The 113677-nt window shown below is 71.2% G+C and carries 102 protein-coding genes and 1 pseudogene (1 of these 103 cut by a window edge); 62 read left to right on the top strand and 41 right to left on the bottom strand.

Annotation, left to right across the window (positions count from 1 at the left end; genetic code table 11):
* A protein-coding gene (locus tag AB0C38_RS17440; protein WP_360673703.1) for an HIT family protein crosses the window boundary here: on the bottom strand, window positions 1–46 show its 5' portion. It extends 404 nt beyond the left edge of the window; only the first 46 of its 450 coding nucleotides appear in the window; it begins with the start codon at window positions 44–46; its stop codon lies off the left edge, out of view.
* Between the two features lie 22 nt (window positions 47–68).
* Window positions 69–953 (bottom strand): NmrA family NAD(P)-binding protein, encoded by an 885-nt coding sequence (locus tag AB0C38_RS17435; RefSeq protein WP_360673700.1) that lies wholly within the window; start codon window positions 951–953, stop codon window positions 69–71.
* Window positions 954–1055: 102 nt separating this feature from the next.
* Between AB0C38_RS17435 and AB0C38_RS17430 the strand changes: the two genes are divergently transcribed.
* Complete coding sequence (locus AB0C38_RS17430) at window positions 1056–1604, top strand: helix-turn-helix domain-containing protein (protein ID WP_360673697.1); 549 nt, start codon at window positions 1056–1058, stop codon at window positions 1602–1604.
* A 7-nt stretch (window positions 1605–1611) separates the two neighbouring features.
* Here the strand turns inward: AB0C38_RS17430 and AB0C38_RS17425 are convergent, their stop codons facing one another.
* Together AB0C38_RS17425 and AB0C38_RS17420 are read right to left on the bottom strand one after the other, a co-directional pair.
* Window positions 1612–2025 (bottom strand): DUF5655 domain-containing protein, encoded by a 414-nt coding sequence (locus tag AB0C38_RS17425; protein ID WP_360673694.1) that lies wholly within the window; start codon window positions 2023–2025, stop codon window positions 1612–1614.
* A gap of 17 nt (window positions 2026–2042) precedes the next feature.
* Window positions 2043–2519, bottom strand: coding sequence for a MarR family transcriptional regulator (locus AB0C38_RS17420; protein WP_360673691.1), 477 nt, complete (start codon window positions 2517–2519; stop codon window positions 2043–2045).
* Window positions 2520–2735: 216 nt separating this feature from the next.
* On the opposite strand from AB0C38_RS17420, the gene AB0C38_RS17415 reads away from it, so the two are divergent.
* Window positions 2736–3440: a DUF4142 domain-containing protein gene (locus AB0C38_RS17415; RefSeq protein WP_360673688.1), complete on the top strand. Its 705-nt coding sequence runs from the start codon at window positions 2736–2738 to the stop codon at window positions 3438–3440.
* A gap of 54 nt (window positions 3441–3494) precedes the next feature.
* Here AB0C38_RS17415 and AB0C38_RS17410 read toward each other — a convergent pair whose 3' ends face one another.
* Complete coding sequence (locus AB0C38_RS17410) at window positions 3495–4058, bottom strand: TetR family transcriptional regulator (RefSeq protein WP_360673685.1); 564 nt, start codon at window positions 4056–4058, stop codon at window positions 3495–3497.
* 93 nt (window positions 4059–4151) lie between these two features.
* Here AB0C38_RS17410 and AB0C38_RS17405 point away from each other — a divergent pair, with 93 nt between their 5' ends.
* Window positions 4152–5306: an FAD-dependent monooxygenase gene (locus tag AB0C38_RS17405; RefSeq protein ID WP_360673682.1), complete on the top strand. Its 1155-nt coding sequence runs from the start codon at window positions 4152–4154 to the stop codon at window positions 5304–5306.
* Window positions 5307–5386: 80 nt separating this feature from the next.
* Here the strand turns inward: AB0C38_RS17405 and AB0C38_RS17400 are convergent, their stop codons facing one another.
* Entirely contained in the window at window positions 5387–7192 is a 1806-nt protein-coding gene (locus AB0C38_RS17400; protein WP_360673679.1) for a helix-turn-helix domain-containing protein, read from the bottom strand.
* Between the two features lie 167 nt (window positions 7193–7359).
* Between AB0C38_RS17400 and AB0C38_RS17395 the strand changes: the two genes are divergently transcribed.
* The 10 genes from AB0C38_RS17395 (at window position 7360) to AB0C38_RS17350 (ending at window position 16788) form a co-directional block, all read left to right on the top strand.
* Complete coding sequence (locus AB0C38_RS17395; RefSeq protein WP_360673676.1) at window positions 7360–7608, top strand: hypothetical protein; 249 nt, start codon at window positions 7360–7362, stop codon at window positions 7606–7608.
* Window positions 7609–7714: 106 nt separating this feature from the next.
* Window positions 7715–9367, top strand: a complete 1653-nt coding sequence (locus AB0C38_RS17390; RefSeq protein WP_360673673.1) for a methane monooxygenase — start codon at window positions 7715–7717, stop codon at window positions 9365–9367.
* Window positions 9368–9386: 19 nt separating this feature from the next.
* Window positions 9387–10424, top strand: coding sequence for a 2Fe-2S iron-sulfur cluster binding domain-containing protein (locus AB0C38_RS17385; protein ID WP_360673670.1), 1038 nt, complete (start codon window positions 9387–9389; stop codon window positions 10422–10424).
* Between the two features lie 5 nt (window positions 10425–10429).
* Window positions 10430–11599, top strand: a complete 1170-nt coding sequence (locus AB0C38_RS17380; RefSeq protein ID WP_360673667.1) for a toluene hydroxylase — start codon at window positions 10430–10432, stop codon at window positions 11597–11599.
* Window positions 11596–11967, top strand: coding sequence for a propane 2-monooxygenase effector subunit MimD (gene mimD, locus AB0C38_RS17375; protein WP_360673664.1), 372 nt, complete (start codon window positions 11596–11598; stop codon window positions 11965–11967). Before AB0C38_RS17380 ends, mimD begins: the two co-directional genes overlap by 4 nt.
* A 42-nt stretch (window positions 11968–12009) precedes the next feature.
* Window positions 12010–13047, top strand: a complete 1038-nt coding sequence (locus tag AB0C38_RS17370) for an amidohydrolase family protein (RefSeq protein WP_360673661.1) — start codon at window positions 12010–12012, stop codon at window positions 13045–13047.
* Complete coding sequence (locus AB0C38_RS17365) at window positions 13044–13760, top strand: iron-sulfur cluster assembly protein (RefSeq protein WP_360673658.1); 717 nt, start codon at window positions 13044–13046, stop codon at window positions 13758–13760. The genes AB0C38_RS17370 and AB0C38_RS17365 overlap by 4 nt, the downstream gene beginning before the upstream one ends.
* The gene (locus AB0C38_RS17360; RefSeq protein WP_360673655.1) at window positions 13757–14782 is read left to right on the top strand and encodes an NAD(P)-dependent alcohol dehydrogenase; all 1026 of its coding nucleotides are present in this window, start codon (window positions 13757–13759) and stop codon (window positions 14780–14782) included. The genes AB0C38_RS17365 and AB0C38_RS17360 overlap by 4 nt, the downstream gene beginning before the upstream one ends.
* A 10-nt stretch (window positions 14783–14792) precedes the next feature.
* Complete coding sequence (groL, locus tag AB0C38_RS17355) at window positions 14793–16484, top strand: chaperonin GroEL (RefSeq protein ID WP_360673652.1); 1692 nt, start codon at window positions 14793–14795, stop codon at window positions 16482–16484.
* 115 nt (window positions 16485–16599) lie between these two features.
* Complete coding sequence (locus AB0C38_RS17350; RefSeq protein ID WP_360673649.1) at window positions 16600–16788, top strand: hypothetical protein; 189 nt, start codon at window positions 16600–16602, stop codon at window positions 16786–16788.
* Between the two features lie 16 nt (window positions 16789–16804).
* Here the strand turns inward: AB0C38_RS17350 and AB0C38_RS17345 are convergent, their stop codons facing one another.
* The 3 genes from AB0C38_RS17345 to rox all read right to left on the bottom strand — a co-directional run bounded on the left by AB0C38_RS17345 (window position 16805) and on the right by rox (window position 21091).
* Window positions 16805–17404: a hypothetical protein gene (locus AB0C38_RS17345; protein WP_360673646.1), complete on the bottom strand. Its 600-nt coding sequence runs from the start codon at window positions 17402–17404 to the stop codon at window positions 16805–16807.
* A gap of 71 nt (window positions 17405–17475) precedes the next feature.
* Window positions 17476–19635, bottom strand: a complete 2160-nt coding sequence (helR, locus tag AB0C38_RS17340) for an RNA polymerase recycling motor ATPase HelR (protein ID WP_360674151.1) — start codon at window positions 19633–19635, stop codon at window positions 17476–17478.
* Window positions 19636–19663: 28 nt separating this feature from the next.
* Window positions 19664–21091 (bottom strand): rifampin monooxygenase, encoded by a 1428-nt coding sequence (gene rox / locus AB0C38_RS17335; protein WP_360673643.1) that lies wholly within the window; start codon window positions 21089–21091, stop codon window positions 19664–19666.
* Window positions 21092–21346: 255 nt separating this feature from the next.
* On the opposite strand from rox, the gene AB0C38_RS17330 reads away from it, so the two are divergent.
* Window positions 21347–22000 (top strand): GNAT family N-acetyltransferase, encoded by a 654-nt coding sequence (locus AB0C38_RS17330; RefSeq protein WP_360673640.1) that lies wholly within the window; start codon window positions 21347–21349, stop codon window positions 21998–22000.
* The gene (locus AB0C38_RS17325; protein ID WP_360674148.1) at window positions 21942–22445 is read left to right on the top strand and encodes a TetR family transcriptional regulator C-terminal domain-containing protein; all 504 of its coding nucleotides are present in this window, start codon (window positions 21942–21944) and stop codon (window positions 22443–22445) included. Before AB0C38_RS17330 ends, AB0C38_RS17325 begins: the two co-directional genes overlap by 59 nt.
* 76 nt (window positions 22446–22521) lie before the next feature.
* On the opposite strand, the gene AB0C38_RS17320 is transcribed toward AB0C38_RS17325, so the two are convergent.
* Window positions 22522–23652, bottom strand: a complete 1131-nt coding sequence (locus tag AB0C38_RS17320; protein ID WP_360673637.1) for an epoxide hydrolase family protein — start codon at window positions 23650–23652, stop codon at window positions 22522–22524.
* A gap of 61 nt (window positions 23653–23713) precedes the next feature.
* Between AB0C38_RS17320 and AB0C38_RS17315 the strand changes: the two genes are divergently transcribed.
* Window positions 23714–24637 (top strand): WYL domain-containing protein, encoded by a 924-nt coding sequence (locus AB0C38_RS17315; RefSeq protein ID WP_360673634.1) that lies wholly within the window; start codon window positions 23714–23716, stop codon window positions 24635–24637.
* Here the strand turns inward: AB0C38_RS17315 and AB0C38_RS17310 are convergent.
* The 3 genes from AB0C38_RS17310 to AB0C38_RS17300 are packed head-to-tail and all read right to left on the bottom strand — an operon-like array spanning window position 24634 to window position 26916.
* Window positions 24634–25416 (bottom strand): SDR family oxidoreductase, encoded by a 783-nt coding sequence (locus AB0C38_RS17310; protein WP_360673631.1) that lies wholly within the window; start codon window positions 25414–25416, stop codon window positions 24634–24636. The genes AB0C38_RS17315 and AB0C38_RS17310 overlap by 4 nt on opposite strands.
* Window positions 25417–25438: 22 nt before the next feature.
* Entirely contained in the window at window positions 25439–26422 is a 984-nt protein-coding gene (locus tag AB0C38_RS17305) for a glutathione S-transferase C-terminal domain-containing protein (protein WP_360673629.1), read from the bottom strand.
* A gap of 17 nt (window positions 26423–26439) precedes the next feature.
* Window positions 26440–26916: a MarR family winged helix-turn-helix transcriptional regulator gene (locus AB0C38_RS17300; protein ID WP_360673626.1), complete on the bottom strand. Its 477-nt coding sequence runs from the start codon at window positions 26914–26916 to the stop codon at window positions 26440–26442.
* A 104-nt stretch (window positions 26917–27020) separates the two neighbouring features.
* On the opposite strand from AB0C38_RS17300, the gene AB0C38_RS17295 reads away from it, so the two are divergent.
* Window positions 27021–27578: a YceI family protein gene (locus AB0C38_RS17295; protein WP_360673623.1), complete on the top strand. Its 558-nt coding sequence runs from the start codon at window positions 27021–27023 to the stop codon at window positions 27576–27578.
* A 21-nt stretch (window positions 27579–27599) separates the two neighbouring features.
* Here AB0C38_RS17295 and AB0C38_RS17290 read toward each other — a convergent pair whose 3' ends face one another.
* Complete coding sequence (locus tag AB0C38_RS17290) at window positions 27600–28205, bottom strand: TetR/AcrR family transcriptional regulator (RefSeq protein ID WP_360673620.1); 606 nt, start codon at window positions 28203–28205, stop codon at window positions 27600–27602.
* Between the two features lie 54 nt (window positions 28206–28259).
* Here AB0C38_RS17290 and AB0C38_RS17285 point away from each other — a divergent pair, with 54 nt between their 5' ends.
* A complete protein-coding gene (locus AB0C38_RS17285; RefSeq protein ID WP_360673617.1) occupies window positions 28260–29201 on the top strand; it encodes a pentapeptide repeat-containing protein in 942 nt (313 codons plus the stop codon).
* Here AB0C38_RS17285 and AB0C38_RS17280 read toward each other — a convergent pair.
* The 5 genes from AB0C38_RS17280 to AB0C38_RS17260 all read right to left on the bottom strand — a co-directional run bounded on the left by AB0C38_RS17280 (window position 29155) and on the right by AB0C38_RS17260 (window position 35320).
* Window positions 29155–31194, bottom strand: coding sequence for a glycoside hydrolase family 31 protein (locus tag AB0C38_RS17280; RefSeq protein WP_360673614.1), 2040 nt, complete (start codon window positions 31192–31194; stop codon window positions 29155–29157). The two genes, AB0C38_RS17285 and AB0C38_RS17280, sit on opposite strands and share 47 nt — an antisense overlap.
* Before the next feature lie 9 nt (window positions 31195–31203).
* A complete protein-coding gene (locus AB0C38_RS17275; protein WP_360673611.1) occupies window positions 31204–32007 on the bottom strand; it encodes a carbohydrate ABC transporter permease in 804 nt (267 codons plus the stop codon).
* Window positions 32004–32945: a sugar ABC transporter permease gene (locus tag AB0C38_RS17270; RefSeq protein ID WP_360673608.1), complete on the bottom strand. Its 942-nt coding sequence runs from the start codon at window positions 32943–32945 to the stop codon at window positions 32004–32006. Before AB0C38_RS17270 ends, AB0C38_RS17275 begins: the two co-directional genes overlap by 4 nt.
* Window positions 32942–34174, bottom strand: coding sequence for an ABC transporter substrate-binding protein (locus AB0C38_RS17265; RefSeq protein ID WP_360673606.1), 1233 nt, complete (start codon window positions 34172–34174; stop codon window positions 32942–32944). The genes AB0C38_RS17270 and AB0C38_RS17265 overlap by 4 nt, the downstream gene beginning before the upstream one ends.
* Before the next feature lie 138 nt (window positions 34175–34312).
* The gene (locus tag AB0C38_RS17260; RefSeq protein ID WP_360673603.1) at window positions 34313–35320 is read right to left on the bottom strand and encodes a LacI family DNA-binding transcriptional regulator; all 1008 of its coding nucleotides are present in this window, start codon (window positions 35318–35320) and stop codon (window positions 34313–34315) included.
* Window positions 35321–35669: 349 nt separating this feature from the next.
* On the opposite strand from AB0C38_RS17260, the gene AB0C38_RS17255 reads away from it, so the two are divergent.
* Window positions 35670–38597, top strand: coding sequence for a glycoside hydrolase family 3 C-terminal domain-containing protein (locus tag AB0C38_RS17255; protein WP_360673600.1), 2928 nt, complete (start codon window positions 35670–35672; stop codon window positions 38595–38597).
* Here AB0C38_RS17255 and AB0C38_RS17250 read toward each other — a convergent pair whose 3' ends face one another.
* The gene (locus AB0C38_RS17250; protein ID WP_360673597.1) at window positions 38598–39413 is read right to left on the bottom strand and encodes an SAM-dependent methyltransferase; all 816 of its coding nucleotides are present in this window, start codon (window positions 39411–39413) and stop codon (window positions 38598–38600) included.
* Window positions 39414–39536: 123 nt separating this feature from the next.
* Between AB0C38_RS17250 and AB0C38_RS17245 the strand changes: the two genes are divergently transcribed.
* The 3 genes from AB0C38_RS17245 to AB0C38_RS17235 all read left to right on the top strand — a co-directional run bounded on the left by AB0C38_RS17245 (window position 39537) and on the right by AB0C38_RS17235 (window position 44241).
* On the top strand, window positions 39537–40868 hold the full coding sequence (locus AB0C38_RS17245) for a cytochrome P450 (protein WP_360673594.1): 1332 nt from the start codon (window positions 39537–39539) through the stop codon (window positions 40866–40868).
* Between the two features lie 90 nt (window positions 40869–40958).
* Entirely contained in the window at window positions 40959–42050 is a 1092-nt protein-coding gene (locus AB0C38_RS17240) for an alpha/beta fold hydrolase (protein ID WP_360673591.1), read from the top strand.
* Window positions 42051–42138: 88 nt separating this feature from the next.
* Window positions 42139–44241 carry an EAL domain-containing protein gene (locus AB0C38_RS17235; protein WP_360673588.1) on the top strand — a complete coding sequence of 701 codons (2103 nt, stop codon included), beginning with the start codon at window positions 42139–42141 and terminating at the stop codon, window positions 44239–44241.
* A 4-nt stretch (window positions 44242–44245) separates the two neighbouring features.
* Here AB0C38_RS17235 and AB0C38_RS17230 read toward each other — a convergent pair whose 3' ends face one another.
* Window positions 44246–44908: a nitroreductase family protein gene (locus tag AB0C38_RS17230; protein WP_360673585.1), complete on the bottom strand. Its 663-nt coding sequence runs from the start codon at window positions 44906–44908 to the stop codon at window positions 44246–44248.
* A 219-nt stretch (window positions 44909–45127) separates the two neighbouring features.
* Here AB0C38_RS17230 and AB0C38_RS17225 point away from each other — a divergent pair, with 219 nt between their 5' ends.
* Together AB0C38_RS17225 and AB0C38_RS17220 are read left to right on the top strand one after the other, a co-directional pair.
* Window positions 45128–45547 (top strand): hypothetical protein, encoded by a 420-nt coding sequence (locus AB0C38_RS17225; protein WP_360673583.1) that lies wholly within the window; start codon window positions 45128–45130, stop codon window positions 45545–45547.
* A 31-nt stretch (window positions 45548–45578) separates the two neighbouring features.
* A complete protein-coding gene (locus tag AB0C38_RS17220; protein WP_360673580.1) occupies window positions 45579–47678 on the top strand; it encodes a (Fe-S)-binding protein in 2100 nt (699 codons plus the stop codon).
* Window positions 47679–47681: 3 nt separating this feature from the next.
* On the opposite strand, the gene AB0C38_RS17215 is transcribed toward AB0C38_RS17220, so the two are convergent.
* Window positions 47682–49181, bottom strand: coding sequence for a CBS domain-containing protein (locus AB0C38_RS17215; protein WP_360673577.1), 1500 nt, complete (start codon window positions 49179–49181; stop codon window positions 47682–47684).
* Between the two features lie 159 nt (window positions 49182–49340).
* Here AB0C38_RS17215 and AB0C38_RS17210 point away from each other — a divergent pair, with 159 nt between their 5' ends.
* The 6 genes from AB0C38_RS17210 to AB0C38_RS17185 all read left to right on the top strand — a co-directional run bounded on the left by AB0C38_RS17210 (window position 49341) and on the right by AB0C38_RS17185 (window position 55776).
* On the top strand, window positions 49341–49895 hold the full coding sequence (locus AB0C38_RS17210; protein WP_360673574.1) for an FHA domain-containing protein: 555 nt from the start codon (window positions 49341–49343) through the stop codon (window positions 49893–49895).
* Between the two features lie 427 nt (window positions 49896–50322).
* Window positions 50323–51627: a sugar ABC transporter substrate-binding protein gene (locus AB0C38_RS17205; protein ID WP_360673571.1), complete on the top strand. Its 1305-nt coding sequence runs from the start codon at window positions 50323–50325 to the stop codon at window positions 51625–51627.
* Complete coding sequence (locus AB0C38_RS17200; protein ID WP_360673569.1) at window positions 51624–52610, top strand: sugar ABC transporter permease; 987 nt, start codon at window positions 51624–51626, stop codon at window positions 52608–52610. Before AB0C38_RS17205 ends, AB0C38_RS17200 begins: the two co-directional genes overlap by 4 nt.
* Window positions 52607–53437, top strand: a complete 831-nt coding sequence (locus AB0C38_RS17195; RefSeq protein WP_360673565.1) for a carbohydrate ABC transporter permease — start codon at window positions 52607–52609, stop codon at window positions 53435–53437. Before AB0C38_RS17200 ends, AB0C38_RS17195 begins: the two co-directional genes overlap by 4 nt.
* Before the next feature lie 3 nt (window positions 53438–53440).
* Window positions 53441–54883, top strand: a complete 1443-nt coding sequence (locus tag AB0C38_RS17190; RefSeq protein WP_360673562.1) for a glycoside hydrolase family 3 N-terminal domain-containing protein — start codon at window positions 53441–53443, stop codon at window positions 54881–54883.
* Between the two features lie 134 nt (window positions 54884–55017).
* The gene (locus tag AB0C38_RS17185; protein WP_360673560.1) at window positions 55018–55776 is read left to right on the top strand and encodes a hypothetical protein; all 759 of its coding nucleotides are present in this window, start codon (window positions 55018–55020) and stop codon (window positions 55774–55776) included.
* 178 nt (window positions 55777–55954) lie between these two features.
* Here the strand turns inward: AB0C38_RS17185 and AB0C38_RS17180 are convergent, their stop codons facing one another.
* Window positions 55955–56500, bottom strand: a complete 546-nt coding sequence (locus AB0C38_RS17180; protein WP_360673557.1) for a winged helix-turn-helix domain-containing protein — start codon at window positions 56498–56500, stop codon at window positions 55955–55957.
* 75 nt (window positions 56501–56575) lie between these two features.
* On the opposite strand from AB0C38_RS17180, the gene AB0C38_RS17175 reads away from it, so the two are divergent.
* Window positions 56576–57784 (top strand): MFS transporter, encoded by a 1209-nt coding sequence (locus AB0C38_RS17175; protein ID WP_360673553.1) that lies wholly within the window; start codon window positions 56576–56578, stop codon window positions 57782–57784.
* Here the strand turns inward: AB0C38_RS17175 and AB0C38_RS17170 are convergent.
* Both AB0C38_RS17170 and AB0C38_RS17165 read right to left on the bottom strand, forming a co-directional pair.
* The gene (locus AB0C38_RS17170; RefSeq protein ID WP_360673550.1) at window positions 57760–58110 is read right to left on the bottom strand and encodes an MmcQ/YjbR family DNA-binding protein; all 351 of its coding nucleotides are present in this window, start codon (window positions 58108–58110) and stop codon (window positions 57760–57762) included. The genes AB0C38_RS17175 and AB0C38_RS17170 overlap by 25 nt on opposite strands.
* A gap of 63 nt (window positions 58111–58173) precedes the next feature.
* On the bottom strand, window positions 58174–59604 hold the full coding sequence (locus AB0C38_RS17165) for a DUF1996 domain-containing protein (RefSeq protein WP_360673547.1): 1431 nt from the start codon (window positions 59602–59604) through the stop codon (window positions 58174–58176).
* A gap of 556 nt (window positions 59605–60160) precedes the next feature.
* On the opposite strand from AB0C38_RS17165, the gene speB reads away from it, so the two are divergent.
* Complete coding sequence (speB, locus tag AB0C38_RS17160; RefSeq protein WP_360673544.1) at window positions 60161–61198, top strand: agmatinase; 1038 nt, start codon at window positions 60161–60163, stop codon at window positions 61196–61198.
* A gap of 52 nt (window positions 61199–61250) precedes the next feature.
* On the opposite strand, the gene AB0C38_RS17155 is transcribed toward speB, so the two are convergent.
* Entirely contained in the window at window positions 61251–62150 is a 900-nt protein-coding gene (locus AB0C38_RS17155; RefSeq protein ID WP_360673541.1) for a hydroxymethylglutaryl-CoA lyase, read from the bottom strand.
* A 2-nt stretch (window positions 62151–62152) separates the two neighbouring features.
* Complete coding sequence (locus AB0C38_RS17150; protein ID WP_360673538.1) at window positions 62153–63361, bottom strand: CaiB/BaiF CoA-transferase family protein; 1209 nt, start codon at window positions 63359–63361, stop codon at window positions 62153–62155.
* 116 nt (window positions 63362–63477) lie between these two features.
* Here AB0C38_RS17150 and AB0C38_RS17145 point away from each other — a divergent pair, with 116 nt between their 5' ends.
* The gene (locus AB0C38_RS17145) at window positions 63478–64272 is read left to right on the top strand and encodes an IclR family transcriptional regulator (protein ID WP_360673535.1); all 795 of its coding nucleotides are present in this window, start codon (window positions 63478–63480) and stop codon (window positions 64270–64272) included.
* Between the two features lie 154 nt (window positions 64273–64426).
* Window positions 64427–65821, top strand: a complete 1395-nt coding sequence (locus tag AB0C38_RS17140) for an MFS transporter (RefSeq protein ID WP_360673533.1) — start codon at window positions 64427–64429, stop codon at window positions 65819–65821.
* On the opposite strand, the gene AB0C38_RS17135 is transcribed toward AB0C38_RS17140, so the two are convergent.
* Together AB0C38_RS17135 and AB0C38_RS17130 are read right to left on the bottom strand one after the other, a co-directional pair.
* Window positions 65790–66305 carry an AAA family ATPase gene (locus AB0C38_RS17135; RefSeq protein ID WP_360673530.1) on the bottom strand — a complete coding sequence of 172 codons (516 nt, stop codon included), beginning with the start codon at window positions 66303–66305 and terminating at the stop codon, window positions 65790–65792. The two genes, AB0C38_RS17140 and AB0C38_RS17135, sit on opposite strands and share 32 nt — an antisense overlap.
* A 91-nt stretch (window positions 66306–66396) precedes the next feature.
* Entirely contained in the window at window positions 66397–67014 is a 618-nt protein-coding gene (locus AB0C38_RS17130) for a sigma-70 family RNA polymerase sigma factor (protein WP_360673526.1), read from the bottom strand.
* A gap of 234 nt (window positions 67015–67248) precedes the next feature.
* Here AB0C38_RS17130 and AB0C38_RS17125 point away from each other — a divergent pair, with 234 nt between their 5' ends.
* From AB0C38_RS17125 to AB0C38_RS17110, 4 genes are all read left to right on the top strand, one after another.
* Complete coding sequence (locus AB0C38_RS17125) at window positions 67249–67653, top strand: pyridoxamine 5'-phosphate oxidase family protein (protein ID WP_360673523.1); 405 nt, start codon at window positions 67249–67251, stop codon at window positions 67651–67653.
* Between the two features lie 167 nt (window positions 67654–67820).
* A complete protein-coding gene (locus tag AB0C38_RS17120; RefSeq protein WP_360674145.1) occupies window positions 67821–69326 on the top strand; it encodes a GAF domain-containing protein in 1506 nt (501 codons plus the stop codon).
* Entirely contained in the window at window positions 69323–69985 is a 663-nt protein-coding gene (locus tag AB0C38_RS17115; RefSeq protein ID WP_360673520.1) for a response regulator transcription factor, read from the top strand. The genes AB0C38_RS17120 and AB0C38_RS17115 overlap by 4 nt, the downstream gene beginning before the upstream one ends.
* Before the next feature lie 110 nt (window positions 69986–70095).
* Window positions 70096–70530, top strand: a complete 435-nt coding sequence (locus AB0C38_RS17110; protein WP_360673517.1) for a hypothetical protein — start codon at window positions 70096–70098, stop codon at window positions 70528–70530.
* 72 nt (window positions 70531–70602) lie between these two features.
* On the opposite strand, the gene AB0C38_RS17105 is transcribed toward AB0C38_RS17110, so the two are convergent.
* Window positions 70603–71808: an FAD-dependent oxidoreductase gene (locus AB0C38_RS17105; RefSeq protein WP_360673514.1), complete on the bottom strand. Its 1206-nt coding sequence runs from the start codon at window positions 71806–71808 to the stop codon at window positions 70603–70605.
* Window positions 71808–72428 (bottom strand): GTP cyclohydrolase I FolE, encoded by a 621-nt coding sequence (gene folE, locus AB0C38_RS17100; protein ID WP_360673512.1) that lies wholly within the window; start codon window positions 72426–72428, stop codon window positions 71808–71810. Before folE ends, AB0C38_RS17105 begins: the two co-directional genes overlap by 1 nt.
* Window positions 72429–72514: 86 nt before the next feature.
* Between folE and AB0C38_RS17095 the strand changes: the two genes are divergently transcribed.
* On the top strand, window positions 72515–73171 hold the full coding sequence (locus AB0C38_RS17095) for a helix-turn-helix domain-containing protein (protein WP_360673509.1): 657 nt from the start codon (window positions 72515–72517) through the stop codon (window positions 73169–73171).
* Here the strand turns inward: AB0C38_RS17095 and AB0C38_RS17090 are convergent, their stop codons facing one another.
* From AB0C38_RS17090 to AB0C38_RS17070, 5 genes are all read right to left on the bottom strand, one after another.
* Complete coding sequence (locus AB0C38_RS17090) at window positions 73172–74182, bottom strand: D-cysteine desulfhydrase family protein (RefSeq protein WP_360673507.1); 1011 nt, start codon at window positions 74180–74182, stop codon at window positions 73172–73174. It lies immediately after the preceding gene.
* A 13-nt stretch (window positions 74183–74195) separates the two neighbouring features.
* Window positions 74196–74924 carry a sulfite exporter TauE/SafE family protein gene (locus tag AB0C38_RS17085; RefSeq protein WP_360673504.1) on the bottom strand — a complete coding sequence of 243 codons (729 nt, stop codon included), beginning with the start codon at window positions 74922–74924 and terminating at the stop codon, window positions 74196–74198.
* Window positions 74918–75661 carry an FCD domain-containing protein gene (locus tag AB0C38_RS17080; RefSeq protein WP_360673501.1) on the bottom strand — a complete coding sequence of 248 codons (744 nt, stop codon included), beginning with the start codon at window positions 75659–75661 and terminating at the stop codon, window positions 74918–74920. The genes AB0C38_RS17085 and AB0C38_RS17080 overlap by 7 nt, the downstream gene beginning before the upstream one ends.
* Window positions 75662–75894: 233 nt before the next feature.
* Entirely contained in the window at window positions 75895–77010 is a 1116-nt protein-coding gene (locus AB0C38_RS17075; protein WP_360673498.1) for a CU044_5270 family protein, read from the bottom strand.
* Complete coding sequence (locus AB0C38_RS17070) at window positions 77003–77575, bottom strand: RNA polymerase sigma factor (protein WP_360673495.1); 573 nt, start codon at window positions 77573–77575, stop codon at window positions 77003–77005. The genes AB0C38_RS17075 and AB0C38_RS17070 overlap by 8 nt, the downstream gene beginning before the upstream one ends.
* A 115-nt stretch (window positions 77576–77690) precedes the next feature.
* Between AB0C38_RS17070 and AB0C38_RS17065 the strand changes: the two genes are divergently transcribed.
* The 3 genes from AB0C38_RS17065 to AB0C38_RS17055 all read left to right on the top strand — a co-directional run bounded on the left by AB0C38_RS17065 (window position 77691) and on the right by AB0C38_RS17055 (window position 83896).
* Window positions 77691–78575, top strand: coding sequence for a hypothetical protein (locus AB0C38_RS17065; protein WP_360673492.1), 885 nt, complete (start codon window positions 77691–77693; stop codon window positions 78573–78575).
* Between the two features lie 83 nt (window positions 78576–78658).
* Window positions 78659–79702 carry a LacI family DNA-binding transcriptional regulator gene (locus AB0C38_RS17060; protein ID WP_360674142.1) on the top strand — a complete coding sequence of 348 codons (1044 nt, stop codon included), beginning with the start codon at window positions 78659–78661 and terminating at the stop codon, window positions 79700–79702.
* A gap of 105 nt (window positions 79703–79807) precedes the next feature.
* Window positions 79808–83896 (top strand): beta-galactosidase, encoded by a 4089-nt coding sequence (locus tag AB0C38_RS17055; RefSeq protein ID WP_360673490.1) that lies wholly within the window; start codon window positions 79808–79810, stop codon window positions 83894–83896.
* Here AB0C38_RS17055 and AB0C38_RS17050 read toward each other — a convergent pair.
* The 3 genes from AB0C38_RS17050 to AB0C38_RS17040 all read right to left on the bottom strand — a co-directional run bounded on the left by AB0C38_RS17050 (window position 83877) and on the right by AB0C38_RS17040 (window position 85296).
* Window positions 83877–84032, bottom strand: coding sequence for a DUF6008 family protein (locus AB0C38_RS17050; RefSeq protein WP_360674139.1), 156 nt, complete (start codon window positions 84030–84032; stop codon window positions 83877–83879). The two genes, AB0C38_RS17055 and AB0C38_RS17050, sit on opposite strands and share 20 nt — an antisense overlap.
* Before the next feature lie 17 nt (window positions 84033–84049).
* Window positions 84050–84580: a DUF6008 family protein gene (locus tag AB0C38_RS17045; protein ID WP_360673487.1), complete on the bottom strand. Its 531-nt coding sequence runs from the start codon at window positions 84578–84580 to the stop codon at window positions 84050–84052.
* A 98-nt stretch (window positions 84581–84678) separates the two neighbouring features.
* A complete protein-coding gene (locus AB0C38_RS17040; RefSeq protein WP_360673484.1) occupies window positions 84679–85296 on the bottom strand; it encodes a LysE family transporter in 618 nt (205 codons plus the stop codon).
* Window positions 85297–85515: 219 nt separating this feature from the next.
* Between AB0C38_RS17040 and AB0C38_RS17035 the strand changes: the two genes are divergently transcribed.
* On the top strand, window positions 85516–86310 hold the full coding sequence (locus AB0C38_RS17035) for an SDR family oxidoreductase (protein ID WP_360673481.1): 795 nt from the start codon (window positions 85516–85518) through the stop codon (window positions 86308–86310).
* 235 nt (window positions 86311–86545) lie between these two features.
* On the opposite strand, the gene AB0C38_RS17030 is transcribed toward AB0C38_RS17035, so the two are convergent.
* Window positions 86546–87997: a cellulose binding domain-containing protein gene (locus AB0C38_RS17030; protein ID WP_360673478.1), complete on the bottom strand. Its 1452-nt coding sequence runs from the start codon at window positions 87995–87997 to the stop codon at window positions 86546–86548.
* Between the two features lie 227 nt (window positions 87998–88224).
* Between AB0C38_RS17030 and AB0C38_RS17025 the strand changes: the two genes are divergently transcribed.
* The 17 genes and pseudogenes from AB0C38_RS17025 to AB0C38_RS16945 all read left to right on the top strand — a co-directional run bounded on the left by AB0C38_RS17025 (window position 88225) and on the right by AB0C38_RS16945 (window position 109936).
* Window positions 88225–88470, top strand: a complete 246-nt coding sequence (locus AB0C38_RS17025) for a hypothetical protein (protein ID WP_360673476.1) — start codon at window positions 88225–88227, stop codon at window positions 88468–88470.
* Between the two features lie 177 nt (window positions 88471–88647).
* Window positions 88648–89487, top strand: a pseudogene (locus tag AB0C38_RS17020) (glycoside hydrolase family 16 protein); the annotation flags it as partial.
* Window positions 89488–89766: 279 nt separating this feature from the next.
* Window positions 89767–90690 (top strand): serine hydrolase, encoded by a 924-nt coding sequence (locus AB0C38_RS17015; RefSeq protein WP_360673473.1) that lies wholly within the window; start codon window positions 89767–89769, stop codon window positions 90688–90690.
* Complete coding sequence (locus AB0C38_RS17010; protein ID WP_360673470.1) at window positions 90687–91646, top strand: endonuclease/exonuclease/phosphatase family protein; 960 nt, start codon at window positions 90687–90689, stop codon at window positions 91644–91646. The genes AB0C38_RS17015 and AB0C38_RS17010 overlap by 4 nt, the downstream gene beginning before the upstream one ends.
* A gap of 251 nt (window positions 91647–91897) precedes the next feature.
* The gene (locus AB0C38_RS17005) at window positions 91898–92941 is read left to right on the top strand and encodes a LacI family DNA-binding transcriptional regulator (RefSeq protein WP_360673466.1); all 1044 of its coding nucleotides are present in this window, start codon (window positions 91898–91900) and stop codon (window positions 92939–92941) included.
* A gap of 77 nt (window positions 92942–93018) precedes the next feature.
* Window positions 93019–93999: an ABC transporter substrate-binding protein gene (locus tag AB0C38_RS17000; RefSeq protein WP_360674136.1), complete on the top strand. Its 981-nt coding sequence runs from the start codon at window positions 93019–93021 to the stop codon at window positions 93997–93999.
* Between the two features lie 47 nt (window positions 94000–94046).
* Window positions 94047–95549, top strand: a complete 1503-nt coding sequence (locus AB0C38_RS16995) for a sugar ABC transporter ATP-binding protein (RefSeq protein WP_360674134.1) — start codon at window positions 94047–94049, stop codon at window positions 95547–95549.
* The gene (locus AB0C38_RS16990; RefSeq protein WP_360673463.1) at window positions 95546–96610 is read left to right on the top strand and encodes an ABC transporter permease; all 1065 of its coding nucleotides are present in this window, start codon (window positions 95546–95548) and stop codon (window positions 96608–96610) included. Before AB0C38_RS16995 ends, AB0C38_RS16990 begins: the two co-directional genes overlap by 4 nt.
* Entirely contained in the window at window positions 96607–97593 is a 987-nt protein-coding gene (gene yjfF, locus AB0C38_RS16985) for a galactofuranose ABC transporter, permease protein YjfF (protein WP_360673460.1), read from the top strand. Before AB0C38_RS16990 ends, yjfF begins: the two co-directional genes overlap by 4 nt.
* A complete protein-coding gene (locus AB0C38_RS16980) occupies window positions 97590–101405 on the top strand; it encodes a LamG-like jellyroll fold domain-containing protein (protein WP_360673457.1) in 3816 nt (1271 codons plus the stop codon). The genes yjfF and AB0C38_RS16980 overlap by 4 nt, the downstream gene beginning before the upstream one ends.
* Before the next feature lie 23 nt (window positions 101406–101428).
* On the top strand, window positions 101429–103060 hold the full coding sequence (gene araB / locus AB0C38_RS16975) for a ribulokinase (protein WP_360673454.1): 1632 nt from the start codon (window positions 101429–101431) through the stop codon (window positions 103058–103060).
* Entirely contained in the window at window positions 103060–103740 is a 681-nt protein-coding gene (locus AB0C38_RS16970; protein WP_360673451.1) for an L-ribulose-5-phosphate 4-epimerase, read from the top strand. The genes araB and AB0C38_RS16970 overlap by 1 nt, the downstream gene beginning before the upstream one ends.
* Before the next feature lie 18 nt (window positions 103741–103758).
* Window positions 103759–105258, top strand: a complete 1500-nt coding sequence (gene araA, locus AB0C38_RS16965) for an L-arabinose isomerase (RefSeq protein ID WP_360673449.1) — start codon at window positions 103759–103761, stop codon at window positions 105256–105258.
* A 17-nt stretch (window positions 105259–105275) separates the two neighbouring features.
* Window positions 105276–106379 carry a multiple monosaccharide ABC transporter substrate-binding protein gene (gene chvE, locus AB0C38_RS16960; RefSeq protein ID WP_360673446.1) on the top strand — a complete coding sequence of 368 codons (1104 nt, stop codon included), beginning with the start codon at window positions 105276–105278 and terminating at the stop codon, window positions 106377–106379.
* Window positions 106376–107896 carry a multiple monosaccharide ABC transporter ATP-binding protein gene (gene mmsA, locus AB0C38_RS16955; protein WP_360673443.1) on the top strand — a complete coding sequence of 507 codons (1521 nt, stop codon included), beginning with the start codon at window positions 106376–106378 and terminating at the stop codon, window positions 107894–107896. The genes chvE and mmsA overlap by 4 nt, the downstream gene beginning before the upstream one ends.
* On the top strand, window positions 107893–109113 hold the full coding sequence (mmsB, locus tag AB0C38_RS16950) for a multiple monosaccharide ABC transporter permease (protein ID WP_360673440.1): 1221 nt from the start codon (window positions 107893–107895) through the stop codon (window positions 109111–109113). The genes mmsA and mmsB overlap by 4 nt, the downstream gene beginning before the upstream one ends.
* A 130-nt stretch (window positions 109114–109243) precedes the next feature.
* Window positions 109244–109936: a hypothetical protein gene (locus AB0C38_RS16945; RefSeq protein ID WP_360673438.1), complete on the top strand. Its 693-nt coding sequence runs from the start codon at window positions 109244–109246 to the stop codon at window positions 109934–109936.
* A gap of 6 nt (window positions 109937–109942) precedes the next feature.
* Here AB0C38_RS16945 and AB0C38_RS16940 read toward each other — a convergent pair whose 3' ends face one another.
* Window positions 109943–111385 (bottom strand): DUF1996 domain-containing protein, encoded by a 1443-nt coding sequence (locus tag AB0C38_RS16940; protein WP_360673435.1) that lies wholly within the window; start codon window positions 111383–111385, stop codon window positions 109943–109945.
* A gap of 253 nt (window positions 111386–111638) precedes the next feature.
* Here AB0C38_RS16940 and AB0C38_RS16935 point away from each other — a divergent pair, with 253 nt between their 5' ends.
* Entirely contained in the window at window positions 111639–112454 is an 816-nt protein-coding gene (locus AB0C38_RS16935) for a substrate-binding domain-containing protein (RefSeq protein ID WP_360673432.1), read from the top strand.
* Window positions 112455–112470: 16 nt separating this feature from the next.
* Complete coding sequence (locus AB0C38_RS16930; protein WP_360673429.1) at window positions 112471–113595, top strand: acyl-CoA dehydrogenase family protein; 1125 nt, start codon at window positions 112471–112473, stop codon at window positions 113593–113595.
* Window positions 113596–113677: the final 82 nt, after the last annotated feature.

Here is a 113677-nt window from a genome sequence, read left to right as displayed (position 1 = left end):
ACTCGCCTTCGGGGGTGGTCGCGGGGAGCTGGGGCGGCTTGGCCATGGCGCCGACCGTAGCGGGACGATCACGCCGTTGTCAGGTGCGTTTCCGTCCACCGCGCGAACGACGTCAGCGGGATGCCGAGCGCCCGGGCGAACTCGGGGCGCGCGGGGTGGCCGACCTCGTTCTGCCACTCGTGGCGGACGGCGAAGGCGGGCGCCCCGGCGGCCAGCGCTTCCTCGGCGGTCATGTCCGGCGCCGTCAGCTCGACGCCGAGTGCGCGCGACAGGATCTCGGCGACCCGTGTCATGGTCATCCGCTCGCTCGCCAGCTCCAGCTCGACGCCGTGGAAGCGGGCCGGGTCCGCGAACGCCGCCGCGGCCGCCGCGCCGATGTCGTCCACCGCGACCAGGGACAGTTCGGTGCGGGGCTTGATGATCGTGACGAGGCGGCCGTGGGGGAGCAGGAACGACGGCGGCAGGAAGTTCTCCATGAAGAAGCCCGGCTTGAGCAGCGTCCACTGCGCGAACCCGGCGTCGCGGACGCGGTCCTGGATCGCCGTCTTGGTCTCGAGGTAGTGCTCCATCGACGCCCAGCGGCCCTCCGTCCAGCCGGGCACGGACCGGTGCTGCCCGGCGCCCGAAACCGAGGTGTGCACGAACTGCGGCACGCCCGCCCGTGCGGCGGCGTCGACCAGGTTGCGGCCCTGGACCCACTCGGAGTCGCCTTCCAGGTTCGCCATGTCGGGCAGCTGGACGGAGAACACCCCGCGGACGTCCTTCATCGCGGGCACGAGGGAACCCGGGTCGTAGAGGTCGCCGACGACGAGTTCGGCGCCGAGGTCGCGCAGTTCCTGCGCCCGCGAAGGGTTCCGCACCAGCGCGCGGACGGGAACGCCGGCCTTCAGGAGGGCACGGGCGGTGGCGCCGCCTTGCTTGCCGGTGGCGCCGGTGACCAGGACGGGGGACATGGGAGCTCCTCGGATCGATAAGTGGCGGACCCCGCCACTTCGTGGTCGCTACACTAGCGACTAAGTGGCGGCCCCCGCCACTTCCTGTTCCGGAGGTGGTCCGTGCCGCGGTCCGACGCTCGCCGCAACTACGCGCGCATCCTCGCCGTCGCCGAGGAGGAAGTCGCCGCCCACGGCGCCGACGCGTCCCTGGAGCAGATCGCCCGCACCGCCGGCGTCGGCTCGGCGACCGTGCGCCGCCACTTCCCGAGCCGCCGGGAGCTGCTGGAAGCGGTGTTCCGGCAGCAGGTCGACGCGCTGGCCGCCCGCGCCCGCGAGCTGGCGGAAGCACCCGACGCGCGCGCGGCCCTGCTCGACTGGCTGAGTGCTCTGACGACCTACGCGGCCACGGCCCGCGGCCTGGCGACGGCGCTGGTCCGCGACGACCGGTCACCGGCTCACGCGTGTTCGGCGACGATGACCGAAGTGGGTGTGCCACTGGTGCGACGGGCGGCGGAGGCGGGCGCGGTCGGCCCGGAGGTCACGGCCGAGGACCTGATCGCGGTGGTGACGGGGGTGGTGCTGGCGACCGAGCACCACCGCGACCCGGCGGGGGAGGCGCAGCGGCTGCTCGCGCTGGCGGTGCGGGGAATCAGCCCGGTGCCCGCCTGAAAGCGAGTCAGGAAGTTTCGAAGGCGATCGTCAGCCACTCGCGGACTTCGTCGTCCACATCGGACACTTCGCGCAGCTTGAGCTGGTGTCCCACGCGGGGTCCGCTCGCCCACCGCGCCGGGGCGATCCGCGCCGTCTCGATCGGGTGCGGCAGGAACAAGTACACCAGGACGTCCCGGGACCGCGGCCGCAGCTCGGCCAGTTTCCGGTCCCGCTTGAGGAACACCCCGACCGTGACGGCGTCCTCGTGGACGTCGCCGAGGGTCCGCAGGTGCTCGACGACCGCGTCGTAGATCGCGCGGAACCGCGGGTCGCGGCCGGCGAACGTCTCGTCGACCGTGCAGCCGGGGACGCACGTGTGGCCCTGGCCGGTGCGCGCGAATTCGCGGTCGCAGCGCGGGCACGTCCATCGGGTCGCCATGCCGTCCAGGATGGCACTCACAGCGGGGCCGGGCCGAGTGCCGGGATGGTGGCGGCCGCGGTCACGAGCCGCCGGGCCGCCGCCGCCGCGGTCTTCCGCTGCGCCGCCGGCAGCCGGTCCAGCAGCGCGCCCAGCGCCGCGTGCCGCCGGTCGAGGATCCGCGCCACCAGGTCGTGGCCGGTCGGGGTGACCTCCAGGGTCACCACGCTCCGGTTGCGCGGGTCGCGGCCGCGGGCCACGTAGCCGAGCGCCTCCAGCCGGTCGGCCAGCCGCGTCACCGACGACGCGTTGACGTCCATCGCCGTCGCCAGGCGCGAGCTCGGCACGCGGCCGAGGCGGTCGAGGATGAGCAGCAGGCGCGTCTGGGGGAAGGTGACCTCGGGCGGCGCCGCGTGCGCGCACTCCCACGCGATCCCGACCAGGACCAGGGTCAGGCCGTCCAGGGCCACCACGTCGGGGTCGGCGCCCGGGGCCGCGTCTTCGAGGGTTTGCATGAAGCAATACTTGCCATCCGCAAGAGCATCGGTCAAGATGGGTCACCCCGGCGCTCGCCGGGCCGTCCGGCCGGATCGGCCGCGGTTCCTGGTGTCTCCACAGTGGACTGTGGGAAACCGTTGGCACGCAAGAAAAATAATCCGGATCCGCTTGAACCCCTCCGCTGCGGGAGCCGTAGTACCCCGTACAGGCACTTGTCGCCATAAGGAGGAACGATGCCGGATCACCGTGGCATGACGGCCAAGGCCAGGGCTCGGACCGTGCTGGTCGTCGTGGCCACTCTCGCTGTGGTCGCCGTGGGCTCGGTCATGGTGCTGAAAGCCAGCGCCCAGACTGCTCCCGGGTCGACGCAGGCGCAGGTCCCGGCGTACGGGCACGACATGGGAGGCATGCAGATGGGCTCGGCCGCGGAGGCGTCCGCGAACGTGGCCAACGCCGGGCCGGTCACCGAGCTCGACAAGACGTTCCTGGTCAAGGTCCGGCAGGCGGGCCTCTGGGAGATGCCCGCCGGCGACCTCGCGCAGTCCCACGCCAGCAGCGACGCGGTGAAGCGCGCCGGGCTGCACCTGCTGGACGGGCACTCGCACCTCGACCAGCTCGTCCGCGAGGACGCGAAGATGCTCGGCGTGACGCTGCCGGACCAGGCCAGCGCCGAGCAGCAGGGCTGGGTCCGCCAGCTGACCGCCGCGCAGGGGCTCGAGTTCGACAAGCTGTTCGTGAACCTGCTGCGCGCGTCGCACGGCAAGATCTTCGCGACCATCGCGGAAGTCCGTGCCGGTACTCAGAACGACGTCATCCGCCGGCACGCGACGCAGGCGAACCAGACGGTCCTCGACCACATGAACGTCCTGGAGGACACCGGGCTGGTCGACCCGCAGACGATCGCCGACGTCGCCGCGGCGGTGAACCCGCCGAAGTGAGTCCCGCCGGGGAGTGCCGGCGGCTCGTTCGGGGCCCCGCCGCAAAGTGTGGCTTCAGCTCCCCGACAGGTAGCGCTGGACGGTCGGGCCGACTTCGGCGACGACCTCCGCCGAGGTCAGCGCGACCACCGGGGGCAGGCGCAGGACGTACCGCGTCAGTGCCAGGCCGAGTAGCTGGCTCACCACCAGACCCGCGCGGCGCGGGGCGTCGGCCGGGTCGCCGAACCGCAGGACCGCGGGGGTGACCTGGCCGGCGAACACCTGCCGCATCTTCTCCACCACGGCGTCGTCGGCGACCGCCGACCGCAGCAGTGTCAGCAGGATCTCGTCGGTCGGCGGCTGCTCCCACAGCACCAGGAACTGCCGGGTCAGCAGCTCGCCGACGGTGCCGGGGTCGGCCGTGGCCAGGTCCGGCAGGTCCAGCTCGACGTCCACGGCCGCCGCGAACAGGCCGTCCTTGCTGCCGTAGTAGCGCATCACCATCGAAGGGTCGATGTCCGCGTCGGCGGCGATCGAGCGGATCGTCGCGCGACGGAAGCCGTCGGCGGCGAACCGGCGGCGCGCGGCGTCCAGGATGGTCGCCCGGGTGGCGTCGGATCGGCGCGGTGACTCAGTCATGCCAACAAGTGTAGGCCAACAGGTGTTGACAAGCTAGACCCGGCGTGCTTAACGTGGATGCCAACAGTTGTTGGCAAGACTCGGAGGCCCGTCATGACCCTGCCCACCCGCACCGACGTCCTGATCGCGGGAGCCGGCCCCGCCGGCCTGGCCACCGCGATCGTCCTCGCCGAAGCCGGCGTCGACTTCGTGCTGCTCGACCGCCAGGCCGAGGGCGCGAACACCTCCCGGGCCTGCGTGGTGCACGCGCGGACCCTGGAGGTGCTGGCCGAGCTCGGGGTCACCGCGCGGCTGAAGGAGCTGGGCGTCATCGTCCCGACGTTCACCGTCCGCGACGGCGCGACGACGCTCGCCCGGGTGCCCTTCGGCGGGCTGCCCACCGCCTACCCGTACACGCTGATGGTGCCCCAGGACCGGACCGAAGCCCTGCTGCTGACTCGCTTGCGCGAGGTGGGCGGCGACGTGCACCGCCCGTACGAGGTCACCGCCGTCGCCGGCGACGACACGGGCGTCACGGTCACCACGACCGGTGGCACCGTCCGCGCGAAGTACCTGGTCGGGGCCGACGGCATGCACAGCACCGTGCGCGAGCAGGCCGGCATCGGGTTCACCGGCGCCACCTACGGCGAGTCGTTCGTGCTGGCCGACGTCCGGATGAGCTGGCCGCTGGACCGCGAAGAGGTCAGCCTGCACTTGTCGCCGGAGGGTGTGACCGTGGTGGCACCGCTGCCCGGGAGCGACGACCACTACCGGGTGGTCGCGACGGTCGCCGAGGCCCCCGAACGCCCCGGGGTCGCCGACATCCAGGCCATCGTGGACGCGCGGGGCCCGGAGGGCGCGCGGTCGCGCGTCACCGAGGTCGTGTGGAGCTCGCGGTTCCGGGTGCACCACCGGGTGGCCGACCGCTACCGCGCGGGCCGGATCCTCATCGCCGGCGACGCGGCCCACGTGCACAGCCCGGCCGGCGGCCAGGGCATGAACACCGGCATCCAGGACGCGGTCGCGCTCGGCCGCCTGCTGGCCCGGGTGGCCGCCGGCGAGCCGGACGCGCTGCTGGACACCTACGAGACGACCCGCCGCCCGATCGCGACGGAGGTGGTGGCGTTCACCGACCGGATGACGCGGATGGCGACGCTGCGCCCCCGCCCGGCGCGGCTGCTGCGCAACACCGTGCTGAAGACGGTGTTCTCGCTGCCGCCGATGCGGGAGAAGCTGGCCTACCAGCTGGCGGAGCTGAACGCCCGCTGACTGCCCGCCCCGGAGGTCGCGAATGAGTCATTCGCGACCTCGGACGCCGCGAATGAGTCATTCGCGGCGCGTAGCCGGGGTCAGCGGGTCGGCGGGACGATGCCGTACTCGTGGATCTTGCGGTAGATCGTCGCCCGGGAGATGCCCAGCAGCTTCGCGGCCCGGACCTTGTTGCCGTCGGCGTCTTCGAGGCAGCGCACGATGGCGTCCCGCTCGATCGACTCGAACCGGTTCAGCGGCCGCCGCGCGACGGTGTGGAACTCGGCCGGGAGGTCGCTCGGGCGGATGGTCCCCGCCCGGCGGCGCTGGGCCACCTTCCGCAGCACCTGGTAGAGCTGGCCGGTGTTGCCCGGCCACTCCGCCCGCATCAGCAGGTGCAGCGCCGCCGCCGAGCACGTGAGCCGACCGCCGTAGCCGAGCTTGCTCAGCACCAGCGGGACCAGCTCGGCCAGGTCCTCGACGTGGTGACGCAGCGGCGGCACCCGCACCGTCCGCGGGAACGACTTCAGCAGCTCGGCCAGCGCCGGCTTCGTCTCGGCCTCCGGCACGAGCGTGACCACGACCCACGGCGCGTCGGCCCGCTCGCGCAGCTCCCGCAACGTCGTCGCCAGCGCGTTCGCCGCCGGCGTCGCCAGCCGGTCGGCGTGGCGGATCACCAGCGTGCGGATCGGGGCGTCGGCGTGCTCGCGCAGCAGCTCGGCCGCCCAGTCGGTGCCGGTCGTGACGCCCGCGTCGACGGTCAGCAGCCGGGCCGCCGGGTGGTGCCGCTGGTGCAGGCCCTTCGCCAGGGTCAGCTTGCCGGTGCCCGCCTCGCCCTCCAGCGCGACCCACTCGCCGCGCTGGTGACCGGTGTCGAGCTCGTGCCCGCAGCGCAGCCACAGCGGTGCCGACCCGACCACGCCGGGCAGGTACATCGGCAGCATCGGGGTCGACGGCACCGCGAGGGCATCGTCGGCCTCGATCAGCTTTACCGACAGCACGCCGCCCGCGGTGTCGGTCTCCCGCTGGCCCGGGACGCGGCGGCAGAACACGCGCACGCGCAGTCCGCTGGACAGCGCGAGCGTCGCCGACGTCCGGCGCCCGCCGGTCAGGGCCTCGGTGGCGTGGCTCAGCAGCACCGACTGGTCGGCCGGGTCGAGCAGCTGCCGGGCCCGGTCGTTCATCATCACGATGTCGTCGTTGAAGGCCAGCACGATGCCGGTCCACCGGCGGCAGGTCTGCAGGTAGGCCTGGAAGAGGATCATCTCCCGCAGGTCGCTGTGCCGCAGCAGCGCCTGCCGGATCTGCTCGGCCGTCGAGCGGGCCAGCGCGATGAGCAGGCCGCCGGCGTCCTTGTACCAGCAGGTGAGGTCGACGGCGCCGATCTTCTTGCCGGAGATCGGGTGGTGGATCGGCACGCCCGCGCACGCGAGGTTCTCCAGGTGCTCGGCGTAGTGCTCGTGGCCGAACACCGTGGTCGCGCGGCCGTCCTCGAGCGCGGTGCCGATGCCGTTGGTCCCGACGGACTGCTCGCCGTAGCTGAACCCGGGCACGAGCTCGACGCGCTCCAGGTGCCGGCGCAGGTCGGCGTCGCCGGTCCGCTGGGTGAGCACCACGCCGTTGGCGTCGGTGAGGATGAGGCTGATCGGCTGGCCGTCGAACTGCTCGCTCAGCTGGTGGAGCACCGGTTCGGCGCCGCGCATCAGCGGGATGTCGAGGTTCTGGTCGCCGAGGAAGTGCGGGTCGATCCGCTCCGCCTGGACCTGGAACTCCTGCGAGCGCCGCCAGGACGCCAGGATCGTCTGCCGGACGGTCCCGGGCGGCACCGGTTCGGCGGTCAGGAAACGCACCCGGGTGCGGGCGAGCTCGTCGTCGGCGAGCAGGGTTCCGGGCGCGATCTCGTCCACGTGACCTCCATTTTCCCGCGGCCCACGTGGGTACGGGCACACCCGTTGTGCCGCCCGTCCAGCCTAGAGCCGGTTGCGCCGCAGCGGTGTCTCAAATTGAGACGCCCGGGCGGCGCGGGCGGCGGTCCGATGGACCCGGAAGAGACCGCTGACCAGGAGGAGAGCCGATGGCCGCCGAGGGCGCGGAGACGTACAACCCGTGGACGATCGTCAACCTGGTTTTCACGCATCTGGCCGAACAGGGGCTGCACCCGGTGTTCGGCGGGGAGGGGCATCCCGGCGAACCGGCCGCGGCGCTGCTGCGCGCGCTCGGGATCACCCCGACGGTCGAAGGGGACGCGCGCGTGCGAACGAGCGTCCACAGCGAGCTCGCCGAGCTGCGCGCGCGGATGCTCGGCGCGGACGAAACGCCCTGAGCAGCGGTTCTGTCTCAGATTGAGACCCGCGTCACGCACGGGCGCCCCTTGAATGGTGGACGCACGACGTCCGCCCCGACGGCGAGCGACGGACAAGGAGTGATCCATGAGTCGCCAGAGTGTGGCGAAAGCCCACCAGAAGATCCAGGAACTGTCGTGGGAGCCGGCGTACCACACCCCGGTTTCGCACTACGGGACCGACTACACCTTCCAGAAGGCCAAGAAGAAGGACCCGCTGAAGCAGGTCCTCCGCTCCTACTTCCCGATGCAGGAAGAAAAGGACCACCGGGTCTACGGCGCCGAGGACGGCGCGATCCGCGGCAACATGTTCCGGCAGGTGCAGGAACGCTGGCTGGAGTGGCAGAAGCTGTTCCTGTCGATCATCCCGCTGCCGGAGATCTCCGCCGCGCGGGCGATGCCGCTGCTGTTCCGCACGGTCCCGAACCCGGAGCTGCACAACGGCCAGGCGATCCAGATGATCGACGAGGTCCGGCACTCGACGATCCAGCAGAACCTCAAGCGCCTGTACATGCAGAACTACATCGACCCGGCGGGCTTCAACTCGAGCCTGCGCAACTTCCAGAACGACTACTGCGGCACCATCGGCCGCCAGTTCGCCGAAGGCTTCATCACCGGTGACGCGATCACCGCGGCGAGCATCTACCTGACCATCGTGGCGGAGACGGCGTTCACCAACACGCTGTTCGTCGCCATGCCCGCGGAAGCCGCCGCCAACGGCGACTACCTGCTGCCGACGGTGTTCCACTCGGTGCAGTCCGACGAGTCCCGCCACATCAGCAACGGCTACGCGACCCTGCTGATGGCGTTGTCGGACGAGGGCAACCACCAGCTGCTCGAACGCGACCTGCGGTACGCGTGGTGGAACAACCACGCGGTCGTCGACGCCGCGATCGGCACGTTCATCGAGTACGGCACGAAGGACCGCCGCAAGGACCGCGAGAGCTACGCGGAGATGTGGCGCCGCTGGATCTACGACGACTACTACCGCAGCTACCTCGTCCCGCTCGAGAAGTACGGGCTCGTCATCCCGCACGACCTCATCGAAGAGGCGTGGAACCGGATCTGGAACAAGGGCTACGTGCACGAGGTCGCGCAGTTCTTCGCCACCGGGTGGCTCGCCAACTACTGGCGCATCGACCCGATGACCGACGAAGACTTCGAGTGGTTCGAGTACAAGTACCCCGGGTGGTACGACAAGTACGGCAAGTGGTGGGAGAACTACAGCCGGCTCGCGACGCCGAACGGGCACCACCCGATCGTCGCCGAGGACGTCGACTACGTGTACCCGCACCGCTGCTGGACCTGCATGGTGCCGTGCCTCATCCGCGAGGACATGGTGGTCGACGAGGTCGACGGCCAGCACCGCACGTACTGCTCGGAGACGTGCCGCTGGACCGACGCCGAGGCGTTCCGGCCCACCTACCAGGGCCGCAACACCCCGAACATGGGCCAGCTGGTCGGCGCCCGCGAGTGGGAGACGCTCTACCACGGCTGGAACTGGGCCGACGTCGTCTCCGACATGGGCTTCGTGCGCGACGACGGCAAGACGATGGTCGCGCAGCCGCACCTGAACCTCGACCCGAAGAAGATGTGGACGCTCGACCACCTGCGCCGGATGCCCGAGGTGCAGTCGCCGAACGTGCTGCTGAACCAGATGTCCGACGCCGAGCGCGCCGCGTTCGTGGCCGACTACAACCGCCAGGGCCCGGCCGGCCGGCCGGCGCCGCAGCAGGCCTGACGGCGAGGAGAGGCCCGGCATGGCAGAGAAGCACCGCGTCCGGTTCGAACCGGTCGGGATCGAGATCGACGTCGCCGAGGACCAGACGATCCTGCGCGCCGCCGCCGAGCAGGGCGTCATGCTCATGCACGGCTGCAAGGAAGGGCAGTGCGCGGCCTGCAAGTCGTTCATCCTCGACGGCGAAGACGTCGAACACGACCGCTATTCGACCTTCGCGCTCCCCGACTACGAAAAGGAGGAGGGTTTCACGCTGCTCTGCCGGGCCCACGCCTACGAAGACCTGACGATCGAGCTGCTCAACTACGACGAAGAGATGATCCAGTCGGGGCTGCCGATCCAGGAGGTCACGGTCGAGGTCGTCTCGAACGACAACGTCACGCACGACCTGCGCCACCTCGTCGTCAAGCTGACGGATCCGGACCAGTCGCTGAAGTTCTTCCCGGGCCAGTACATGGACTTCGCGATCCCGGACACCGAGGAGTCCCGGTCGTTCTCCATGGCCAACACCTCGGCCCGGGACGGCCTGCTCGAGTTCGTCATCAAGATCTACCCCGACGGGCTGTTCTCCCGGTTCCTGGACACCGATGTCGCGGTCGGCGACCAGCTCCGGATCAACGGCCCGTTCGGGGTGTTCACCCTGCGGGACAACCCGAGCGCGGAACTGGTCTTCGTCGGCGGCGGGGCCGGGATGGCGCCCATCCTCTCGCTGCTGCGGACCATGGCGGAGCGCGGCATCGAGCGGAAGGCGACCTACTACTACGGCGCCCGCCGCCGCCACGACCTCTGCTTCGACGCCGAACTGCGGGAGCTGCAGGAAAAGCTGCCGAACTTCCGTTACGTACCAGCGCTTTCCGAGCCGGGTGACGACGACTGGGACGGCGAGACCGGCTTCGTCACCGACGTCCTGCGCCGGGCCGGCCTCGACCTGAAAGGGGCCGACGCCTACGTCTGCGGGCCGCCGCCGATGGTCGAGGCAGCGCTGGAACTGCTGCCCGCGCTCGGCGTCGCCGACAAGCGCGTCTTCTACGACAAGTTCACCACCACGGGCGAAGGGTAAAACCCATGACAGCCACCTCCGAACGCAGCGTGCCCAAGCCGACGTTCACCGACGCCGAAGCGGGCGCCAAGGTCTTCCCGGACTCCGACGCCCGCCGGTACAACTACTTCACCCCGGCCAAGCGCAAGCAGAGCCACTACGAAGACGTCACCGTCGAGGTCCAGCCCGACCCGCGGCACTACCTGTCCCAGGGCTGGCTCTACGCCTTCGCCGACGGCAAGGGCGGCTACCCGCTGGACTGGACCGCGCTGAAGGCGTGGGGGTCCGACCGGCCGGTGCCCGAGCGCTTCCCCGGCTCCGGCGGCAAGGGCTACGACTGGCCGGCGCACGGCTGGCACGAGTTCCGCGACCCCAACGAGGAGTGGGAGCTCACCCTCTACCGGTACAACGCGAACGTCGTGCGCCAGCTCAACCAGAACATCGACGCGGCCCGCCAGGCCAAGGCGTTCGAGCAGTGGAACCCCAACTGGGTCGAGTTCGTCGCCAAGCACGTCGGTGCCTGGATGCACGTCGACCACGGCCTCGGCCTGTACCTGTACGCCAACGCCAACCGGCGCGCACCGACCAACATGCACAACAACGCGATCTCGGTGAACAGCATGCACCGGATCCGCGCGGCGCAGGACCTGGCGCTGTACAACCTGACACTGACCGAAGAGGTCGACGGCTTCGACGGCAGCGCGCACCTCTCGACCTGGGCCGAGGACCCGGCCTGGCAGGGCGTGCGGGAGACCGCCGAGCAGCTGACCGGGATCTGGGACTGGTGCGAGGCGATCTTCGCCGCGAACATCGTCTTCGAACCCCTCGTCGGCGAACTGTTCCGCAGCAACCTGGTGCAGCAGGCCGCGCCCGCGAACGGCGACTTCGTCACCCCGACGCTGATCGGTGCCGAGGAGTTCGACTTCTCCGAGCGCGACCTTCGCTACACGAAGGCGATGTTCCACCTGCTGATCAACGACAAGGAGTTCGCCGGGCACAACCAGGCGCTGCTGCAGAAGTGGCTCGAGGAGTGGGTGCCGAAGAGCATCGCCGCCGCCCGCGCCCTGCAGCCGCTGTGGTCGCAGCCCGACGCGAAGCCCATCCGGTTCGAGGACGGTCTCGACCGGGCGAAGAGCCGGTTCGCCGGAATCCTGTCCGAATTGGGTCTCAAAGCACCGGAGGAGCTGGGCCAGTGACTGTCTTCAAGACGTCGGAAAGTCCGTACAAGGTCAACAACACGGCCTCGAACATGTGCGGCTTCACCCTGATGAACAACCAGGTCGGCGCGATCATCGCGGAAGTCATGTCCGCCAAGGACAACGTGACCGTGACGCCGCTGCCGTCGATGATCCGCGTCGACGCGCAGGGCCGGACCGACCTGGTCTACGCCGAGGTCGACGAAGCCGCCGGCGAGGAAGAGGGCTGGTTCAACGCGGCCGAGTTCGAGGAGAGCATGTCCACCCACTACGGGCGGATGATCCACGAAGACGACCGCACGATCATGTTCGCCAACCCCGAGGACGCGGCCGAATACCTCGATTTCGACCTCAAGGTCATCAAGTAAACACAGCAAGGAAGCACTCGATCCGCTCAGGAAGGATCACCGATGTACGAAAAAGACGGCGAAAAGTACTTCGTGGTGGACGCCCACACCCACTTCTGGGACGCCAGCCCGGACAACTGGGTGAAGGGGCAGGAGGAGTACGCCAAGGGCTGGATCGAGTGCTTCCACGCCTACCAGGGCCTCGGCCCGAAGGAGACGCACTGGCCGATCGACCGGTTCCAGAAGTACTCCGAGGAACTGATGATGCACGACCTGTTCGAGGTCGGGCACGTCGACACGGCCATCTTCCAGCCGACGAACCTGCGGCAGTGGTACAAGAACGGGTTCAACACCACCGAGGCCGACGGCGCGCTGGCCGCGAAGCACCCCGGCAAGTTCCTCGTGAACACCACCTTCGACCCGCGTGAAGGCGACGAGGGCATGAAGGCGTTCGAGGAACGGGTCAAGAAGTACGGCTGCAAGGGCGTCAAGCTCTACACGGCCGAGTGGCGCGGCGACTCCCGCGGCTGGAGCCTCAAGGACCCGGAAGCGGCGAAGTACCTCGAGAAGTGTGAAGAACTGGGCATCAAGAACGTCCACATCCACAAGGGCCCGACGATCTGGCCGCTGGACAAGGACGCCTTCGACGTGTCCGATGTGGACCACGTGGCGACGAACTTCCAGGGCCTCAACTTCATCGTCGAGCACGTCGGCCTGCCGCGCATCGAGGACTTCTGCTTCATGGCCACCCAGGAGCGGAACGTCTACGCGGGTCTCGCCGTGGTCATCGGCGGCCTGATGCACGCCCGGCCGAAGTTCTTCGCGAAGGTCATGGGCGAGCTGATGTTCTGGATCGGCGAGGACAAGCTGATCTTCGGCGCGGACTACGCGATCTGGGAGCCCAAGTGGCAGATCGAGGGCTTCGTCGACTGGAACATGCCGGGTGACGACGAGCTGTCCGACTTCGCGCCGCTGACCGTCGACCAGAAGCGGAAGATCCTCGGTCTGAACGCCGCCCGGCTGTACGACATCGACGTGCCGGAGGAGCTGCGGATCAAGGACCCGGAGAACGTCGAGCCCGTCGGCGTGCCGAACTCATGACGGCACTGGACGAACGGGGTGTCCGGGCCGGCCACGCGGAAGTGTGGTCGGCCCTGGGCACCGTCCGGGATCCCGAACTGGACGAACCCCTCACCGACCTGGGTTTCGTGGCCCGCTGCGAGGTGAGCGCAGCGGGCCACGCCGTCATCCGGCTGCGGCTGCCGACCTACTTCTGCGCGCCCAACTTCGCGTTCCTGATGGTCGCGGACGCCTACGACGCCGTCGCCGGGGTGCCGGGCCTGACCGGGCTCGACATCCGGCTCGACGACCACTTCGCCTCCGACGTCATCAACCGCGGGGTGGCGGCGCGACAGGGCTTCGTCGCGTCGTTCGAAGGCGAGGCCGTCGACGAGCTCGACACGCTGCGCTACGACTTCGTGCGCAAGGCCGTGCTGGCCGGCACCGACCGCGTCTGCCGGACGCTGTCCGGGACCGGCCTCGACCCGGCGTCGCTGACGCTCGGCGAGGTCCCGCCCGGGCCGGATGTCGAGCGGCTGCGGGCGCGCCGTCGTGAGCTCGGCCTGCCCGCCGACGACGGCGACCCGTTGCTGCTCGACCCGGCCACCGGGCAAGCGGTGGCCCCGGCCGACGCGAAACGGCACCTGGCGTTCGCGCGGCTCACCCGCACCAGCATGGAGGCCAACTCGGGCGTGTGCCGCGGCATGTTGCGCGCGCGGTACTCGCTGACTTCGGATGAGGAGGGCACGGGATGAAGGCCGTGCGGCTGCAGGAGTACCACCAGCAACCGGTGATCGAAGAAGTGCCGGAGCCGCGCGCCACCGGGCCCTTCGACGTCGTGGTCAAGATCGGCGGCGCCGGCGTGTGCCGCACCGACCTGCACATCATCGAAGAGCAGTGGGCCGAGAAGTCCGGCGTCGCGCTGCCTTACACGATCGGGCACGAGAACGCGGGCTGGGTGCACGAAGTCGGTCCCGCGGTGTCCAATGTGGAGGTCGGCGACACGGTCATCCTGCACCCGACGCCGACGTGCGGGCTGTGCCACGCCTGCCGCGCGGGCGACGACATGCACTGCCCGAACGGGAGCTTCCCGGGCATCGACAGCGACGGCGGGATGGCCGAGTACCTGCTGACGTCGGCGCGGGCGTGCATCAAGCTCGACCCGGCGACCCAGCCCAGTGATGTCGCCGCGCTGGCCGACGCGGGCATCACCGCCTACCACGCGGTGCGCAAGGCCGTCCCGCTGCTGTACCCGGGCACCACCTGCGTCGTCAACGGCGCCGGCGGCCTCGGGCACATCGGCATCCAGTCGCTGAAGGCGCTGACCGCGACCCGCGTGATCGTGGTCGACCGCAACGCCGACGCGCTGAAACTGGCGGCCGACCTGGGCGCCGACGAGACGGTACTGGGCGACGGCAAGCAGGTCGACGCCGTGCTCGACCTGACCGGCGGCAACGGTGCGGAGGTCGTGCTCGACTTCGTCGCCGAGCAGGGTGCCCAGCAGGACGCGTTCGCGATGACCCGGCGCGCCGGGTCGCACTTCGTCATCGGCTACGGCAGCAACATCGACATCCCGACCATCGACATCATCTCGACCGAGCGCAGCGTCATCGGCAACCTGGTCGGCACGTACAACGACCTGGCGGAGCTGATGGTGCTCGCCCAGGCCGGCAAGGTCACCCTCCACACGAAGAAGTACCCGCTGGACGCGGCTCTCGACGCACTGGCCGACCTCGATGCCGGGCGCGTGCGCGGTCGGGCCATCCTCACCCCCTAGGAGCAGGAACATGGCGAAGGAACTGCGGTTCGGCTCGGACGCCCGCGACCTGCTGCTGGCGGGCGTCGACAAGCTGGCCGAAGCGGTCAAGTCCACCCTCGGCCCCAAGGGCCGCAACGTGATCATCGAGAAGATCACCGGTTCGCCGGTGGTCACCAACGACGGCGTCACCATCGCCCGCGAGATCCACCTGAAGAACCAGTTCGAGAACATGGGCGCGCAGCTGGTCAAGGAAGCGGCGATCAAGACCAACGACGTCGTCGGCGACGGCACCACCACCGCGACCGTGCTCGCCCAGGCGATCGTCCACGAAGGCATGCGGGCGATCTCGGGCGGCGGCAACCCGGTGCTCGTCAAGCGCGGCATCGACCACGCCGTCGGGCTGCTGGTGGCGCACCTGGAGAAGCAGGCGCACCCGGTGGTGTCCGAACAGGACTACGCGCGGGTCGCGGCGATCTCCGCCAACGACGACGACACGGTCGGCGCCGTCATCGCGAAGGCCTTGCACACCGTCGGCGACGGCGGGGTCGTGACGGTCGAGGAGTCGCCCACGATCGGGATGAGCGTCGACTTCGTCGAGGGCTTCGAGTTCGACAACGGCTACCTCTCGCCGTACCTGGTCACCGACCCGGGCCGGCTGGAAGCGGTGCTCGACGACCCGTACATCCTGATGTCGGCGGAGAAGATCACCAAGGTGCAGCAGCTGATGCCGTTGCTGGACAAGGTGATGCGGGCCCCGCGGCCCCTGGTGGTGATCGCGGAATCGATCGAGGGCACGGCGCTGTCCATGCTGGTGCACAACCACGTGAACGGCACGTTCCAGTCGGTCGCCGTGCGCGCACCCGGGTTCGGCGACCGGCGGCTGGCCAAGCTGGAGGACCTCGCCGCGATCATCGGCGGCTCGGTGCTCTCGCGGACGTCCGGCTTCAGCATGGAGACGATGACGCTGGAGCACCTCGGCCGGGCCAAGCAGGTCCGGGTCACCGAGAACAACACGACCATCGTCGGCGGCGCCGGGACGTCCGACGCCGTCGAGTTCCGGGTCGGGCAGCTGCGGGCGGAGCTGGAGCGCGCGCAGTTCGGCGTCGACGAGGACGTGCTGACCGAACGGATCGGCGCCCTGACCGGCAAGGTCGCGGTGGTGCGCGTCGGCGCGGCCACCCCGGCCGAGCTGAAAGAGCTGCAGCACCGGGTCGAGGACGCCCTGTCGGCGACCCGTGCGGCGATGGCCGAAGGCATCGTGGCCGGCGGGGGAGCGGCGCTCCTGCACGCCGAGAAGGCCCTGGAAGGCCTGGGGCTGGAAGGAGACCAGGCGATCGGCGTCGAGATCGTGCGGCGAGCGCTGGCGGAACCGGCGTTCCTCATCGCGCACAACGCGGGCCACCCGGCGCACGAGATCGTCGCCCGGACCCGGGAGCTCGGCGACGACGAGGGCTTCGACGCGCTGCACGACCGCTACGGCGACATGGTGGCGATGGGCGTCGTCGACCCGCTGCGGGTGTGCCGCTCGGCGGTGCAGAACGGGGCGTCGGTGGCGGGTCTGCTGCTGACGACGAACTCGCTGATCGCCGAGGAGCAGACCCCGTGGGGCGGCAGCGCGGCCCTGATGACCGAGTTCGGCCCCCTGGACGAGGGCCTGCACCAGCCCTCGCCCGACGCGAGCACGCCGCAGTCCCTCGGGATGGGCCCCTCCGTCGGCTGAGCCTTCGTTCGCTCTCGCCCACGGAGATCGGAGGTCCCCTCACCGGCGTCCTGAGCGCCGGTGGGGGGACCTTCCCGCGCTGCGCGGGCCCGGCGTCGATGCCAGGGTGGTGATCATGACGCACTACGCTCTCGCGCAGACGCTGGCGACGGTCGGGGAGTTCGAAGCAAAGGGCTTCCTGGGCACGGTGGGCAAGATCGCCGCGGCAACAGTGATCTTCTTCATCGCGATCGGTCTGGTGGTGGGGCTGCTGCTGGGGTTCTTCGTCGGCCGCTCGGTGGGCCGGCGCCAGGGCCCGCGCTGACCGCATCGGGACCGGGTCAGCTCACCAGGCCGTGGCTCGCCAGTTCCCGGCCGGCCAGCTTCTCGATGATGTCGCGGTCCCGTTCCCGCCACCCGGTCGCGACCTTGCCGTCGGACGCCAGGCGCCGCAGTGGCTGGGTCGCCAGGGCCCGGAGCGCCAGCAGGTCCAGGCCCTCGTCGCCGAGGGCGCGCAACCGCGCTGCCGCCGACGCCCGGCGGGTGAACTTCCAGCGCAGCGGCAACCACGTCACCACCAGGGCCAGCACCGGCAGCGCGATGATGATCGCCGCCATCCACCACGCCAGGTTCTCCACCGCCTCGATCTGCCACCGGCCGGAGTCCACGAGCTTGGTCCCGACGTCCGACCCGCCGTGGAGCGCCTTCGCCAGCCCGTCGCCGATGAGCGGGATGCCGCCCGCGGAGTCGGCGGCGCTGTCGAACGTCCCGCGCAACCCTGTGCCCGCGTCGACGAGCCCGTCGCCGGGCGCCCGCAGTTTCATCACCTGGTCGTACACCGACGTCCCCAGCCAGACCGCGAGGATCACGAGCAGCAGGGCGAGCAGGTCGCTGACGAGCTGGGCGGTACGGCGGATCGGCCGTTCGGCGTAGAACTGCATCGGGACGCCTTTCGCGGTGGGGGAGCGCGGGCGACGGCAACTTACCCGCGCTCCCCACCGGCGAACCGTGGCTAGCTCCGGACGACCTCCGCGAGCCCGGTCAGCTCGGCCGGCAACGGTCCTTCGTGCAGCACGCCGAGCCGCTGCGTCGCCCGGGTGAGCGCGACGTAGAGGTCCGCCGCGCTGTCCGCGAGGATCGCCTCCGGCTCCACCACCAGGACGGCGTCGTACTCCAGGCCCTTCGTCTCCGACGCCGGCACCGCGCCCGGCACGCCCGGCGGCCCGATCACCACGCTGGTGCCTTCCCGCCCGGCCTCCTCGCGGACGAACTCCTCGATCGCCGCCGCCCGATCGTCGGCGGTGACCTGCCGGGACCACGGCGGGACACCGCACGCGCGCACCGACTCGGGCGGCTTGACGTCCGGCGCGAACCCGGCCAGGACCGCGGCCGCCACGGCCATGATCTCCGCCGGCGTGCGGTAGTTGACCGTCAGCGACCGGTAGACCCAGCGGTCGTCGACGTAGGGCGCCAGCATCGGGCCCCACGCCCGTGCCCCGGCCTCCGCGCGGCGTTGGGCGAGGTCGCCCACCACCGTGAACGACCGGCCCGGGCAGCGCCGCATCAGCACCCGCCAGTCCATTTCGGACAGTTCCTGGGCCTCGTCGACGACGACGTGCCGGTAGGTCCAGTCGCGGTCCGCCGACGCGCGTTCGACCAGCGTGCGCGTGTCGTGCTCGACGAACCGGTCCGCCAGGTCCTCGGCGTAGAGCAGGTTCTCGGCCGAGAGCATGACGTCCTCGTCCATCTCCTCCCGGTCCAGCTTCATCGACTGGAAGACGCCTTCGGCGTAGTCGGCCTCGGCCTTCCGCTCCCGCGCGGCCGCTTTCTCCGCGGCCTTCTCGGCCGTCTTGTCGCGGCCCAGCAGGTCGACCAGCTCGTCGAGCAACGGGACGTCGGACACCGTCCAGGCAGCACCCCGGGCCCGGTACAGCACCGAATCCGCCGGGGCGGACGAGTAGAGCGAAGACAGCAAACCCTCGGGCGTCAGGATCGGCCAGAGCGCGTCGAGCGCGGCGGTGAACGTCTCGTCCCCGGCGAGGTCCTCGAGCAGGCCCTTCCGCATGCTCTCCCACTCGTCGCGGTCGTCCCGGCTCAGCCAGCCCTTGCCGATCCGGCCGATCGCCCGTTCGGTGAGCACGTACGTGACGATGTCGGTGAACACGGCGCGGGCTTCGTTGTGCGGCAGCCCGCTGTCGCGCGCCTCCTGCCGGGCCCACTCCGCGGTCTCGGCGTCGATCCGGACGGTGACGTCCTTCAGCTCGACCGGCACCGGCTCGGCCGGCAGCCGCTGCCGGTCGGCGACCGCCGCCTTCAGCACGTCGAGGATCTTCAGCGACCCCTTGAGCCGCGCGGCTTCCGGGGCGTCCTCGGCGGTGACGTGCAGGCCGGGCACGAGGTCGCCGGTGGTCGTGAACACGACGTCGGTCTCGCCCAGCGACGGCAGGACGCGCCCGATGTGGTTCAGGAACGCCGGGTTCGGCCCGACGACCAGCGCGCCGTGGCGTTCCATCCGCTCCCGCTGGGTGTAGAGCAGGTACGCGACGCGGTGCAGCGCCACGACCGTCTTCCCGGTGCCCGGCCCGCCCTCGATGACCAGCACGCCGGGGTGGTCGAGCCGGATGATCTCGTCCTGCTCGGCCTGGATCGTCGCGACGATGTCGCGCATCCCCTCACCGCGCGGCGCGTTGACGGCCGCGAGCAGCGCCGCGTCCCCCTGCGCGTCCCCGCCGGGACGGCCGAGGTCCTCGTCGGTGAACCCGAGCACGTGCCGCCCGCGCGTGTGGAACTGGCGGCGCCGGTGCATGTCCTCCGGATTGGCGCCGGTGGCGGTGTAGAACGGGCGGGCCGCCGGCGCGCGCCAGTCGAGCAGCACCGGCCGGTAGTCGTCGTCCTCTTCGAACAGGCCGATGCGCCCGATGTAGGACTGCTCGCCCGAGACGGCGTCCAGCCGCCCGAAGCAGAGCCCGTTGTCGACGACGTCCAGCCGCTTCACCTGCCGGCCGAGCGAGCGCACGGCGACGTCCCGTTCCATGGCGCCGGCGCCCTTGCCGCCGAGCGCCGCCTCGTATTCGCCCTTCACCCGCGCGCGCTCGGCGTCGAGCCGCGTGTACAGCCCGGTGACGTGGTCGCGTTCGGACCGCAGTTCTTCTTCGTACCCCTGAGACAAGATTCCCTCTTCGTTTTCCGACGACAGCGTTTCAGGCGGTGGGCGCGCCGAACCACTTCCGCAGCGCACCGGACAGGTCCGTGCCGTCCTCCCCGGCCCAGACGACGTGCCCGTCCGGGCGCAGCAGCACCGCGGGCACGTCCAGCTCCTCACTGACGTCGACGACGTGGTCGACCCGGTCTTCCCAGCCCGCCGCCGAAAGCGAGCCGGTCTGGTCGAGCAGCAGGCCGCGGCCCGCGTGCAGCAGCCCGTAGAGGTGCCCCTGCTTCAGCTCGACGTCCCGCAGCCGCCGGCCCAGCAGGGCGTGGCCCTCGCCGAAGTCGTAGCGGATCCCGATCGCGATGATCTTCTCGGTGAGGTAGCGGTTCACCTCGTCGAAGTCCATCAAGTCCGCGAGCAGCCGGCGCGCCGCCTGCGGGCCCGGCTCGAGCAGCATCAGCTCCATCTGCGCGCGGGTGTTGTTCAGCACCTCCTCGGCCACCGGGTGCCGCTCGGCCTCGTAGCTGTCGAGCAGCCCGTCCGGCGCCCAGCCGGTGACCGCGGCGGCCAGCTTCCAGCCCAGGTTGAACGCGTCCTGGACGCCGAGGTTGAGCCCCTGCCCGCCGACCGGCGGGTGGACGTGCGCCGCGTCGCCGGCGAGGAACACCCGGCCCACGCGGTAGTGCTCGGCCTGCCGGGTGGCGTCCCCGAACCGGGAAAGCCACCGCGGCGAGTGCACGCCGTAATCGGTCCCGGCCGTCTTCCTGAGCTGCTCCTTGAGCTCGTCCAGCGTCGGCGGGGTGCGCCGGTCCTCGGCGACCCCTTCGGCGGGCACGCCGACGCGGTAGGTGCCGCCTTCCACGGCCATGAAGCCGAATCGCTTCTGGGTCTTGCGGACCTCGATGTTCGCGGCGTCGATCTCCTCCCGCGAGACGGTCACCTCCACCTCGCCCAGCAGCGTCTCGATCCGGCTGGGCTCACCGGGGAAGCCGACGCCGAGCAGTTTGCGCACCGTGCTGCGCCCGCCGTCACAGCCGACGAGGTAGCGCGCACGCAGCCGCTCGCCATCGGCCAGTTCGACCGTGACGCCTTCGTCGTCCTGCTCCAGCCCGGTCACCTCGCGGCCGCGCCGGATCTCGGCGCCGGCCTCGACCGCGTGCTCGGTCAGGAGCCGGTCGATGACGGGCTGGTGGATGCCGAGCGTGTAGCCGTGCGCGGTGTCCAGCCGCTCCGGCGACGGCTTCGGAATTCCCGCGAAGAAACCCCCGACCGGGTACTTCGTGCCGAGCTCCAGGAACCGCTCCAGCAGCCCCCGCTGGTCCATCACTTCGATGCTGCGCGCGTGCAGGCCGAGCGCGCGGACGACCTTCGTCGGCTCCGCGTCCCGTTCCAGCACGAGCACGTCCACGCCGTGCAGCCGGAGTTCGGCCGCCAGCATCACGCCGGTCGGCCCGCCGCCGGCGATGATCACGTCAGTCAAGAAGACCCCCTTGAAATCCCCGCGTTTCCGCAGGTTGTGGCTACGGCCGAGAATTGTGCGGTACAACGGGGGTCTTGCCGCAAGCCCAGGGGTGCGCTATACATTAATTACGGAGGGGAGTGGTCATTCCTCCCGCCGCTTCCGGGACGTCTTCCCAGCTCCAGCTCATCCGCATGGTGCCAGACTCGCGTTGCGCCGTCGATCTATGACAGCCGTCATAGTGTGGTTCGCGTCCCACCGTGCTCTCATGGGGCTATGACAGCTGTCATGGAAATCCGGGAGCTGGGCGACCGTCCGGCCGACCGGGAGTGCGTGGCCGCGCTGGTCGCGGCCTGCTCGCCGGACAGTCTCCGGCGGCGCTTCATGATGGGCGGCCCGGCCGAACCGGCCGAGGTCTTCCGGCGGTACGGCCGGTTCCTGCTCGCCGGATCGCCCGCCCTGCTGGCCACCCGCGGCGGGGTTCCGGTGGGGCTGCTCAACTTCGTCGCGGAGACCCCGGGGGAGGCCGAGCTCGGGATCCTCGTCGCCGATCCGTGGCAGCGGCAGGGGGTCGGGAGCGCGCTGGCCCGGTGGCTCTGGGCTTCGGGGAAGTTCCCGGGCTGGACGGTGCGCGGCACCGTGTGGGCGGGCAACGCCGGCGCGGAGGCATTGCTGCTGCGTCAGGGGTTCCGGCCGGTACCCACCTACGAACGCGGCGAGCGTGACTTCGCGCTGGTCGTCCCGGACTGGGCTACCATGACGGACGTCATGAAGGAGGCGGTCGATGACCCGGACACCACGCGAGCGGATGGTGCTCAGCGCCGCGCAGCTGGTGCGGATCCAGGGTGTCGCGGCGACCGGCATGCGGGACGTGGTCGCGCACGCCGAAGCGCCGCGGGGGTCCCTGCAGCACTACTTCCCGGGCGGTAAGGACCAGCTGATCGCCGAAGCCGTCACGTGGGCGGGGGACTACGTCGCCCGGCGCGTCTCGCGCGTCGCGGCGAAGATCGAGGACCCGACCCCGGGCAAGCTCTTCGAAGCCATGGTCGCCCACTGGCGCGACGAGTTCACGGCGCAGGGCTACGACGCGGGCTGCCCGCTGGTCGCGACGGTCGCCGACACGGCGGCGACCAGCGACGACCTGCGCGAAGCGGTCGGCAAGGCGTTCGACGGCTGGCAGCGCCCGGTGGCGGCGGCGCTTGCGGAGCTGGGCGTGCCCGGCGCCCGCAGCGAGTCGCTGGCCGTGCTGATGCTCAGCGCCTTGGAGGGCGCGATCGTCCTGGCCCGGGCGCACCAGGACGTCGCACCCCTGGACACGGTGGTCGCGGAGCTGCGGCCGCTGCTCGACGGCGCCGTGTCCGCACGTCGCGAATGACTCATTCGGGACCTCCGGCGCCGCGAATGAGTCATTCGCGGCATCCCGGTGCCGGGTCCACTGTGTCCACTGTGGACTAGAGGTCGCGGAAGAACTCCCGGATGTCCCGGACCAGCTCCTCCGGTGCCTGCAGTGACGCGAAGTGCCCGCCGGTGTCGTACTCCGTCCAGCGCGTGATCGTGTTGGACAGCGCGGCCAGGCCGCGGATCGCGTGGTCGCCGCGGAAGTTCGCCACCGCCGTCGGCACGCCGGAGGGTGCCGGGCGCTCGCCCCAGCCGTCCTGGCCCGCCTCGAGGTAGAGGCGCGCCGCCGAGCCCGCCGTGCCGGTGAGCCAGAAGATCGTCACGTTCGTCAGGATCGCGTCGCGGTCCACTGGCGTCTGGTTCGTCGCCGTCGGGTCCCAGTCCACGAACCACTCCAGGTTCCACGCCAGCTGGCCGGCGGGGGAGTCGTTGAGGGCGTAGGCGAGCGTCTGCGGTCGCGTGGCCATCTGCGTGGCGTAGCCGGAATGGCCGTACCACCACGCTTCGTTCTCCTTCGCCCGCTCCCGGTCCTCTTCGGACAGTCGCTCGAGGTCGCCGGGCGCGGTCGGCACCCCGGCGTTGGCGACGGCGTTGACGTGCACGCCGAGCACCGACTCCGGCGCCGTCCGGCCCAGTTCGGGCGAGACGATGCTGCCGAAGTCGCCGCCCTGGGCGCCGTAGCGTTCGTAGCCGAGCCGTCGCATCAGCTCGGCCCACGCCCGGGCCGTCCGGCGTGTGTTCCAGCCGCGTTCGGTCGTCGGCCCGGAGAAGGCGAAGCCGGGCACCGACGGCGCGACGACGTGGAACGCGTCCGCCGGGTCGCCGCCGTGGGCGCGCGGGTCGGTGAGCGGCCCGAGGATGTCGAGGAAGTCGGCGACCGTGCTCGGCCAGCCGTGGGTCAGGATCAGCGGCGTCGCGTCCGGCTCGGGGGAGCGGACGTGCAGGAAGTGGACGCGCTGGCCGTCGATCGTGGTCGTGAACTGCGGGAACGCGTTGAGCCGGGCCTCCTGCGCGCGCCAGTCGAAGTCGCTGCGCCAGTACTCGACGAGGTCGGTGAGGTAGGGCTCGCTGACGCCGTACGCCCAGCCGGCGCCGGGCAGCTCGCCCGGCCAGCGGGTGCGGGCGAGCCGGTGGTGCAGCTCGTCGAGGCCGGCCTGCGGGACGTCGATGCGGAAGGGATCCATGGGCTCACCCTCCTGCGTGTGTAGGACAGTTTCGGTCCTACACGTCTGGCAGGCTTCGGGGATGCGGGAAACCCCTGGCCGGCTGCTCCGGCTGCTGTCGCTGCTGCAGAGCCACCGGGACTGGTCGGGCACGGAGCTGGCCTCGCGGTTGAACGTGACCACGCGGACCGTGCGGCGGGACGTCGACCGCCTGCGCGAGCTGGGCTACCCGGTGCACGCGGTGATGGGCCCGGTCGGCGGCTACCGCCTCGGCGCCGGCGCCGAACTGCCACCGCTGCTGCTGGACGACGACGAAGCCGTCGCGGTGACGGTCGCCCTGCACACGTCCGGCTCGGAAGAGGCGTCGCAGCGGGCCTTGAGCAAGCTTTCGCGAGTGCTGCCTTCGCGGCTGCGGCACCGCGTCGCCGCGTTGGAAGCGAGCATGCTGGCGCTCCCGGTGCGCGGCCCGGTGGTGGACCCGGCGGTGCTGACGGCGGTGTCGGCGGCCATCCGCGCGGCCGAAACCCTGCGCTTCGACTACGTGCGCCACGACGGCGGCTCGTCGCGCCGATCGGTCGAGCCCCACCGGCTCGTGTCGTGGGGGCGCCGCTGGTACCTGGTCGGCTGGGACACCGGCCGCGACGACTGGCGCACGTTCCGCGTGGACCGCCTGACGCCGCGCATCCCGAACGGCCCGCGGTTCACCCACCGCGACCCGCCGGACGGCGACCTCACGGCGTACCTGACCCGGAGGATGGGCCGCGAGATGTGGCCGTTGCGCGCGGTGCTGAAGCTCCACGCGCCGGCGTCCGAGCTGGCCGGCCGGGTCGAGGGCGAAGTGACTCCGATCGACGCGCGGACGTGCCGGCTCGAGCTGGCGTCCGATTCGTACGACCTCGTGGCGTTCGTGGTGGGGATGCTGGACGTGCCGTTCGAAGTGGAGTCACCACCGGAACTGGCCGAACGGCTCCGGGTGCTCGCCGCGAGGTACGCCGCCGCGACCTAGGTGTGCGTGCCGCCGTCGATGCGGATTTCGGTGCCGGTGATGAACTTGCCGTCGTCCGAGGCCAGCATCGCCACCACGCCCGCCACCGTCTCGGGGCCGGCCACCGGGTTGCCGACCTCCGTCGTGTGGTCCGTCGGGAGGATCGGCAACAGCCGGCCGAACAGCGAGAAGTCGATGTCCTGGGGCAGCCAGCTCGCCGCCGAGTCCGTGATACCGCTCTTCACGCTGCCCGGCGCGATGCTCACCGCGCGCAGGCCCTGCTTGCTGTACTCCAGCGCCAGCGAGTGCGTGAACGCCTGGATGCCGCCCTTGCTCGCGCAGTACGCCGCCATGTACGGGTGGGCGAACGACGCCGACGTCGAGCTGAAGTTGACCACCACGCCGTGGTCGCTCTCCAGCAGGGCCGGCAGGGCCGCCCGCGTCACCAGGAACGTGCCGGTCAGGTTCACCGCCAGCACCCGGTTCCACAGCTCCAGCGACGTCTCGTGCGTGTGCGACGCCAGCAGGATTCCCGCCGCGTTGACCAGCACGTCGAGACCGCCGAAGATCTTCACGGCCGACGCCACCCCCGAAGCCACCGACGCCTCGTCGGCCACGTCCATGACGTAGGTCGTCAGGCCGCCGAGGCGCGTGGCCTTCTGCGTCTCGATGAGGCCCTCTTCGGAGACGTCGGTGCCGATGACCTGCGCCCCCTCCTCCATCAGGCGGAGCGTGGTGGCCCGGCCGATGCCGGAGCCGGCACCGGTGACCAGGATTCGGCGATCGCGCAGGCGTTCCATGGCGATCACCGTAGCCAAGAAATCAGAGCGCGGGCACCCGCTCGTCGGCGGGCGGCGGGCCCGGCGGGGTGCCGTCGCCGAACGGGCGGCCGCCGAGCTGCTCGCGGCCGTGCGGGGTGACCCAGTTCGCCACGTCCGGCCCCAGCGGCACGATCCCGCTCGGGTTCACGTTCTTGTGCACCACGTAGTAGTGCTCCTTGATCTGCGGGAAGTCGATCGTGTCGCCGAACCCGGGCGTCTGGAACAGGTCCCGCGTGTAGGCCCACAGCACCGGCAGCTCGGTGAGCTTCTGCCGGTTGCACTTGAAGTGGCCGTGGTAGACCGCGTCGAAGCGGACGAGCGTGGTGAACAGCCGGACGTCGGCCTCGGTGATCGTGTCGCCGACCAGGTAACGCTGGTCCGCGAGCCGCTCGGACAGCCAGTCCAGACGGGTGAACAGCTTGGTGTACGAGTGCTCGTACGCCTCCTGGGAGCGGGCGAACCCGCATTGGTAGACCGCGTTGTTGACGTCGGTGAACACCTTCTGCGCGACGTCGTCGATTTCGTCGCGCAGCTTGTCGGGATACAGCTCGGGCGCGCCTTCGCGGTGGTAAGCGGTCCACTCGGTGGACATGTCCAGCGTCATCTGCGCGAAGTCGTTGGTGACGACCTCGCCGCTCGGGACGTCGACGAACGCCGGCACCGTGATACCGCGCGGGTACTCCGGGTCGCGCTTGAAGAACGCCTCCTGCAGCCGCTCGATGCCGAGCACCGGGTCACGCCCGTCCGGATCGAGGTCGAAGCTCCAGCTCCGCTCGTCGTGCACCGGCCCGGCGATGCCCATGGAGAGCACCGGCTCGAGGCCCAGCAGGCGCCGCACGATCACCGCGCGGTTGGCCCACGGGCAGGCGCGCGCGACGACCAGCCGGTAGCGGCCGGGCTCGACGGGCCAGCCGTCGCGGCCGTCGGCGGTGATGCGGTCCGGGAGGTAGTTCAGGTCCCGCTGGTACTCGCCCTTGTCGGTCATCGCGTCCTCAGCAGTCGTCAGCAGTCGTCGGTCGGGGGAGTGGCTTCCATGGCCGCGGCCAGCCGGGCCAGCACCGGCCCGGCGGTGCGGATGTCGTCGGCGCCCAGGTGGGCGAACACCGAAGCCCGCACCCGGGCGAGGTGGCTCGGGAAGGCCGCCTCCAGTTTGGCCAGTCCGGCCGCGGTCAGCACGGCGTTGGACGCGCGGCCGTCTTCGGCGCACCGGCGCTTCTCGACGAGCCCGCGGCGCGTGAGGTCGTCGACCACCCGGCTGATCCGGCTGAGCGACAACGCGGTCGTCGACGCCAGTGCGGAGATGCGGAGCAGGTGGTCCGGCGCCTCCGACAGCGCGACGAGCACGCCGTAGTCGCTGACCGTGAGCCCGGTCTCGGGGAGGAACTGGTCCTCGAGGGAGCGGGGCAGCACCGTGGTGATGCGGATCAGCGACCGCCAGAAGGCGGCTTCCTCCTCGTCCAGCGCGGCCTGTTCACCCATACCGGCAGTCTATCGAAAGCTTGCTTGCGCAACCAGTCAAAATGAGTACAGTGTTGTTGAGCCCTCAATCACTGGGGGGCGCCACCACGAGGAGAGAAGAAGAGATGACCAGCGCGACCACCTACCCCCAGCTGACCGGCGAGTACACCCTGGACGCCGCCCACTCGCGGATCGGGTTCGTCGCCCGGCACGCCATGGTGACCAAGGTGCGCGGCAGCTTCAACGACTTCACCGGCACCGCGACCATCGACGGCGACGCGCCGGAGAAGTCGTCCGCCCAGGTGACCATCCAGGCGCACAGCATCGACACCCGCAACGCGGACCGCGACGGGCACCTGAAGAGCAACGACTTCCTGTCGATGGACGAGTACCCGCAGATCACCTTCACCACCACCGAGATCAAGCAGGCCGGCGAGACCTCCTTCGAGGTCACCGGTGACCTGACGATCAAGGACGTCACCCGCTCGGTGACCATCCCGTTCGAGTTCGAGGGCTCCGCCAAGGACCCGTTCGGCAACGACCGGATCGGCTTCGAGGGCTCCACCACGATCAGCCGCAAGGACTACGGCATCACCTGGAACGCCGCGCTGGAGACCGGTGGCGTGCTGGTGAGCGACAAGGTCACCCTCGAGTTCGAGATCTCCGCGATCAAGAACGCCTGACTTCGCCGAGCGGGAACCGGGTCAGCCCCGGTTCCCGCTCGCCCGCAGGTTCGCGATCCCGACGTCGAGCGCCGCTTCGAGGTGGTCGATGCGGCCGGTCGACAGCATCACCACGACGCCGCCCTGGATGCCCGCCAGCAGGGCGGCGGCGGTGCGCCCGGGGTCCACTTCCGCGTCGACTTCGCCGGCGTCCTTCAGGTGGCGGATTCCCGCCTCGATCTCGTCCTGCCAGCGCCGCAGCATCTCGGTCACCACGGCCTGTGCGCCCGGTGTCGCGCGGCCCAGCTGGGAGATCAGCACGTTGAGCGGGCAGTGCTGCCCTCTGCCTTCGTAGTGCGAGACGACCGTGTCGCGCCAGCGCTTCCACGCCGCCCACGACGTCAGCCGGCCCAGCTGTGGCTGCTGGACCGCCAGGACCTGGGCGGCTTCGTGCTGCGCCACCGCCAGCAGGAGCTCTTCCTTGCCCTCCGGGAAGTAGTGGAACAGCTGGCTCTTGCTGGTGCCCGTCCGCGCCCGGACGTCGTCGAGCGTCGTGACGGCGACCCCGCGCTCGCGGATCTCCGCCGCGGCGCCGTCGATGATCCGCTGCCGCGTCGCGGCGCCTTTCGAGGTCAGCTTTGGACTCACGGGTCCACTTTAAACCAGTGTCGCGAAACCGGGGCGGGACGAGACAATCCCGGCATGTCCACCGTCACCCCGTTCGCGGTCCTGGCGCTGATCGGCGCCGTGTCCGGTGCGGTCACCGCGTGGCTGCTCCTGCGCCGGGACCGGCCCGCGCAGGTGCTCACTCCGTCGGCGCCGCCGGAACCGATGGAGCCCGAGGTCACGGCGCAGCTGCTGGCCGACGACCAGGCGGCCCGGGTCGCCGAGCTGGCGCACCTCGCCGAGTTGGCCGACGCCGATCCGGCGCGGCGCCAGGACTTCGTCGACCGGCTCCTCGGTGAGCTGGGCTACGGGGGTCGCGAGACCGGGGCCGAGCTCTGGCCGGTGCTGCTGCGGCACCTGCGTCGCGGGTCGCCGCGGTTCTGGCCCGGGATGGACCTGCACCCGGAATCGAGGGTGCTGCACGGCGTCGACCTGCGGGGCTGCGAAGTCCGCAACGCGATCTTCCACGACGTGCACTTCCGCGGCGATGTCCGCTTCGACGGCACGGTCTTCACCGGCCTGGTGAGCTTCGAGGGATCGCGCTTCGCCCGGCACGCGCACTTCGGCGACGCGCGGTTCGAGACGGGCGCCGACTTCGGGAACACCACCTTCACCGGGACGGCGGGGTTCGCCGGAGCGAGCTCGGCGGGGGAGACGTGGTTCGACGAGGCCCGGCTCTCGGCCCGCTCCGAGTTCGGCGGGTCCCGGTTCGCCGACACGTCGTTCGCGAACGCGGGCTTCGCGGGCCGGACGTCGTTCCGCGACGCCCGCTTCGCCGACGCCTTCTTCGGCGGCGCGCGGTTCAGCGGGCACGCCGACTTCACCGGGACCGCGGCCGAGCGGTTCCGCTTTCCCGGGGCGCGGGCCCGCACGGACGCCCGCGTGGTCCGGACCTGGCCGGAGGGCTGGGCACTGGGGCCGTCGCGGCCGCTCAAGCCGGGTGTCTGGGCGGAGCTTCGGGAGTCCCGGACTGCGTAGGCCGGATCGGGACCTCCGCGCCGTCGCGCAGGAAGACCGGGATCCGCCCGGCCGGGGCCGGTGCCTCGACCCAGGTTCCGCCTTCGTGGCGGGAGCCGGTCACCGCGTCCGTCCACTCGGCACCCGCGGGCAGGTAAACCCGCCTCGACGTCAGCCCCGGCGAGAGCACGGGCGCGACCAGCACGTCCGGTCCGAGCAGGAACTCGTCGTCGACGTCCCAGGAAGCGGCGTCCCCGGGGAAGTCGACGAACAGCGGCCGCATCGGGGGAACGCCCTGCTCGTGCGCCACCCGCATCTGGGCCATCAGGTACGGCCGCAGCCGCTCCCGCAGCCGCAGCGACTCCGAAATCGCGGAGTACGCGGGAGCGCCGTAGGACCAGACCTCGTTGGGCCCGCCGGTCATCTCCGGTCCGAACGCCGGCCGCGGGTCGCGGAAGCCGTGCAGGCGGAACAGCGGGCAGAACACCCCGTACTGGAACCACCGCACCATCAGCTCGCGATATTCGGGCGACGACGGGTCACCGCCGTGGAAGCCGCCGATGTCCGTGGTCCACCAGGGGATCCCGGCCAGCGCCACGTTCAGCCCGGCCCGGACCTGCACCCGCAGCGACGCCCACGTCGCCGGGACGTCGCCGGACCACAGCGCGGCCCCGAACCGCTGGCTGCCCGCCCACGCCGAGCGGCTGAGCAGCACCACCTCGTCGTCGCCTTCGCCGCGGACGCCGTCGTGGAACGCCTGCGCGTTCGCCTGGGGGTAGAGGTTGAACACTTCGGAGCCCGGGCCGGCGTGGAAGCCGAGGTTGTGCGGGTGGCCGGGCTGGATCTCGGGCTCGTCGCCGTCCAGCCACCACGCGCGCACGCCGAGGTCGTAGTAGTTCTCCTTGACCTTGCTCCAGACGAACCGCCGCGCCGCCGGGTTCGTCGCGTCGTAGAACGCCACCGGCATCTCGGTGCCGAACCCCTTGTCCTTCCACGGCGCGTGCGCCGGGACCCCACTCTCGGCGGCGACCAGCATCCCCTGCTCGTGCAGCTCGCGGTAGTTCTCCGACAGCGGGCTCACCGACGGCCACACCGACACCATCAGCTTGACGCCCAGCTCGTCGAGCTCCCGCACCAGCCCGGCCGGGTCGGGCCACTCGGCCGGGTCGAACTTCCAGTCGCCGAGATGCGTCCAGTGGAAGAAGTCCGCCACGATCACCGACAGCGGCAACCCGCGCGCGTGGTACTCGCGCGCCACGGACAGCAGCTCCTCCTGGGTGCGGTAACGCAGCTTCGACTGCCAGAACCCGGCCGCCCAGTCCGGCAGCATCGGCGCGTAGCCGGTCGCGTCGGCGTAGTGGCCGAGGATCTCCCGCGGGCCGTCGCCGGTGGTGACCCAGTAGTCGAGCTGGCGGGCGTCGTCGGCGACCCAGCGGGTGCCGTTGGCGGCCAGCTCAACCCGGCCGACCGCCGGGTTGTTCCACAGGAACCCGTAGCCGCGGCTGGACAGCAGGAACGGCACCGACACCTCGGCGTTGCGCTGCACCAGGTCCAGCACGAGGCCCTTCTGGTCGAGCCGGCCGTGCGTGTGCTGGCCGAGGCCGTAGAGGCGCTCGTCGTCGTAGGCGGTGAACCGCTGTTCGAGGCGGCCGTACCCGTTGCGCGACGGCATGAACAGCCGCGCTCCGGGCCACCAGAAGTGCGCGCGCTGCTCGGACAGCAGCTCCTCGCCGGTGTCCGTCCGGACGAACCGCAGCTGCGCGTCGATCCCGGTGTCGGTGTCGGCGATCTCGACGATCGCGGTGAGCGCGCCGTTGACCACCCGCCCGCTGCGTCCGTCCACCGAGGCGGTGGCCGACGACGGCTTCGCGGGCAGCAGCGCGCCGGGGACGTCGTCGAGGATGCGGTGCCGGCCGGCGCGCACCCGCAGGCTGCCGTCGCCCCACGGTTCGACGCGCAGGACCTCGTGCCGCACGGTGACTTCGAGCGAGCGGCCGTCTTCGGACGTGATCACGAGGTCTCCTTAGTCTTTGACGGCGCCGCTGGTCAGCCCGGCGACGACGTACCGCTGGGCGACGACGAGCAGGACGGCCGCGGGGACCGCGGCGAGGACGGCGGTGGCCATGATCCCGTTCCAGTCGGCGGACTGGTTGCCGACGAACCGGTAGATGCCCACCGTGATGGGCTCGAACGACTGCCCGGTGGTGAGGGTGACGGCGAACAGGAAGTCCGCCCACGCGAACAGGAACGAGAACAGCCCGGCGGTGACCAGCGCGTTGCGGCTGACCGGGAGGATGATCGAGCGGAACGTCCGCCAGTACCCGGCACCGTCCACCCGGGACGCTTCGGTGAGCTCCTTCGGCACGGAGATCATGAAGGCCCGCAACAGGAGGATGGCGAACGGGATGGTCGCGGTCGAGTCCGCGAGCACCAGCCCGAGGTAGTTGTCGATCAGGCCGAGGTTGCTGAACACGGTGTAGAGCGCGTTGGCCATCACGATGCCCGGGATCATCTGCACGATGAGCAGCACGAACACCAGCACCGGCCCGCCGCGGACCCTCAGCTGGGCCAGCGCGTACGACGCGGGCGCGGCGATCGCCAGCGACACGAACACCGTGCCGAGTGCGACGACGACGCTGGAGAATAGGTGCGGTCCTTGGGAGGACAACGCCTTGCGATAGCCGTCCAGGGTGCCGTCCACGGGGAAGAACGCCGGGTCCGGGCGCAGCAGCGCGCCGCTGGGCTGCAGGGAGGCGTTGAGCATCCAGTACAGCGGGAACAGCAGCACCGCGACGATCAGGACGCCGAAGACCGTCCGGGCCTTCATGCCGCCGCCTCGGCCAGGGTCGCTCGCGCCGAGCGCAGGTAGAGCAGGCCGAACACGGTCGCCACCAGGATGAGGACGTTGCCGACCGCGGCGCCCTGCCCGAACGCGAAGTCCTGGAAGGACAGCCGGTAGGACCACGTCGTGAGCGTCTGCGTCGCGTTCGCCGGCCCGCCGCCGGTGACGACCATGATCACGTCGAACACCTTGATCGTGTAGACCAGCCCGAGCATGAGCACGATCCCGGTGACCGGCCGCAGCAGCGGCCAGGTGATGTGCCGGAACCGCTGCCACGCGCCCGCGCCGTCGAGCGACGCGGCCTCGTAGAGCGACGCGGGGATCGCGCGCAGGCCGCCGTGCAGGATCACCAGGTTGAACGGGATGCCGATCCAGATGTTCGTGAGGATCACCGCGGGCAGCGCCCAGCCGGTGCTGCTCAGCCACGGCACCGCGTCGAGGCCGACGAAGCGGAGGGCCGCGTTGAGCACGCCGTGGTCCTGGTCGAACATCCACCGCCAGACCGCGCCGCTGACGACCAGCGGCAGCAGCCAGGGCAGCAGGAGCAGCGACCGCAGCAGGGCGCTGCCGAGGAAGCGGCCGCTGAAGAAGACCGCCAGCGCGAGGCCGATGCCGAACTGGAAGACGAGCGACCCGGCCGTGAACAGCGCCGTGTTGAGGACGGCCGTCGAGAAGAGCGGGTTGTCGAAGACGGCAGCGTAGTTGTCGAAGCCGACGAAGGGCGCTTCGCCGGTGTAAAACGACTTCACCGTGTAGTCCTGCGTGCTCATCACGAGGTTCGCGGCGAGCGGGTAGCCGAAGAAGACCCCGACGTAGGCCAGGGCCGGCAGCAGAAACAGCCAGGCGGCGAACCGGTTGTCCCGCCGCGGTTTCCGGCCGCTTCGGGGTGGCGCCGTGACCGTGGCCGGGGCGACCAGGGTCACGAACCGCTCGCCTGCTGGGCGGCCTTCAGGGCCTGGTCGGCCGGCTGCTTCCCGGTCAGCGCCGCCTGGATCGCGTCGGCCAGCGCCTGCGAGACCTTCGGGTACTTCTCGCCGAGCTCGGCGGTGCGGGAGCGGGCGGAGCCGACCTCGTCGACGAACGCCTGCATCGCCGGCTGCTCCGCGCCGAACTTGGTCGCGGCGGCCGTCTTCGACGGGATGTAGGCGTGCGCCTTGCTCCACTCGAGCATCGTCGGCTCCGAGAGGATGCAGGAGAGCACCTTGCCCGCCGCCTGCTGGGTGGGGCCGCTGGTGACCGGCACGGTGCCGACCTCGCCGCCGAGCGCGACCACCGGCTTGCCGCCCGCCTGCGGCACCGGGATCGGCACCACGCCGTAGTGCAGGGACTTCTGCTCGTCGAGCCGGGCCAGGTTCCACGACCCGTTGACCATCATCGCCGCGGTGCCGCCCACGAACTGGTCGGCGACGTCGTTCTGGTTCCACGTCACCACGGACTTCGACGCCGACCCGGAGTTCACCAGGTCCGTGACGAATTGAAGCGCTTTCACGGACTGCGCGGAGTCCAGCTGGGACAGTTCGGCGCCGTTGCTCCAGAAGAACGGGAGGAACTGCCAGGTGCCCTCTTCGGACGGGATCGCGGAGAAGGCCAGGCCGTACTTGCCGTCCTTGGTGAGCTTCGCCGCGGCGGCCTTCAGCTCGTCCCAGGTCTTCGGCGGGGCCACCCCGGCCGCGGTGAGGAGGTCCTTGTTGTAGATCAGCGCGAGGCCGTTGACGCCGGGGGCGACGCCGTACACCTTGTCCTGGTAGGTCCCGGCCTTGACGATGCTCGGGTAGTAGCCGTCGGTGGCGATGCCGTAGCCGTCCAGCGGGGTCAGCGCGCCGGTCGCGGCGACCTGCTGCAGCGTCGGGTTGTCGGTGAAGAGCAGGTCCGGCAGCGTCTTCGAGCTCGCGCCCTGCAGGACTTTCGGCAGCATCTGGGCGGTCGGCACGGTCTGGCGCTGGACCTTGATCCCGGTCTGCGTGGCGCAGGTGTCGAGGATCTTCTGCCACGCCGCGGAACCCTGCTCGTCGGCGTAGTAGTCGAGCTCGGTGATCGACGTGGCGGCCGGGGCGCCGGCGTCGGTCGAAGCCTGCGGTGCGGGGCTGGGGCTGCACGCGGTCAGCAGCGCGGCGCTCGCGGCCAGGATCAGGGCGCGACGGGGTAGGGACATGGTGATCCTCCTTCGACGCTGGAGCAGAACCTTGTTGCCGATCCGGCCAGAGGTAGGCCGGCCCCGGAGCGGCGAGTAACCGTTGCTACGGGACCGATTCGGCCGTGACTGTGGCCGGATCGGCAATGGACAGCAGAGTCAGGCGCGCGGCGCGGCGGTGCTGTCGCGCCGGGTCAGGCGGGGCCCGAGCAGCCGGACCTCCGGGGTGGTGTGGCCGGCGAGCCGGCGCATGGTCATCTCGACGGCCTGGGCCCCGACCTCCTCGGCCGGGATGGCGACCGTGGTCAGCGCGACCGGGTGGTGCTCGGCCATGCTGTCCGGGCACACCGCGACGACCGAGATGTCCTCGGGCACGCGCAGGCCGCGGTGGCGCAGGTCCGACAGCAGCGCGGGCAGGACGGCCTCGTTGTGCACGACCAGGCCGGTCAGGTCCGGGTCGGCGGCGAGCAGGTCGTCCAGGCAGGCGCTCACCGCTTCGTAGGAGTGGGCGCACGGCCGGTTCGTCGCCCGCACGTCATGGCTCTTCGCGGCGGCGTCGAACCCGTGCAGGAACCGCGTCGCGTAGCTCGTGCCGCGCCGGTAGACGGCGGGGGAGGGGCCGATCAGCGCGACCGAGCGGTGGCCGAGCTCGGCCAGGTGCGCGACACACGCCGAACCGGCGGCGGTGAAGTCCAGGTCGACGCAGCTCAGCCCGGCCGGGTGGTCGGGCACGCCGATGAGGACCACGGGCAGGTCGAGCGCGATGAGCATCGGCACCCGCGGGTCGGCGGCTTCGACGTCCATCACCATCAGCGCGTCGGCGATCGCCGACGACGCCACCCGCTGCAGCGCGGCGGGGCCTTCGTCTTTCGTGAGCAGCAGCAGGTCGTGGTCGTGCGCGCGGGCCGCGGTGACCGCCGAGGCGACGAACTCCATCACCACGGCGACGTTGAGGTCCGTGCGCAGTGGCACGACCAGGGCGAGCACGTTCGTCTTGCTGCTCGCGAGCGCGCGGGCCCCGGCGTGCGGGTGGTAACCGAGCTTGCGGATACTCTCCTCGACCAGCCGCCGGGTCTTCGGCGAGATCGAGCGCTTGCCGCTGATCACGTACGACACCGTGCTGGGTGCCACGCCCGCCGCCGTGGCGACGTCGTTGATCGTGACCACGGGCGGCCTCCTGGGGACGGGGGTGGGGCGGAAGGCTGTCGAAGCGCATCGACGATGGCACGAAGGTAAGTGACACCCGCCCGAAACACAAGCGGGATTCGCCGCCGGCACATATTCGATTCGCATTCGACGATCAGCGGTCGTGTCGAAACTGTCGAACGCACCTGATGGGAGAACTTCCCGCAGCTCAGAGTGCAGTTTTCGGAGCCGGCCGGACTTCCTGGGTGCGCTCCCAGGAAGTCTTGACCTCGTGCTCACACGACTGTAATAGTCGTCACCATCCTCACCTTCGACGCGAATGTTCCGCGCCGCACTGTCGAAACGATTCGACGAATCCGGGAGGCCGTTCGTGCGCCAGTCCCCGCTCCGCCGCGCCCTCGTCCCGATGGTGGCCGCCACCCTGCTGCTGGCGCCGACGCCGGCCCTCGCGGCACCCCCGATGCCGTTCCGCGACCCGGCCCTGCCGCTCGCGACGCGGATCGACGACCTGCTGTCCCGGCTGACGGCCGACGAGAAGATCTCGCTCCTGCACCAGTACGAGCCGGCCATCCCGCGCCTGGGCATCGGCATGTTCAAGACCGGGACCGAAGCGCTGCACGGCGTCGCCTGGTCGACCGACTACGACAACAACGGTGCCGTCGTCAAAGCCGACGGCACGGTGTTCCCGCAGGCCATCGGCCTGGCTTCGACGTGGGACCCGGCGCTGGTGAAGCAGGTCGGCACGGCCGTCGGGCAGGAGGCGCGTGGCTTCAACGCGCGCAACCCGACGCTGTGGGGCCTCAACCTGTGGGCGCCGGTCGTCAACCTGCTGCGCGACCCCCGGTGGGGCCGCAACGAGGAGGGCTACTCCGAGGACCCGTACCTCACGGGTGAGCTCGCGACGGCGTACGGCCGCGGCATCCAGGGCGACGACCCGCGCTACCTGCAGGCCGCCCCGACACTGAAGCACTACCTCGCCTACAACAACGAGGTCAGCCGCGACACCAGCAACGCCTCCGTACCGCCGAAGATCCTGCACGACTACGACGAGCAGGCGTTCAAGATCCCGCTGCAGGCCGGCGCGGCCAACGGCGTCATGCCGTCGTACAACCTGGTCAACGGGCGGCCGAACACGGTGAGCCCCGACCTCGGCGGCCTGCTGCGCAAGTGGGCGCCGCAGGACATCGCCGTCGTCAGCGACGCCGGCGCCCCGTCCAACCTGGTCAACTCGGAGAAGTACTACGCCACCAAGGCGGAAGCGGACGCGGCGGCCATCAAAGCCGGGCTCGACAGCTTCACCGACAACGACACGAACGGTTCGATCACCGTCGAGGCCGTCAAGGAAGCGCTTACGCGCGGGTTGCTGACCATGGCCGACGTCGAGCAGGCCGACCGCCACCTGCTGTCACTGCGCTTCCGGCTCGGCGAGTTCGACCCGCCGGGCCGCAACCCCTACGCGAAGATCACCCCGGCCGTGATCGACTCGCCCGAGCACCGCGCGCTGGCCCGCAAAGTGGCCGACGAGCAGGTCGTCCTGCTGCGCAACAACGCGAACGCGCTTCCCTTGGACGCGGCGAAGAACCGGCGCGTCGCCGTCGTCGGTCCGCTGTCGGACACGCTCTACGAGGACTGGTACAGCGGCTCGATGCCGTACCGCGTCACGCCGGTGCAGGGCATCACGGAACGCTTGGGTAGCTCGGGCACGGTCGCGTCGTCCGAAGGCGTCGACCGCATCGCGCTGAAAGACCTCGGCACCGGCCGGTACCTGACGGCGCCCGCCACACCCGGCAAGGTGACGGCGGGCGGGACCGTCGCGGGCACCGCGGAGTCCTTCGACGTCTTCGACTGGGGCGCGGGCAAGAACACCCTGCGCGCCGCGGCGAACGGCCGGTACTTCAGCTATTCCGGTGGTGCGCTGGTCAACGACGTCGAACAGCCGACCGGCTGGTTCGTGCAGCAGCAGCTCAAGCTCGACCCGCAGCCGGACGGCAGCTACGTGCTCGAGTACGCGGGCAACGAGGTCACCGAGCCGTGGTTCGGCCCGAACCGCTACGCCGTCGTCGGCGCCGACGGGGTCCTCACGATCTCCGCCCCCGACGCGGCCCACGCGACGAAGTTCGGCCGCGAGGTGCTCACCAGTGGGATCTCCTCGGCGGTCGACGCGGCGCGAGGTGCGGACACGGCGGTCGTCGTGGTCGGCAGCATGCCGTTCATCAACGGCCGCGAAGCGAACGACCGGACGAGCACCGAGCTGGCGCCGGCGCAGCGCGCGTTGATCGAAGCCGTGCAGAAGGCCAACCCGCACACCGTGGTCGTGGTGGAGAACAGCTACCCGACGACCGGCTGGGACACGCTGTCCGTGCCGGGGATCGTGTGGACGAGCCACGCGGGGCAGGAGACCGGGCACGCGGTCGCCGACGTCCTGTTCGGCGACCACGACCCGAGCGGGCGGCTCACGCAGACCTGGTACGCCTCCGACGCGGGGCTGCCGAGCATCCTGGACTACGACATCGCGAAGACCGGGATGACGTACCAGTACTACCGCGGGAAGCCGTTGTACCCGTTCGGTTACGGGCTCAGCTACACCTCTTTCCGGTATGGGGCGGTGCGGGCTTCGCTCGCCGGCTCGGCGGTGCGGGTCAGCGTCGAGGTGACGAACACCGGCGCGCGCGACGGCACCGACGTCGTCCAGCTGTACTCGAAGGAGTCCGGCGTGCAGCGGCTGCGGGACTTCTCCCGCGTGACGCTGAAGCCGCACGAGACGCGGACGGTCCGGTTCGAGGTGCCGGTGGCGGACCTGGCCTCGTGGGACGTCTCGCGCGAGCGGCCGGTGGTGGCTGCCGGGGTCCACGCATTCTCGGTGGGCCGCAACGCTTCCGACCTGTCCGCGGCACGCCCGGTCTTCGTGCCGGGGGAGTGGCCCGCGCCGCGCGACCTGAGCCGTCCTACGCAGGCGCAGAACTTCGACGACTATTCCGGGACGACGTTGACGGACACTGCGAAGACGTCGGGCACGTCGGTTGCTGCCGTGGCCGGGAGCTGGCTGGCCTATCGTGACGTCGCTCTTTCCGGCCCTGCCCGGCTTTCGGCTTCGGTGTCCACAGTGGAGTCAGCGCACGTGACTGTCCACTTGGACTCGCCGAGCGGCCGGATCCTGGGCACGGCGGCGGTGCCGTCCACGGGGGACCGGTACGCGTATACGACCGTGGCGGCGGCGCTGGCGAAGGCGACCGGCCGCCACGACGTGTACCTGACCTTCGACGGGCCGGTGAACCTGGCGACGTTCTCCCTGCGGTGACTAGGGTTTGCGGCCCACCCCGGCGTACGGCAGCGCGTTGATCGCCGGGTCGTCGGACATGTCGCCGGCGCCCTCCGGCTTCCACATCGCGCAGCCGACCACGCCCGGCTCCACCATCTCGAAGCCGTCGAAGAAGGCGAGCACCTCGTCGTGCGTGCGGGGGACCGGCTGGTTCTGCTGGTCCTGGTTGCTCTTGTACACCTCGACCGCTTCGTCGAGCCGTCCCGCGTCGGAGTCGGCCGCGACGTGCGTGACGGCCAGGAAGCTGCCCGGGGCCAGCCGCTCGCGGTAGTGGGTCAGGATGTTCGCCGGGTCCCACGCGTCCGGTACGAAGTGCAGCAGCAGCAACATGAACACGCCGATCGGCTGGTCCAGGTCCAGCAGCTTGCCGGCGCCGTCGAAGATGTCGTTGACGTCGCGCAGGTCGGCCTGCAGCACCAGGCAGTTCTCGTTGTCCTGCAAGAGCAGCTCGCTGTGCGCCACGGCCACCGACTCACGGTCGACGTACACCACGCGGCACGACGGGTCGGCCTGCTGGACGATCTCGTGCAGGTTCCCCACGGTCGGGATGCCGGAGCCGATGTCGAGGAACTGCCGGATGCCGGAGTCGACCATGAACTTCGCCGCGCGGCGCAGGAACGCGCGGTTGAGGCGGGCCGCGTCGCGGACGCCCGGCATGATCTTGAGGATCTGCTCCCCGAGCGCGCGGTCGGCGGCGAAGTTGTGGTCGCCGTCGAGCCAGAAGTCGTACACCCGCGCCGGGTTCGGCACCGTGGTGTCGATCTCCGGCGGTACCCAGCTGAGCTCTCCGGTCACCGTGGCCTCCACCCCTCGCGGAATCTCGAAGGGCCGGAGTCTAGCGCCTCATCCGTTCGTGTGGACCCGCGTTCGCGGTGCCTGCCGCGTCGCTAAGGTGTCCCGGTCGCGAGGAGACGAGACATGACGGACGCGCGTCCCGTTCCCGGCCGGTGGCCCGTGCTCGGGCACACGGTGCCCCTGCTGCGCGACCCGCTGAAGCTCTTCACTTCCCTGCCGTCGCACGGAGATGTCGTCGAACTCCGCCTCGGTCCGCTGCCGGTGCACGTGGTCACGACCCCGGAACTGTCCTGGCAGGTGCTGGCCACCGACGCCGACAAGTTCGACAAGGGCTTGGTCTTCGACAAGATGCGCCCGCTCTTCGGCGACGGGCTCGCCACCTCGAACGGCGAGCTCAACCGCCGCCAGCGCCGCCTGGTGATGCCCGCCTTCGGCCGGACGCGGATCGCGGGGTACGCCGAGACCACGATGACGAAGCTGGCCGACGAGCTGGCGGGCTCGTGGCAGCCGGGCGAAGTCGTCCAGCTCGACCGGCGGATGCAGGACCTCGTCCTGACCATCGCCGGGCAGACGCTTTTTTCCACCGCGCTCGGCGACGACGCACTGGCGGAAATCCAGCGCTCGATCCCGATCATGCTGAAATACGTACTGATTCGAGCTTTCTCTCCGAAATTCGTGGAGAAACTGCCGATCCCGGCGAACCGGAAGTTCGACGCCGCAGCTGCTCGCCTGCGCGACGTCATCGGCGAAACCGTCGTCGCCGCGCGGGAACAGGGAGCCGACCACGGCGACCTGCTGTCGATGCTGCTCATGGCCCGCGACGAGGACACCGGCGAGGGCATGTCCGACCGGCAGGTGCACGACGAGGTCATCACGATCCTCACCACCGGCGCCGAGACCACCGCCGTCGCGCTGGCCTGGTTCTTCCACGAGCTCGGGCAGCACCCGGAGGTCGAACGCCGGTTCCACGCCGAGGTCGACGAGGTCCTCGGCGGCCGGCCCGCGCGCTTCGAAGACCTGCCGGACCTGGTCTACACGCACCAGATCGTCAACGAGATCGTCCGCCGCACCCCGCCGCTGATCCTCATGCGCCGCGCCCGCGAAGACGTCGAGCTCGGCGGCGTCACCATCCGGGCCGGCACCGAGGTCGCGGTCAGCCAGCACACCCTGCACCGGGATCCGCGCTGGTTCCCCGAGCCGGAGCGCTTCGACCCGGACCGCTGGACGCCCGGCCACACCGCGGAGCTGCCGAAGGGCGCGTACATCCCCTTCGGCGCCGGCGCGCGGTTGTGCCCGGGGCACGTCTTCGCGCCGACGGAGATCGGCATCATCGCCGCCACGATCGGGGCGCGGTGGCGGCTGGTTCCGGTGCCGGGCAAGAAGGTCCGGGCGCAGCTCAAGGCCACCATGCAGCCGAACCGGCTGCCGATGACCGTGGTGCCGCGGCAGACCTGACGGTGCCCGTTCGGCTACCGGGTGTAGTGTTCCCGAGTTCCTTCACCTGTCCGAGTCCAGAACGCTGTGTCCGATGAAAGGGATGGCGGCTTGAAACTGCCGGTCAAGGTGACGTCGGCGTTGTTCGCCTGCGGAGTCCTGCTCGCCTCGTTGACCGCCGCGATGCCCGCCGAGGCCGCCGCGATCTCCTGCACCGACACGGAGCTGCCGGTCAGCGGCCCGGGCCTGCCGCCGCTGGTGCCGGGCGCACCGGCGACGATGCACGGCCGGCTGTGCCTGCCCGCCGGGGAGGCGCCGGACACCGTCCAGCTGCTCGTGCACGGCGGGACGTACAACAGCGCGTACTGGGACCTGCCGTACCAGCCGGAGCGCTACTCCTACCAGCGCGACATGGCCGCACACGGCTACGCGACCTTCGCCGCCGACCAGCTGGGCGCCGGGCGCAGCAGCCGCCCGCTGAGCCTGCCGCTGACGGTCTGGGCGGCCGCCGAGTCGACCCACGAGGTGGTCGGGCACCTGCGCGCCGGGCACGTCGGCGGCGTGCGGTTCGCGAAGGTCGTCATCGTCGGGCACTCGGTCGGGTCCGGGGTCGTCGCCGTGGAGGCGTCGACCTACCACGACGTCGACGGCGTGGTCCTCACCGGCATCACGCACCTGCCCGCGCTGCCGGTGCTGGCGCTCGGCGCGGCCCTGGGCCTGCAGCCCGCGTTGCTCGACGGGCAGCTCGGCCGCCTGGGCAGCGACCCGCTGTACTTCACGACGAGGCCGGGCGCGCGGGCCGGGCTGTTCTACGCGGCGGGCGATGCCGACCCGGCCGTGATCGCCGCCGACGAGGCGACCAAGGACCAGGTTTCGGTGCCCGGGATGGGCACGGTCGCGCTGTTCGGGATCGTGTTGCCGGCGACGAAGGGAATTACCGCACCGGTTTTCCAGGTGGTGGGGGAAAAGGACGTTCTTTTCTGCGGCCTGCTTGCGCTGCGTGACTGTTCGAGCGCCCGGGCGTTGCGCGCCCAGGAAGCGCCGTACTACGCCGATCCGTCGAAACTGTCGATGTACGTCCTGCCGGGTGCCGGTCATTCTGTTGCGTTGCACGAAAACGCGGCGGACTACCGCGACGCCACCCGGTCGTGGCTGCGGGATCGCCTGGCGATCGCTCCGCAGGGTTATCACTCGATTGGATGAATGCTGTTTCGTGCACCGGACGCAATTCCGCGCCAAGATATATCGGCTACCCGACCGGAGTGTTGACCGGACCCCAGGACAGGCTGAGGTGACTGCTCCCCATCCCCGCGGTGACGACCCGCGGAAGACGCCGTCCGCCGAACGCGCGGCGAGACGGCTCGGCACGCTCGCGCGCAAGTGGGGCTACCTGATCAGCACCACCGCGTACCTGCCGCACACGCCCGAAGAGATCGAGCGCGAGCTGGCGGTGCTCGTCGGCCGGCTGTTCGAAGCCGTCGTGAGCGACCCGCCGGAGCTGGACGAGGCCGCGGCCGCGGGGGCCCGGCTCGTCGAGCTGCGCTGCGTCGGCGCGGACAGCCTGCGCCGCAGCCTGGAGGTGCTCGGCAAGGCCCTGCTGCGCGAGCCGGAGCTGCGCCGGGTCGACGGGCTGGCCGAGCGGGTCGTGCTGGTGCTCGGCGCGCTGAGCTCGGGCTACGGCGAGACGTTGCGCGAAGACATCCAGAAGCGCCAGGAAGGCCTGAGCCGGGCCCTGCTGAAGGTCGAGCAGGAGACGCGGCAGAAGCAGGTCATCACCCGCGCGCAGTTCGAAGAGGTGTTCGCCGGCTCGGCCAGCGGCGTCGCGCTCACCGAGCTGGACGGCCGGGTGCTGCGCGCCAACGCGGCGCTCGCGAAGACGCTCAACCGCACGCCGGCCGAGATCGCCGCGATGACCCTCTTCGACCTGGTTCACCCGGAGGAGGTCGAGCAGCTGCGGGAGGCCTACGGCGAGCTGGTGGCCGGCCGGCTGCACCGGCTGCGCGTCGGACGCCGGCTGGTCGGCCGGGACGGCGAGCCGATGTGGGCCACCTTCGCCGCGTCGGTGATCCGCGACGCGGTCGGCGCGCCCCGGCAGCTGATCACGATCGTCGACGACGACACCGAGGTGTCGCTGCTGCAGCGGCGCCTGTCCCACCAGGCCCTGCACGACGTGCTCACCGCGCTGCCGAACCGGCAGTTCTTCAGCACCCGCCTGGAGAACCTGCTGCGTGACGCCGACGCCTCGCGCGGCGTCACGCTCTTCCACCTCGACCTCGACGGCTTCTCGCAGATCACCGGCGGGCTCGGCCAGGAGCTCGGCGACCGGGTGCTGCGCGGGGTCGCCGCGAAGCTGAAGATCGTGTTCGAAGGCGAGAAGGCGCTCGTGGCGCGCCTGGGCGGCGACGAGTTCGGCGTGCTGGTGCAGAACACCGCGGACACCCCGGGCGTCCTGACGCTCGTCCGCCGGATCACCCACGAGCTGGCGGAGCCGGACTACGTGGACGGCGACCGCGGGGTCGCGGTGTCGGCCAGCATCGGGGTGGTCCACCGGCCGCCGCGCGACATCACGCCGGCCGAGCTGCTGCGCGCGTCGGACCTGACGCTGCGCCGCGTGCAGCGGGCCGGGGCCCAGTGGGGTCTGTTCGACCGCGAGCTGGACCGCCGAGACCGCCACGAGTTCGGCCTCGCCGCGGCGATGGCGGGTGCCTGGGAGAACGGCGAGATCGAGGTCGGCTACCGGCCGCTGGTGGCCGCGGCGGACGGCACGGTCCGGGGCGTCGAGGCGAGGCTGCGCTGGAACCACCCCACCGAAGGCGTGCTGTCCCACGAGACGTGCGTGCGGCTGGCGGGGGAGACGGGGCTGGCGCTGCCGCTGGGTACGTGGCTGCTGCGCACGGCCGTCGAGCGGGTCACGGCCGCCGACCTCGCCGTGCCGCTGACCGTCGAGCTGACGGCGCACCAGGCCACCGACCCGGAGCTGGTCGGCGAGATCCGCGGCGTGCTGGAGTCGACCGGCCTGGCGCCCGGCAGCCTGCGGCCCGGCTTCCCGTCGGCGACGCTGCTCGCGGACTCCGGCGACGCGGCCGACAACCTGAAGGTGCTGGCCGAAATCGGCGTGAGCGCGGAGGTCCACGACTTCGGCGACGTCACCTGCCTCACCGAGTTCCCGGCGCGCGCGGTCCGCTTGGCGGCCCACCTCGTGGCGCGCCGGGACCACCCGCTGGTGGACCGCTCGCTGACGGCGCTCGTCGAATCGGCCCACCTGGCCGGCGCGGAGGTCGCCGTGACCGGGATCGAGCGCGCGGACCAGCGTGACTGGTGGCGCGACCGGGGCGCGGACCGGCTGTCGGGGCCGCTGTTCACCGGGGTGCCGGGCGGCCTGCCCGCCTGGTGAGCGTTCAGATCCGCACCAGCACCTCGTCGAGGGACTTGCGCCGCAGGTCCGGCACCACGCAGTCGTCGGCGGGGTAGCCGACCGGGATCACCGCGAACGCCCGTTCGTTGCGGGGCCGGCCGAGCAGCTCGCCCAGGAACCGCATCGGGGACGGCGTGTGCGTCAACGCCGCCAAGCCCGCCACCTGCAACGCCGTCAGCAGCATGCCGACCGCGATGCCGACCGACTCGTCGACGTAGTAGTGCTTGTGGACGCCGCCGTCTTCGTCGAGCGCGAACCGTTGCTGGAACACGATGATCAGGTACGGCGCGTCGGTCAGGTGGGGCTTCACCGCGTCCGTGCCCAGGGGCCGCAGCGCGTCGAGCCACTCGTCGCCGAGCCGGCCGTCGTAGGAGATCCGCTCCTCCGCCTCGGCGGCTTCACGGATCGTCCGGCGCACCGCGGGATCGGTGACGAGGACGAACGTCCACGGCTGCTGGTGCGCGCCGCTGGGAGCCGTCGAGGCCACCGCGATGGCGTCGAGCACCGCGCGCTCGGGGACCGGGTCGGGGGAGAACATCCGGACCGAGCGCCGCGCCTCCATCCGCTCCCGCAGGGCGGCGACCTCGGCGACGGCTTCGGTGGCGGGCACGCGGGCCGGCCGGTACGGGACGGGGCGATAGGTCATGACCGGATTGTGGCGGGGGACACCACTGCTCCAGCAGGGCCGAACGTACGATCCTCGGAACGGCCACGTCCGGTATACGGACAGTAAGGTCATCCTTACCTCGAATTTTACGCCGAACGGCGCAAGGTAACTAGACCATCCGGTCCTGTCGCGTGAAGTGACCTCCTCATTACCCTCCAGTAGTCAGTGGTGCCGATCACAGTCGTCGGAGGAGGCCCCATGGCGTCGCGCGTCCGAGGACCCGGCTCCGAAGACCGGCGCGAACTGCGGCTCAGGCACATCGCCGGCTGCCTCTCCTGCACCCTCAAGTGCGGGTACTGCGGCCTGCCCGTCCGGCTCACCGGGCCGGGCGACCACCCCGGCTACGGCGTGGTCGAAGAAGTCACCGGGGAACTGGTGCTGCTGCACCGGTTCTGCCGCGGCGCGCTCGGCCGCTGCGGGACGCGGGGGTGCGTGCTGCGGCGCGCCCACCTCGGCCGGGCGACCGAGCAGTACGAAACCGGCCGCCGCCGTCCGGGGCGCTACCAGCGCCTCGGCGTCCGCCGGTCGCCCGACCTCGATCTGTACCGGAAACACTGGCGGGTCGCGAAGATGCGGTACGCGTGCAAGGCGTGCCGCTACTACACCGGCTCGCACTGAGCCGTTCCTTCAAAGTACGACCGGAGGACTCGTGCTCGTTCGTCTCATCCTCGGCCTGCTCATGACCGTCGTCGGCCTCGCCGTCGCCGGGAAGCGGGTGGCCTTCCTGTACCGGCTGATCAAGGCCGGCCAGCCCGACGCCAAGCGGTCGGACAACCTCGGTGCCCGCGTCTTCGCGCAGGTGCGCGAGGTGTTCGGTCAGCGCAAGCTCCTGAAGTGGTCGGTGTCCGGCCTGGCGCACTTCTTCACGTTCTGGGGCTTCGTGATCCTCGCTTCGGTGTACCTCGAGGCGTACGGCGCGCTGTTCGACGAGCGGTTCGCCATCCCGTGGATCGGCCACTGGGCGGTGCTCGGCTTCCTGCAGGACTTCATCGCCGTCATGGTGGCCGTCTCGCTGGGCGTGTTCGCGGTGATCCGGATCCGGCAGTCGCCCGAGCGCAAGGACCGGGCGTCGCGCTTCTACGGCTCGCACACCGGGGGCGCGTGGCTGATCCTGGTCATGATCTTCAACGTCGTCTGGACGATGTTCTTCTTCCGCGGCGCGTCTTCGGCGTCCGGCAACTTCCCGTACGACTCGGGCGCGTACGTCTCGCTCGGGGTCGGGAACCTCCTCGAGCCGCTCGGGCACTCGGCGACCGAGGTGCTCGAGACGGTCGGCCTGCTGTTGCACATCGGCGTCATGCTGGTGTTCCTGTCGATCGTGCTCTACTCCAAGCACCTGCACATCTTCGTCGCGCCGATCAACGTCTCGGCGAAGCGGCTGCCGGACGGGCTCGGCCCGCTGCTGCCGATGGAGTCCGCCGGCAAGCCGATCGACTTCGAGGACCCGGGCGAGGACGACACGTTCGGCCGCGGCAAGATCGGCGACTTCACGTGGAAGGGCATGCTCGACTTCTCGACGTGCACCGAGTGCGGCCGCTGCCAGTCGCAGTGCCCGGCGTGGAACACCGGGAAGCCGTTGTCGCCCAAGCTGCTCATCATGAGCCTGCGCGACAACCTGTTCGAGGAGGCGCCCTACATCCTCGCGGGCACCGAGCACGAGGAGGCGCGCCCGCTCGTCGGGACGGAGGCCGAAAACGGCGTCATCGACCCGGAGGTGCTCTGGTCGTGCACCACCTGCGGGGCGTGCGTCGAGCAGTGCCCGGTGGACATCGAGCACGTCGACCACATCGTCGACATGCGCCGCTACCAGGTGATGATCGAGTCGGCGTTCCCGACCGAGCTGGGCGGGCTGTTCAAGAACCTGGAGACCAAGGGCAACCCCTGGGGCCAGAACAACTCCGAACGCCTGGCCTGGACGAAAGACCTCCCGTTCGACGTCCCGGTGTTCGACGGCGAGCTGGCCGAGGACGTCGAGTACGTCTACTGGGTCGGCTGCGCGGGCGCGTTCGACGACCAGGCGCGCAAGACGGTTCGCGCCACGGCCGAGCTGCTGCACATCGCCGGCGTCAAGTACGTCGTGCTGGGCAAGGAAGAGTCGTGCACCGGCGACCCGGCGCGGCGCGCGGGCAACGAGTTCCTCTTCCAGATGATGGCGCAGCAGACGGCGGAGACGCTCAACGCCGTGTTCGAGGGCCGCGAGCCGCGGCTGCGCAAGATCGTCACGACGTGCCCGCACTGCCTCAACACGCTGGGCCGCGAGTACCCGGACCTGGACGGGCACTACGAGGTCGTGCACCACACGCAGCTGCTCAACCGCCTGGTGCGCGGCGGGCAGCTGACGCCGGTCAAGCCGGTCGAGGACGGCCCCAAGGTCACCTACCACGACCCGTGCTACCTCGGGCGCCACAACAAGGTCTACACCCCGCCGCGCGAGCTGGTGGGCGCGACGGGCGCGACGCTCGAGGAGATGCCCCGCCACGCGGACCGGGCGCTGTGCTGCGGCGCGGGCGGTGCGCGCATGTGGATGGAAGAGCAGATCGGCAAGCGCATCAACCTGGAGCGCGTGGACGAAGCGATCGCGACCGACGCGGAGACGATCGTGACCGGCTGCCCGTTCTGCCGGGTGATGCTGACGGACGGCCTGGTCCAGCGGCAGAGCGAGCAGAAGGCGGAGAACGTCGACGTCCGTGACGTCGCCCAGCTGCTGCTGGAACGGGTGAAGGCGCCGGAGGCGGCACCCAAGCCCTGACGCTTACTGGTCGACGGCTTTGATCGTCGCGCAGAACCCTTCGATGGCGGCGAGGTCCTGCTCCGGGACCTCCTCGCCGGAGAAGTGCATCAGCTCGTTGCGGATGTTCTTCGCTTTCGTGAGGAGGTCGAGGAAGGTCTCGTGGTCGAGCGGCCAGTTCAGCTTCTCGAAGTGCTCCGCGGGTTCGAGCATTCGGACGTAGCTGCCGAACGTCGGGTTGCTCGCCCACTTCGGCGTGGCCTTCTCGATCACTTCCTCGGGCAGGCAGCGCCTGGCGTGGTACCGAATCCGCAGCTCCGCCTCCTCCAGCAGGGAGAACGGCCGGGCGAGTGCGCCGAACTGACGGGCGAGATCGTTGGCGGTCACGACTCCGATGAGCTTCCGGCGGTCTTCGCCCCGGACGAAGACGTAACCGTGCCGGTAGATCTCGTCGATCTGCGCGAACAGCTCGTCGTCGAAGTCGATGACCCGGACCTGGGTGGTGGCGTCCCGCAAGGTCGGCTGGGGGTTCGTCAGGCGGGCCCGGCCGATCGACTCCCAGCTGACCGCGCCGACGCAGAACCCGTCCTCGTCCGTCACCGCCAGCTGGGAATAGTTCTTGGCCAGCATCAGCGTCACCGCTGTGGCGAGCGGCTTCCCGGCCGTGACAGCCACGATGGCGGGCTTGTCCGGGAGGACCGCGCGCACCATCCACTTGGTCGGCAGGTCGTCCAGCGCGTCGGCCTCGGGGGGATCCGCTTCGGAGTCCGCCGCGCCCGGCTCGTCGGCGATCGGGACCAGCTCGACGACCGCGTCCATCCGGGCCGTGGTGAACGGCGGCTTGGTCGTGACGCCGTGCTCGGCCAGCTCGGATCGAACGGTCACCAAGGAGGTCGCGGTACGCCGCCGGTAGCTCCACCTGGCCAGCAGGTCCCGGACGGTCAGCTTCACCGGCGCCGCACCGGTCTCGACGGCTTCCCACAAGTCGGCCAGGGTGGCATCGGGATCGAGGTTCGCTGAGGCGTGCTGCCAGCCTGGGTCCGCCCGTCTGGCCGCGACTTCCCCGATCCGCCGGACGGCCTCGTGTCGGCTCAGCCGGCAGACCGTGAGCAGGGAACCGAGGCTGCCGCGCAGGTCGGGTTCGAACTCACCGGGGTCGATGTCGGTCCGGAGCCACCGGACCGGCCGGGCGTGCCGGCAGTCCGGGGTCGCGTCGGGGCGGTAGTGGTACGACCCGGTGATCTCCCCGATGGCGAACTGGCGCACGTTCTTGAGCGGCATGACGACGAGGTCGCCCTCGCTCATCTCCCGGTAGAAGCGCCACAGCTGCCCGGCCCAGTTCCCGACCACGTAGTTCGACCGTTGCGGGTAGCACTCCCGGAGACCGGCCTTGAGCGCGTCCTTGCTGCCGAACCCGCCGAGCGCGGGGACGCCGCCCCAGCCGACGATCGCGAGGCCTTCGGCGAGGGACTCCTGGTCGCGCTCGCCTTGCCGGCCCGCGCGGACTTGCCAAGCTGACTTCATCGTTCTCCTGCGTTTCCCTGGGGCCGAACCGGCTTACGCACCCAGTCGGTCGGGGGAGGTTGATCGTCGCCCGAACGGTGCCTGGTTCACCCGTTCGGGGCGCATTTTTCCGCTGAGGCCCAGCTCTGTCCGGAGTCGGGACGAAGGGGGAGGGGCGCGATGGGGCAACGGGGAACAGCGACGATCGAGACGCTCGGAGGCGCGGTCGCGCGGCTGGAGGTGCGGCGGGGCTCGTGGCTGGTCGGTCGCGCGCCTGAGGCGGACCTGAAGCTGTATTCGGACCGGGTGCGCCCGCGCCACGCCTGGCTCCGGCGCGACGCGCGCGGCACCTGGGTGTCCGACGCCGGTTCGCACGCCGTCACGCTCGTCAACGGTGAGGCTCTCGCGCCGAGGCAGGCGCGGCTGCTGCACGACGGCGACCGCGTCTCCTTCGGGCCGATCACCACGGTCTTCTCGGACGTCGGCGCGACCGGCGACGCCCGGCCGGTGTTCGCGCCGGTCCCCGCCGAGCGGACCGGCACCGTCGCGCTCGTGGCCGGCCCGGTCCTCTTCGTGACCGGGTTCGCGCTCGGGGCGGTGCGGGTGGTGCGGCACTTCGGCGCCGGACCGGAGTTCGGGGTCGCCCTGCTGGCGGCCGGCCTGCTGGTGACCGTGCTCGGCCTCGTGCTCGCGCGCCGGCGGAAGGCGCGCCGACGCCGCTTCGGCGCGAGGTGAGTTCGCGCGGAAACCCAGTGCCGTGGGCAGGCAGGGTCCGGCGAAGTCGCCCGACCTGCCTGCCCCGGCCCCGGCCGCAGCGGTAGCCCGGGCGGCCGAACCGCGAGTTCGCGCGGAAACCCGCCGCCCCGGGAAGTCCTTTCCGGGGCGGCTTTCGTTGCGCCGACCGGGTGGCCGTGCGGTGAATCCCGCGCGTCCACCGGTGAAAAACGTTCCGGACACCCTCCTATTCGGACGACTTCCGCCGCAGGTCGGAGCGGGGCCGGTGACCATCCGGCTACTCCGTGTCAGACTCCCCGGTGCGTTTACAACGTTCCGGCAACCGCCTTGACAGGGCCTGTGGTACGTACCACTCTAACCCCAACATTGGTCTACACCATTTGGGGCGCCTGGCCACGGTGGCCGGGCATGGAAAGGACGGCATCGAGTGAAACGCTGGCTCAAGCTGGCGGCGGGCGCCGCCGCACTCACCCTCGCGACCGCAGGCTGCGCGGGCTCCAGCGGCTCGGACACGGCCGCTTCGTCGAGTGGTGCTCCCGCGCAGATCACCGGCGACGTCACGGTCTGGCTGATGACCGGTTCCGCGCCGAGCACGCTGACCGACGCGCTCAACAAGGAGTTCGAGGCCGCCCACCCGGGCGTCAAGGTCAAGTACGAGATCCAGCAGTGGGACGGCATCCAGCAGAAGCTGACCACCGCGCTGGCCGGCGGCACCCCGCCCGACGTGATCGAGATCGGCAACACCCAGACCGCGGCGTTCGCCTCGCAGGACGGCGTCCTGACCGACCTCACCGCCGACAAGGACAGCTTCAACGGCGCGCAGTGGCTGAAGGGTCTCGCCGACTCGGGCACCTACGACGGCAAGGTCTACGGCGTCCCGTTCTACGCGGCGAACCGTGAGGTCATCTACCGCAAGGACATGTTCGAGCAGGCGGGCATCACCAAGCCGCCGACGTCGAACGACGAGTGGATCGACGCGATCACCAAGCTGAAGACGAAGTTCGGGTCCGACCCCGACTTCCAGGCCCTCTACATGCCGGGCCAGAACTGGTACTCGCTGCTCTCGTTCATCTGGGACAACGGTGGTGACATCGCCCAGGCCGACGGCAAGAAGTTCAAGGCGACGCTGGACAGCGCCGGTGCGAAGGCGGGCCTCGAGTTCTACAAGAAGCTCGTCGACACCTCCGGCACCAAGGCGCCGAAGGACGCCGACGAGGCCAAGCCGCAGCAGGCGACCGTCTACGGTGCCGGCAAGGTGGCCATGATGATCGGTCTCCCGTGGGAGCTGCCGACGGCCGCCAAGACGGACCCGAGCCTGACCGCCAAGACCGGCGCGTTCGCGATCCCGAGCAAGACCGCCGGCCAGAGCGCCCCGGTCTTCCTGGGTGGCTCGAACCTGGCGATCCCGGCCAACAGCAAGAACGCGGCCGCCGCCAAGGAGTACATCAAGCTGCTCTCCAGCGCGAAGTACCAGGGCCAGCTCGCCGCCGCCGGCGTCGTGCCCGGCACGTCGACCGACCTCGCCGGCCTGGACAAGGACCCGCTGGGCAGCGTGATGGCGAAGGCCTCCACCAACGGCAAGGCCGTGCCGGCCAGCCCGCAGTGGGGTGACGTGGAGTCCGGCCAGAACCCGGTCAAGGACATGCTGACCGCGTACCTGACCGGCAAGAAGACGCTCGACCAGGCGACCGCCGACGCCAACGCCGCGCTGAACAAGCTCATCGGCGGATGACAGCGACCGCCAATGTGACGATGCCGGCGGGGGCGACCCCGCCGGCATCGCCGCGCGACACGCGGGCCAAGAAGCGCAGGCGGGGCCGGTTCGGCGACCGGGTGCTCCCGTACCTGCTGCTGCTTCCCGCGCTCGCCGCGATCCTGGTCCTGCTCGCCTGGCCGCTGGTCCAGGTGCTCGCGATCAGCTTCCGCAAGCTCGACATCGGCCAGCTCGTCTCCGGCAAGACCGTCTGGATCGGGTTCGACAACTACACGAACACGCTCTCGGACCCGGAGTTCTGGACGGTCACCTTCCGGACCCTCGTCTTCACCGCCGCGATCGTGGCCGCCACCATCCTCGGCGGCCTGCTGCTGGCGGTGCTCATGCGCCACCTCGGCCCGGTCGTGCGGATCATCGTGCAGGTCACGCTGGTCCTGGCCTGGGCGACGCCGGTGATCGCGACGACCACGGTGTTCCAGTGGATCTTCGACGAGCAGTACGGGATCCTCAACAAGACCCTCGACCGGCTCGGGTTCCACAGCTTCATCGGCTTCTCGTGGTTCTCCAGCGGCGCCAGCACGCTGTCGGTGATCGGGCTGCTCATCGTGTGGCAGGCCGTGCCGTTCGTGACGTTCTCGCTGTACGCGGGCATCATCGGCGTCCCGCGCGAGCAGTACGAGGCCGCCGGCATCGACGGCGCCAGCGGCTGGCAGACGTTCCGCGCGGTCACCTGGCCCGCGATCAAGCCGATCACCACCATGGTCACGTTCCTGTCGGTGCTGTGGGACTTCAACGCGTTCGCCCAGATCTGGGCGATCCGCGAGGGCGGCCCCGACGGCGAGAGCACCACCCTGGCCGTCGTGCTCTACCTCAAGGGCATCGCGGGCAACCACTTCGGCGCGGCGGCCGCGATCGCGACGCTGATGCTGATCGTGCTCGCGCTCATCACGGGCCGGTACATCCAGCTGCTCACCCGGACCCGGGAAGGTGATCTGTCGTGAAGAAGTCGCTCTCGCAGCGGATCGTGCTCTCGGTCGTCGGCGTCCTCGTGGCGCTGGCCATCGTGTTCCCGACGTACTGGATGTTCGTCACGTCGCTGCGCACGCCCGGCGAGATCCTTTCGCCCAAGTACGACCTGATCCCGACGTCGTTCTCGTTCGGCAACTTCGCCACGGCGCTGGGCAAGGACAACTTCCCGACCTACCTGATGAACAGCCTGATCGTCACGGTCGGTTCGGTGCTGTGCGCGCTGGTCGCCGGGACCCTGGCGGCGATCCCGCTGTCGCGGCTGCGCTTCACCGGCCGCAAGGGCTTCCTGGTGCTGGTCATGGTGGCGCAGCTGGCCCCGGTGTCGGCGCTGTTCATCCCGCTGTTCCTGCTCATGCGGGACGCCGGGCTGCTCAACACGCTGCCGTCGCTGCTGCTGATCTACTTCGCCACCACGCTGCCGTTCACGGTCTGGATGCTCTACGGCTTCGTCAACGGGATCCCGTACGAGCTGGAAGAGGCCGCGATGATCGACGGCTGCAGCCAGACCGGCGCGTTCCGCCGGGTGACGCTGCCGCTGCTCGGCCCGGGGCTGGTCACGACGTCGGTGTTCAGCTTCATCACCGCGTGGAACGAGTACCTGTTCGCGCTGGTGTTCATCCAGGACAAGCCGAAGGAGACGCTGCCGGTGTGGCTGGCGTCGTTCCGCACGGCGTTCGCCACCGACTGGGGCGGCGTCATGGCCGCGTCGGTCATCTACGCGATCCCGGCACTGGTGTTCTTCCTGCTCGTGCAACGCAAGCTGGTGTCCGGCGCGACCGCCGGCGCCGTGAAGGGGTAGCCGTTGTCTTCGGATGTGGCAAAGCTCGCCGAAGCCGTCCTCCTGCCCGGGTTCGCCGGGACGACCGCGCCGGACTGGCTCCGCCGCCGGATCGGTGCGGGTCTCGGCGGGGTGGTGCTGTTCGGCCGCAACGTCGTCGACGACGAGCAGGTCGCCGCACTCACCGCCCAGCTGCGGGGCGAGCGTGAGGGTGTCGTGGTCGGGATCGACGAGGAAGGTGGGGACGTCACCCGCCTCGACGTGAACACCGGGTCGTTCGTGCCGGGCCCGCTGGCCCTCGGCGCGGCCGACGACCCGGAGCTGACCACGGCGGTCGCCGCCGCGCTCGGCGAACGCCTGGCGGCCTGCGGTGTCACGCTGAACCTGGCGCCGTGCGCGGACCTGACCCTGGCGGCCGAGGACCCGATCATCGGCGTCCGGGCGTTCGGGTCCGACCCGGCTAAGGCGTCACCGCACGTCGCGGCCTACGTGACCGGTCTGCAGAAGTACGGCGTCGCGGCGTGCGCGAAGCACTTCCCGGGCCATGGCGCGGCCACCGAGGACTCCCACGTGGCCCTGCCGGTGCTGCCGCGCACCGTCGAAGAGCTGCGGGAGATCGAGCTGGTCCCGTTCGCCGCGGCGATCCGGGCCGGGGTGCGCTCGGTGATGTCGGGCCACCTGGTCGTGCGGGCCTGGGGCGACGAGCCGGCGACGCTCAACCGGACGGCGCTCACCGACGTCCTGCGCGGCGAGCTCGGCTTCTCCGGCGCGGTGATCACCGACGCACTGGAGATGGGTGCGGTTTCGGGCGCGTACGGCAAGCACGACGGCCTCGGCCGCTCGGCCGTGCGGGCCCTGGCCGCGGGCGCGGACGCGCTCTGCCTCGGCGGAGCGGCCTTCGAGGCCGAGCACCTGGACGCGTGCGTCACGGCGATCGTGGCCGCGGTCGCGGCGGGGGAGCTGCCCCTGGAGCGGCTGGCGGAGGCGGCTTCGCGGACGGCGGCGCTGGGTACCGACCCGGCACCCGCGACGGTGGGCCCGGTCGACCGGCGGCTCGGTCTGGAGGCGGCGCGCAAGGCGCTTCGTATCCGGGGTGACGTGCGGTTGGACGGCCCGCCGCTGGTGGTCGACGTCCAGACCGAGCCGACGATCGCGGCCGGCCCGATGCCGTGGGGCCTGGGCGCGCACCTGGCCGAGCTGGTGCCGGGCACGCGCACGCTGACCGCGACACCCGACGATGCCGACGTGGTCCTCGAAGCGGCCCGGGATTTCCGCAGCGTCGTCGTGGTCACGCGGGAGGCGCACCGGCACCCGCGGGTGCGGGAGCTGTTGGCCGCGCTGTCCACTGTGGACTTCATCCGGGTGGAGACCGGCGTGCCGGGGCCCGCTGATGGAGAGGGACCGCGGATCGACACGTTCAGCGGCTCCTACGTCAGCCTGCGTGCGGTGGCCGAGTACCTGGCCTGAGTTCCCTTGACGAAGCCCCGCCGGTGTTTCCGGCGGGGCTTCGTCCTTTTTGCCGCAACTCCAGAGCCTTTTGTACGGGGCTTGTATCGGTGGGCGCCATCCTGTCCGCACACCAGCCAACGGAGGACGGACAAATGAGAATTCGGATCGGGAAGCGGGCGGCCGGCGTGGCCGGCATCGCCGCGGCGATCGTGCTCGCCGGCGCCACCCCGGCCCTGGCGGCCACGGGCACGGTGCACACCGACTCGGGCATCGCGCTGACCGTGCGGGCCACCCCGAGCACCAGCGGGAGCCCGGTCGGCACCGTCGCCGACGGCACCGCCGTCACCATCTCCTGCCAGACCAACGGATCGACCGTCGACGGCAAGTACGGCACCTCGGACATCTGGGACAAGGTGGGCGACGGCTACATCAGCGACGCCTACGTCTACACCGGCTCGGACGGCCGGGTCGCCCCGGACTGCGCGGGCTCGACCCTGACCTGCACCACCGCGGGCACCGGCGACCCGAAGACCTGCGCGCAGGCGGTCGCCTACGCCAAGACCCGGATCCACACCAACGACCTCGACTCCTACGAGGGCTGGTGCGACCGGATCAACGCGCAGAACTACGGCTGGACCGCCTCGGGCTCGGAGACGGCCTACATCCACTGGACCCAGATCCCGGCCTCGTTCAAGCACCCGGGCGACACCCAGGTCCCGGCCGGCGGACTCGCCTTCTTCAAGAGCAGCGGCGCCGGGCACACGATGATCTCGATCGGCGGCGGCAAGTTCCTGTCGAACGACATCAACGGCTACGGCAGCTACACCGAGACGACGATCGCGCAGATCAAGAGCAAGTGGGGCCAGACCTACCTCGGCTGGTCGCAGCCGTGGTTCAAGGTGAACCACTGACGGACCGCTGACGGACCACCGACGCGCCGAGCGGGCGCGGGTCTCGCCGCCCTGGGGGTGGGCGAGAACCGCACCGCACGGCGAAGTACCCCCGGCCACCATCCCCGGCCGGGGTGCGCGGAGCCGCCCCCTGCCCACCTCCCCCGGGCAGGGGGCCTTCCGATGCAGTGAATGAGCTTCATTCACCGCGTTCGGGGGGTTCGCGCTTGACGTGGTGCAGCACGAAGATCCCGCCCAGTGCCGGGCGGTCGAGCCGCTCGTGGTCGGTGGCCACGTACTCGTCCAGCACCGCCAGGATCCGGCGGTCCAGCTCCCGGATCTCGTCGGGGGACAGGTGCAGCAGGAACTTCTCGTGCACCGCCACCGACTCCGGCCCCGCCGCCCGGACCTCCTCCTGGAAGATCTCGATCGGCGCGAACCGCGTCTCGGCGTCGGCTTCGGCCAGCGGGCCGTCCAGCCACCACGTCTCGTTGTTGGACTTGTACGGCTTCTCCAGCGCCCCGCTCGCGCCCGTGCGGACCGGCGCCTGTTCCAGCAGTCCCGCCGACACCAGCTGGCGCACGTGGTGCAGGACCGTGCCGGGGTCGCGGTCGAGCCGGTCGGCCAGCTGCTTGTTCGTCAGCTCCTCGACCAGGCACATCCGCATGATGCGCAGCCGCAGCGGGTGGCCGAGGGCCTTGGCCTCCGCCGGGGTCGCCGGGCGCCGGCGGCGGGGTTCCGTCATGAGCGGAGCGTAGTCCATCGATGGAATCGCGTCACATCGATGGAGAAAAGCCCATCGATGTGCGATCCTCCATCCGTGAACTCCGTGTTCTGGCGGTTGTGGTCGGCCGCCGGTCTGTCCAGCCTCGCCGACGGCGTCCTCAAGGTCGCCCTGCCCATGGTCGCGGTCGGCTACACCCGCGAGCCGGCGCTCATCGCGGGGCTCGCGTTCGCTTTCAGCCTGCCGTGGCTGCTGTTCGCGCTCCCCGCCGGCGCGCTGGTCGACCGGCTCGACCGCCGCCGCGCGATGCTCGCCGCCAACCTCGTGCGCGGCGGGCTCCTCGCGGGCATCACGGTGCTGACCGTCGTCGGTGGCGGATCGATCTGGGCGCTGTACGTCGCCGCCGTGGGCGTCGGGTGCGCCGAGACGATCTACGACACCGCGGCGCAGTCGATCGTCCCGCAGGTCGTCGGGCGGGAGCAGCTGGCCCGCGCCAACGGCCGGATGTTCGCCGCCGAGCAGACGGCCAACGAGTTCGCCGGCCCGCCGCTCGCCGGGGTGCTGGCCGCGGCCGGCGTCGTCGCCGCGCTCGTCACGCCGGTGGCGCTGTGGGCCGTGGCCGTCGCGGCCCTGCTGCTCGTGCGCGGCTCGTACCGGATCCCGCGGGAGAAACCGACCACCTTGCGCGCGGACATCGCCGAGGGCTTGCGTTTCCTGGTGCGCCACAAGGTGTTGCGGACGTTCTCGGTCATGGTCGGCACGTTCAACTTCGCCACCGGAGCGACCTTCGCCGTCCTCGTGCTGTACGCGGTGGGCCCGGGATCGGCGATGGGCCTGTCCGCGCCGGCGTTCGGGCTGCTGATGGCCACCAGCGCCGCCGGGGGCTTGACGGGGTCGCTGGTGGCCGAAGCGGTCGAACGGCGGCTGGGCCGCGTCCGCGCGCTGTGGGTTTCCTGGCCGGTGGGCGGCATCGGCGTCGCCGCGCTCGCCGTGACGGCGAACCCGTACGTCGCCGGGGCGGCCTTCTTCGTGAGCGGTGCGGCGATCCTGGTGTCGAACGTCGTGATGGTGTCGCTGCGCCAGCAGCTCACGCCCGATCGGCTGCTCGGCAGGCTCAACAGCAGTCACCGGCTCGTCGCGTGGGGCACGAAGTCCCTCGGCGCCCTGGCCGGCGGGGTGATCGCCGAGGTGTTCGGCCTGCGCGCGGTGTTCGTGGTGATGGCGGTGCTGGCCTTCGCCGTCGTGGCCGGGCTCCGGGTGGTGACCGAGGACGCCCTCGGTCAGAGCGAGTGCGTCTCCGCGTAGGCCGCCCAGACCTTCTTCGGCACGCACATCCGCCACGCGTCCAGGACGAGCTCGCGCATCTCGCCGGCGTCGATCGCCGCGAGGCGGCAGCGCACCCACTGGTAGCGCAGGTCCGACGGCTCGGGCATCAGGAACTTCTCCGGCTCACCCGCCACCAGCGCTTCCCGCTGGTCGCGGGGGTAGCCGAACCCCAGCTCGGTCTCGTCGCGCGACAACGCGGCGAACACGATCTGCCCGACCCGGAACTTGGGCCGGTCACGCACGACCGCCTCGTTGGCTCGGGGGAGCGTCAAGGCGAACGCGCGGACCTCGTCACCGGTGACCATGCCGGTCATTCAACCGCAGAAACCGGCGGCGCGGTGTGGCTGCGCCGCCGGTTCCGCCGGAAGTCACGCCCGGCAGGACTTACCGCGGTTCACGCAGTTGACCAGCCCGTTCATGATCCGCTGCGACATCACGTTCGCGAAGTCGTCGTGGTCGGAGAACGGGTTGTGCTTCTCCTGCGGGAAGGCGTCCACTTTGTACTGCTTCTTGACCTGGATGTCGTGCGGGATGTCGTAGGTCAGCGAGATCTGCAGCTGCGGAACGGCCTTGAACCCCTTGGCGCACCGGCCGGACTGGTCCGGGAACACGATGTGCGTGCGGTGGTTGGCGCTGTCGGTGTTCTTCCCGTCCCAGCAGCTCGGGAACGTGTGGATCCGCTTGACCTTGCTGTTCTGCGGGCAGATCGGGTACTTGTCCGTGACGCGGTTCTCGAACCCGCTGCACGTCCAGCTCGAGCGGGCGTTGGCCGGCCCGTTGGTCGAGACCTTCGCGTCGCCGTAGAGCACGCGCAGGAACTTCGGCATCGCCACGACCTTGCCCACCGGGCTGCCGCGGAAGGTGATCTGGACCTTCTGCGGGCGCAGGATCTCGCCGTCGTTGCCCGGCAGCTCGTTGTTCTCGTCCTGGCCCGGCAGCGCGCCGCCCGCGGTGCTGCTCGGCGGCGGGGTGGGCGTCCCGGTGTCCTTGCCCGGCTTCGGCGCGCACGGCGCGAGGCCGCCCAGGTCCTTCGGCTTCGGCGCGAAGCGGGCGATGATGGCGGCGATCCGCTCGAGGATCGCGGCGCGCCGGTCCTTCAGCGGGTTCAGGATGGCGTTCTGCACGAAGTTCGCGCCGCCCTGGCCCTGCGTCTGCGCGACGCGCTGGTTGGCCTCGTCGGTCTGCGTGTCGAGCTGGTCGAGGTTGTCGCCGACCTCGGCCATGGCCTGGTCGGGGACGTCGTCGAGCTTGCTCGCGACGTCCGGGCACGCGACCTGGACGGTCTTGGCCTCCTGGTCGGCCTGCGCCCTGTCGTTGTCCGGCTTCTTCGCGGCCTCGTTCTTCTCTTCCTCGCCGGTGTCGATGCGCACGACCGGCCAGAAGTAGGCGGACTTGTCGCCGTTCTTGCACGTGGTGCCGGCCTTCACGAGGCTCTTGTTGTTCGAGTCGGCGTTCGTCGAAAGGTTGCCGACGTAGTCGTGCAGGTGCTGGGCGCCGTTGCGGACGCCGGGCTGCGCGATGAAGTTGTCGGGGTTGAAGTGGCCGTTCTCGTTGCGGCCGCAGTCGACGGTGAAGGTGCCGGTCGACGCGCCGTACACCGGGCGCGGGTCGAACTGGTTCGGCTGGACCTTGAGGATGTCGACGAAGAAGGCGGGGTTGGCCTCGTCGGCGCTCGCTTCACCGGTGTTGCCGGTGGTCGTCGCGACGACGATGCCGCCGACCGCGAGCGCGAGGGCGATGCCACCGGTCGCGATCTTCGTTCTGCGAGAGATGCGATGGCGCCCTTGGGTGCGGGACATGGATGGATCCTCCGGGGTGTCGGGCTGGCGGGAATGCGCGACACTGGCGGGACGAGCCCAGGCTCGTCCTCACCAGGAACTACGTCGGCGGGACGGAACGATTCCCGGCTGGTCCACCGACCCGACATCGGTGGGTGCGCGGCCACCTGCCCGTGGCCACGCCGTCAACCGGCTGGTTATCGTTCCGTGATGGAAGCTACACCGGGGTTTGACACCGGGCAAGAAGAGATTTCAACTAATTACGAACCGTTAGTCCGGGGTTCCGTTTGCGTAGTCGCGGGTGGTTGCGAAAAGGCGCCGGGAATCGACCAAGAATGGCGTACGCGAAAAACGCGGGCGCGACGGCCCGCAACTGGATCACGCTGGGGTGCCGCGCGTGTCCCTCTCCGGCGTACTCGGGGTGCGCTCATCCTGGGCCGCTGACCGGGGCGTTGTCCAGCTCCGGAGGGTGTGGCGAAAAACTTTGAACCGACCTGAACCCGCATCCGTATACCTGGGTGAGACCCGCCGAATGCCCGCTGGCCGAATGTCGCGCGGCGCGGCAGAATCCGTACCCATGGCACGGTACGGAACCCAGTTCGGCCCGGACATCACATTCCTGGGCGTCGAGCGGTGCGATTGGGCGGACGCCGCCACTTATCGCGGCGCCGACGTCGTCATTCTCGGCGCCCCGTTCGACGGCGGGACCTCCCACCGCTCGGGGACGCGGTTCGGCCCGCAGTACATCCGCCAGAGCTGCTACCTCCCGCACGACGGCTCGCGCCCGTCGCTGGCGATGCGCGTCGACGGGCTCAAGGACCTGGCGGTCTACGACGCCGGCGACGTCGAGATGTACTCGGGCGACGCCGAGCGCTCGGTGCGTTCGCTGCAGGAAGCCGTGCACGCGGTCACCGCGAACGGCGCGATCCCGCTCATCCTCGGCGGCGACCACACGATCGCCTGGCCGGACGCCGCCGGCGTCGCCCAGCACGTGGGGGAGGGCCGGGTGTCGATGATCCACTTCGACGCGCACGCCGACACCGGCGACATCGCGTTCGGTTCGCTGGTCGGGCACGGCCAGCCGATGCGCCGCCTCATCGAGTCCGGCGCGGTCCGCGGCGACCGCTTCCTCCAGATCGGCCTGCGCGGCTACTGGCCGGAACCGGCGACGCTCGACTGGATGGCGTCGCAGCGGATGCGGTCGTACGAGATGACCGAAGTCGTCGCGCGCGGTCTCGACGAATGCCTCACCGAAGCGTTCTCCATCGCCATGGACGAGTGCGACGGCGTGTTCCTGTCGGTGGACATCGACGTCTGCGACCCCGGCCACGCGCCGGGCACGGGCACCCCGGAACCGGGCGGGCTGACGGCCCGCCAGCTGCTGGACTCGGTCCGGCGGATCGCCTACGAGCTGCCGGTGGTGGGGATCGACGTCGTCGAGGTGTCGCCGCCGTTCGACCAGGCGGAGATCACGTCGTTCCTGGCGAACCGGGTGGTCCTGGAGGCGCTGTCGGGCATCGCGCGCCGCCGCCGCGACGCCGCCGACGGCACGACGTGGGATCCCACGCTCCCGCTGCTGGCCGACCGCCCGGACCGCCGCCCCGAAAGGCCATGAACGACTCTTTCACCTCGTCCGACGTGATGAACGAGTCGTTCATGACGTCGGGTCAGCGGAGGGCGGCCGGAACCGCGGGGATTGCCGCCAGTGCCGAGCCCAACCGGTGGCCGACCGCGAGCCCCACCTGGTCGCGCAACGCGGCCAGCTTCTCGACGTCGAGGCCCGTCGCGATGCCTTCGCGGTGGAAGAAGTCGACCAGGTCGTCCGTCGCGACGTTGCCCGACGCGCCCGGGGCGAACGGGCAGCCGCCGAGGCCGCCCAGTGCCGCGTCGAACCGGCGGATGCCGAGGCCGAGGCCCTCCCACGCGTTCGCCGCCGCGAGCCCGTAGGTGTTGTGCAGGTGCAGGCCGAGCGGGACGTCCGGCAGCTCGTCGCGGACGGCCGACACGACCGTGCGCAGCTGGCTCGGCCGCGCGGCGCCGATCGTGTCGGCGAGGTGGACCACGCGCGCGCCCATCGCGCCCAGCCGCGCGGCGACGCCGGCGGTGCGGTCCGGGTCGGTGTCGCCGTCGAACGGGCACACGAACGCCGTCGCGACCGACGCTTCCACGGCCACCCCGGCCGCGGCGAGCACCGCGGCGCACCCGGCCAGCCGGTCGAGCGCCGCGGCCGTCGGGACGCCCGCGTTGGCGACGCTGTGCCCGTCGCTGGCCGACACCACCAGCCGCACGGTCCGCGCCCCCGCCTCGATCGCCTGCCGCGCCCCGCGTTCGGTGAACACCAGCGTGTGCAGCGCCGCCGGTGCGTCCAGCAGCGTCCGGAGCACCTCACCGGTGTCGGCCATCTGCGGCACCCGGCGCGCGGAGACGAACGACCCGACCTCCAGGGACCGCACTCCCGCGTCGATGAGACCGCGGGCGAGCCGGACCTTCTCGTGGGTCGGCACGGTGACGGATTCGTCCTGCAGGCCGTCGCGCAGCACGACCTCGGTGAGGAGGACTTCGGTCATGGTCAGATCACTCCGTTCTCGCGCAGGCGGGCGACCGCCTCGCCGGTGACGCCGAGCTCGGCGAGCACGGCCTCGGTGTGTTCGCCCAGCTCCGGCCCGAGCGCGCGGGTCCGGCCGGGCCGCTCGGTCAAGGTGGGCACGATGCCGGGGAAGGTGATTTCGCCGTCGTGGCCGCGCACCCGGTGCCGCTCGTGCATGCCGCGGGCCTCGAAGTGCGGGTCCTTGGCGATGTCGGCGGCGGTCAGGATCGGTCCACACGGGACGGACGCCCCACGCAGCTCGGCTTCGGCGGCTTCCTGGCTCAGGGTGGTCGTCCACGCGCCGATCGCGTCGTCGAGCAGCTCCGCGTGCTCGACGCGGCCGGCGTTGTCGGCCAGTCGGGGGTCGCCGGCGAGGTCGTCGCGGCCGATGGCGTGCATGAGCCGCCGGAAGATCGCGTCGCCGTTGCCGCTGACCACGATGTACTTGCCGTCGGCGCAGCGGTAGGTGTTGGAGGGCGCCACGCCGGGCAGCGCGGAGCCGGCCGGGCCGCGCACGACGCCGAACGCTTCGAAGTCCGGGATCAGCGACTCCATCAGCGAATAGACGGCTTCGTACAGCGCGACGTCGACGACTTCGCCCGGGGTGGCGCCCGGCTCGCGGTCGCGCCGGAGCAGGCCCATCAGCGCACCGATCACCGCGTAGAGCCCGGCGACGGAGTCGGCGAGGCTGACCCCGACCCGCGTGGGCGGCCGGTCGGGGTAGCCGGTGAGCGCGCGCAGGCCGCCGATCGCTTCGGCGACGCCGCCGAAGCCGGGCCGGTCGCGGTAGGGGCCGGTCTGGCCGTACCCGGAGACGCGGACGACGACGAGCCGCGGGTTGAGCGCGCGGAGCTCGTCGGGACCGAGGCCCCAGCGTTCGAGGGTGCCGGGCCGGAAATTCTCCAGGAGGACGTCGCTGCGCGCCGCGAGCGCGCGGACGAGCTCCTGACCTTCGGGGCGGCGCAGGTCGACGGTCACCGAGCGCTTGTTGCGGCCGAGGGTGCGGAACAGCAGGGACGTGTCGCCGGCGTGCAGCCGCCAGCGCCGGAGCTCGTCCCCGGTGCCGGGGCGCTCAACTTTGACGACGTCGGCGCCGAAGTCGGCCAGGAGCCGGCCGGCGGTCGGCGCGGCGATGAAGTTCCCCAGTTCGACCACCCGGATGCCCGCCAGGGGTCCGGTTTGCTGACTCATGCCCGACTCCAAACCACGATGTGAGTTGTAAACCCAGAATACGGGCGAGTGTCGCGGAGTCAACAGCGCGGAGCGTGGATAGACTGTGCGGCACACCACGGGCACGGGGCGGGGCGATGGCAGAGGAAGAACGCAGCGGCACGACGCCGGTGCTGGTCCTGCGCAAGTTCAAGCAGATCCTCGAGTCGTTCACCATCGACGACTCCGAGCTGACGCTGCAGCAGATCACCCGCTCGACCGGGCTGCCGGCGAGCACCTGCCAGCGGCTGGTGCACAACCTGGTGCGCGAAGGCTTCCTCGACCGCTACGACGACACCTACCGCGTCGGGCTCGGCCTGGTCCGCTGGGCGGCGCCGGGCACGTTCGGTCTCGACCTGGTCCGGCTGACCCGGCCGGTGCTGCAGCAGCTGCGCGACGAAACGGGCGAGACGGCTTGCCTGTACGTCCGCGACGGCGCGTACCGGACGGTGATCTCGCTGGCCGAATCCCGGCACCCGGTGGTGCGCCTGTTCGTGGTCGGCATGGTGATGCCGCTGCACGCCGGTTCGGCCGGGAAGGTGTTCCTGGCCTGGGACAAGCTGGCGGTCAAGGACGCGATCGGACACGGCCTGGCGCGGTTCACGCCGCGGACGGTGGTCGACCTCGACCTGCTGTCGGAGCAGCTCGGGCAGATCCGCGACACGGGGTACGCGGTCAGCTTCGAGGAGCGCGACCTCGGCGCGGCGTCGCTCAGCGCCCCGGTGTTCGGCCTGAACGGCGAGGTCAGCGCGGCGATCGGGATCGGGGCGCCGACCCAGCGCATGACGCCGGCGGACGTGCCCCGGCTGGCGCCGATCGTGGTCGAGGCGGGCCGGCGTGCTTCGGAGCGGCTCGGGTACCGGCCGGGTGTCGAGCAGGTCGCCGGTCTCTGATCTTCCCGCGCCGGCTGTGTCCGGTTCGTGCCGGCTGCGCATGGTTGCCCGTTAACGTGACCCGACTCTTGCCTGTCTGTCCTTGACTCTGCGCGGCCGCCGTCACATTATGGGTCCGCCAACCACATAGTGGAGAAGTCAAAGGAGACGACGGATGGCGAACATCCCCGACGCCGCCGTGCCGGACACCGGCACGATCGCGGGCCGGCTCGACCGGCTGCCCATCACCCGCACGCACCGCCGGGCCACCGTCGCCGTCGGGCTCGGCCTGTTCTTCGACTTCTACGAGGTCTTCCTGACCGGCGTGCTCAGCTCGGTGCTCGTCGAGGAGTTCTCCCTCACGAAGGCGGAGCTGCCGCCGCTGCTGGCGTCGACGTTCGTCGGCATGTTCTTCGGCGCCCTGCTGCTCGGCCGGCTCGCCGACCGCTTCGGCCGCCGCGGCGCGTTCCTGCTCAACCTGGGGCTCTACTCGCTCTTCTCGCTGCTCGGCGCGTTCAGCGGCAGCGCGCTGATGCTGCTGGTGACGCGGTTCTTCGCCGGCATCGGCCTGGGCGCGGAGCCGCCGCTGGCCGACACCTACCTCACCGACCTGCTCCCGGCCCGCAAGCGCGGCCGGTTCATCGCCTGGGCCTACACGCTGGCCTTCTGCGGCTTCCCGGTCGTCGGGTTCCTCGCCCGCGGCCTGACCGAGCACGAGATCCTCGGCATCGCCGGCTGGCGCTGGCTGTTCGTGCTCGGCGCGCTCGGCGCGGGCGCGGTGTTCCTGCTGCGGCGGGGCCTGCCCGAGTCGCCGCGGTGGCTGGAGTCCGTCGGCCGCACCGAGGAGGCCGAGCACCTGGTGGCCGGGCTGGAAGCCGAAGCCCGCGGCGTCGTCGACGAGACGCCCGCCCCGCCGCGCGGCACCACCCGCAAGCGCGCCGCGGCGCCGGTGCGCGAACTGTTCGGCGCGGCCCTGCGCCGCCGGACCTGGATGATGGTCGTCTTCCACATCCTGCAGACGCTCGGCTACTACGGCTTCGGCACGCTCGTGCCGCTGGTGCTGGCCGCCAAGGGGTACGCCCTCTCGCAGTCGCTGCTGTTCGCCGCGCTGACCTACATCGGTTACCCGGTCGGCTCGGCGCTGTCGCTGCCGCTCGTGGAACGCTTCGAACGGAAGTACCTGGTGGTCGGCTCGGTGCTGGCGATGGCGGTGTTCGGCATCGCGTTCGGCTACTCCGGTTCGATGGCGCTGATCCTCGTGTTCGGCTTCCTCTACACCGCGACCAGCAACCTGTTCTCGAACGCCTACCACATCTACCAGGCCGAGATCTTCCCGACGACGCTGCGCTCGACGGCGTCGAGCGGCACCTACTCGCTTTCGCGCCTGGCGAGCGGCGCGATGCCGTTCGTGCTGGTGCCGCTGCTGAACTCGCACGGCCCGACGACGCTGTTCCTGGTCGTGGCCGGCGCGCTGGTGGTGGTTGCGGTGGACGTCGCGGTGCTCGGCCCGCGCACGACCGGCCGCCGGCTGGAGAGCGTCAACGACGAGGTCGCGCAGCCGCTTCGATGACCGCGACCGCCTCGCCGACCGGCAGCCGGGCGGTGTCGACGACGAGGCGGTCGCGGGCCCACGGCTCGTACTCGCGGCCGGCGATCTCCCGCCACGTCGGCGGGACGTGTCCCGGGATGCCGGTGTCGCGCGTTTCCGCGCGGCGCCGGTGTTCCGCCGGGGCCGAGCAGACGATCTCGGCTTCGAGCACCCGCGCGCCCTGACCGAGGCCGGTGTCCCGCCAGGCGTCGCGGGTGACGGCGAGGGGGTTGACGCACTCGGCGATCACGCTGACGCCGGTCCGGAGCAGGTCGGCGGCGACGTCGCGGGCGACGACGTACCCGACCGGCCCGAGCGGCTGCGTGAGCGCGGTGGCGCGGACGATGGCCTGTTCGATCGTGTCGACCCGCAGGAACGGGAAACCGGTGCGGCGGGCCAGTTCCGTGGCCACAGTGGTCTTCCCGGTGGCGGGCAGCCCGCCGACGACGATCAGCAGCGGAGGCACGCGGGCATGATCGCACGCCGCGGCCCACGCCGGGACTGCCGCATCGGAGGCGGCCAAGTCCCTCGATGCGGCACGCTCCCGCCCGTACTCGTCAGGACGCTTCGCGCTTGTGCGCCACCAGTTCGCGCCGCAACGTCGTCAGCGCCCGGTGCTGGGCGACCCGGACCGCTCCCGCGCTGCCCAGGCCCACCGCGGCCGCCGTCTCCTCCGCGCTCAGACCCAGGATGATCCGCAGCACCAGGATCTCCCGCTGGCGTGGCGGGAGCGTGTCGAGCAGCCCGGCCGACCAGTCCAGGCCCGCGGCGCGCTCGACCTCTTCGCCCGTCGGGTCCCCGCCCGTCCAGCGGTCGGCCGGGAGCTCGGCGACCGGGCTCGTGCGGTCGCGCGCCCGCCGGCGGTGGAAGTCGGACACCTTGTGCGCCGCGATGCCGAACACGAACGCCAGGAAGCTGTCGGCCTCGTAGCGGTAGCCCGGCAGCGCGCCGACGACCGCCAGGAGCACGTCCTGCGCGCAGTCCTCGGCGTCCGACGACCCTTCCTGCCACGTGCCGAGCCGGCCGAGGCAGTAGCGGAACACCAGCGGCCGCAGGGCACGCAGCACGCCCGCGATCGAGGCGCGGTTGCCGGTCATCGCGGACCGGACCAGCTCCGGATCGAGGGCGAACGTCGCCGGGGGAGCGGGTTCGCTCGCGGCGGACTGCGGCGGCATCGCGTTCCCCTCTCTCCTCGGCGACGGACGGTCACGACGGTAGGTCACACCGCGTGGCGGCCACACCGGCCGGGCGGCCGCCGCGGCCCGGGTCTTCCGGCCCTGGCGCGACCCCTCGCGGTGTGCCTGCCGGGCCGTCGCGGCGGGGCCGGGCCGAACGGCCCTACCGGCCGCCCCGGCCCAACGATCACGCTGGCCACCGGGGATTTTTCACAGGAGAAACACAGGGACGCGATGGTGGACGAAGTGGGCTTCGGGCTGCTGCTCGATCGGCAGCAGTGCCTTGCCCTGCTCCGGACGGCGAGCCTCGGCCGGGTGATCTTCACCCACCGGGCCATGCCGGCCGTGCGGCCGGTGCGCTTCACCGTCGTCGAGGAGGCCGTCGTGTTCGCCGTCCCCACCGGCAGTCCTCTCTACGCGGGCGCGCGCGACGCCGTCGTCGCGTTCGAGGCCGACGACTTCTCCGCCGACTTCGGCGCCGGCTGGTACGTCAGCGTCCTGGGCCGGGCCACCGAGTCCGCCGTCGACGACACCGAGGTCGCCTGCCTGTGCCCGTGCCCCCCGCTCGCCGGCCGCCGGTTCCTGCGGATCCCGGTCGAAGCGGTCACCGGCCACCGGATCGCCTGTCACGCCGAGTAACTCAGCGAAACCCGTAACAACGACGTTGCGCCGATCGACCCACCGGATGGACGAACCGGATTGGGCCGACGCGGGCAGCCGCCTGTGGCACCCTTGACGGCCCGGGGAGTCCTCCGGGAGACGGCGAGCCAACGGGGTCGACGGGGAAAGTGGCGGACGAAATCAGCATGCCGATGATCCTGGCCGCGGTGGCCGGGATCGCGCGGGAGCTGGAGATGCCGGCGTTGCTGGACCGCGCCGTGAAGACCGTGTGCGAGGTGGTCGGCGCCCGCCGCGGCCGGCTCGAGGTGACCGGTCCGGTGGGCGGCGTCGCCGAGTACGGGCGGCCCGGCGGCGCGGCCGCGGTCGAGCTGCCGGTGCGGGCCGGGGAGCGGACGCTCGGCACGTTCGCGGTCGAACCCGGGGACGGCGGCGAGTTCGGCCGCCGCGAGCGGGAGGTGCTGGGCGCGCTCACCGCGGCGACCGGGATGGCCGTCGAGAAGGCCGTGCTGGTCGACGGGATGCGCCGCCGCGAACGCTGGCTGGAAGCGTCCTACGACGTCACCCGCGCGCTGCTCGGCGCGCAGGACCTGCGGGCCACCCTGCGGCTGATCGCCGAACGCGCCCGCGTGGTGGCCGGGGGCACCGGGGGCGCGATCGCGCTGCCCGCCGGTCCGGGACAGCTGATCTTCGACGTCGTCGAGCCGCCGGGGGAGGACGCCGACCGGCTCACCGGGCTGACCGTCCCGACCGAAGGCACCGCCACCGGGATCGCGTTCACCACCCGCCGCCCGGTCGTCGTGCGCGACTACGGCGACCACGTGCAGGAGGAGCAGCGCGACCGCGCCGGGCCGATGCCGGCGATGATCAAGGACCTGGACTCGGCGATCTCGGTGCCGCTGCTGGTCGGCGACGAGACGCTGGGCGTGCTGGTCGTCGCGAAGTTCCGGGACAAGACGCCATTCACCGAGGCCGAAGTCCAGCTGGCCGAGACCTTCGCCGGGCACGCCGCGCTCGCCGTCGAGTTCTCCCGGGCGCAGGAGGTGCGCCAGCAGCTGGCGGTGTTCGAAGACCGCGACCGGATCGCCCGCGACCTGCACGACCTGGTCATCCAGCGGCTGTTCGCCACCGGGCTCGGGCTCGAGGGCGTCAGCCGGCTGATCGCCGACCAGGCCGTGGCCGGGCGCGTCGCTGGGTTCGCCCAGGATCTCGACGGCACGATCCGCGAGATCCGCAACAGCATCTTCTCGTTGCAGGCGCCCGCGCAGGCGCAGGGAAGCCTGCGCGGGGAGCTGCTGCGGGTGGCGGTCGACGCCCGGGACACGCTGGGCTTCGAGCCGCGCGTCGGCTTCGACGGGCCGCTCGACGCGGCCGTGCCGGACGCCGTCCGGTCCGACCTGATCGCGTCGCTGCGCGAGGCGCTGACGAACGTGGCGCGCCACGCCGGGGCGACGTCGTCTTCGGTCGACGTCACCGTCGACGGGCTCGGCCGGCGGCTGAACCTCGTGGTGCGCGACGACGGGACCGGGCCACCCGAGGGGCCCGGCCGGGTCAGCGGGCTCGCCAACCTGGCCGCCCGTGCGGCCCGGTGGGGCGGCGAGTGCGTGCTGGTGGCCGCCGAAGGGGGCGGTTCCCGGCTGGAGTGGACCGCGGAGCTGCCGGCCCGGACCGGCGAGCAGGGGAGTGGACGATGACGATCTCGGTGTTCCTGCTGGACGACCACGAGCTGGTCCGCACCGGCCTGAAGACCGTCTTCGAGTCCGAAGAGGACATCGAGGTGGTCGGCGAGGCGGGGACGGTGGCCGAGGCGCTGGTCCGGATCCCGCAGGCCCGCCCGGACGTGGCGATCCTCGACGTCCGGCTGCCCGACGGCCAGGGCGTGGAGGTGTGCCGGGAGATCCGCTCGACGGTCGAGCCGGCCCCGGCCTGCCTGATGCTGACGTCCTATTCGGACGACGACGCGCTCTTCGGCGCGATCATGGCGGGCGCGGCCGGGTACATGCTGAAGCAGGTCTCGGGCCGGTCGCTGGTCGACGCCGTCCGCACGGTCGCCGTCGGCGGCTCGCTGCTGGACGCGACGCTGACCGCGTCGGTGATGAACAAGCTCCGCGGCGAGACCGCGTCCTCGGCGCCGGACCCGCGGTACGAGCAGCTCAGCCCGCAGGAGCGGCGGGTGCTCGACCTGGTCGCCGAGGGCCTGACCAACCGGCAGATCGCGGAGCGGCTGTTCCTGGCGGAGAAGACGGTGAAGAACTACGTGTCGTCGGTGCTGCACAAGCTCGGGGTCGAGCGGCGCACCTCGGCGGCGGTGTACGTGTCGCAGCGACGCGCCGACGGCGGCCGTTCGACCTGATCACGCGCCCACTCGGCGGAAACCCGTGGCGCATCCGACGTATCTGGCCACGGATGGAGTACACCTGTCGGGGTGACGCACGGGGTTGCGTGCGCGGCAGAGGGGACGGCATGTCGGGGTTGTCGAGCGGGGACTATGTCACGCAGCAGATCAGGGCGCTGGCCAGAGCCGTGCGCCGGGAAGGCGCCGGCGGCGTGGGCACGCGCAGCTTCCAGCTGGCGGAGCACTTGGCGGCCGAGGGAGGTATCCACCGCGGCGACATCCTGACGGCCACGGCGACGCTGCTGGCGATGACGGCGTGGTGCGACGGCGAGGCCGAGGCGGCCTGCCGGTTCGCGGAGCTGGCCGGTGAGCACGACGAGGATTCGCGTGAGCTGGTCACCCATCTGCTGAGGCTGGAAGCGGGGGCCGACCAAGGCTGGCTGCCGCAGGAGCAGGTGGAGGCGTTGCTGGAGTACGCCCACCGCGCCCGCCGGGGCGACCTGGCGCTGAGGGTGCGCGCGATCGCCGGAACCCGGCGTGGGCGGCACCGCCGGGACAACTGACGACTCGGGTGTCGTGAGTGGGAAACAGTGATCTGACACTGTTTCCCACTCACGACCGGATAGCCGGCGCGGCTAGCTCGTGAGGGGACGCGCGGGATCCGCCAGGGCGTCCGGGTCCACCGTCCGTCCACTGCGGATCAGCTCGCGGACCGCGTCGAGGCCTTCGTCCCACTGGTTGACGTGCAGCCCGGCGACCACCTTGCCGCCCGTCAGCCAGAACGCGTGGAACGCCTCGTCGGTCCCGCGCCGCACCACGCGGTCGTACCCGCCGGGCGGGAACCAGCCCGTGAACTCCATGCCCACGTCGTACTGGTCCGAGAAGAAGTACGGCAGGTCGTCGTGGACCACCTCGCGGCCGAGCATCGACCGCGCCGCCGCCGGGCCGCCGTTCGTCGCCGCCGCCCAGTGCTCGACGCGGATGCGGCGGTCGTAGCCCGGGTGCCACGCGTTGGCGACGTCGCCCGCCGCGAACACGTCCGGGTCCTCCGTGCGCAGGGACGCGTCCACGCAGACGCCGTCGTCGACCGCCAGCCCGGCGTCGGCGGCCAGCTGCGTCTCCGGCCGCGCGCCGATCCCGACGACGACCACGTCGGCCGGGATGTCGCCCGCGTCCGTCCACACCGCCGTGACCGCGCTGTCGCCGGCGAAGCCCGTGACGCCGGTGCCGAGCCGCAGGTCCACGCCGTGCCGGCGGTGCAGGTTCGCGAAGTACTCGCCCAGCTCCGGCCCGAGCGTCGCGTGCAGGGGTGACGGGCTGGGCTCGACGATCGTCACCTCGCAGCCGTAGGTCCGTGCCGCGGCCGCGGTTTCCAGGCCGATCCAGCCGGCGCCGGCCACCACGACCCGCCCGCCCGCCGACAGCGCGTCGCGCAGCCGGTCCGCGTGCGCGAGCCGGCGCAGGTAGTGGACGCCCTTCAGGTCGTTGCCGGGCACGCGCAGCCGCCGCGGCGACGCCCCGGTCGCCAGCAGCAGCTTCGTGTAGCCGAGGCGTTCGCCGCCCGCCAGCTCGACCTCGTGGGCCACGCGGTCCAGCGCCGTGACGCGCCGGCCGGTCAGCACCTCGATGTTCTGGTCGGCGTACCACTTCTCGTCGTGGACGAAGACCGACGCGCGGTCTTCCTGGCCGAGCAGGTAGCCCTTCGACAGCGGCGGCCGCTCGTACGGCAGGTCCGGCTCCGCGCCGACGAGCACGACGCGTCCGGCGAACCCTTCCGCGCGCAGCGTTTCCGCGGCCTTCGCGCCGGTGAGCCCGGCGCCGACGATGACGTAGCTGTCCATCAGGCAGTCACCCCGGTCAGTGCGAAGAACTCCTGGCGCGTCTTGGGTTCCTCCCGCACCAGGCCGTGCAGGGAGGACGTCACGGTGAGCGCGCCGATCGCCCGCACCCCGCGCATCGACATGCAGAGGTGCTCGGCTTCGATCACGACGCCGACGCCCTTCGGCGCCAGGTGCTCCTGCAGCCAGTCGGCGACCTGCTTGGTCAGCCGTTCCTGCACCTGCAGGTCGCGGGCGAACATCTCGACGACGCGGGCGAGCTTCGACAGGCCGAGGATCCGCTCGCCGGGCAGGTAGCCCACGTGCGCGACGCCGCGGAAGGGCAGCAGGTGGTGCTCGCACAGCGACTGCACCGGGATGCTCTTCGCCAGTACGAGCTCGTCGTAGCCCTCGTCGTTCGGGAACGTCGTCAGCTGGAAGTCGCGCGGGCGCAGCATCTCGGCGTACGCGTTGGCCACCCGCCGCGGCGTGTCGCCCAGGTGCTCGGACGACGGGTCCTTGCCCAGCGCCCGCAGCAGGTCGGCGACCGCGCGTTCCGCCGCGTGCAGGTCCATGTCGTCGCGGTCGTGGACGACACCCAGGTGCCGCAGCGGCACCGGTTCGCGGACGGGATCGACGGTCACGGACGCCTCCTTCGGAAACCAGGACGAGCCGACGTTAGAAGCCCGCCGGGGTTTTCGTCAACGGTTGTGTGTTTTAGAGTGCTCGGATGCACAAGTCCCAGGCCGGCGCGCTGGCCGCGGTGGCGGCGCTGGACGAGCCGACGCGCCGCCGGCTGTACGAGCACGTCGCTCGGTGCCCGGAGCCGGTGAGCCGCGACGACGTCGCCTCGGCCCTCGGCGTGCCCCGGGCGACCGTCGTCTTCCACCTCGACCGGCTGGTGGAGGAGCGGCTCCTGGAGGTCGAGTACGAGCGTCGCAGCGGCCGCACCGGGCCGGGCGCGGGCCGCCCGGCCAAGCTCTACCGCCGCTCGGACCGGCAGGTGAGCGTCTCGGTGCCCGAGCGGCACTACGAGCTGGCCGGCGAGCTCCTCGCGTCCGCGATCGAAGAGGCCGACGAGACCGGCGGCCCGGCCCGGGAGATCCTGGGGCGGCGGGCCCGCGACCACGGTGCCGGGCTGGCCGCCGGCGTCCCGGACGTCGTCGTCACGCTCGAGGAGCACGGGTTCGAGCCGCGCGTCGAGGGCGACGGCGTGCTGCTCGGCAACTGCCCGTTCCAGCGGCTGGCCCGGACACACCCGCGGCTGGTATGCGAGATGAGCCTCGGGCTGGTCCAAGGCATGCTCGACGGCGCGGGCGAGGGCCGCCTGCGCGCCTGCCTGGACCCGCAGCCCGGCTTCTGCTGCGTGCGCCTCGCGCCCGCCTGATCAGCCGCGCCGGGCCAGGTGCCCGGCGAGCGCGTCGTGGTAGGCGAACAACGCGGGGACACCGCCGCTGTGCAGCACGACGACGCGGTGGCCGGCGGTCCAGCGCCCGGCCGCGTGGTCGGCGAGGAACCCGGCGAAGGTCTTCCCGCTGTAGACGGGGTCGAGCAGGACGGCCTCGGTGCGGGCCAGCAGCAGGATCGCGTCGAGGCACTCTTCGGTCGGGTCGCCGTACTCGCGCCCGACGAATTCGTCGCGGATCTCGGCCTCCGGCGGCTCGCCATCGAACCCGAGCAGCTCGGTCAGCTCCGCCCACCAGTGGCGGTACTCGGCCTGGCAGCCCGCGCGGGCCTGGTTGACGCTGATGCCGATGATCGGGCAGCCGAAGCCTTGGTCCCGCAAGGAAAGCGTCAGCGCGGTGAAGATCCCGCCGGTGCCGAACGGCAGGTAGACGGCGTCCGGCCGCTCGCCGGTTTCCCGCAGCTGCGCGGCGAGTTCGAGCCCGGCGCGCACGTAGCCGAGGCAGCTGTGCGGCGTGGTGCCGCTGATCGGCACGGCGTACGGGCGGCGTCCCGCGGCGCGCAGCTCGTCGCACACCGCGCGGACGTGGTCGTCGAGGGCCCAGTGGTCCTCGACGTCGACCACCCGGACGTCGGCGCCGAGCAGCCGCACGGTGAGCAGGTTGCCCTGGAACTCGGCGTAGGCGTCCCGGCTGAGCACGACGGTGCAGTCCATCCCGAGCCGGCGCGCGGCCGCGGTGGTGAGGCGGGCGTGGTTGCTCTGCATCGACCCGCACGTCACGACGACGTCCGCGGCGGCGGCGCGGGCCCGCGCCAGTTCGTACTCGAGCTTGCGGGGCTTGTCGCCGCCGAGCGCGAGCCCGGTGAGGTCGTCGCGTTTGAGCAGGACGCGGGGGCCGAGCCGCTCGCCGAGGCGGGTCAGGACGTCGAGCGGGGTGGGGGTGCGGGCGAGGTGCTCGCGCGGGAAGGTCTCGAGCCGGGCGGCGAGGTCCACGGGCGGTTCCTTTCTAGCGCGGGAGGAACGGGAGGACGAAGAGGAACGCGCCGAAGACGACGAGGGCCGCGGAGGCGACGCGGTGGAGGTGGCGGCCGCCGAGTTTTCCGGCCAGCCGCGTGCCGAGCAGGGTGCCGGCCCCGGCCAGCACACCCAGGACGCTGCCGAGTCCGAAGTGGACGGCGCCCTGCGCCGCGTAGCCGAGCGTCGCGAACCCCACCAGCGGGAGCTGGATCAGCTGCCCGGCCGCGATGGTCGTCAACGCCGGCACGCCGAGCGCCAGCAGCACCGGGACGAGCAGTACCGGCCCGCCCGTGCCGGTCAGCGCCGAGCCGAACCCGACGGCCACGCCGACCGCGACGGCGGCGGGCGCGGGCAGCTCGCGCGCCTCGCGGGGCCGCGCCCAGAGGTTGAAGGCGCCGGAGCCGGCGGTCACCACGGCCAGGAACAGCCAGAGCGCCGTCGCCGGGATGACGCCGTTCACCAGGGCGCCGGCCGCCGCGGCCGGGGCCGCGCCGAGGGTGAGCCAGCCGCCGAAGCGCCACGGCATCGCCTGGTGGCGCGCGTAGGCGAGGGTGCCGACGATCCCGGTGAACAGGAAGCACCAGCTGCTGGTGCCCGCCGCCGCGTGGATGTCGAGCCCGGCGAGCCAGGTGAGCGCGGGCGGCAGGAGGACGCCGCCGATGCCGATCGTCCCGATGAAGACGCCGACCGGCACCGCCAGCAGCAGGACGGCTAACACGGTTCGAAGTGCTCGCGAAGCCGGTGCAGCCGGCGAAGCTGCGACGGGGGGAGACCGGGGCAAGCGGCGGCATTGTCCACAGCGGACAGCAGATGTCGCCGGGAGACGGCGGCCGCTGCTCGGCCGTCACCGCGGGCCAGCGCGGCCACGATCTCGCGGTGGTCTTCGGTCCAGCGTCGCGGCGTGTCGCCGGCCCACGCCGTCGCCTGCGTCTCCCGCCAGAGCGGCCCGGACGCCCGTTCGAGCAGCGTGCGGACCTGCTCGCGCAGGTCCGGGTTCCGGCAGACGCCGGCCATCGCGGCGTGCAGCCGGTGGTCGGTGTCGGCCGGGATCGCGTCGCCGGCGGTGACCAGGGCCATCCCGGCGACGGCGTCGTGCGCCTGGTCGAGCGCCACCGGGTCCGGGTCGGCGGCGGCGAGGGCCAGCACGGCCGGTTCGAGGACCAGCCGGGCCTCGAGAAGATCGACTACCTCTGCGAAGGTCCGTGCGGCGCGGACGTGCCGGGCCGCGCCGGGAACGGGTGAGCCGCCGAGCACGACCGTGCCGCGCCGGCGCCGCGGCTCGACGTACCCGGCGAACTGGAGCGCGCTCAGGGCCTCGCGCACCGAAGGCCGGCTGACCGCGAACTCGCGGGCCAGCTCCAGCTCGGTGGGCAGGATGGTGCCGGCGGGCCAGCGTCCGTCGTCGAAGCGCGACCGCATCTCGGCGGCGATCCGCAGCCCGGCGGTGGTCTCCATGTCGCCAACGCTAGCACGATATGTAAGACATATCGGCCACCGATGTCGGACAAGACAAGCGCCCCAAGGCCACCTTGGGTGCGTCAGACGCACCCAAGGGGCCCTTCGGTGCGTTGAACGCACCGAAGGCCACATTGGGGCGCTGGCCGGTGGCCAACAAGCGGAACCGACCTGCCGTGAGGGGCACCTTCAGGGACTTGAGGTCCCTGAAGGTGCCCCTCACGGCATGGGCATTATTTGGCCGGGACCTCGCCGAGGTGACCGGCGACCCTGGTCGTGATCGCGCTCGCGCCGAGCTCCGTGCCCGGCTTGATCCACGGCTCGTCCGGCTCCGCGCCCGCCACCTGGCGCTCGCCGATGAACTGGCCGGTGACCGGGTCGATGATCAGCTGCCGGATCTCGTGCCGGTCGTCGAGGCCGAGGGCGACGCCGGTGCGGCCGTCGAGGTTCGCCTCCGCGGCCAGCACCGTCATGCCCGGGATCTTCGCCAGCGCCCGGTACCACTGCGCGCGCAGCGCGGCCGGCATCTGCCCGGCCCGCAGGATCTCGGTGCCGAAGTGGAACATCGCCGACGGCGTCGAGCCGCGGCCCTTCGTCAGGCTCTGCAGCTTCGCGTACAGCGCGGCCGGGTCGTGCGGCAGCGTCGCGTAGAACGCGGGACTGTCCCAGTCCGCCGGGTCGTCGCACTTCTTGGGCGGCTTGGCCTTCGGGAAGAAGTCGCCGCAGCGGCCCTGCCACTGGCCCTGGTCGGTGTCGGTGATCTCCGGCTCGGGTGCCTGGGCCTGCGGCATCGAGCCGCCCAGGAACTTCCCGGTGGTCAGGATCTTCCGGTTCTCCTGCCAGACGTCGTGGGCGTCGGCCGGGATCCAGCGGTCGACCTGCTGCTCCCAGAGGTAGGTGTAGCCGGTCGCTTCGCCGGTGTGGACACCGCGCCCGACCCACGTGTGCTCGCCGACGTACCGGAACTGTCCCGGGCCGACGGGCTGGTCGACCGCGCCGACCGTGAGGTCCGCCGCCCGGTTCAGCACCTGCACCGCCGACATCAGCTTGATGTCCGGCCAGTTCGCGGTCGGGTTCGCGCTCGGCGAGGGAAGCCGGCCCGCGGCCGTCGGCCCGGCGGTGGGCCCGGACGAACCCGTCTGGACGACGACGACCGTCACCGCGACCACCCCGGCCACCGCGGCGGCGATCGGCAGGGCGAACCGGCGGGCCCGCCGCGGCCGCAGCGGGACGACGGTCGCGCCGGTCTCCAGCTCGGCCATCAGCTTCGCGCGCGCCGCGGACAGGTCGGCCGGCGCCGTGCGGGCGTCGCGGTGGAGCAGCTCGAGGGTTTCGTCGAGCTCATGCATGGGGGTTCTCCTCGGTGGGGACGAGCAGGGCCTGGAGGCGGTGGCGGACGCGGTGCAGTCGTGAGCGCACCGTGCTGGCGGGCACGCCGAGCGCCTCGGCGACTTCGGCCGGTTCGAGCCCGGCCCAGGACGTGAGCAGCAGGACGTCGCGGTCCTGTTCGGACAGCCCGGCGAGCTCGCCGGCGAGGACACGCAGGCGCGCGGCCGCGTCGACCCGGCCGGCCACCACGGCGTCGTGGCTCTCGGCGGGACGGTCCTCGGCGCCGGCCTTCGCGCTCAGCTGGAAGCCGCGGACCTCCTGGCGCACGTGGTTGCGCAGCAGGTTGGTCGCGATCCCGTAGAGCCAGCCGCGGATGGGCGCCTTCTCCGGGTCGTAGCTGGCGCGTCTTCGCAGCGCGACGACGAACGTCTCCGCCACGAGGTCGTCGGCGGCGTGCACGCCCACCCGGCCCGCGAGGTAGCCGCGCAGGGGATGGGCGTACTCGTCGAAGAGCCGCGAGAAGACCTCTTTCGGATCTCGCGCGGCGAGGTCGGGCCGGTCGAGCCGTTCCACGATTCTGGTCACGCTACTGGTTGTCGCGACCCGCCGCCCGCGTCCCCGACCGCCCGGCCGGGTGAGACGCAGGCCACATCCGGGCCTCATCGGCGAACACCACCGGGGTCTGTGGACAAGAGCCGGTATGCAACGGGGAAACGCGATGCTGCTGGCCGGGACGTGCGCCGGCGCGGTGGCGGCGATGCTCGTCGTGGCCGCGGCGGTCCGGCCGCCGGGTCCCGCCGAGGCGGCCGGACCACCGCACGCGGCCGTGCCGTCGCTCACGACGAGCGTCGCCACGACGGCGACTTCGGCACCGCCGGCGACCTCGGCGAAGGCGCCGCCGGTACCCGATGGCGCCTCGCTGGCGAAGCTCGTGCCCGGCAAGGTCAGCGTGCTGGTCTACGACCGCAAGAACGACCGGGACGTCGTCTCGTACCGTCCGGACACGACCTACACCTCCGCGTCGCTGGTCAAGCTATTCATCGCCTTCGAAGCCCTGCGGCAGGGCGAGCCCGCCGGCGAAGTCGCCGAGATGCTGTCGCGCAGTGACGACGACGTCGCGAGCCGGCTCTGGATGCAGCTGGGCGGGCCGAAGATCGTGTCATCGTGGGCGGCGCGGACCGGCCTGAAGTCGACGACCCCGCCCCCCGACGCCGGGCACTGGGGCAGCACCCTCGTCACCGCCGCCGACCTCGTCCGCACCTACCGGTACCTGATGGACGAGGCCCCTGCCGGCACCCGGCAGGTCGTCCTGCGCGCCCTCGACGGCGCCACCGAACACGGCGCGGACGGCTTCGACCAGTTCTTCGGCATCCCGGGCGCGGTCACCGCCACCGACTGGGCGGTGAAGCAGGGCTGGTCGTGCTGCGACCCGGGCCGCAATCTGCACACGAGCGGGCTCGTCGCCGGGCGCCGCTACATCGTCGTCGTCCTCACCGCCCAGTCCGCCGCCACCTCTTGGGCGACGGCCACCCAGCGCGTCACGGCGGTCGTGAAAGCGCTCTCCGGTCCGCTCGGCTGGGCCTGACGCGCCCGGCGTCCGCCGATGGCGGCGCGTTCGGCGGTACGGTCTCGTGGGTGGGGGCACAGCACGAGGTGGAGGGGGCCAGGGTGGTGGACCGGGCGAAGCCGGGGGAGCAGGTCAGGACGTCGTCCCCGGGGCCGCGGCAGCCCAGCCTGGCCGACGTCGCCGGCATGGCCGGGGTGTCGCACATGACCGTCTCGCGCGTGGTCAACGAGAGCGGGCCGGTGCGCCCGGAGACCCGCGAGCGGGTCCTCGCCGCGGTGCACCGGCTCGGGTACCGGCCCAACACCGCCGCGCGGACGCTGGTCACCGGCCGGTCGGGCACCCTCGGCGTGGTCGCGCTGGAGTCGAACCTCTACGGGCCGGCGAGCACCCTGTACGGCATCGAGAACGCGGCGCGCGAAGCCGGGTACGGCGTCGCGATCTGCAGCGTCACGCGGCCGGGCCGGACGTCCATCGGCGACGCGGTGGAGAGCCTGCGCCGCCAGTCGGTCGAGGGGATCATCGTCATCGCGCCGCACGTCACGGCCGGCCGGGCCCTGGCGGCGGTGCCCGCGGACATCCCGGTGGTGGCCGTCGGCGGCGGGGAGTCGGCGCCGGTGCCGGTGCTCTCGGTCGACCAGTACGACGGCGCCCGCCGCGCGACCGAGCACCTCCTCGCGCTCGGTCACCGGACGGTCTGGCACGTCGCCGGCCCGGAGGACTGGCTGGAGGCCCGCGACCGCGAACGCGGCTGGCGCGAGACCCTGGAGCGGCGCGGCCTGCGGGTGCCGGCGGTCGTGCGCGGCGACTGGAGCCCACGGTCCGGGTACGAAGCGGGCCGGGCGCTCGTCGGCAAGCGCGGCCTGAAGGCGGTGTTCTCGGCCAACGACCAGATGGCGCTGGGCCTGCTGCGCGCGTTCACCGAGGCGGGGATCCGGGTGCCGGAGGACGTCCACGTCGCCGGCTTCGACGACGTCCCCGAGGCCGCGTACTTCAACCCCCCGCTGACGACGGTCCGCCAGGACTTCATCGAGGTGGGCCGGCGGACGTTCGGGCTCCTGGAAGACCGGATGGCCGGCGGCGACGTCGGTGCGCGGCACCTCGTGCCGGCCGAGCTGATCGTGCGGGAGAGCACCGGCCCACGCTGACCCGACGTCGGAACTGATCCATCTCGGTGTTGCATCTTGACCACTTCTGTGTGATCGGCGAAGGATCGTGTTCGGTTCTGGTCCCCGCCGTCCCGGAGGTCCCTCGTGCGTGCCGTCATCCGGACTCTGCTCGTCGCCGTGCTCGCCCTGGCCGGGATCACCGTTCCGGCGGCGTCGGCCGCACCCGCACCCGCCGCGAAGGCCGCGCACACGGTGACTTACGACGGCTACTCGTTCCTGGTCGACGGGAACCGGACCTACCTGTGGTCGGGGGAGTTCCACTCCTACCGCCTCCCGAGCCCCGACCTCTGGCTCGACATCTTCCAGAAGATGAAGGCGGCCGGCTTCAATTCGACGTCGCTGTACTTCGACTGGGGCTACCACTCGTCGCGCCAGGGTGTCTACGACTTCACCGGCGTCCGCGACCTCGACAAGCTCCTCGACATGGCGCAGCAGGCCGGGCTGTACGTCATCGCGCGGCCCGGGCCCTACATCAACGCCGAGGTCGACGGCGGCGGCTTCCCGACCTGGCTCTCCACCACCCCCGGTCACACCCGCAGCGCCGACCCCGTCTACCTGAAGTACTCCGACGAGTGGCAGGCGCAGATCGACCGGATCATCGCGCGCCACCAGCTGACCAACGGCACCGGCAGCGTGCTCGCCTACCAGGTCGAGAACGAGTACTACAACGGCGACGCCGACGGCCGCGCCTACATGAAGCACCTCGAGGACAAGGCCCGCGCCGACGGCATCACGGTTCCCTTGGTGGGCAACAACAACGGGACCTTCAATGCCGGTGACGGCGCACTGGACGTCGATGCCGCCGACTCCTACCCGCAGGGCTTCGACTGCTCCAACCCGACGCGGTGGAACGGCGTGCCGGACATCAGCTACGACCACGTCCCCGGCAAGCCACTGATCACCGCCGAGTTCCAGGGCGGCGCCTTCGACCCGTGGGGTGGCCCGGGCTACGAGAAGTGCGCGCAGCTGATCAACGACCAGTTCGCGAACGTCTTCTACAAGCAGAACATCGCCGTGGGCGCGACCGGCCAGAGCTTCTACATGCTGCACGGCGGCACGTCGTGGGGCTGGAGCGCGATCCCGCAGAACTACACCTCCTACGACTACGGCGCCGCGATCACCGAAGGGCGCCAGTTCGACCCGAAGTACAACGAAGACAAGCTGATCGGCTACTTCACCCAGTCCGTCGCCCCGCTTACGAAGACCGACGGCCTCGCGAGCGCGCCGCTCACCGCCCCGGCCCTCACCGACACCGCCCGGATCAACCCGGACACCCGCACGCAGTTACACACCCTGCGGCACACCGATTCGACGTCCACCGCCACGAACACCACCAGCCTCGCGCTGGACCTCGCGGCGCACGCCGGCTACACCTACGACGACCGCGCCGCCGAGGCCGCCTACACCGGTACCTGGAGCCACGTCGGACCGGAGGTGAACTACACCGGCGGCGACTACCAGCACACCGAGTCGTTCTCGGAGGTCACCGGCGACAGCGTGAGCATCCCCTTCACCGGCACCGGGATCCGCTGGGTGACGTCGAAGGACCCGAGCCACGGCATCGCCGACGTCTACCTCGACGACGCGAAGGTCAGCACTGTCGACCTCTACGCGACGAGCAAGCAGAACCAGGTCACCGGCTACGAGGTGCGCGGCCTCCCCGCCGGGGCGCACACGCTGAAGATCGTCGTCACCGGGCAGAAGAACACGAACGCGACCGGGCCGTTCGTCGTGGTGGACGCTGTCGACCTGCTCTCGGGCAGCACCGACTACTACCCGGTCGTCCCGCAGCAGCCCGGCACCGGCCTCACTCTGAACGGTCGCCAGTCCAAGATCGTCGTCGCCGGGTACGACCTCGGCCGGACGCGGATGCAGTACTCGACGTCGGAGATCATGACGAGCGCGGCCATCGGCGGCCGCGACGTCGCGGTCTTCTACGGGGACAAGGGCGGCCCCGGTGAGACCGTCCTGCGGTTCGCGAAGCAGCCGTCCGTGCAGGTCCTCGACGGGAGCGCGACGTCCACTTGGGACGCCGCCCGCGGTGACCTGCGGCTGAACTACACCCACGACGGCCTGACCCGGGTGCTCGTCACCGCACCGGGACAACGGCCGCTGCTCCTGCTGCTCGCCGACAAGGCGACGGCGGCGACCTTCTGGCGTCAGGACACCGCGGCGGGCCCGGTGCTGGTCCGCGGCACGCACCTGGTGCGGACCGCGGCCGACGACCACGGCACCCTGAACCTGACCGGCGACATCGGCACCGACGGCGCGTTCGAGGTCTTCGCCGCGGAGAAGTCGGTGTCGTGGAACGGATCCCGGACCGCGACCAAGCCGACGCCGAGTGGCAGCCTCAGCGGCGCCGCGCCGACCGCGAAGGCCGTCACGCTGCCCGCGCTGACCGGCTGGAAGCACCAGCAGGAGTCACCGGAGAGCCAGCCGGGCTTCGACGACTCGGCTTGGCCGGTGGCCGACAAGGACACCACCAACAGCTCGACGGCGCTCGGCACGAAACCGGTCCTCTTCGCCGACGACTACGGCTTCCACACCGGCAACACCTGGTACCGCGGCCGGTTCACCGGCGACGGGAAACAGACCGGGATCTCGCTGTCGAGCCAGAGCGGCGGGCCGGCCGGCGCGTTCTCGGCGTGGCTCAACGGCGTCTTCCTCGGCAGCTCGACGGATCCGCAGCACACGTTCCCCTTCCCGGCCGGTGCCCTGCGCCCGGGAGAGAACGAGATCTCCGTGCTGACCGTGAACATGGGCCACGAAGAGGACTACGGGGCGAACAACGGCAACAAGGCCGCGCGCGGGCTCATTTCCGCCCGGCTGACCGGGGCCCCGCTGACGTCGGTGACCTGGCGGCTGCAGGGCGTCCGCGGCGGTGAGACCGGCCTCGACCCGGTCCGCGGCCCGCTCAACACCGGCGGGCTGTACGGCGAGCGCGCGGGCTGGTCGCTGCCCGGCTTCCCGGACGCGCGCTGGACGTCGACGTCGTTGCCCGCCAAGGACACGACGCCGGGGGTGTCGTGGTACCGGACGACGGCGGAGCTGGATCTGCCGCGCGGCCAGGACACCTCACTCGGCCTGTCGATCACCGACGACCCCGGACGGCAGTACCGGGCGCTGCTCTTCGTCAACGGCTGGCAGCTCGGCCAGTACGTCAACTACCTCGGGCCGCAGCACAGCTTCCCGATCCCGAACGGGGTCCTGAACCCCAACGGCCACAACACGATTGCCGTCGCCGTCTGGAACCTCGACGGCAGCACCGGCGGTCTGGGCAAGATCGCGTGGACGAACTACGGCAGCTACCGCTCGCCGCTGACGGTTCGCCCCGACCCGGCGCCCGGCTTCGACCCCGGGCGGTACGCGATGCCGCCGGCGCCGTCCACCACGGTGTCGTTGACCGCGCCCGACACGGCGTCGGGCGGGCAGCGGTTCACCGCCTCGGCGACCGTGCGGGTGGCCGCGGGCGCGCCCCCGGCGTTCGACGTGAAGCCGGTGCTGACCGCGCCGGCCGGGTGGACGGTCGGGGCGGCGGCCCCGCCTTCGGTGGCGCGGATCGACGGCGGCCGGTCGGCGACGTTCACCTGGCCCGTCACTGCTCCCTCCACAGTGGACACGGCCGCGCTGAAGGTGGCGGTGGCGTACCGGCAGGCCGGGCGGCCGGGGTCGGCGTCCGGCGAGCGGATCGTCGGCGCGGTGCCCCCGGCGCCACCCGCGGGCGAGGTGGCGGTGAGCTCGCTGCCGTTCCTGACGGCGACGAACGGCTGGGGCCCGGTCGAGCGCGACACGAGCAACGGCGAAGCGAACGCGGGCGACGGCAAGCCGATGACCATCGGCGGGGTGGCGTACGCGAAGGGCCTGGGCGTGCACGCGGCGAGCGACGTCCAGCTCTACCTGGCCGGCGCCTGCACGCGGTTGACGGCTTCGGCCGGCGTCGACGGCGAGACGGGCACCGGCGGCAGCGTGAGCTTCAGCGTCTCGGTGGACGGCGCGACCCGGGTGACGACGCCGGTGGTCCGCGGCGGCCAGGCGGCGGTCCCGATCGACGTCGACGTCACCGGGGCCCAGGTCCTGGACCTCCTGGTCGCCGACGGCGGCGACGGGAACGGCAACGACCACGCGGACTGGGCGCTTTCGACGCTGACCTGCGCTACGCCGCCTGCCGGGTGATCTCGGGCAGCGGCCGGAGGAAGAAGGTGGCGCGAACCTCCCGCCGTTCGCGCCACAGGTGGTACAGCGCCAGGCCGAAGATGATCGACCCGATCACGTTGGCGACGAAGTGCCACCAGACGCGGTAGGTCGTCAGCCCGATGCCCGGGTCGATCAGGCCGAAGAACGTCGACAGGCCATGGCGCGCGAGCCGGACGCCACCGACACCGTGAGGACCAGGTGCTCGAGCCCGTGCAGGCCCTGCATCCAGACGCCCATCTTCGCCCAGCGGTGCGCGCGGGTGCCCAGCGCCCGCCGCGTGATCACCATGACCCCGGCGAGCCCGGCCAGGAAGATGAAGTTGCCGGTGAGGTGCAGCAGTTCCATCCCGAACGTCGGCCGGTTCGGCAGGAGCATCTGCAGGCCGTTCGCGAGCCCGGTGCCCCACGGCGTCATCCACGCCGGGGAGTTCGGGTGCCCGAGCCAGTAGCCGACCTGCGCGATGTGCTCCTGGACGTGCCCGAGCTGCCCGAGCACGCCGACACCGATCACCGCGACCGAGCCGCGGTACACCCACGGCCGCACCGGGCCCCGGTTCGCGTACGCGAGCACGCCGACCGCCGTCCACATAGCCAGCGCCCAGAGCACGAGCAGCGTCGCCCCCGCGACGTCCCAGCCCGGCATCGACGACATCGGCATGTCCATGATCGTCTCCCGTCTCGTCCGGTCGAGACTATCCGGGAGCCGGGCCGCGGAACGTCTTCCGGAATGCCTGGAAAACGTTACAGGACAACGTGTTTCGGTCAGGAGAGGACAAGTCGGACGGCCAGGGCGGTGATCACCGCGCTCGACGCGAGCGCCGTCACCAACCGGCCGCGGGGTCCGGTGAGGACGCGTCCGAGCAGGGCCCCGCCGCCGGCCAGGAGGGCTTGCCAGCTCGCCGAAGCCGCGAACGCGGCGAGCACGAACACACCTTGTTCGGCCACCGAGACCGCGGTACCGGCGCGGTCGCCGACGACCAGGGCGGTGAAGTAGACGACCGTGGTCGGGTTCACCAGCGTGATGCCGAGCAGGCTGACGTAGGCGCGGCCGGGCGCGAGCGGGGTCACGGGCCGGGCGGTGGCGTCGCGGTGGGAGCGCAGCGCCAGGACGGCGCCGCGGACCGCCAGCACGACCAGGACCCCGGCCGACAGCAGCCGCAACGGCCCGGCGACCGGCGTGACGACGCCCGCGATCGCGGCGCCGCCGAGCACCGCCACCAGTGCGTACGCGCCGTCGGCCGTGGCGACGCCGAGCGCCGCGGCCAGGCCGGTCCGCAGGGACGTGCGGGCGGTGAGTGCGACGAGGTAGGTCGCGACGGCGCCGACCGGGATCGCGATGCCGTAGCCGGCCAGCAGGCCGGCGAGGAGCGCGCCGGTCACGGCGCTGGGGTGATCGACCTCCGCGGGCGGCACGGCTGCTGCTGAGCCGGCGCGGTGGTCGCGGCGACGGTCGGCAGGAGCGGGGTGCGGGAGGAGGTCATGCGCAGAGGGTGTCGCCGGCGGGGCCGGGCCGGCAACCGGTTTTTCCAGCCGGTGCGGGCCGGGCAGCTGTGCTTGAATCGGCCGGAGGAGCGCCCGACGCGAGAAAGGGTTTTCACGATGCGGGTCGACCTGAGCGGGAAGACGGCCCTGGTCACCGGGTCCACCCAGGGCATCGGCTCGGCGATCGCGGCGGGGCTCGCGGCCGCCGGCGCGCGGGTCGCGATCAACGGCCGGAGCGAAACCGGGGTTTTGAAGGCGATCGCACGCCTGAAGGAAGACCTGCCGGAGGCCGACCTGGTGCCGGCCCCGGGCGACGTCTCGGACGAGGCCGGCGCGGCGCAGGTCGTCGAAGAGGTGCCCGACGCCGACATCCTCGTCAACAACCTCGGCATCTTCGGCGCCCAGGAGCCCCTCGAGATCACCGATGCCGACTGGCGGCGCTACTTCGAGGTCAACGTCCTGGCCGCGGTGCGGCTCACCCGCGCGTACCTGCCCGGCATGACCGAGCGCGGCTGGGGCCGGATCCAGTACATCGCCAGCGATTCGGCGATCGTGATCCCGGCCGAGATGATCCACTACGGGGTGTCGAAGACGGCGCTGCTCGGGGTCTCGCGCGGGTTCGCCAAGCACGCGGCCGGCACCGGGGTCACGGTCAACGCCGTGATCGCGGGCCCGACGCACACCGGTGGCGTCGAGGACTTCGTCTACGAGCTGGTGGACAAGGACCTGCCGTGGGACGAGGCCCAGCGCGAGTTCATGAAGAAGCACCGGCCGCAGTCGCTGCTGCAGCGCCTGATCGAGCCCGAGGAGATCGCGAACCTGGTGGTGTACCTGAGTTCCCCGTTCGCCTCGGCGACGACGGGCGCGGCCGTGCGTGTCGACGGCGGGTACGTCGACTCGATCGTGCCCTGAGTCCCGCTCCCGCCCGGAAGCACGGGGGAACCTCTGGCGGGAACGGGAGTTGTGAAGCCGGTACGGGGGCCGCCTCGCGGCGGAAGGCACGACACGGCTCCTGCGTTACCGGTATTCCGTGAAGGCAAGGGGTGAGGCCCGGGGGCACCGCCGTACCGACAATGGGTACAACGCCTCGGCCGCACCGGTGTTCCCGCGGCCGGGGTGACGTGCGTCGCCCCGGCCGCGGGAACCCTCAGGGCGTGACCGGGATGTTCGTCAGTCCCGAAGTCGCGTTCGTGACCGTGTTCGACGCGTACACCACGTTCGGGTTCGCCGCGCACTTCGACACCGAGCTGATCTTGATCGCGTAGGCGCCGACACCGCCGAGGTCGGACTTGTTGCCGCGCCACACGTTGCCGCAGCCGTTGTCGAACGACGGGGACGTGCTCGTGTTGTGGTTCTCGTAGCCGTTGGCGAATGTTCCCGGTGCGGCGAACGTGCCGGTGTTGTTCTCGATCGTGTAGCCGATGCCCTTCACGTCGATCCAGGAATCCGCCGAGTTCTCGCCGGAGATGCCGCGGCCGTCGAAGGTGTTGCCGCGGATCAGGCCGTTGACCGTGCCTTCCTTGACGTCGATCGGCTCGGCCGCGATGAACGGGCCGATGTGGTTGTCCAGCACCTGGATCCGGTCGCCGCGGTCGACTCCGCCGGAATTGCCGTGGCAGGCCCAGTTCGAGTTGGCCGAGCCGAGGTAGACGCCTTCGCCGTAGCCGGGCTGCACCAGCCCGGTGTAGGTGATCGTCGAGTTCTTCAGCACGCTGTCGGCCGACGAGCGGCGGAAGTGGACCGCCTCCTCGTCGACGTGGTTGACGTTCACGCCGTCGATCGTCGTGTGCGGCGAGCTGTCGACGACGATGCCCTTCTTGGACTCCTGCACGGTGAAGCCGGTCAGGTTCCAGTACGGCGCGCCGGAGAGCCACAGGCCGTAGCCCGAGTCCCAGCCCGCGGTCGGCGCCGGGCAGTCGGGGGCGTCGCCGGACGGGCCGTCGTTGATCAGGACGGCGTTCGCCGGGCCGGACAGCGTGATCGGCTTCGCCGCGGTGCCGGCCTTCGTCGTGACGAACGAGCCGCGGTAGGTGCCGGCCGCGAGCTTGATCGCCTTGCCCGGCGCCGCGTTCGCCAGGGCCGCCTGCAGCTGGGCGGCCGTCGAGACGGTCACCGAGTCCCCGGCAGGCGGGGGAGTCGTGGTCGTCGTGGGCGGAGGCGTCGTGGTGGTGGTCGGCGTCGTCGTGACCGGGCCGCCGCCTTCGCACGGGAAGCCGTTCACCGTGCAGGCCGAGGGCAACCCGGACCCGGCGACGTTGAAACCGAAGTCCGCGGTGGCGCCGGGCTTGACCGTGCCGTTGAAGCCCGCGTTCGTGAACTTGTAGTGCTGGCCGGTCTGCGTCTTCACCGAGCTCCAGGAGCCGCTCACCGACGTGCCGGCGGGCAGGTCGAACTCGACGGTCCAGCCGGTGGCGGGCGCGTCGCCGCGGTTGGCGATCGTGTAGCCGGCGCCGTAGCCCCCGGTCCAGACCGAGGTCTTCGCGAACGTGGCGGCCAGGTTCGCCGCCGCGGCCTGCGCGGTGACCGCGCCGGTCAGTGCGAGCGCGGCCGAGATCGTGGCGGCGCCGAGGAGAACGGCACGACGGCTTCGTGGGGACACCAAGGACCTCCGGGGAAAGGGGACTGCGGAGGTGTTGCGGCGTACACCCGGACTCCCTTTATAGGTCACGGATGTGACGTGCGTCAATGAGCTGAACGGGCATCATGCATGTGAACAGCGCGGGCGCGTGACACTTTCCGGTGACCCGGAGGTGAACCCGGTCCGGACGGGGAATCTCGTTCAGCACAAACCCCTGGCATACAGGGAATCGGCGGAAGGAGAGCACGATGAAGACCCGAATCGCCTCCTGGGTGGCGGCTGCTGCGCTCACGGTTTCCGCGGTGGTCGCCGCGGCCGCTCCGGCGTCGGCCGACCCGGTCCCGGGCAATGCGAACCAGTTCTACGCCTACTGCTCGGTCGACCTGCTCGGCGTGCCGCTGGCGTGCACCGAGACCGACGCGGCGCACTCGTCGCACATCTGCCAGTACGTCGTCACCGGCGTGGGTCTCGGCCTCGACTGCATCCTGCGCTGACCCGCGAGTTGCCCGAAAGTACCCGATGGTCCGGACCATCGGGTACTCGTCGGAAAATGTCCGACCGGTTAGCCTTGTTCTTCGGCAGGTACCCGTTCATACTTTGTTGCCATTCACAACAAATAGGGTGCCGGTGAGCCGCCAGCCGTCGCCCGCGGAACAGAAGGGGCGACGACGATGTCGACCAGGAACTCCGCCCGATGGCGGCGGACCGCCCGCCTGCTGGTGGCGCCCGCGGCTCTGCTCGTGGCCGGGGCCGTAGTGGCCGCACCGCAGGTCCAGGCCGCGCCCGCGGCACCACTCGCCGGCTTCACCGACGACTTCGACGGCGCGGCGGGCAGCGGCGTCGACGGCTCGAAGTGGGTCCACGAGACCGGCGACAACGTGAACAACCACGAGCGCCAGTGGTACACCGACGGCACCGCCAACGCGGCGCTCGACGGCCAGGGCCACCTCGTGATCACCGCGAAGAAGGAGAACAGCGGGAACAACTGCTGGTACGGCGCCTGCGAGTACACGTCGGCGCGGCTCAACACCTCCGGCAAGTTCACCGCGTCCTCCGGGCACATCGAGGCCCGGATGAAGCTCCCGCGCGGGCAGGGCATGTGGCCCGCGTTCTGGATGCTGGGTTCGGACATCGGCAACGTCGGCTGGCCGCAGTGCGGCGAGATCGACATCATGGAGAACGTCGGCTTCGAGCCGAACTCCGTGCACGGCACCATCCACGGCCCGGGCTACTCGGGTTCCGGCGGCATCGGCGCGGCCTACAACGGGCCGAACTTCTCCGACGACTTCCACACGTACGCGATCGACTGGTCGCAGGACAAGATCGTGTGGTCGGTCGACGGCAACGCCTACCAGACCCGCACGCCGGCCGACGTCGGCGGCAACCAGTGGGTGTTCAACCACGACTTCTTCGTGATCTTGAACCTCGCGGTCGGCGGCTACTGGCCCGGCGACCCCGACGGCAGCACCCAGTTCCCGCAGCAGCTCGTGGTCGACTACGTCCACGTGAGCTGAGGTTCAGACCAGCGGGACCGGCTTCTCTCCGCGCGCGGCGGAGGGGGGCCGGTCCCGCGCCATTCCCGGCCGGCCGCCCGGATGTCATGAAAGAGTCTTTCAGGTCGCCGGGCGCCCTGAAAGAGTCGTTCATGGCCGCCGGGGCCAGGCTTTGGTACAGAACCGGGACACTTCTGGTTCAGACCTGTCGAACAACCCCGACGGGCCGGCGACCTTCTCCGGACACAGTGATCGGTGTGCGCTTCCGCGGCGCACCCCGGCACCCGGAGGAAACCCATGGCCCGTACCCGCATCCGACCCGTCGCCGGCGGGATCGCCGCCGCCGTGGCGGTGGCGCTCGCCGCGGCCTGCTGGGTCCTCTTCCCGCCCACGGTCGACGGTCGTGCGAGTGCCGCGCGGCCCGTCGTCGACCTGCCGCTGCCGTGGCCGGCCGAAGGGCAGGCGAGCGCCGAGGTGCAGGGCCTGGGCTCGCTCGGCAGCCGCGGGGAGCAGCGGCCGGTGCCGATCGCGAGCGTCACCAAGGTGATGACCGCCTACGTCGTGCTGAAGGACCACCCGCTCGCCGCGGGCGAAGCGGGCCCGCGGATCACCGTCGACGAGCAGGCCGAAGCCGAGTCGACGTCGTCCGAGGAGTCGACCGCCCCGGTGCGGGCCGGCCGCGATATCAGTGAACGGGACCTGCTGGCGCTCATGCTCGTCCCGTCCGGCAACAACGTCGCCCGCCTGCTCGCGCGCTGGGACGCCGGCAGCCAGGACGCGTTCGTCGCGAAGATGAACCGCGCGGCCGCGGCTCTCGGCATGACCAGCACCACCTACACCGGGGCCAGCGGCGTCGAGGACTCGACGACGAGCACCGCCACCGACCAGCTGCGGCTGGCGCGCGAAGTGATGAAGAGCGACGTGATCCGGGAGATCGTCGGCACCGCGAGCCTGCGCGTCGACGGCGTGCCCGGCGACGTCGTCAACACCAACACCCTCCTCGGCCGCCACGGCGTGATCGGGCTGAAGACCGGCTCGTCGACCGCGGCCGGCGGGGCCCTGATGTGGGCCGCGCGGGCCGACGGCGGTCCGCTCATCCTCGGGGTCGTCCTGCACCAGAACCCGGGTGGCAGCCCGGCGGCCGGGCTGCGGGCCGCGCTGGACACCAGCGAGACGCTCATCTCGGCGATCCAGCGGGAACTGCCGGCGGCGACCCGGTGACGGCGACCCTCGAACCGGAGAAGACGGTGCCGGACCGCGGAACGTGGCGCCGCGGCCGGGTCATCGCGGTGTTCTCCGCGCTGACCGCACTGCTGCTGCTCGCGCACCCGCTGGTGCCCAACCGGGTGGGCAACGCCGGCAGCCTGCTGGAGACGTTCCTGCCGTGGACCGGCCTGCTCGTGCTGCCGCTGCTCGTGGCGGCGCTGGTCCGGCGGTCGGCGCTCGCGCTCGTGTCGCTGCTGCTGCCGGCGCTGGTCTGGGGCGGGTTCTTCGGCGGCAGGCTGTTCGACAAGACCGAAGCCGGCGGGGACCTGACGATCGTCTCGCACAACGTCAACGACGAGAACCCGGACCCGGCCGGCACCGCGCGGGCCCTGGCCGCCTCCGGTGCGCAGGTGATCGCCTTGGAGGAGCTGAAGAAGTCCGAGATCCCGAAGTACGAGGACGCGCTCGCCGCCGGCTACCCGCACCATTCGGTGCAGGGGACGGTCGGGATCTGGAGCACGTTCCCGCTGAGCGACACGCGGCCGGTGGCGATCATGCCGTGGACCCGCGCGCTGCGGGCCACAGTGGACACTCCGAAAGGCCCGGTGGCGGTGTTCGTGGCGCACCTGCCGTCGGTGCGGGTCCGGCTCGACTCGGGCTTCACGGCGAACGGCCGCGACGAGGCGATCGGCCTGCTCGCCGACGCACTGGCGGGGGAGTCGTCGCCGCGCACGGTGCTGGTCGGCGACTTCAACGGCACGGCCGACGACCGGGCGCTGGCGCCCGTCACCGCGCGGATGGAGTCGGCGCAGGACGAGGCCGGGGACGGGTTCGGGTTCAGCTGGCCCGCCGGGCTGCCGATGGCCCGGATCGACCAGGTCTTCGTGGCGGGTGTGCGGCCGGTGGCGGCGTGGACGTTGCCCGCGACCGGCAGCGACCACCTCCCGGTCGCGGCCAGCCTGGCGCTGTGACCCTGGGGGCGTCCGGACCCGGGGCCGAACATGCCTCCTGAACACCGGCGTCTCCCGCACCCGGTGAATTCCCCACGACCCTTCCCGCAGGTCGGGCCGCGAAGCCACGAGCACCGGCCCCTCCGGCGCACGTGACTAGACCGTTACGCGACCCGGTCTTGACCGCGCTGGTGTTATCGCTAACACTGACTCCTCGCCGCCACCCGGATGGGTGACGGGGACCACGTCGAAGCGGACGAAAGGGGACGCCGGTGGCCGAACGACCCCGCTCCGGCGGCCCGGTCCGGGTGCCCGCCACCGGTGCGCGGCAGCCCAGCCTGACCGACGTCGCGGGCGTGGCGGGCGTGTCGCACATGACCGTCTCGCGGGTCATCAACGGCACCGGTCCGGTGCGCCCCGAAACCCGCGCCCGGGTGCTCGCCGCCATCGAAGAACTGGGCTACCGCCCGAACTCCGCGGCCCGCGCGCTCGTCACCGGACGCACCGGCACGCTCGGTGTCGTCGCGCTCGAGTCCAACCTCTACGGTCCGGCCAGCACGCTCTACGGCATCGAGAACGCCGCCCGCGAAGCCGGGTACGCGATCACGATCTCCAGTGTCAGCCGTCCCGGCCGGTCGTCGATCGCCGACGCGGTGGAGAACCTCCGCCGCCAGGCCGTCGAGGGCATCATCGTCATCGCCCCGCACGTCACCGCGGGCCGCGCCCTGGAAGCCGCGCCCGCGGACTTCCCGGTCGTCGCCGTCGGGGGCGGGGAGGACGCGCCGGTCCCGGTGATCTCCGTCGACCAGCGCGACGGCGCCCGCCGCGCCACCGAGCACCTCCTGGCCCTCGGGCACCGCACTGTCTGGCACATCGCGGGGCCGGAAGACTGGCTGGAAGCCCGCGACCGCGAGCTCGGCTGGCGGGAAACCCTGGAACGCCACGGGGTGAACGTGCCCCGGGTGATCCGCGGCGACTGGAGCTCGCGCTCCGGCTACGAGGCGGGGCGATCCCTCGTCAAGGAACGCGACCTCGACGCCGTCTTCGCCGGCAACGACCAGATGGCGCTCGGCCTGCTCCGCGCGTTCGCCGAGGCCGGTGTCTCGGTGCCGCGGGACGTGCGCGTCGCCGGCTTCGACGACGTGCCCGAGGCGGCGTACTTCACGCCGCCGCTGACCACGGTGCGCCAGGACTTCATCGAAGTCGGCCGGCGCACGTTCGGCCTGCTCACCCAGCGGCTGGAAGGGGGCGACCGGCACACACGCGCCCTCGTCGTGCCCGAGCTGATCGTGCGCGAGAGCACCGGCCCGCGTTAGCGCCCTACGCGCGCCAGACCTGAGAAAACCAGCTCCGAATGTTAACGCTAACAGAAATGATCACCGTCGATCGAGGAGTGAACGTGCTGAAGAAGCGATGGGCCGCCGCGGCGGCCGCGGCGGCCGGACTCGTGCTGCTCACCGCCTGCGGGAGTGGTGGTTCCTCAGGCGGTTCCGGTGGGGCGATCACGCTCGGGTTCGCCCAGGTGGGCGCCGAGAGCGGGTGGCGGACGGCGAACACCAAGTCGATCCAGGAGTCGGCGAAGACCGCCGGCGTCGAGCTCAAGTTCTCCGACGCGCAGCAGAAGCAGGAGAACCAGATCTCCGCGATCCGGTCCTACATCCAGCAGAAGGTCAAGGTCATCGCCTTCTCGCCGGTGGTGGAGTCCGGCTGGGAGACCGTGCTCAAGGAGGCCAAGACGGCCAACATCCCGGTCATCCTCACCGACCGCGCGATCGACTCGCCGGACAAGTCGCTCTACAAGACCTTCCTCGGCTCGGACTTCATCGCCGAGGGCAAGAAGGCGGGGGAGTGGCTGACCAAGGAGTTCGGCACCGCCACCGGCCCGGTCAACATCGTCGAGCTGCAGGGCACCACGGGCTCGGCGCCGGCGAACGACCGCAAGAAGGGCTTCGCCGACGTCATCGCGGCGGACCCGAAGTACAAGGTCGTCGCCTCGCAGACCGGTGAGTTCACCCGCGCCAAGGGCAAGGAGGTCATGGAGGCCTTCCTCAAGTCCCAGCCCAAGATCGACGTCCTCTACGCGCACAACGACGACATGGCGCTCGGTGCCATCGAGGCGATCGAAGCCGCGGGCAAGGTCCCGGGCAAGGACATCAAGATCGTCTCGGTCGACGGCGTGAAGGACGCGCTGCAGGCGCTGGCCGACGGCAAGATCAACCACGTCGTCGAGTGCAACCCGCTGCTCGGCCCGCAGCTGATGGACCTGGTGAAGAAGGTCGCCGCCGGTGAGTCGGTGCCCGAGCGCATCGAGACCCAGGAGACCGAGTTCGACCAGGCGTCGGCGAAGGCCGCGCTGCCGCAGCGCCAGTACTGACCGTCCCCGCGTCCACCCCGGAGCACGCAATGCCTGAACCGCAGCCCATGGTGCGGATGAGCGGTATCCGCAAGGAGTTCCCCGGCGTCCTCGCCTTGGACGACGTCGCCTTCCGGATGTTCCCCGGCGAGGTCCACGCCCTGATGGGCGAGAACGGCGCCGGGAAGTCCACCCTCATCAAGGTGCTGACCGGCGTGTACGGGGTGGACGCGGGCACGATCGAACTGACCGGCGAGCCGGTTGCCTTCAGCGGGCCCGGCGAGGCCCAGCAAGCCGGCGTCAGCACGGTCTACCAGGAGGTCAACCTCTGCCCGAACCTGTCCGTGGCGGAGAACGTCTGCCTCGGCCGGGAACCCCGCCGCTTCGGCCGCATCCAGTGGGGCCCGATGCGGCGGCGGGCCGAGGAGCTCCTCGCGCGGCTGGACGTCCACGTGGACGTCTCGGCCGAGCTGAGCACCTGCTCCATCGCGGTCCAGCAGCTGGTCGCGATCGCCCGGGCGCTGGACGTCGAAGCGCGGGTCCTGGTGCTCGACGAGCCGACGTCCAGTTTGGACACCGGCGAGGTCGAGCAGCTGCTGAAGGTCGTCCGGTCCCTGCGCGAGCAGGGGCTGGCGATCCTCTTCGTCTCCCACTTCATCGACCAGGTCTTCGCCGTCGCCGACCGGATGACCGTGCTGCGCAACGGAAAACTGATCGGCGAGTACCGTACGGCGGACATCACGCCGGTCGAACTGGTCACCAAGATGATCGGCAAGGAGCTGCGCGTCCTCGAAACGCTGGAGGACTCCGGTCCCACCCGGGCCGAAGTCGCGGACGCGCCGGTGCTCCTGTCCGCCGAAGACCTCGGCCGCAAGGGCGGTGTCGAACCGTTCAGCCTCGACATCCACGCCGGTGAAGTCGTCGGGCTGGCCGGGCTGCTCGGCTCCGGCCGCACCGAGCTCGCTCGCCTGCTCTTCGGCGCCGACCACGCCGACAGTGGGTCCGTGAAGATCGACGGCGCCGCCACGAACCTGCGCACCCCGCGCGCCGGGCTCGACCACCGGATCGCGTTCTGCTCGGAGAACCGCAAGACCGAAGGCCTGGTCGAGGAACTGACCGTCCGGGAGAACATCGTCCTCGCGCTCCAGGCCTCCCGCGGCTGGGCGCGGCCGCTGTCGCGCCGCCGCCAGGACGAGATCGCGCGGAAGTACATCGAGACGCTCGACATCCGCCCCACCGACCCCGAAGCGCTGGTCGGCAACCTCTCCGGCGGCAACCAGCAGAAGGTGCTGCTGGCCCGCTGGCTCATCACCGAGCCGCGGCTGCTCATCCTCGACGAGCCCACCCGCGGTATCGACATCGGCGCCAAGACCGAGATCCAGCGGCTGGTCACCCAGCTCTCGGCCGACGGGATGGCCGTCGTCTACATCTCCGCCGAACTGGACGAGGTGCTCCGGCTGAGCCACCGCGTCGTGGTGCTGCGCGACCGGAAAGTGGTGGCGAAGCGGGAAAACCAGGGGCTCACCGCGGACGACGTCATGGCCACGATGGCCGAAGGGGTGCAGGCATGACCGCGTCGACGGGATTGACGGGATTGACGAAACACCGGCTCTTCTGGCCCGTGGTGGCGTTGCTGGCGCTGCTGGTGGGCGACCTCATCGCGAGCCCGGCGTTCTTCTCGATCGAGCTGCGCGACGGGCACCTCTACGGGAACCTCGTCGACATCCTGAAGAACGGCGCCCCGCTGATCCTCATCGCGATCGGCATGACGCTCGTCATCGCCACCCGCGGCATCGACCTCTCGGTGGGCGCGGTCGTCGCGATCAGCGGTTCGCTCGCCTGCCTCTGGGTCAGCGACAACCCGGACGGCATCGGCACCACGCTGGTGGCGTTCGGGCTGGCGCTCGGCCTCTCGCTCCTGCTGGGGGTGTGGAACGGCTGGCTCGTCGCGGTGCTGGGCATCCAGCCGATCATCGCCACGCTGATCCTCATGGTCGCCGGGCGGGGGATCGCGCAGCTGATCTCCGGCGGGCAGATCATCACGGTCAACTCCCACTCCTTCGAATGGATCGGCAGCGGGTTCCTGTTCACGCTGCCCGGTGCCATCCTCATCGCGCTGGCCGTGTTCGTGCTGGCGTCGCTGCTGGTCCGCCGCTCCGCGCTCGGCCTGCTCGTCGAGGCCGTCGGAGGCAACCCGGAGGCCAGCCGCCTGGCCGGCCTCCGCTCGGCGCGGCTGACCTGGCTCGTCTACGTCTTCTGCGCGCTGTGCGCGGGGATCGCCGGGCTGATGATCAGCGCCAACGTGCACAGCGCCGACGCCAACCACGCCGGGCTGTTCATCGAGCTCGACGCGATCCTCGCCGTCGTCGTCGGCGGCACGCAGCTGACCGGCGGCCGGTTCTCCGTGGGCGGCGCGGTGATCGGCGCGCTGCTCATCCAGACGCTGACCACCACCGTCTACGCCCTCGGCATCCCGCCCGAGGCGATCATGCTGTTCAAGGCCGTGGTCGTGCTGGCGGTGTGCCTGCTGCAGTCGCCCGCGTTCCGCCGCAAGCTCCGGCGCCGCCGGACACCCCGGCCCGGGCAGCCGGCTCCCGCACCCGCTCCGGAGAAGATCGAGGTCACGGCATGACCACCCTGGACCGCGTCCGCGGCTACCGGCCGAAGCAGCGGCACCTCGCCATCCTCGCCACGATGGCGCTGCTCATCGGCGCCTACATCTTCGGCGCGTCGAGCTACGAGGCGTTCGGGTCCGGGCAGGTCGTGCTCGACCTGTTCATCAACAACGCCTTCCTGCTCGTGGTCGCCGTGGGCATGACGTTCGTGATCCTCACCGGCGGCATCGACCTGTCGGTCGGGTCGGTGGTCGCCCTGTCCACAGTGGTCTCCGGGGACCTGCTGCAGAAGCACGGCTGGCCCGCGTACGCGGCGATCGCGGTGGTGCTGGTGATCGGCGCCCTGCTCGGCGCCGGGATGGGCGCGCTCATCCACTTCTTCGAGATCCAGCCCTTCATCGCGACGCTGATCGGGATGTTCTTCGCCCGCGGGCTCTGCTACACGATCAGCACGGAGGCCTACTCGATCGACAACGCGACGATCGCGACGCTCGCCCAGACGCAGATCCCGTTGGGCGGCGAGCTGCACATCTCGATCAGCGTGGTGGCCGCGCTGGTGGTCGTCGCCATCGCGGCCTACGTCCTGGCCTTCACGCGGTTCGGGCGGACGGTCTACTCGATCGGCGGCAACGCGCAGTCGGCGATGCTGATGGGCCTCAAGACCGGCCGGACGAAGATCGCGGTGTACACGATCAGCGGCTTCTGCTCGGCCCTCGGCGGGCTGCTGCTGGTGTTGTACAAGTCTTCCGGCGACCCGCTCAACGGCGTCGGCCTGGAGCTGACCGCGATCGCCGCGGTGGTCATCGGCGGCACCATCCTCACCGGCGGCTCCGGCTACGTGCTGGGCACCGTGCTCGGGATCATGGTGCTGGGCATCATCCAGACGCTGATCACCTTCGACGGCACGCTCAACTCCTGGTGGACCTCGATCATCACCGGCGCCCTCCTGTTCGTCTTCATCGTCCTGCAGCGCCTCGTCACCCGAGGGAGCCACCGATGAATACCCCTGCCTTCCGGCGCATCCTGGCCGCGCTCGCCGCGCTGACCTTGTTCGGCGCCCTGCCCGTGACGGCCGCCGCGGCCGATCCCGCCTCGGCGCTAGCCGGGCACTGGACGTTCGACGAAGGCAGCGGGACGACCGCGGCCGACACCGCGGGGGAGCACCCCGCCACCCTGAACACCGGCGCGGGCTGGGGGCCGGGGATCCGCGGCGGAGCCCTGACCACCGACGGCGCGGGCGGTTTCGCCGACGCCGGCGCGCCCGTGCTCGACACCACCCAGAGCTTCTCCGTCAGCAGCTGGGTCAGGCTCGACAAGATCTCGGGCTACCAGACGTTCGTGAGCGTCGACGGGAACCAGGTCAGCAACTTCTTCCTGCAGTTCCGCGACGACTCGCGCCGCTTCGCCTTCACGCGCCTCGCCGGGGACGCTCCGGCCGACGGCGTCGTCGCGTCGGCGAACTTCGACCCGGTCGTCGGCCAGTGGTACCAGCTGACCGGCGTGTTCGACGCCGCCGCGTCGACCCTGGCACTCTACGTCGACGGCACCCGCCAGACGACCGTCGCCGCGCCGGCCGGCTGGGCCGGCACCGGGCACCTGGTGATCGGCCGCGGCAAGTACGGCGGCAACCCGGTGGACTACGTCGACGGCACGATCGACGACGTCCGCGCCTACACCGGCGCGCTGAGCGCGGCCGATGCCGCCCGCCTGGCCATCGCCGGGCACTGGACCCTCGACGAAGGCACCGGCACCACCGCGGCCGACGACTCCCTCGACGCGCGCACCGCCACCCTGACCGGCGGCGCCACCTGGGGCGACGGTGTCGTCGGCCCGCACGGCGTCGCGTTCAACGGCACGGATGCCGCCGTCGAGGCCCCGGCCGCGATCGTCGACACCGCACAGAGCTTCTCGGTGTCCGCGTGGGTCAAGCCCACAACGGCCACCGGCTTCCGGACCGCGGTCAGCGTCGACGGCACGACGATCAGCGGCTTCTACCTCCAGCGCACCGCCGACGGCCGGTTCGCCTTCACCCGCCGCGCCTCCGACGGCGACTCAGCGTCGTTTGCCGCCCTCTCGACGTTGCCCGCTCAGGCCGACCAATGGCAGCACCTCGTCGGCGTCTACAACCGAGCAGCCGGCACGCTTTCCCTGTACGTCAACGGAACCCTGCAGCAGAGCGTTCCGTTCACCACGCCGTGGACCGCGGGCGGGCACCTGGTCATCGGGCGCGGCAAGTGGGCCGGCAGTCCCGCCGACTGGTTCGCCGGGGGAGTCGACGACGTCCGCGCGTACCCGACCCCGCTGACCGGGTCCGCCGTCGCCGCGCTCGCCGCGAGCGGGTCGTGGCACTTCGACGAGGGCACCGGCGCCGTCGCGCGCGACTCTTCGGCCAACGCGGCCGACGGGACGCTCCGCGGTGCGACCTGGACCGCCGGTGCGGCGGGCAAGGCCGTGCAGCTCGACGGCAAGTCCACTGTGGACATGGGCACCTCGCCCGCGTTCGACACGGGCACCGGCTCGCTCTCGCTGGCCGCGTGGTTCCGCACCACCGCGGACGGGACGCTGGTGGACCACGGCGACGGCTACGCGCTCGGCGTGACCGGCAGCAAGCTCGCCGCCCGCGTCGGCACGATCCAGGTGACCACGAACGGCGGCGGGCTCGCCGACGGCAACTGGCACCACGCCGCCCTGGTCCTCGACCGCGCTTCGCAGCGGCTCACCGTCTACGCCGACGGCGACGCGGCCGCGGTCACCAGCACCTGCGGCACCCCCACGGGCACCACGCTCGACGTCTCCGCGTGCCCGGCGTCGGGCGACAGCAGCGCCGCGTTCACCGTCGGCACCGGGTTCACCGGCGCGGTCGACGAAGTCGAGCTGCGCCGCTTCCCCCTCACCGCGGCGCAGGTCGGCACCCTCGCCGGAGCGAACCAGCTCGCGGTCGACGCCAACGTCGTCCGCGCCAACACCCGCCCGACCACCTACGGCTCGATCCTCGAGGACATCAGCCACTCCGTCGAAGGCGGCCTCTACGCCGAACTCGTCCGCAACCGGACGTTCAAGGAGACCTACCAGCGCGGCAGCGGCGCGGGCGATACGCCAGTGCCGTACTGGTCGCTGCTCACCTCGGCCGGAGTGACCGGCACGTACGGGATCGACACTGCCACCCCGCTCAACACCGCCCTCGACCGATCGCTGAAGCTGCACGCCGACGCGGTTCCGGCCGGTGGCCGGCTCGCGGCCGCGAACGTCGGCTTCTACGGCATCGCCGCGAAGCCGTCCACGAAGTACACCGGCAGCTTCTTCGCCAAGGGCACGTGGACCGGCGGCCTCCGGGTCAGCCTGGAGAAGCCGGACGGCACGGTGCTGGCGAGCAAGGACGTCCAGCCGGTCGGCGCGGCCTGGGCCCAGGAGACGTTCAGCTTCACGACGCCGTCCACGATCACCGCGTCCACCGACAACCGGATCGTCGTCTCGCTGGTGAACAAGAAGGGCAAGGCCGCCCTGAGCGGTGACGCCTGGTTCCAGCAGGTTTCGCTGTTCCCGCCGACGTTCAAGAACCACGGCGTCCGGCTGGATCTCGGGCAGAAGCTCGCCGCGATGAAGCTCGGCCTGTTCCGCGTCCCCGGCGGCAACTACCTGGAAGGCAACACCCTCGACACGCGGTTCGCGTGGAAGAACACCATCGGGAAGCCGGAAGAGCGGCCCGGCCACCAGAACACCGCGTGGGGCTACTGGTCCACCGACGGCTTCGGGATCCTCGACTACCTGAAGCTCGCCGAGGACATCGGTGCCCAGCCGCTGCTCGGGCTGTTCGCCGGCTACACGCTCAACGGCCAGCACGTCGACCAGGCCGACTACCCGCAGTACGTCCAGGAAGCTCTGGACGAGATCGAGTACGCCATCGGCGACGCCTCCACGACCTGGGGCGCCAAGCGGGTCGCCGACGGGCACCCGGCGCCGTTCGACCTGCGCTACGTCGAGGTCGGCAACGAGGACTGGTTCGACGGCTCGGGCAGCTACGCCTGGCGCTTCACCGACATGTTCGACGCCATCAAGGCGAAGTACCCGCAGCTGACGGTCATCGCCACGACCGGCGGCCTGCAGGGCGGCGCCGCGTCGAGCACGCCGACCGGGGTGCGCCCGGACGCCGTGGACGACCACTACTACCAGTCGCCGCAGTGGTTCACCGACAACTCGACCCGCTACGACACCGCCGACCGCAGCGGCCCGGAGATCCTCGTCGGCGAGTACGGCGCCCAGGACGGCCGGCCCACCGGCACCCTGGCCGCCGCCATCGGCGAGGCCGCGTTCCTCACCGGGCTGGAACGCAACAGCGACATCGTCATCGGCTCGATGTACGCGCCGGTGCTGGTGCACGAGAACCAGTCCAACTGGCCGGTCAACCTGATCGGCCTCGACGCCGGGAGCAGCTACGGCTCGCCGTCGTACTGGGTGCAGCAGATGTTCTCCAGCACGCTCGGCAAGCAGATCGTGACCAGCCGCCTCAACCAGGGCAGCCCGCTGCGCCAGGTCGTCAACGTGACCACCAAGGCGGGGAAGAAGACGTTCACGGTCAAGCTCGTCAACCCGACCGGGCAGGTGCAGACCGCGCGGCTGGCGCTGACCGGCGTCACGGCGGTCGACGGCACCGGGACGCTCACCACGCTCACCGGCGACCCGGCGGGGCGCAACAGCCTCGCCGCGCCGGCCGCCATCGTGCCGCAGACCAGGGAGATCACCGGGCTGGCGGCGACGTCGAAGCTGACGTTGCCCGCCAACTCCGTGACGACGCTCGTGATGACCGGCCGTTGAGCCGTACCGGAAAGGAAGCAGAAGTGTCAGCAGACCCTCTCGTCGTGGGCGTCGACTTCGGCACGCTCTCGGGGCGTGCGGTGGTCGTGCGCGTGGCCGACGGCGCCGAACTGGGCAGTGCGGTCTTCGAGTACCCGCACGGCGTGCTCGACGAGACGCTGCCCGCCACCGGCCGCGCGCTGCCGCCGGACTGGGCGCTGCAGGTGCCCGCGGACTACGTCGGAGTCCTTCGCAACGCCGTACCGGCGGCACTGCGGGACGCGGGCGCCGACCCGGCCGACGTCGTCGGCATCGCCACCGACTTCACCGCGTGCACCATGGTGCCGACGACCGCCGACGGCACGCCGCTGTGCGAGCTGCCCGAGTTCGAGGCCGAGCCCCACGCCTACGTCAAGCTGTGGAAGCACCACTCGGCCCAGCCGCAGGCCGTCCGGATCAACGACCTGGCCCGCGCCCGCGGCGAGAAGTGGCTGCCGCGCTACGGCGGGCTGATCTCGTCGGAGTGGGAGTTCGCCAAGGGCCTCGAAGTGTTCGAAGAGGCCCCGGCCGTCTACGCGGCGATGCGGCACTGGGTCGAGGCCGCCGACTGGATCGTCTGGCAGCTGACCGGGGTCTACGTCCGCAACGCGTGCACGGCCGGGTACAAGGGCATCCTGCAGGACGGTCAGTACCCGAGCCGCGACTTCCTCCGCGAACTGGCGCCGGGCTTCGAGTCCTTCGTCGCCGACAAGCTCGAACACCCCCTGGGACAGCTGGGTTCGCGCGCCGGCGGTCTCACCGCGGAGGCCGCCGCCTGGACCGGGCTGCCCGAAGGCATCGCGGTCGCCGTCGGCAACGTCGACGCGCACGTCACCGCACCCGCGGCGAACGCCGTCGAGCCCGGCCAGATGGTCGCGATCATGGGCACCTCGACGTGCCACGTGATGAACGGCGCCGAACTGCACGAGGTCCCCGGCATGTGCGGCGTCGTCGAGGGCGGGATCGTCCCCGGGCTGTGGGGCTACGAAGCCGGGCAGAGCGGCGTCGGCGACATCTTCGGCTGGTTCGTCGGGCACTTCGCGCACGAGGGACACGACCAGCTCACCCAGCTCGCCGCTCGCCAGGAGATCGGCGAACACGGGCTCGTGGCCCTGGACTGGCACAGCGGCAACCGGTCGGTGCTCGTCGACCACGAGCTGTCCGGCGTCATCGTCGGCCAGACCCTCGCCACCCGCGCCGAGGACGTCTACCGCGCGCTGCTCGAAGCCACGGCGTTCGGCACCCGCAAGATCATCGAGACGTTCGGCGAGGCCGGCGTGCCGGTCACCGAGCTGATCATCGCGGGCGGGCTGATGAAGAACACACTGCTCATGCAGATCTACGCCGACGTCACGAACCTCCCGCTGTCGGTCATCGGCTCCGCGCAGGGGCCCGCGCTCGGCTCGGCCATCCACGCGGCCGTCGCGGCCGGGGCCCACCCGGACGTCCGAGCCGCCGCCGCGGCGATGGGCTCGGTCGAGCGCGCGGTGTACCAGCCGGTACCCGCGCACGTCGCCGCCTACGACGAGCTCTACGCCGAATACACGACGTTGCACGACTACTTCGGCCGCGGCGCCAACGATGTCATGCACCGCCTCGCGGCCCGCCGCCGCGCAGTCGCGAAAGGAAGGTCCTGATGTCCTCCCTGACCGATGAGGTCCTCGACACCGTCGCCGAACTGCGGGAGACGGTGGCGAACCTGCACGGCGAGCTGACCCGCAACGCGCTGGTCATCTGGACCGCGGGCAACGTCTCGGCCCGGGTGCCCGGCCGCGAGCTGATGGTCATCAAGCCATCCGGGGTGTCCTACGACGACCTGTCCGCCGACACCATGGTCGTCACCGACCTGCACGGCGAGCTGGTCCACGGCGACCTGGCGCCGTCGTCGGACACCGCCGCGCACGCCTACGTCTACCGGCACCTGCCCGAGATCGGCGGCGTCGTGCACACGCACTCGACGTACGCCACGGCGTGGGCCGCGCGCGGCGAGCCGATCCCGTGCGTGCTCACGATGATGGCCGACGAGTTCGGTGGGGAGGTCCCGGTCGGGCCGTTCGCCCTGATCGGTGACGACTCCATCGGCCGCGGCATCGTCGAAACGCTGCGCACCAGCCGCTCCAAGGCCGTGCTGATGCGCAACCACGGCCCGTTCACCGTCGGCCGCACCGCCCGCGACGCCGTCAAGGCCGCGGTGATGGTCGAGGACGTCGCCCGCACCGTGCACAAGGCCTTCGAGCTGGGCACTCCCGAACCCCTCCCACCCGAGGACGTCGACCGGCTCTACGCCCGGTACCAGAACGTCTACGGCCAGCACTGAAACGTTTCTAGGAGAACGATGACCCGCGCGTCGAAACCCCAGCTCTGGTTCCTCACCGGCAGCCAGGCCCTCTACGGCGAGGAGACCCTCGAGCAGGTCGCCGGCCAGTCCCTGCGGATCCAGCAGCTGCTGGCCGCCTCCGGCGGGCTGCCGGCCGAGATCGTCGGCAAGCCGGTGCTGACCGAAGCGTCGTCGATCCGGCGGGTCCTGCAGGAGGCCAACGCCGACGCCGCCTGCGTCGGCGTCATCGCGTGGATGCACACCTTCTCGCCCGCGAAGATGTGGATCACCGGGCTGGACGCGCTGCGCAAGCCGCTGCTGCACCTGCACACCCAGCTCAACGAAGCCCTGCCGTGGTCCACGATCGACATGGACTTCATGAACCTCAACCAGGCCGCCCACGGCGACCGCGAGTTTGGGTTCATCCAGACGCGCCTGGGCGTGCCGCGCAAGACCGTCGCCGGGCACGTCTCCGACCCGGTCGTCGTCGCGCGGATCGACGCCTGGGCGCGCGCGGCGATCGGCGCCGACCACCTGCGCAACCTCCGGCTGGCCCGGTTCGGCGACAACATGCGCGACGTCGCCGTCACCGAGGGGGACAAGGTCGAGGCCGAGCTGCGGTTCGGCGTCTCGGTCAACACCTACGGCGTGAACGACCTCGTCGAACTGGTCGACCAGGTGTCCGATGTGGACTCCCTGGTGGCGGCTTATGCCGAGGACTACGACGTCGTCCCGGAGCTGGCGGCCGGGGGAGCGCGGCACGAGTCGCTGCGCTACGCGGCCAAGATCGAAGCCGGGCTGCGCAAGTTCCTCACCGACGGCGGGTTCGGCGCGTTCACCACGAACTTCGAGGACCTCGGCGGCCTGCGGCAGCTGCCCGGCCTCGCCGTGCAGCGGCTGATGGCCGACGGCTACGGCTTCGGCGGCGAAGGCGACTGGAAGACCTCGGCGCTGCTCGCCGCGGTCAAGGCGATGGGCGTCGGCCAGGACCGCGGCACGTCGTTCATGGAGGACTACACCTACCACTTCGGGCCGGGCACGCCGAAGATCCTCGGCGCGCACATGCTGGAGGTCTGCCCCAGCATCGCCGCCGCGAAGCCGTCGTGCGAGATCCACGCGCTGGGCATCGGCGGCCGCGAGGACCCGGTGCGGCTGGTGTTCGACGCCGCGCCAGGCCCCGGCGTCACCCTCGGCCTGGTCGACCTCGGCGACCGGTTCCGGCTGGTGGCCAACGAGATCGAGGTCGTCCCGCCGGACGAGCCGCTGCCGAACCTGCCCGTCGCGCGGGCGGTGTGGGAGCCGGCGCCGACGCTGGCGACCTCCGCCGAGTCGTGGATCACCGCGGGCGGCCCGCACCACACCGTGCTCACGCAGGCCGTGGGCACGGAGACCCTTCGCGACTTCGCGAACCTCCTCGGCGTCGAGCTGCTGGTGATCGACAAGGACACCACCCCGCACGGCTTCGCCGACCGCATCCGCTGGAACCAGGCGTACCACCGCCTCGCCCAGGGTTTCTGAGAAAGGAAGAAGGAACAATGAAGTTCACCAGAACACTCGCGGGGATCGCCGCCGCGGGACTCGTGCTCACGCTGTCGGCGTGCGGCTCGAGCGAGAAGACCGCGGACCAGGCGGCACCGTCGGGCGCGAGCGCGGCGGGCGGCCTGGTCGGCGTCACGATGCCGACGAAGTCGTCGGAGCGCTGGATCCACGACGGCGACAACATCAAGTCGGCGCTGGAGAAGCTCGGGTACAAGGTCGACCTGCAGTACGCCGAGAACGACATCCCGACCCAGGTGAACCAGATCGAGAACCAGATCACCAAGGGCGCCAAGCTCCTGGTCATCGCCTCGATCGACGGCACCGCCATCACCACGCAGCTGCAGGAGGCGGCCGACCGCAAGATCCCGGTCATCGCCTACGACCGGCTGATCCGCAACTCGCCCAACGTCGACTACTACGCGACCTTCGACAACTTCAAGGTCGGCGTCGAGCAGGCGAACTCGCTGGTCAAGGGCCTGGGCAACGGCCCGGGGCCGTTCAACATCGAGCTGTTCGCCGGGTCGCCCGACGACAACAACGCCACGTTCTTCTTCAACGGCGCGCTGTCGGTGCTCAAGCCGCTGATGGACAGCGGCAAGCTGGTGGTCAAGAGCACCCAGACGGACTTCGCCCGCGCGGCGATCCTGCGCTGGGACCCGGCCACCGCGCAGCGCCGCATGGAGGACCTGCTCACCAAGACCTACACCGGGGGCGCGAAGGTCGCCGGGGTCCTCTCGCCGTACGACGGCCTGTCGATCGGCATCCTCTCGGCGCTGAAGAGCAACGGCTACGGCACCGCCGGCCAGCCCTACCCGATCGTCACCGGGCAGGACGCCGAGGTCGCCTCGGTCAAGTCGATCATCGCCGGTGAGCAGTACTCGACGATCTTCAAGGACACCCGCATCCTCGCCGACACCACGGTGAAGATGGCCGACGCGGTGCTCAAGGGCGGCAAGCCCGAGGTCAACAACACGACCGACTACGAGAACGGCAAGAAGGTCGTCCCGTCCTTCCTGCTGCAGCCGGTCACCGTGGACAAGGCCAACTACCAGAAGGAGCTCGTCGACTCCGGCTACTACACGGCAGGTCAGCTGAAATGACCGAACTGCTCGGCATGCGCGGGATCACCAAGACCTTCCCCGGGGTCAAGGCGCTGTCGGACGTCACGCTGTCGGTGAACGGCGGCGAGATCCATGCGATCTGCGGCGAGAACGGCGCCGGGAAGTCCACCTTGATGAAGGTGCTTTCCGGCGTCTACCCGCACGGGACGTACGACGGTGAGATCCACTTCGACGGGCAGCGGTGCGAGTTCGGTTCGGTGCGCGACAGTGAGCGGCGCGGAATCGTGATCATCCACCAGGAGCTCGCGCTGTGCGGGCAGCTCTCGATAGCGGAGAACATCTTCCTCGGCAACGAACGCGGCAAGCGGGGCTGGATCGACTGGAACCGCACCAACCACGAGGCCGGCGCGCTCCTGCGGCGCGTCGGCCTCGCGGAGAACCCGGTGACCCCGGTGCGGGACCTCGGCGTGGGCAAGCAGCAGTTGGTCGAGATCGCCAAGGCACTGTCCAAAGAGGTCCGGCTGCTGATCCTCGACGAGCCCACCGCGGCGCTCAACGACGAGGACTCGGCGCACCTGCTGGACCTGCTGCGTGAGCTGCGCGCCGACGGTGTCACGTGCGTGATCATCTCGCACAAGCTCGGCGAGGTGACCGCGATCGCCGACACCGTCACGATCCTGCGGGACGGCCGCACGATCGACACCCTCGACGCGGCCGGCCTGACCGAGGAACGCATCATCACCGGCATGGTCGGGCGCGACCTCGAGCACCGGTTCCCGCCCCGGGAGCCGGACATCGGCGAAGAGGTGCTGCGGATCGAGGACTGGACGGTGCACAGCCCCACCCAGGCCGGCCGGGTCGTCGTCGACCACGCGTCGCTTTCGCTGCGGCGCGGGGAGATCGTCGGGCTGGCCGGGCTGATGGGCGCGGGCCGCACCGAGCTCGCGATGAGCGTGTTCGGCCGGTCCTACGGCAAGGACATCTCGGGGCGGATCGTCAAGCACGGGAAGGAGATCGACGTCCGGTCGGTGCGCGACGCCGTCCGCCACGGCATCGCGTACGCCACCGAAGACCGGAAGCGCTACGGGCTCAACCTGATCGAGGACATCCAGCGCAACGTGTCCGCGGCCGGGCTGGGCAAGCTGGCCAAGCGCGGCTGGGTCAACGAGCACGCCGAGCACGACACGGCCGTCGGGTTCCGCCGCGACCTCTCGATCAAGGCGCCGACCGTGCGCAGCGTGACCGGGAAGCTCTCCGGCGGCAACCAGCAGAAGGTCGTGCTGGCCAAGTGGATCTTCACCGACCCGGACGTGCTGATCCTCGACGAGCCGACCCGCGGCATCGACGTCGGCGCGAAGTTCGAGATCTACACGATCATCAATGAGCTGGCCGCGCAGGGGAAGGCCGTGCTGGTCATCTCCTCCGAGCTGCCGGAGCTGCTCGGGCTCTGCGACCGGATCTACGCGCTGTCGGCGGGGCGGATCACCGGCGAGGCGACCCGCGAAGAAGCCACCCAGGAACTGCTCATGCAGTACATGACCAAGGAACGGCAATGACCACGACCGACGCGCGTCCCGACGCGCCCCCGGCCGAGCGCTCCGCCCGGCGGATCTCGATCAACCCGCGCCAGAGCGGGATCTACGTCGCGTTCGCGCTGATCGTGGTGTTGTTCGAGGTGCTCACCGGCGGCGCGCTGCTGGAACCGCAGAACATCTCCAACATCATCGTGCAGAACTCCTACGTGCTGATCCTCGCGATCGGGATGATCCTGGTGATCATCTCCGGGCACATCGACCTGTCCGCCGGGTCGGTCGTCGCGATGACCGGCGCGGTGTCGGCCGTGCTGATGGTGAACTGGCACCTGCCGTGGTTCTGGGCGGTGCTGGCCACTCTCGTCGTCGGCGCGGCGATCGGCGCGTGGCAGGGCTACTGGGTCGCCTACTTCGGGATCCCGGCGTTCATCGTGACGCTGGCCGGGATGCTGGCGTTCCGGGCGCTCACCCTGACGGTGCTGGGCAACCAGGGCATCGGCCCGTTCCCGGACACGATCCGCACGCTGTCCAACGGCTTCACCGACGGCTACCTGGGCAACATCGGCCTCGGCCCGCTCGGCGGCGCCGACCTGGTGTCGCTGCTCGCCGGCGTCGTCGCGGTGGCCGGGATCGCGTTCACCCAGTGGCGCAAGCGCTCGGCGCGGCTGGGCTACGGCCAGGACGTGGACCCGTTCGGCGTCTTCGTGCTGAAGATCGCCGGGATCGCGGTGCTCGTGCTCGCCCTGGTGGTGCAGCTGGCGCGGTTCAAGAACCTGCCGTGGGTGCTGATCCTGCTGGCGGTGCTGGTGCTCGGGTACTCGCTCGTGGCGGGGAAGTCGGTGTTCGGCCGGCACATCTACGCCGTGGGCGGCAACCTGCAGGCCGCGACGCTCTCGGGCGTCAAGGTCAAGTCGGTGACGTTCTGGATCTTCGTCAACATGGGCGTGCTGGCGGCCCTGGCGGGGATCATCTTCGCGGGCCGGCTCAACCAGGCGGGCCCGACGGCCGGCGTGAACTTCGAGCTGGACGCGATCGCGGCGGCGTTCATCGGCGGCGCGGCGGTCCAGGGCGGCGTGGGCAAGGTGGTCGGCGCGATCACCGGCGGGTTGATCATGGCCGTGATCAACAACGGGATGTCGCTGATCGGCGCACCGAGCGAGCGGGTGATGCTGGTGAAGGGCGTCGTGCTGCTGGCGGCGGTGGCGTACGACATCTGGACGAAACGCCGCGCGGCTTCCTGAGTTCCGTGGCGAAAGGGGCTTTCCTGCTCGGGAAAGCCCCTTTCTTTTCGAAGTTCTCGAATTGCTTGACCAAGTGGTAACGGGACGGTCATAGTGCTGGTGAATCCCTCACCGACGGAGGACTTCCCCCATGCGCAAAGTCGTGCGTTCCCTTGCCGTTTCCCTGATCGTGGCGGCTTCGGTGGCCGCCTCGGCCGGCGTGGCGTCGGCGGCGACGTGGTCGTCGTCGGACCAATGGGCGACCTGGTCGAATGGTGGCTACACCCTCCGCAACGACGTCTGGGGCAGTGGTGCCGGGCCGCAGACGATCTGGGCGAATTCGTATTCCAACTGGGGCGTCTGGTCGAATCAGCCGAACACCGGCGGGGTGAAGTCGTACCCGCATGCGGCGAAGAACGTCGGCAAGAAGCTGAGCGCGCTGAGCCGGGTGTCCAGCAGCTTCACCGTCACCCGGCCCGGCAGCGGTGCGTACGAGACCGCGTACGACATCTGGGCGGACAACAACGCCTACGAGACGATGCTGTGGATGGACAAGCAGGGCGCGGTCGGCCCGCTCGGCACGAAGCAGACGACCGCGACGGTCGGCGGGCACACCTGGGACGTCTACAAGGGATCGAACGGCTCGAACGCGGTGTTCTCGTTCGTGCGTACGTCGAACACGAACTCGGGCACCGTCGACGTCCTCGCGGTGCTGAACTGGATCCGCGCCCGCGGCTGGTTCGGCGACGTGACGCTCGGCGAAGTCCAGTTCGGCTTCGAGATCACCTCGTCCGCCGGTGGCCTGGACTTCGCCGCGAACAGCTATTCGGTCACGGTCTCCTGAATCCGGTCACTGCCGGCAGCGCTGGCCGCTGTTGATGCACTTGACGACCTGGTTCATCAGCCGCTGGCCCATGACGTTCGCGAAGTCGTCGTGGTCGGACCGCGGGTTGTGCTTCTCCTCCGGGAAGGCGTCCACTTTGTACTGGCCCTTGACCTGGATGTCGTGCGGGATGTCGTAGACCAGCTTCATCACCAGCTGCGGGACGTTCTTGAAGCCCTGCGGGCACTTGCCCTGCTGGTCGGCGAACACGATGTGCGTGCGGTGGTTCGCGCTGTCGATGTTCTTGCCGTCCCAGCAGTTCGGGAAGGCATGGATCCGCTCGACCTTGCTGTTCGGCGGGCAGATCGGGTAGTGGTCGGTGAGCCGGTCCTCGAACCCGGTGCACGTCCAGCTCGCCCGCGCGTTGGCCGGGCCGTTCGCCTGCTCCTTCGCGTCCCCGTAGAGGATCCGGAGGAACTGCGGCATCGCGACGACCTTGTTCGCGCCGCCGCTGGTGAACGAGATGGTCGCGGACCGGACGCGCTGGATCTCGCCGTCGTTGCCGGCCACCTCGTTCTGGTCGTCGACGCCGGGCAGCTCGGCGGGCTGGCCGGTGCTGTTCTGGCCGCCGTTGTCGAGGCCGCCCTGGCCGTTCTGCTTGAGCACGCACGCCGCGAGCCCGCCCAGGTTCGTCGGCTTCGCGGCCCGGCGGCCGATCGCGATGGCGATCCGGTCGATCGTCGCGGCGCGCTTGTCCTTCAGCGGGCCCACCACGGCGTTCTGGATGTCCTGCGGGGTCTTCAGATCGCCCTTGGCGATCCGCGCGTTCGCCTCGTCGATCTGCGTGTCGAGCAGGTCGAGGTTGCGGTTCACCTCGTCCATGGCCTGGTCCGGGACGTCGGGGAGCTTGCTCGCGACGTCCGGGCAGTCGACCTGGCTGCTCGCCTTGTCGTCCGCACTGCCGCCGCGATCCGGCTGCGTGGCGGGCGGGTTCTCTGCTTCCTCTTCGCCGGTGTCGATGCGGACGACGGGCCAGAAGTAGGCGGACTTGTCGCCGTTCTTGCAGGTGGTCCCGGCTTTCGCCAGGCTCTTGTTGGTCGAGTCGGCGTTCGTCGAAAGGTTGCCGACGTAGTCGTGCAGGTGCTGGGCGCCGTTCTTGACGCCGGGCTGGGCGATGAAGTTGTCGGGGTTGAAGTGCTGGTTCTCGTTGCGCCCGCAGTCCACGGTGAACGTGCCGCGCGCACCCTTGCCCTGCAGCGCCTTGTTCACGTTAACACCAGCGGGCACCTTCGCGATGTCGATGAAGAACGACGCGTCGGCGGGATCCGCGCTGGCCTCGCCGGTGCGCCCGGCCGTGGTCGCGACGACGATGCCGCCGACCGCGAGCGCGAGGGCGAGGCCGCCGGTCGCGATCTTGGTGCGGCGGGTGATGCGATGTCTGCCCGTGGCGGGGGAGGTTTTCCGGGGCATGGTCACCTTCTTCGGTTTTCCGGGCGCGACGGAGTGCGACTGCGTGCCCGATGGGGAGACGCGCGGAACCCGGGGGAGTGCCATTGCGGGCGCGGGAATCGGGGAACCGCGCCTGGTGTCACTGGTTCCGGCACTGGCTGAAACGGCTCTGGCGCGAGGCCGGTTCACCACGCCCATCCCGCGTTACCGTTTCGTTATTTATGGAAAGTGAAGAAAGTTCACGTCTGGGAGTGTGATCGTTAACATCGGCGGCATGCCCGTGGACGACGCAGGTCCCCTCCGCACCCCGGTCCGGCGGGGCACGCTCGGCGTGATCGCCACGGGGACCGCCGCGTCAGGGCCGGTCCTGAACGGCCTGCGCGCGGCCGCGCGGGAACACGGGTACGTCCTCGTCGTCTTCAGCGTGCCCGCGCGCGGCCGGTCCGCGGTCCCGGCCGCCGTGGCCGGCCTGCGGCTGCAGGGCGTGGCGGGGATCGTCCTGCTCGACCCGCACCTCGCCGCCGAGCTGCCGCCGGTCACCGGCGTCCCGCTCGTCCCGGCCGCGTCCGCCGACCAGTACGAAGGCGCGCGAAGAGCCACCGAGCACCTCCTCGAAATCGGCCACCCGACGGTGTGGCACGTCGGCGGCCCCGAGGACGGGTCGATCGCCCGCGCCCGCGAGCGCGGCTGGCGCGAGACCCTGGAGCGGCACGGCGCCGAGGTGCCGCCGGTGGTCCGCGGCGACTGGTCGGCCCGCTCCGGCTACCGGGCCGGGCAGTCCCTCGCCGTCGAAGCGGGGGTGTGCGCGGTGTTCACGGCCAACGACCACATGGCGCTGGGTCTCCTGGCGGCGTTCACCGAAGCGGGGATGCGGGTCCCGCGCGACGCCCACGTCGTCGGCTTCGACGACGTTCCCGAGGCGGCCTACTACGCGCCCCCACTGACGACGGTTCGGCAGGACTTCGCCGCCGCGGGCCGCCTGACCATGGCGGTACTCGCCGCCCGCATCGACGGGCTCGCGGCGCCGGGTGACGGCGCGGTCCGGGCCGAGCTGGTGGTGCGGGAAAGCAGCCGCCCGACCCGGGCCTGACCGCTACGCTGGCCGGATGGCGCGCACCTGGGGGACTTCGCCGGCTTTCGACGCGGCGCTGGCGGAGGTGGCGCGCCGGGCCGGGGAGTTCACCCGGCGGCGGCACGTGCCGCGGGACGTCGTCGACAAGTTCCGCCTCGCCGGGTTCTACCGCGCGACCACGCCGAAGCGCTTCGGCGGCGACGCGCGGCCGCCCGCGGAGTTCCTCGGGATGGTCGAGCGGATGTCCGAAGTGGACGGATCCGCCGGCTGGGTCGCGAGCTTCGGCGCTTCGGGCGTCTACCTCGCCGCGCTGCCACCCGAGACGCAGGAGCGGCTCTACGCCGACGGCCCGGACCTCGTGTTCGCCGGCGCGCTCTTCCCCGTGCAGCCGGCCGAAGAGGTGCCGGGCGGGTTCCGGGTCCGCGGGCAGTGGCGCCTGGCCAGCGGCTGCCTCGCCGCCGACTACCTCGGCGTCGGCATCGGGCCGGGCGGCTCGGGCCGGCCGCGCACCGCGGTCCTGCCGGCGGCGCGGGCCGAGGTCGTCGACACCTGGGACGCGGTCGGGATGCGCGGCACCGGCAGCCACGACCTGCGGGTGGACGACGTCGTCGTGCCGACGGACTGGACGTTCGTCCGCGGTGGCGGCGCGACGATCGACGAACCGCTCTACCGCTACCCGGCGCTGGCCTACGCCGCGCAGGTGCTCGCGGTGGTCAACCTCGGCATCGCGCGCGCGGCGCTGAACCACGTGACCGGGTTCGGCGCGGACCGCGCCGGGCTCACCGGCGGGCCGGTGCTCGCGGATCGCGCGTACGCCCGGATCGCCCTCGCCAAGGCCGAAGCGGACCTCCGTTCGGTGCGCGCGTTCTTCTACGAGGCCACCGAAGAAGCCTGGGAAGCGGCCTCGACGGGCACCCCGGGGCCGGACCAGGTGAGCCTGCTCCGGCTGGCGGCCGTGCACGCGGCCCGCGTGGGTTTCGACGTGGTGCGGGCGGCGTACGCGCTGGGCGGCACGTCGGCGATCGAGGCGGACCACCCGCTGCAGCGGCACCTGCGCGACGCGGCGGTGGTCCCGCAGCACGCGTTCCTGACCGAAGGCATGTACGACGCCGCGGGCGCGGTGTTCCTGAGCGCGCAACCCTTTCCGGGGTACCTCTAGCGCGTGCGGTGGTCGCCGAGGTCGCGAATGACTCATTCGCGGCCGCCGCCGGGCCGCAATAGGAATAACGGACGGTTGGGAG

Source organism: Amycolatopsis sp. NPDC048633, from assembly GCF_040650695.1.
Classification (GTDB): Bacteria; Actinomycetota; Actinomycetes; order Mycobacteriales; family Pseudonocardiaceae; genus Amycolatopsis.
This window is presented reverse-complemented; position numbering and strand designations above follow the sequence as displayed.

What these genes read in the sequence shown, in the direction of transcription:
- AB0C38_RS17265 (WP_360673606.1), bottom strand. Translation starts at nt 34,174, where the DNA reads ATGTCCCTACCCCGTCGCGCCCTGATCCTGGCCGCGAGCGCCGCGCTG.
- AB0C38_RS17285 (WP_360673617.1), top strand. Translation starts at nt 28,260, where the DNA reads ATGTCCACCGTCACCCCGTTCGCGGTCCTGGCGCTGATCGGCGCCGTG.
- AB0C38_RS16935 (WP_360673432.1), top strand. Translation starts at nt 111,639, where the DNA reads ATGCCCGTGGACGACGCAGGTCCCCTCCGCACCCCGGTCCGGCGGGGC.
- AB0C38_RS16990 (WP_360673463.1), top strand. Translation starts at nt 95,546, where the DNA reads ATGACCGCGTCGACGGGATTGACGGGATTGACGAAACACCGGCTCTTC.
- AB0C38_RS17330 (WP_360673640.1), top strand. Translation starts at nt 21,347, where the DNA reads ATGACAGCTGTCATGGAAATCCGGGAGCTGGGCGACCGTCCGGCCGAC.
- AB0C38_RS17310 (WP_360673631.1), bottom strand. Translation starts at nt 25,416, where the DNA reads ATGGAACGCCTGCGCGATCGCCGAATCCTGGTCACCGGTGCCGGCTCC.
- AB0C38_RS17245 (WP_360673594.1), top strand. Translation starts at nt 39,537, where the DNA reads ATGACGGACGCGCGTCCCGTTCCCGGCCGGTGGCCCGTGCTCGGGCAC.
- AB0C38_RS17345 (WP_360673646.1), bottom strand. Translation starts at nt 17,404, where the DNA reads ATGCAGTTCTACGCCGAACGGCCGATCCGCCGTACCGCCCAGCTCGTC.
- AB0C38_RS17095 (WP_360673509.1), top strand. Translation starts at nt 72,515, where the DNA reads ATGCACAAGTCCCAGGCCGGCGCGCTGGCCGCGGTGGCGGCGCTGGAC.
- AB0C38_RS17415 (WP_360673688.1), top strand. Translation starts at nt 2,736, where the DNA reads ATGCCGGATCACCGTGGCATGACGGCCAAGGCCAGGGCTCGGACCGTG.
- AB0C38_RS17180 (WP_360673557.1), bottom strand. Translation starts at nt 56,500, where the DNA reads ATGACGGAACCCCGCCGCCGGCGCCCGGCGACCCCGGCGGAGGCCAAG.
- AB0C38_RS17275 (WP_360673611.1), bottom strand. Translation starts at nt 32,007, where the DNA reads ATGAAGGCCCGGACGGTCTTCGGCGTCCTGATCGTCGCGGTGCTGCTG.
- AB0C38_RS17015 (WP_360673473.1), top strand. Translation starts at nt 89,767, where the DNA reads ATGGCCCGTACCCGCATCCGACCCGTCGCCGGCGGGATCGCCGCCGCC.
- AB0C38_RS17065 (WP_360673492.1), top strand. Translation starts at nt 77,691, where the DNA reads ATGCAACGGGGAAACGCGATGCTGCTGGCCGGGACGTGCGCCGGCGCG.
- AB0C38_RS17165 (WP_360673547.1), bottom strand. Translation starts at nt 59,604, where the DNA reads ATGTCCCGCACCCAAGGGCGCCATCGCATCTCTCGCAGAACGAAGATC.
- AB0C38_RS17035 (WP_360673481.1), top strand. Translation starts at nt 85,516, where the DNA reads ATGCGGGTCGACCTGAGCGGGAAGACGGCCCTGGTCACCGGGTCCACC.
- AB0C38_RS17315 (WP_360673634.1), top strand. Translation starts at nt 23,714, where the DNA reads ATGCGGGAAACCCCTGGCCGGCTGCTCCGGCTGCTGTCGCTGCTGCAG.
- AB0C38_RS17075 (WP_360673498.1), bottom strand. Translation starts at nt 77,010, where the DNA reads ATGCATGAGCTCGACGAAACCCTCGAGCTGCTCCACCGCGACGCCCGC.
- AB0C38_RS17380 (WP_360673667.1), top strand. Translation starts at nt 10,430, where the DNA reads ATGACAGCCACCTCCGAACGCAGCGTGCCCAAGCCGACGTTCACCGAC.
- AB0C38_RS17110 (WP_360673517.1), top strand. Translation starts at nt 70,096, where the DNA reads ATGTCGGGGTTGTCGAGCGGGGACTATGTCACGCAGCAGATCAGGGCG.
- AB0C38_RS17200 (WP_360673569.1), top strand. Translation starts at nt 51,624, where the DNA reads ATGACAGCGACCGCCAATGTGACGATGCCGGCGGGGGCGACCCCGCCG.
- AB0C38_RS17210 (WP_360673574.1), top strand. Translation starts at nt 49,341, where the DNA reads ATGGGGCAACGGGGAACAGCGACGATCGAGACGCTCGGAGGCGCGGTC.
- AB0C38_RS17145 (WP_360673535.1), top strand. Translation starts at nt 63,478, where the DNA reads ATGGCAGAGGAAGAACGCAGCGGCACGACGCCGGTGCTGGTCCTGCGC.
- chvE (WP_360673446.1), top strand. Translation starts at nt 105,276, where the DNA reads ATGAAGTTCACCAGAACACTCGCGGGGATCGCCGCCGCGGGACTCGTG.
- AB0C38_RS17120 (WP_360674145.1), top strand. Translation starts at nt 67,821, where the DNA reads ATGCCGATGATCCTGGCCGCGGTGGCCGGGATCGCGCGGGAGCTGGAG.
- AB0C38_RS17125 (WP_360673523.1), top strand. Translation starts at nt 67,249, where the DNA reads ATGGTGGACGAAGTGGGCTTCGGGCTGCTGCTCGATCGGCAGCAGTGC.
- AB0C38_RS17410 (WP_360673685.1), bottom strand. Translation starts at nt 4,058, where the DNA reads ATGACTGAGTCACCGCGCCGATCCGACGCCACCCGGGCGACCATCCTG.
- AB0C38_RS17305 (WP_360673629.1), bottom strand. Translation starts at nt 26,422, where the DNA reads ATGACCGACAAGGGCGAGTACCAGCGGGACCTGAACTACCTCCCGGAC.
- AB0C38_RS17390 (WP_360673673.1), top strand. Translation starts at nt 7,715, where the DNA reads ATGAGTCGCCAGAGTGTGGCGAAAGCCCACCAGAAGATCCAGGAACTG.
- AB0C38_RS17435 (WP_360673700.1), bottom strand. Translation starts at nt 953, where the DNA reads ATGTCCCCCGTCCTGGTCACCGGCGCCACCGGCAAGCAAGGCGGCGCC.
- AB0C38_RS17155 (WP_360673541.1), bottom strand. Translation starts at nt 62,150, where the DNA reads ATGACCGAAGTCCTCCTCACCGAGGTCGTGCTGCGCGACGGCCTGCAG.
- AB0C38_RS17350 (WP_360673649.1), top strand. Translation starts at nt 16,600, where the DNA reads ATGACGCACTACGCTCTCGCGCAGACGCTGGCGACGGTCGGGGAGTTC.
- AB0C38_RS17025 (WP_360673476.1), top strand. Translation starts at nt 88,225, where the DNA reads ATGAAGACCCGAATCGCCTCCTGGGTGGCGGCTGCTGCGCTCACGGTT.
- AB0C38_RS17320 (WP_360673637.1), bottom strand. Translation starts at nt 23,652, where the DNA reads ATGGATCCCTTCCGCATCGACGTCCCGCAGGCCGGCCTCGACGAGCTG.
- AB0C38_RS17185 (WP_360673560.1), top strand. Translation starts at nt 55,018, where the DNA reads ATGAGAATTCGGATCGGGAAGCGGGCGGCCGGCGTGGCCGGCATCGCC.
- speB (WP_360673544.1), top strand. Translation starts at nt 60,161, where the DNA reads ATGGCACGGTACGGAACCCAGTTCGGCCCGGACATCACATTCCTGGGC.
- AB0C38_RS17425 (WP_360673694.1), bottom strand. Translation starts at nt 2,025, where the DNA reads ATGGCGACCCGATGGACGTGCCCGCGCTGCGACCGCGAATTCGCGCGC.
- AB0C38_RS17420 (WP_360673691.1), bottom strand. Translation starts at nt 2,519, where the DNA reads ATGCAAACCCTCGAAGACGCGGCCCCGGGCGCCGACCCCGACGTGGTG.
- AB0C38_RS17395 (WP_360673676.1), top strand. Translation starts at nt 7,360, where the DNA reads ATGGCCGCCGAGGGCGCGGAGACGTACAACCCGTGGACGATCGTCAAC.
- mmsA (WP_360673443.1), top strand. Translation starts at nt 106,376, where the DNA reads ATGACCGAACTGCTCGGCATGCGCGGGATCACCAAGACCTTCCCCGGG.
- AB0C38_RS17230 (WP_360673585.1), bottom strand. Translation starts at nt 44,908, where the DNA reads ATGACCTATCGCCCCGTCCCGTACCGGCCGGCCCGCGTGCCCGCCACC.
- AB0C38_RS17300 (WP_360673626.1), bottom strand. Translation starts at nt 26,916, where the DNA reads ATGGGTGAACAGGCCGCGCTGGACGAGGAGGAAGCCGCCTTCTGGCGG.
- AB0C38_RS17295 (WP_360673623.1), top strand. Translation starts at nt 27,021, where the DNA reads ATGACCAGCGCGACCACCTACCCCCAGCTGACCGGCGAGTACACCCTG.
- groL (WP_360673652.1), top strand. Translation starts at nt 14,793, where the DNA reads ATGGCGAAGGAACTGCGGTTCGGCTCGGACGCCCGCGACCTGCTGCTG.
- AB0C38_RS17360 (WP_360673655.1), top strand. Translation starts at nt 13,757, where the DNA reads ATGAAGGCCGTGCGGCTGCAGGAGTACCACCAGCAACCGGTGATCGAA.
- AB0C38_RS17405 (WP_360673682.1), top strand. Translation starts at nt 4,152, where the DNA reads ATGACCCTGCCCACCCGCACCGACGTCCTGATCGCGGGAGCCGGCCCC.
- AB0C38_RS17115 (WP_360673520.1), top strand. Translation starts at nt 69,323, where the DNA reads ATGACGATCTCGGTGTTCCTGCTGGACGACCACGAGCTGGTCCGCACC.
- AB0C38_RS16945 (WP_360673438.1), top strand. Translation starts at nt 109,244, where the DNA reads ATGCGCAAAGTCGTGCGTTCCCTTGCCGTTTCCCTGATCGTGGCGGCT.
- AB0C38_RS16980 (WP_360673457.1), top strand. Translation starts at nt 97,590, where the DNA reads ATGAATACCCCTGCCTTCCGGCGCATCCTGGCCGCGCTCGCCGCGCTG.
- AB0C38_RS17150 (WP_360673538.1), bottom strand. Translation starts at nt 63,361, where the DNA reads ATGAGTCAGCAAACCGGACCCCTGGCGGGCATCCGGGTGGTCGAACTG.
- AB0C38_RS17225 (WP_360673583.1), top strand. Translation starts at nt 45,128, where the DNA reads ATGGCGTCGCGCGTCCGAGGACCCGGCTCCGAAGACCGGCGCGAACTG.
- AB0C38_RS16930 (WP_360673429.1), top strand. Translation starts at nt 112,471, where the DNA reads ATGGCGCGCACCTGGGGGACTTCGCCGGCTTTCGACGCGGCGCTGGCG.
- AB0C38_RS16940 (WP_360673435.1), bottom strand. Translation starts at nt 111,385, where the DNA reads ATGCCCCGGAAAACCTCCCCCGCCACGGGCAGACATCGCATCACCCGC.
- AB0C38_RS16970 (WP_360673451.1), top strand. Translation starts at nt 103,060, where the DNA reads ATGTCCTCCCTGACCGATGAGGTCCTCGACACCGTCGCCGAACTGCGG.
- AB0C38_RS17140 (WP_360673533.1), top strand. Translation starts at nt 64,427, where the DNA reads ATGGCGAACATCCCCGACGCCGCCGTGCCGGACACCGGCACGATCGCG.
- AB0C38_RS17130 (WP_360673526.1), bottom strand. Translation starts at nt 67,014, where the DNA reads ATGCCGCCGCAGTCCGCCGCGAGCGAACCCGCTCCCCCGGCGACGTTC.
- AB0C38_RS17080 (WP_360673501.1), bottom strand. Translation starts at nt 75,661, where the DNA reads ATGGAGACCACCGCCGGGCTGCGGATCGCCGCCGAGATGCGGTCGCGC.
- yjfF (WP_360673460.1), top strand. Translation starts at nt 96,607, where the DNA reads ATGACCACCCTGGACCGCGTCCGCGGCTACCGGCCGAAGCAGCGGCAC.
- AB0C38_RS17215 (WP_360673577.1), bottom strand. Translation starts at nt 49,181, where the DNA reads ATGAAGTCAGCTTGGCAAGTCCGCGCGGGCCGGCAAGGCGAGCGCGAC.
- AB0C38_RS17045 (WP_360673487.1), bottom strand. Translation starts at nt 84,580, where the DNA reads ATGGACATGCCGATGTCGTCGATGCCGGGCTGGGACGTCGCGGGGGCG.
- AB0C38_RS17170 (WP_360673550.1), bottom strand. Translation starts at nt 58,110, where the DNA reads ATGGTCACCGGTGACGAGGTCCGCGCGTTCGCCTTGACGCTCCCCCGA.
- mmsB (WP_360673440.1), top strand. Translation starts at nt 107,893, where the DNA reads ATGACCACGACCGACGCGCGTCCCGACGCGCCCCCGGCCGAGCGCTCC.
- AB0C38_RS16995 (WP_360674134.1), top strand. Translation starts at nt 94,047, where the DNA reads ATGGTGCGGATGAGCGGTATCCGCAAGGAGTTCCCCGGCGTCCTCGCC.
- AB0C38_RS17385 (WP_360673670.1), top strand. Translation starts at nt 9,387, where the DNA reads ATGGCAGAGAAGCACCGCGTCCGGTTCGAACCGGTCGGGATCGAGATC.
- araA (WP_360673449.1), top strand. Translation starts at nt 103,759, where the DNA reads ATGACCCGCGCGTCGAAACCCCAGCTCTGGTTCCTCACCGGCAGCCAG.
- AB0C38_RS17365 (WP_360673658.1), top strand. Translation starts at nt 13,044, where the DNA reads ATGACGGCACTGGACGAACGGGGTGTCCGGGCCGGCCACGCGGAAGTG.
- AB0C38_RS17370 (WP_360673661.1), top strand. Translation starts at nt 12,010, where the DNA reads ATGTACGAAAAAGACGGCGAAAAGTACTTCGTGGTGGACGCCCACACC.
- AB0C38_RS17105 (WP_360673514.1), bottom strand. Translation starts at nt 71,808, where the DNA reads ATGGACAGCTACGTCATCGTCGGCGCCGGGCTCACCGGCGCGAAGGCC.